The sequence below is a fragment of the Francisella adeliensis genome (assembly GCF_003290445.1).
GTDB lineage: Bacteria > Pseudomonadota > Gammaproteobacteria > Francisellales > Francisellaceae > Francisella > Francisella adeliensis.
In genome coordinates, this window is the sequence record NZ_CP021781.1 from 922,741 (window position 1) to 1,038,083 (window position 115,343).

Sequence of the window (115,343 nt, forward strand, 5' to 3'; positions counted from 1 at the left end):
TATTGGACCCATTAGAGTTGTATTTCATGGGGCTCAAATACCTGTTGAAATAAAAAGAACAATAGCTATACAAGCATTTGCGTTACCTATCTCGGGTATTGCTTTTATTATCGCAGCTATTATAGATACGAGTAATTATGTGGCATTTGCTTATATAGTGATTGCAGGTTGTGCTATTTATTCAGCTATATTTGGATTCTACGTATTAAGCAAAACATTGCCAAATACATTTTATATTAGTGAAATGCTGAGTATATTAAAATCTACAGGCATCACAGGTAACAAAAAAAATAGCCAAGCAGACCAAGCTTTTCAACGCTGGACAAATGGAGGAAGTGAGGGGCTAGCTATTGGTAAACAAGCTGTTGATGGTACAGTAGTTAAATTAGATGGTACAGAAGTACTTCTGTCTTCTTTTTTGTCAGATAAACCACTAGTACTAAATTTTGCATCATATAGTTGCCCACATTATAGAAAACGAATAGCTGAACTTCAAGAGTTAATGAAAAATTGGAAACCTTTGGGTGTTGAGTTTTTAACTATTTATACCGCTGAAGCACATGCTGAAAATGGCTGGAAACTTGTTGATCAATATATCAATGATTCAGAATATACTGCAGAAGTAGACTTTTGTTTTCCCTATGCAAAAAGTATAGAAGATCGTAAGAAAATGGCAGAATGGCTGATTAGTAAAAAGAATCTTGAAATGCCTGTTGTGTTAGATACTATTGATGATAACTTATTAAAAGCTTACAATTCGTGGCCAATTAGGCTGTATGTTATTAATGATGGGAAGATAGCTTTTTGCGGTGATCAAGGACCTTTTGGCTATAATCCTTCTAGCTTAAACCCGACATTAGAAAAATTAATGAAATAATATCTATTTTATCTAGATAATCTGTTTCAATTTAGCAAAATTATCAATATAAGCAAAGCTATCTAAAGATTTAATATCAACACCATTATGATAACCATAGCTAACCATTACAGACTTTACATTAGCATCTTTTGCACATAAAAAATCATTTTCTGAGTCGCCAATCATTAGACTTTCATCGGCTTTGGCATTTAGTTTTTCCATAGTAAAAAGTAAAGGTTCTGCATAGGGTTTATAGCTAGAAGTAGTATCTCCACCAACAATCAGCTCAAAGTAGTCAATTAAGTCTAAGTGAGTAAGAGATTGTATGGCATCTTCTTCATGCTTATTTGTCACAACTGCCATTTTGATGTTTTTTGATTTGAGATAATTTAGCGTATCAACTACGCTAGGATATATTTTGCTATTTGAACTATTTAGAGTTTTGTATGTTTGACTAACTATTTTTACGCCTTCATCAGCTATTGATTCGATATAGTCATTATCATCAAAGTCTAATGCTAAAACCTTTCTAACAGTAGTGGGATAGCCTTTGCCAATTATATTTACTAAAACCTCTTCAGATACTGGTGCAAGCCCAAAATGTTTACGCATAGTATTTGTAGCAACTGTTAAATCTCCAACAGTATTTACAAGTGTGCCATCTAAGTCAAAGAATATATTTTTTATCATGTTAAAATTTTATAATTATTTTCTGTGGTGATTATAGCTAATATATATAGGCTATGTAAGGGGAGAATATATTTAAAGATTTAGAAATTCATTTTTTATAAAATCACTTAGCATTCTAACTCTATACGGTTGATAGTTTCTAGATGGATAAACGAGGCTTATTCTGTTGTCAGGTTTATCTTTAGGATCAAACAGAACCTTATATTTTGGAAGTATTTGTACTATTCTTCCAGAAGCAAGATCATCTTTGATATCCCAATATGATTTCTCAGCAACTCCAAAGCCTTCAAGACACATTTTGCGTATTATGTAGCCATTATTTACAATATATGCAGCGTTGATGTTTAGTTCAATCTTATTTCTTTCATCATCAATCAAGTACCATTTTTTTATAGTAAACGAATTAATTTTTAAAGTTATAAACTGGCACTTTTTAATAGCATTGATGTCATTAATATTTGAGATATTATTTTTCTGTAAATACTCTGGACTTGCACAAAGTATTCTATAGTTATCTACTAGGTGTTTGGATATAAAGCTACTATCAGGAAGATTTCCAAATCGAATAGCTAAATCAAATGGAAACTGATTATAAGACACTACATCGTCTGTAAATAAAATATCATATTCAATATTAGGGTTTTCTTCTTTGAATCTTTTAAGAATAGGTAACACTAGCCGTTGCCCAAGATCAAAAGGAACAGTTATTTTAATGCTTCCTTCTGCGGATATTTTATCGTTTAAGATATTATCTTTTACAGCATTCAACTGCTCTAAAAGTTTTATAGACTCACTATATAAAGTTTCACCTGCTTTTGTGGGCTCAATCTTTCTCGTAGTTCTTATTAGGAGTTTGGTTTGATAGTACTCTTCTAGAGCATTAATTTTATTGCTTATGCTAGCAGGAGATAGATAAAACTCTCTTCCAGCTGCTGAAAGGCTACCTTGATTAACCACAGCAATAAAAAGTTTTAGTTCATCGAGCATTTTCATCTTTTAGTTTTTGTAAAAGGTGTATTAGGTATTTGATATATTATCATTAATAAAATTAAAAGTATAATAGCAGTTAAACAATGAAAGTTTAAGTTTATAAGGAAAAAACTATGAAAAACATTCTTATTATAAATACTCATAAGACCTATCAACATACTGCCGGGGATTTGACAAAAACATTAATCAAAAATGCTCAGAATAAGCTTCTAGAAAAAAATTATAGTGTACTAACTACTCATGTGGAGCAAGGTTATGAGATTCAAGAAGAAGTAGAGAAGCATTTATGGGCGGATATCATTATTTTACAAATTCCTGTTCATTGGATGGGAGTATCATGGATTTTTAAGAAATATATAGATGAAATTTTCACAGCGGGAATTCAAGGAGTGTTTTCAGATGGTGATGGTAGAACTCGTAGTGATATAAAAAAGCAGTATGGAACGGGAGGGAAACTTACAAATAAAAAATACATGCTGTCATTAACATATAATGCGCCCTTTGAGGCATTTTGTAACAAAGATCAATATTTATTAGAAGGTAAAACACCAGATGATATGTTTTTGCCGATGCATTTAAATTTTAGATTCTTAGGGATGCAAAAAATACCAACTTTTGTGATGTATGATGTGGTTAAAAACCCTAAATTAGAAGATGACTTTATCAAATTTGATGAGCATATTCAGAAATACTTTTAATTTTAAGGAAGGTTTAATATGAAAAAAGGAATTTTACCATTAATGCTAGGTAGTCTTACTATAGGTATGACAGAATTTGTGATGATGGGTGTTTTGCCTCAAGTAGCTAGTTACTTTAATATCAGTATTCCTCAAGCGGGTCACTTGATAAGTATATATGCAATCGGTGTAATAGCAGGAGCACCACTATTGATATTTTTCTCATCAAAATATAGCCCTAAAACTTTGCTAATAGCTATAAGTATAATGCTAGCATTGTTTAATAGCTTGTCGATATTTGCCACTAATTATGAGTTTTTGATGCTTACAAGATTTTTATCTGGTTTACCGCACGGAGCATTTTTTGGTGTGGGATCAATTGTTGCAATGAGAATTGCCGACCCAGGTAAAGAGTCTCAAGCTATAGCATTAATGTTTGCAGGGCTAACGATTGCTAACTTAATAGGTGTTCCAGTAGCTACCTCTATAGCATATATAGTAGGGTGGCAAGTAGCGTTTGTAATGGTCGGTTTAGCAGGGCTTTTGACTGTAATTACGGTATTGATGTTTATCCCGCATTTAGATTCTCAAGAAGAGAGTAAAGCTGATGATACTCAAAGTAGCATGGCAGTATTAATGAGAGCAGATAGTTTTTTAGCTTTAGGTGTTGTATCGTTAGGTTTTGCAGGATTGTTTGCATGGTATAGCTATGTGGCACCATTAATGACTAATGTTACACATCTTTCTGAGGGTAGCGTTCCGTATATATTATTCTTAGCAGGTTTAGGTATGTTTTTTGGTAACTTATATGGTGGTAAATTAACTGATAAAATAGGCTCTACAAATGCAACTTTAGTTACTTTATTCGGCTTAATAGTAGCTTTAATACTTATGTATCTATTTGCTCAATATAAAATATTATCAATAGTTTTAAGTTTTAGTATCGGCTTCTTCGCATTTGCTTTAGTACCAGCAGTTCAAACTTTACTTATCAATGTATTTAAAGGAGCTGAAATGCTTGGGTCTATCCTTAGTATTGCAGGGTTTAATATTGCCAACGCAATAGGTGCTTATGTTGGAGGTTTACCGATAGAACATGGATTCTCATATTCAAGTAGTGTGGTAGCGGGAATGTTTGTATCTGTATTAGGAATGGTATTATTACTGATGTTGAAGTATAAAGTTTTCTCGCATAGAAAGGCTATTTTAGAAGCTTGATTTTAACGCAATCATCTCATCTATTTGACTAATTTTAATTTTTAAAGGTCTGCCAAAAAAGATTATATCTAAGATGATTAGCTTATTATGTTATGATTGATATACTAATTATAGTCCTATAACAAATTAAAAATCAAATGGTAAATATACATATAAGTACACCATTAATAGAGTCACTTCCTTTTAGTAAAAAAATACAAGCTAATGTCTGGCTTAAATTAGAAGCACTACAACCTTGTGGTTCATTTAAAGCTAGGGGAATCGGCTATGCATGTCAAAAATATGTGGCAAATGGAGCTGTAGCATTAGTTTCATCTTCAGGAGGGAATGCAGGTCTAGCTGTTGCTTACTCTGGTCGCCAATTAAACATACCTGTTACTGTGGTTGTTCCAAAGACAACTAAGAAGCAAGCTATTGATTTGATAAAAGCTGAAGGGGCGAATGTTGTTGTAACTGGAGCTGATTGGTCTGAAGCACATGCATATGCGATAGAAATATCTAAAGATGAGGTAAAATACATTCATCCATTTGATGACCCTTATATATGGGAAGGACACGCTTCTATTGTTGATGAGATATTTTCTAATAATTTTAGGCCAGATGCAATAGTACTGTCAGTAGGTGGTGGAGGGCTTCTTTGTGGAGTAGTAGAAGGACTTAAGAGAAATAGTGAAAATATTCCTATATTAGCTGTTGAAACTAGAGGCGCTGACTCATATTCTCGTGCTTGCTTAGCAAAAAAACATATTGAACTTGATAGTGTTTCTAGTATTGCAACATCACTTGGTGCAAAAAGGGTAGCTAAACGAGCTTTTCAGTTAGCAAGTGAATATGATATTGTGAATCATACAGTTTCTGATGCAGAAGCTGTAGATGGATGTTACCATCTTCTTAAGGAACATCGTATTTTGGTTGAGCCTGCTTGTGGAGCGAGTTTAGCTGCTCTCGATAGTGCTAGTGAGTTCTTGAAGGATAAACATAATGTTGTTGTAATTGTCTGCGGAGGTGTTGGAGTAACTATTGATTTGTTAGAAGAGTGGAGTAAATCAAAATAATAAATTATAATCAGGTTATTCTTATTTATGTTTAACATCTCATTTGTTTGAATAAAGCAATCATCTCATCTACCTGACTAATTTTAATTTCTAAGGCTGAGGTTGGAAAAGCAGAAGAGCGATTACCTCGTAAGATTTTTTCAGAAGCTGAGCAGTGAATATTTGCTACTTTAGTAGTATCTAAAATCTCTTTTACATTTCTTGAATTGATCCCACCACCAGGCATTATTTGGATTTGATTACCAAATTCTTTTTGTAAAGATTTTATAGTTTCTAAACCTTTAACTACATTTGTAGCTCCACCAGATGTAAGGATTCTATCAAAGCCTAATCCGATAATCTCTTGAGTTGCTTGATTCATACCATCAGCTAGATCAATTGCACGATGAAAAGTTAGTTCTTTACCTGCTTGTTTTGTGAGCTCTATAAATGGTTTTAGAAACTCTCTATCTATTTGATTATCTTTAGTTAAAGCACCAATGACAATACCATCTACACCAAGCTCTAGCATCAGTTTACAGTCAGCAAGCATAATCTTTTGGTCTGTTTTGTCATAGTAAAAGTCACCAGCACGATGGCGAATCATAGCCTGTAGAGAACCTGTGAAATTTTCTTTTGCAAAAGTCACTAAGCTAGGCGAGGGCGTAAGTCCTTCAACTCCAAGAGCTGAGCATAGTTCAAGCCTATCAGCATTAGCTTTTTGAGCGTTTAGGATTGATTGGTAGTTATCTATACAGATTTCTAAGGTTATCATTTGTTGAAAGTAAGTAAAGTATCATGATATATATTATATTTGTTTAGGTGTTATACTTAAATATCTAAAATATAAAAGTTCATCAATGATTATGAAATTGGTAACAAAAAGAACAATCCTTGAAATCTTAGACTCAAAAGATGCTCAATTAATGTTGGATTATTATGTTGAAAATGAAGAACATTTAGAATCGTGGGAACCAATAAGAGAAGATAGCTTTTTTACATTACAAAATTTTTCTAAAATGTTGGATCAAAATCAGCAAGATTTTAAAACTGGTTCGGCTTTGAGGTTTACTATTTTTGATGAAAATAGGAATTTTGTTATAGGTGTTTGTAATTTTACAAATATTGTATATGGGCCATTTCAAGCTTGTAATCTTGGATATTCTATAGCAGAAAAGTACCAAGGTGTGGGACTTATGAAAGAAGCTTTAGAAGCAGCTATTGATTATGTATTTAATGAATTAAATTTACATAGAATTATGGCAAACTATTTGCCATCAAATAGTCGTAGTGAGAAATTATTAGCAAAACTTGGGTTTGAAAAAGAAGGTCTTGCCAAGTCATATCTTAAAATAGCTGGTAGATGGAAAGATCATATTCTTACATCAAAGATAAATCCTAAACATAATGATTATCAATAATTAAAATTACAAAATATAGGAAGAACTTATGAGCAAATTATTTATAGTTTATTTAGGCGGTAGTGCACCAAAAGCAAATATTGAGTTACACGATATACAGTTTGTGGTTGGAGATACCATTGAAGCTACTTATGAGCAACTTAGACAAAACTGGTTTGGTACTGTCAAAGGCTTACATCTTGATAGCTATAAAGCTCTAAAAGGTGCTGATGGATATAAGATATCGCTAGAAGATAAACCTCAAGATTTTGATAAAAAATTATATTTTGTAAATCTTGGTGGCTATGATGAGTCTAAGCTTAATGAACTACACGAGTTTGCATTATTTGTAGCTAGTGATAAAAATGAAGCTAAAGAGAAGGCAAAAAATAGTTTGCTAACAAAATCTATACATCAGCATAAAGATAACCTTATGGAAGTTGATGATTGTTTAGAATTAAGTTTGTTAGATGGTAAGTATATTCATTTACATCCAAGTGATGAAAAATACGACTTAAAGCCTGATTGGTTTGGGTATAGGGTTATTGGGTAATTATGAATAATTTTATTAGTCAGGTAGTAAACGGCAAAATAAATACTCTTAAATCTTCATATAAAGAAAATAAGTCTATTAATCATCAGGGTGTAAAAGGAAATGTTAATGAAATATTACTCAGGGAGCTCATACAAAGTGTAATTCCTAATAAGTATAGTTTTACTAGAGGAGTTATACATGATAGTAAAGGATTTCAATCAAATGAGACAGATATTATAATATATGATAGTGAAATCTTGCCAACAATTTTATTTGGAAGCGAACTAGGATTTGTCCCAGCAGAGTCAGTTAAATATAATATTGAAGTCAAAAGCACTTTAAATAAGACAGAACTTAAAAGTACAAAAAATAAATTTGATAACATTTTAAAATGTGAAGGATATGATGGTATTAATACTTTGGTTGCATTTGCAAGTGATTTAAAAGCTAAGAGTGAGATTGAGAGATATTATGAAATTGATAAAGACAATTTTATGAAATCTCCATTAATCAATATTCTAATGGTGCTTGATAAAGGTTATTATTTTTTTGATTCAAAAAAAATGTATTTAAAGGATGTCTTAGATAAAAATACATTTCTAAAAGATTCAACAGCTAAAGAGCAGCAAATATTTCATATTGATGGTAATCCTATTAAAGTAGATCCTGGCGGGATATTACAAACAGAAGGAGATTTAATTCTTGGTCAACTTAACTATGATGATATATATTTTTATATTAATAGGTGGTATGGTTTAAGTGTCGAGTCACATTCTTATACTAATGAATGCTTTTTAGGATTTTTATCAGCTATTTCAAATACTCTTTCTGGTGAAAAGTTTGGTAAATATTTGTTAAATGATATTGATGTAGAGCCCAAAATATACTCTGAATGTGTAATTGATATGTGGGGAAATATTAGTTATAACGATGTGGATTTTAGTGGATACAGCAATTCTAAACTAAAGGAATCAACATACTCTGTTGTATTAAATAATAAAAAGATGGGAAATAAAATAGAAATATTTCCTAAGAATAGTGATTCTTAGGTTACCAACTCAGCCTGCTTCTTAACAGGCTCATCCATATTATCAGTCCAAACCCAATAGTAAACAGGCTCACTACCTTTAAAACTAGCTACGAAGTAGTCATCATTATTATCGATAGCGTGAATAGTTAGCTCATCTAAGTAACCAGTTTTTAGATGGCGTAAATCTTTAGCAGCTTCAAGTACAGCTTCTTTTACAGACATTCCCATTTTCATATATAAAACCACAGAGCGAGCGGTACCACAGCGAATAGCCATCTCACCAGTATGAGTACAAGCACAGGCACCATAACGAGAGTCTGCATACGAGCCAGCTCCGATTATAGGGCTATCTCCAAGCCTACCAGGATATCGCCAACCCCAGCCAGAAGTGCTAGTAGCTGATGATATTGTATCATGAGTATCTTTTGAAAGATAAACTGTAGTGTCAAATATCTTCTCAGGGTCTACAGCAAATTTACTTAATTCAATAAGTGGGATATTTGGAAAATCTTTTTCTTGTTCTAAAGTTAGATGTTTATCTAAATGGTCTTGCCAAACTTTTTTTATTTCAGGTAGAAGATTATCAATTTTAGTAGCTTTTATTTCATCTGCAAATCTATCAGCTCCATCACCAACTAGTATCTCGTGGTGTAATTTTTGCATAACCTCGTAAGCCACTTCAACAGCATTTGCATAGCCTTTTAATGCTCCAATCGAGCCTGTGCGTAAATCATTGCCATCCATTACAGAAGCATCGAGTGTTACATTACCTAAAATATCAGGCCAAGAGCCTCTACCAACAGTTTTGATAGTTGTATCATTTTCTACAAGTTTGATTCCCTCTATAATAGCTCTTAAACTATTCTCTTTATTTTTAAGTCGTTTAAAAGCTTCTGGTACGCCACCACGACCTTCATCATTTGCTATTAGTATCATTTTTAGACCTTTAATTTTGTAAGTTTTTTTAACATAGGTGTCAATGCAAGTAATATAACAGCCATAATTATTGCTGCAATAAAAAGTTTGAAATATCCATTAGCAAAACTACTTGCAGGAGTATCTTTTGTAGCAGCAATCTTTGAGCTAATTACTCCACCAAAAAAGCCTGCATAAGCACTGATTGTCCACCATACACCCATCATTGTGGATTTTAGATGATTCGGTGCTAGGCGAGTGACAAGGGCTAGCCCTACAGGAGATATACAAAGCTCACCAAATACTAACATCAGATAACATAGTAAAACCCAAATTACATTAGCTTTGCCTGTACTTGCAGCGATTGAGCCAGCTATGCTTAAAAATAAGAAACATAAAGCAAGAAATACCAAGCTAAATACAAATTTTAACTCATCAGATGGTTCTTTATTAGAATTGCTTAGCTTTTGCCATAGGATTCCAAAAAATGGAGTAATAATAACTAATAAAGTTAATTGACTTGCCATAACCGTAGTAACAGGCATATTGAAACTAAAAATATTAAGCTCAATATTATGCTTGATAAATAAAGGTATACTAATAGAAGTTTGATTACTTAATGACCAATAGAAAAGCATAAATATTGATAGTATTAGAAGAATTGCAATATTAGTCTTTTGAGCTTTCTCAAGAGATTTCCATAGAGACATTAAGTATAGAAGTAACACAATTCCTGATAATGAAATAATTATCATTGATTCAGTAGGGTGGGCTATAAGATAAGCAAAAATACATGCTGAAAACATTACAAATAAGATTATAGCTTGCCAAACATTTAACCCTAAGAACAGTTTTCTTTGCATAATTTCATGCTTTGGTTCATCACAGCTTTTAGGGAAATTATTTTTACCAAGCTCAAAACATATCAGACCTAATGCCATACCAAAAGCTGCTAAACTAAAACCATAATGCCAGCCGATTTTCTCTCCAACAAATCCAACTATAAATGTTGCTAATACCGAACCAAAATTTATACCTGTATAAAAGTATGCAAAGCCACTATTTCTTAGAGCTTCTCTATCATCATAAAGCCTACCAACCATTGTAGATACATTAGACTTAAAAAATCCTGTACCAGCAGATATACAGCCAAGCCCTAAAAACAGAGCCACATTACTAGTACCTGATAGTGCCATTATTATATGGCCAGTCATAATAGAAACACCGCCTATAAGCACACAACGACGATAGCCAATAACTCTATCTGCTAATATTCCACCTACTGCAGTAGTAATATATAGGTAAGTTACATAGCTACCAAAGACTAAAGCAGCATTAGCATCAGTAAAACCAAGGCGTTCTGTCATGTAAAGTATTAAGATAGCTGATAGACCATAGAAACTAAAGCGTTCCCACATTTCAGTAAAGAATAAAAACTTGAGACCTTTAGGGTGTTTGAGATGTTCCATGAGTTATTAGAAAATAAATACTAGTAATTTGATTCTAGCTAAGCCTTGCGAGATAGTCATTATTATTTTTTATATACTTTTTAATAATTATTGTTTTTCATGATATTTTTATTGATAAGCGATAATTTTATGTATAATATTAGTGTGGATTTAACAACAAAAGGAAGTTTTATGAAAAAAATTAAATCAATGAGTAAAAAATATAGAGTAATATTTCAGCTAATGCTTGTTTTGGTAATAGTAGTTACACCTATATTTTGGCTAACTGTTGACACAAAAATAGATATTTTTAGTTCTATTGGTATGAGTAGTATCTATAGCCCCTACATTAACTCTCCTATGCTAATGTCAACGAGAATCTTTGCTATAATTGTTAGTCTAATTCCAATTTCAATAGTTTCCTATGCCTTAATAGCTTTAATCAGGTTATTTAAATTTTATGAGCAGGGTAATATATTCTCAGTAGAAACAGTTAATCAATATAAGAAACTAGGCAAAGCATTAATTTTTTGGTTCTTTGGAATAATGATTTATGATGCTTTAATATCTCTAGTTTTGACTATGAATAATCCTGTTGGTCATAGAGTTATTTCAATTACTATAGGAGGTATAGACATTTTAGCAATTATTGCAGGATCTGTAGTACTAATTATTTCTTCTGTTATGCAACAAGCTCAAGAGATTGCTGATGAAAACAGTTTAACCATATAAAGGAGAAGAGAATAAATGTCTATTATCATTAATCTAAGCGTTATTTTAGCGGATAAAAATATAAAATCTAAAGATCTTGCAAAAGCAATTGGAATTACAGAACAAAATTTATCTATTTTAAAAAACAATAAAGCCAAAGCTATTCGATTTTCTACATTAGAGGCAATTTGTAAAGAGCTAGATTGTCAGCCAGGAGATATTATAAAATTTAAAAAATAGTATTACTAACTGAAATTACTAAATTTTTTTATTAAATATCCTTATTATCCATTAATTTTTCTAGTCCAACATAAGCTACATTAAATATCACAGGACCAAGGAATATTCCTATAAAGCCAAATGCTTGTAGTCCACCTAATATACCAAGCAAAGAAGCAGCAAAGCTTAGAGTGACACCTTTATTAATAATCTTAGGTTGCATAATATTATCTGTAAACATATTCAAACCAAACCCAATCACCAGTACGATTATAGCTTTAGTAGAGCCTAATAATACAAAAATACCGAAAGCAAGAGCTATATAAACTATTGAAACCATAAAAGGTATCATTGAAGCTAATGCACAAATAAAAGCAAATAGTACAGGACTTGGTAAGCCAATAGTTATAAATGTTGTTCCCATAATAATACCAACTAAAACAGCAGTTGATATAATAGCGATACTCACCCTTCTAGTAGTATTAATTGCTGCCTCAATAAAGTTATCACGATCATTAAAGTCTTTAAGAACTACTTTTTTGAAAAACTGTTCAACAGTAGTACCACTCACTAAAAATTGGTACATCACTAAAAGTGTAATAAGGAAATTTGTTATAAAGCTTAATGAAGTAAACCCAACATACTTCAGTGCTGGTAGAACTTGATCAATATTTTTTAGTATTTTTTCTTGGTCTTTTTGAATAATAGCAATAAAGTCATTTAATTTTTGGTCTAATTGATCTCCAATGTATGGAATTTTTATTAAATAATCTCCTAGCTGTTTTGATGACTCACTTAGAGATTGAATATTTTGAACATAAAGAATTATTTCATGGATAGCATAAGAAACAATTATAAGTAAAGGTATAAATACCCCTAATAAAATTACTAAAGCTAGAAAAAAACTACTCCTATGCTTACCAATGTGTACTTCTAATTTTTTTTGAACTGGTGCTAATATGATAGCTAGTAAGCTAGCAAATAATATCGCGTAAATAAAAGGGTAGAGAACCCAGACTATTAGAGCTCCAAGTAGGCAGACTATTACAAGTTTTTTGATATTTGAGTAAGACATTTTTTGAGTTTATAACTAAAGTTATTTTAGTATTAGAATAACAGGATAATAGGCTTTATAAAACTATATCAATAAAATCAGCTATTATTTGTTAATTTTGGTTTGAAGAAACAAGAGTTTGCAAGTCTATTTTTTTACTATCATTTGAAACTTTATAAGTCTTAGATATTCTAATAGTTAGAATAATTTATATATTATCTATGTTTTTTTCTAAAAGATTTTATTTGATCTTTATTCATGCTATCAAGCATTTTTTTTCTTTCATTTTTGTTCATGTTTTTATATTCATTAAGCGTTGTCTTAAAGTTATTAGGTGTTTGAACTCGTTTATCATTATGTTGATAATTATTATTAGGTTTACTAATACCAATAGAACCCATGGCTAATACTAAACTTATAATTGTTATTATTTTTTTCATAGAATATCTCCTGTTTAATATTTATCAAATACCCAATAGGTACAATTAGATTATATACATATTGATAGACAAACAGCAATCTGATGTGGAAATAAAATAGTTGAAAATGATACTGATATATTAGAATAATGTTTGATTTGAAGAATTGATAGGAGATATTTGTATAGAATTATTTTTTGTTTTTAACAACTTCAACAGGACCATGATCATCGCAGTGGTCTCCATGAGGGTGATGTAGTCTGCCATCAACAATGTAGTCTACATGATCACCATGAGGTACCGCTTCATGACCACAGTCAGGACTATGTTTATGATCACAACATTCATCTTCTACTGGCTTACAGTCAGCAGGATTCTTTTCTGATACTTCTAGTGTATGCTCATCGTAATGACCTTCATGCTCATGATGAAGGTGACCATCATGTACAAAGTCGTAATGATCGCCATGTTTGATTTTTGTATGTCCACATCCATCTTCATGTTTATGGTCGTGATTTTCATGTTGCTTACATTTACTCATAACGTTTTCCTTTTTTTGTTTATGGTTCATCAAAATCTATATTCCTAGTTTAACATAAAGTAGCTAGCATTTAGAACCCATGCAAAGCTAACCCATAAAATATATGGGACCATCAAGTATGAAGCTACTTTAGAAACATTTGCGAAAAGTCTAATATTCCATAAGAAGTTAAAAACAAATTGAGTTTTATAAACTATAAATATTTTTTTTACTAGCTTGCCTTCTAGACATATTAACCAACTAGCAATTGCAATCATAATATATAAAATAGTCCAAATTGGTGCAAATATATAGTTGGGAGGAGAAAATGAAGGGTGGTTTATAGTACTATACCAGCCTTGTATCTGTGCAGAGGCAGCACTTGCAACTAAAAACCCAAGCCCTAAAACTATAATAATAAATAAAACTAAGTATCCCTAGTCCTTGGCTTTTATATTTTTCATTAAAATTCCTTATAGTTTATTAAAAATTAATTAGCAATATTCTAGCTTATTGCTATAGTAGATATATATGATTTTGACGATAGAAGTATTACTATTACTAATATTTAATTTAGGAGATTTAAAATGCTGAAAACTAAGAGCCTAACACCTCACCAACATGGGATTATTATAAACAAAGATACAGAACAACCATTTACAGGTAGATATAACGATCTTGATCAGAAGGGAATATATATCTGTAGAAACTGTGCAACGCCTCTTTTTAAAGCAGATAGTAAGTTTATTTCCACATGTGGTTGGCCAAGCTATGATTTACATATAGAAGATAATGTCAAGACACTTCCTGATGCAGATGGACGTAGAACTGAAATCTTATGTAACTGTTGTGGAGGACATCTTGGACATATTTTTCATGGTGAAGGTTATACAAAGTTAAGTACGCGATACTGTGTAAACTCTGCTTCTGTTGACTTTATACCTTTTGAGAGCTTTGGAGCTACTGAAGAGGTTATAGTTGCAGCTGGCTGTTTTTGGGGAGTGGAGCATTATTTGAAAAAGTTAGATGGGGTACTACTTGCTGAATCAGGTTATTGTGGTGGCGATGAACCAAACCCAAACTATAAAAAAGTTTGTAGTGGGGCAACAGATTACCTTGAGGTTGTAAGAATTATCTTTGATAAAGATAAACTAACATTAGAAGAGCTTTTAAAGTATTTCTTTGAAATTCATGATTTTGAACAGACAAATGGTCAGGGTCCCGATATTGGTCAGCAATACAAATCAGCAATTTTTTGTTATACAGATAATCAAAAAAAGATTGCTGAAGAGCTCAAAAGTATTCTTGTAGAAAAAGGTTATAAAGTTGCTACTGAGGTTAGAAGCATGAAGCCATATTATGTTGCTGAGGATTATCATTTAGATTATTACATGAGAAATGGTTCTATTCCATATTGTCATAAACACCAAAAAATATTTTAGTCTTTAAGTTTATCTTTTATTGTTATAAAAATTAATAAAGAGACGATCAAGAAGAAGAGCTGTTGTATAGGAATTTCTACCATTAAATGATTGATACTAAAAAAACCTACAATTGTAGTTGCTACGCCAGCAACCAAGAATTTTATTAGTCTCATGATAGCATTTCCTGCAGCAAAACCTTCTTTTAGCAAGTCTATAGCTCTGGCAGTGATTATTATATTAACAAGAGCAAAACATGCAGTAGCTAATGTATTTATGATTACAAAAACATAGATATTATCTATCAAATAAGAGCATAGGGTGTTTAATAAAACTAAACTTATTGCTATTGTATAGCCATAATATATAACTTGGCTTTGATTAGCATTGTTAACTTTATTTTTGATAAATAAGCTTGAAAATACAATTCCAAAAATATTTAAAGCAAATAATAGACAGAATTGAAAATAGCCTAAATCCAAGTAACCTAGCATTATATTTGAAGAAGCTCCAATAAAGCTAAATAATGCTCCAAAACATAGTCCTCCACTTATGGTAGCTAATATATAAGGAGTATTCATTAAGTGTTTTATATATACAAAAAAGCTAATAAGAAGACTTTTTGATCTCTTATGTGTTTTATGTGTTTCAGGCATTAATAGTGTAATAATAAGTAAGACTATTCCATAGAATGTTAAAAAATGAAAAATGTTTTGCCATTCACCTGTAGTGTAGATGATGACACTACCAATTATCGGGGCAATAATAGGAGCTATCATAAAGACCATTACCATTGTAGCCATCATTTTTATTAGCTTTTGCCCTCGATAACAATCTTTAAGTATAGCCATAGCAGCTACAGCAGCGGGGGAGTCTCCTAGTCCTTGTAAAAACCTCATAAAGGTAAGTGTTTCAAAATTATAGCTATATGTGCATAGAATTGTACTAATTGTATAAATTGACATGCCAATAGTTAAGATTTTTTTTCTACCAAACTTATCAGATAAAGCACCCCAAATTAGCATACCTAAACTAAAGCCAAAAAGGTATGTTGAAACAGTCATCGCTATTTGATTTTGATTGACATGAAAATAATTACTTAAATTACTAAAAGCAGGTATGTATGCATCAATAGCAAATGGTGGAAGTGCTACGAAAAGAACAACATAAAATATTAAGTATTTACTACCTTTTCTTATTTGCATTAGAGGCCTTAAACATATTGAAATTAACAAATGATATTGTAGCAAAAAATATTGTATAAAATGACTTGTTTAGAGGAAAATAGCAAGGTGGAGGTGTTTTAATGTTAATAAATTGTTTAATCAAGCAACATCAATATATGTTTAGCATTTCTAACGCCAAGTTTTGCTGCTCTTTCATAATATTTAATAGCTATTTTTTTGTCAAAAGGTACGCCGTTTTTTTCCTCATTATAATACAGTGATGCTAATCTATAATTTGCTGGACCATAATTTGCATTTGCCGACTTCTTGAAAAAATCAAGAGCCTTGTTATAGTCACCCTCGTTATAATAATATTCACCTGCAAAATACATTGCATAAGGATCATCAGATCGTGCAATCTGCTCTAATTTATAAAGTTTTTTATAATCACCTTTCTGAGCAAAAACTTGTAATCTCTGCATTTGCTCTTCATGAGTTAGCTGGATTTTATCCGATTCTTTTATTTCTTCAGTTTTTTTATTCTGAACTATCCGATCATTTTTTTTCTTCTCTAATTCTTTAATAACTTCACTTTCTATAAGTTTTGGTAATAAAGAGGATGTTTTAGCTTGGTTTTCAAAAGCTGTGTGTAATAGATTTTTTGTAAATATATCATCTTCATTGAAATAATAGTAAGCTAGACCTTCAAATTTATTAGTGCTTATATTTTCACCAAAGTCTACAAATAATGAAGATCTATTTTCTTTAAGCTTACTGATTTTTAAAAAATCAGCGACATAGTTAGTATATCTGTTGTTAGTGTTATTTAAAAAATCATTATTAATTTTAATGTCTGCTATATTTTGATAAAAGTCTTGTAGGCTTTGTTTGTCTGATTTAAATAAATTTATGTAAACAAAACCATCAAGGTTAGAGATTTCTCTTTTAGGAATGCTTAAACCTTTTTCTATTTTGTGTTCTATTTCTTTTTGTCTTTCAACTTGTCTTATTATTTTGGCTTTTTCTTCATGGACTTGCTCAACTTGAATTTTTTCTTGTTCAGCTCTTTCTTCTGCACGTTCTTTATCTAGAAGTTTGTTTACTTTAACTATTTCAGCTTTTGCTTTTTTAGCTGTTTTAGGGTTGGAGCTATATAGTAAGGTTTGCCATAACATCAAAGCTCTATAGTTATCACCTTCATCAGTAAAGTTTTGAGCTTGTTTCATTAACGCTGGTTCGTATCCTTCAGCAGCAGCAGATAAAAGATATTTATTTTTATCATCATTATTTTTAATGTCTTTGATCTTATTATTAGTAATAGCTTCGTATATGTTATAAAGAAGTTTAGGATTAGTAGAAGCTAATAATCTGCTATTAGACTCGAGCATGTTAAAAATTTTAACAATGGCTGGAGAGTAACCTAGATCGTAAGATTTTTTGTAGTATGAAATAGCTTTTATGTCATCTCTATTTACACCTTGTCCTGCTTGGTAAAGTGTAGCTATTTGATAGTAAGCTCTAGGGTCTTCATCATTTGCTGATTTTTTATAATATTTGAAAGCGTGATCATAGTCTTTGTTGGTACCATAACCATATTGTAAAGCATATCCAAGGTAATAATAATCTGTTGCAGTAGCTGTCCCATTTTCATCTACTTCTTTTAGTATTTTAAAAGCTTTGTTATAACTGCTGGTATCTTTGTTTTGAATGCTTGCAATAGCGTTTGAATAATTTTCTAAAAAAACTTGATGCTGATAACTAAAGTAACTATTTACTCCAAGAGCACCACAAACTACTATCGCACTACCAGCACAAATTTTTATGACATTTTTTCGCGTTAGAGTTATCGGGCCTAGCTTTTTTGGAGGCTTAGGTAGGTTTTCTAAGTCAGACATCAGCTATACATTTTATAAAATACTGATTTTATTATATATTAGCTTTAAAGTACATTTAAGCATTATCGATATTTTTTACTGAAATATCTTCATTTATAAATGCTAATTTCTCTTTCTCGATAGTTTTAGGGTCTTCAAGTGATACTTTTCCAAACTGTCCGGCTCTAAAATCATGAACAATATTTTGACAAGCATGCACTACTTTATGTTTGGTTTTCATACCAGCAATATCTTTGACTATCTCTTGAGGAAGCTGATTAGTAACTTTAGAGTCATCAAGTCCGTATCTTTTTATAAATGAACTACGTTGTTTATTTATAAGTAAAAAATCAATCAAATATTCAGCTGTACCTTCGTAATCCATCGCAGTATCACGTATAGATCCTATACAGGCTATTCTAAATCCACTTGCTTCACTTTTAGGGCTTGGAAACATTATTCCAGGCGTATCATATATTGTAAAACCTTTTTCAATATCTATGCGTTGTTGAAGCTTTGTTACAGCAGGCTCATTGCCAGTTTTTGCCACTTTGCGTCCAGCAAGTTTATTTATCATTGTAGATTTTCCGACATTAGGTAAGCCAAATATAATCGCACGAATAGGTTTTAAAACAGTACCTCTATGTGGGAGTTTCTTTTTAGCAAGAGCAATGATTTTTTTAGTAAGAGTTTTATCTCGAAGTGTATCTACTGCAATAGCACTACCCTTAAAATGCTCGAGCCATTGCTTTGTGGTGTTAGGATCAGCAAGGTCCGCTTTTGAGAGTATTTTAATTATTGGCTTATCACCAACTATTGCCTCTAATACATGGTTACTACTTGAGTCAGGTATTCGAGAATCAACAATTTCAATAGCAATATCTATAGATGGCATTTTTTTACGAAATTCTTTCGTAGCTTTGTGCATATGCCCAGGAAACCAATGTAGCATGGTAGATAAAAAACTTAAATTTAGTTATTATGAGATAAGATTTTACCTATGAAGTATTTTTTATGCAAAGTTATATTCTAAAAGGTGCAAAAATATATTGCCAAGATGATTTTCAATATGAAGATATTGTTGTTGAAAACAACATAATAAAAGAGATTGATGTAGACATTGATACTGCCAAATATAATCTTCCCGTTATAAATTTGGATAGTGATGATTTCGTAATACCTGGGTTTATAGATATACATATACATGGTTCTCAAGGTGCTGATGTAATGGATGGTGATGTAGATGCTTTGGATGTGATTTCTAAGTCAATATATTCTCATGGTGTAACAAGCTATCTTGCTACTACGATGACAGCTACTAATGAAGCTATACTTAAATCTATGCAAGCAGTTGCCAAATATACAGCTATGCAACAAAGTGATAGAGCAAGGATAATAGGAATTCATTTAGAAGGACCATTTATTTCTCCTGGTAAAATAGGTGCTCAAAACCCAAACTACTTACAAGGTGCTGATGTTGAAAAGTTAACTAATTGGCATAATGAATCAAATAATCTGATTAAAAAAATAACTATAGCGCCGGAAATTGATAATGCTGATAAAGTTATAGCGTATTGTAATTCACAAAATATAATCAGCTCAATTGGTCATACCAGTTGCACGATGGCACAAGCCTTAAATGCTATAGAACAAGGCTGTAGTCATGCAACACACCTTTTTAACGCAATGACTCCTATTGAGCATCGTAACCCAGGTGCTGCTAATGCACTTTTAATGTCTAAAAAAGTATTGGCTGAGCTTATTGTTGATGGGATTCATTTGCATCCAGATATGGTTAAATTTACGCATGAGATAAAAGGTAGTGATAATATTGCTTTAGTCACAGATGCAATGTCGGCTCAAGGAGCAGGCGAGGGCATATTTGACCTAGGAGGTCAAAAGGTTATAGTAAAAAATGGTGAAGCTCGTTTAGAAAATGGAGTACTGGCAGGTAGTGTACTTACCATGAATAAAGCATTAGAAAATATAATGAAATTCTCAGATTGTAGTCTACATCAGGCAGTCAAAATGACTAGTACAAACCAGGCAAAATCATTAGGATTAAACAAAGGGCAGATCAAGCAGGGCTTTGATGCCGAATTTGTGGTTTTAGATAAAAATTATCAGATAAGGCAGGTAATAAGTTAGATGAAATTTTTAGTATTAGATACATCAACTAGCTATTGCTCAGTTGCGCTTAGTGTAGATGGTCAAGTTTACTCTGATACACGCTATATTCCACGCCAGCATAATAAATACTTATTACAGATGATAGAGGATTTATTTGCTAAAGCGGAGCTTGATAAAAAAGCGTTAGACTTTATAGCTTACGGTGTTGGCCCTGGTAGTTTTGTAGGTGTGCGATTAGCAGCATCTGTGGCACAAGCTTTTGCTGTCAGTTGTGATATTCCAATAGTTGGGTTTTCAAGTATGTTTGCAATCGCAAAAAGCAATCTTATAAATGCTGATAAAGTCGCGGTAGTCCTTGATGCAAAAATGGGTGATTTTTATCTAGGTTTATACGATAAGGCTAGTGATAGTATATTATCTGAAAATGTTTATAAACTTGAAGAGTGGACTTCTGAATTGTATCAAAGTTATTATTTGGTTGGAGATGCTATTTCACAAGTTGAACTAATCCCTGATTTGACAGATTTTAAACTTGATGTAATAAATATAATCAATTACGTAGAAACTTTATACAATACTCAAAAAACATCCGGAAAACTTACTCATGAGACTTATCCAGTATATTTGAGAGGGACTAGTCATTGGAAAAAGAAAGGTGTATAAAATTAAAATTTAATATGTGATTATGTTAAAATTTTAAAAGTTAATTTGATTAAGGGTATATAACATGGCTTCTTTAAATAAAAAAATTCAAAATGTAGCTCCTTCAGCGACAAATGCAATGGCAGCGTTAGCTAAACAGATAAAAGATGATGGTAATGATGTAGTATCATTAGCGGTTGGAGAACCTGGCTTTAGTACGCCAGATGTTGTAAAAGAGGCAGGTATAGAAGCTATAAATTCTAATATCACGAAGTATACAAATGTTGATGGTTTGAAAGAACTTAGAGAAGCTATAGTTACTCGCTATAAAAGAGAGTACGGAGTAAATTTTGCTGCAGACCAGGTCTGTGTAACGTCTGGTGCTAAGCATAGCTTACATAATATTTTCAATTGTATTCTTGAAGAGGGCGATGAAGCAATATTTTTTACACCATATTGGGTATCATATCCAGCAATGGTTTCTCTTACAGGTGCAAAACCAGTAGTTGTAGAAACTAAATTTGAAAATGGTTTTGAAATAGATATTGCTGATCTTGAAAAGCATATTACAAATAAAACAAAAGCTATAATTATAAATAACCCTAACAATCCAACAGGACTTATTTATTCAAAAAAATGTATAGAAGATTTAGCTAATCTATTAAGAAAGTATCCTAATATTTGGATAATAGGTGATGATATTTACGATCAATTATTTTTCGATCATAAAATTACATTGCTTACAGAAGTAGCTCCTGATTTAGCTGATAGGTATGTGGTTGCTAGCGGAGTTTCTAAGAATTTTGCTATGACAGGTTGGAGAGTTGGTTTTACTATTGCACCAAAGCTACTCAATAATGCTATGAAAAAATTTCAGTCGCAATCTGTTACCTGTGCTTGCTCTATTTCTCAGTATGCAGCTATAACTGCGATGAATATGCCTGCTCAAGATTTGCTTTATTTTGCAGAGTCTTATCAAGAAAAAGCAGAGTTTGTAACAAGTTGTTTAAGATCTATGCCTTATATTGATGTAAAAAGTGCTCATGGAACTTTTTATCTTTTTCCTGATTTAAGGAAATTAATTGAAAATACTGGTTTTGAAAGTGATACAGAGTTTTGTAGCGCCTTATTAAAAGAGGAGTTTGTAGCTATGATGCCAGGTGTCGCATTTGGCTCAAGTGGGTTTGCTAGGATTAGTTGTGCTAATGAAATGGTTGAACTTGAAAAAGCAATGGATAGATTAGCTAAATTCATCAATCGACACGCTAAGTAATTACTGTTACAATCTTTATTATTTTCTAATATTTTTTATTCTTACATGAAAAGATGTGGTTATATTTCAATTATTGGTCGACCTAATGTAGGTAAATCAACTCTCTTAAATAATATTTTAAAGTTTAAGGTGAGTATTACTTCTCGTAAACCTCAAACAACAAGACATCAGATAACAGGTGTTAAGACTTTAGGTGATACACAGTTTATTTATGTTGATACTCCAGGTATTCATACTAAAGAGCCAAAAGCTATCAATAAATTTATGAACAAAGCAGCAACTACGATGATTCGTGATGTTGATGTTATTTTATTTGTAGTTGAGATGGATAAGTGGACTGAGCTTGAAGATAATATTGTCAGTAAAATTAAAGACTCTAAAATCCCAATATTTTTGGTGGTAAATAAAGTTGATAAACAAAAGTCTATGCAGGCTTCTGTATTTATAAACTCTATCAAGGATAAAGTGAATTTCTATGATGTAATTTATGTATCAGCAAAGCAAGGTCATAATGTAAATGAGCTAGAATCGCGCATAGAAAAACTTCTACCTGAAAGTGAGTATTTCTTTTTTGAAGAGGACCAAGTTACAGATAGAAGTATGAAGTTTATGGTTGCTGAAATAATTCGTGAAAAAATCATGCGAACTATAGGTAGTGAAGTACCGTATCAAATAGCAGTTGAGATTGATAGTTATAAAGTTGATGAAGAGAAAAAAATAGTAGATATCTATGCAAGTATTTTAGTTGAGAGAGATAGCCAAAAAGGTATTGTTATCGGTGCAAAAGGGTCTAAACTTAAAAAAATAGGTATGGACTCACGAGTTGATATTGAAAGAATGCTAGAAATGAAAGTAAACCTGAAAACTTTTGTAAAAGTTAAAAGTGGTTGGTCTGATGATGATAGGGCGTTAAGATCTTTAGGTTATGATTTAATGTAAATTCTGATGAATACTATATACCTAAATACAAATCATAGTTATCGTAAGGTTGTCTATTTGCTCATGCTAGTTTTTACAGCATTTGTTCTGGGTGTATATTTCAGAGGAAATTATCCGATGCTAATATTAGGTAGTATATTAATCGGGTTATCTACATTTTTTGAAACTATAGGGTCAGCTAGTAAAAATATCACTGCAATTATCATAGATGATGAATATCCAAACACTATCAGTATATGTATTGATAATAAGCAAAGTGATTTTTGGGATATAAAAAGAAGTATCATCATAAATAATTGGATATATGTTTTTCTGCTACAACAAGGAAGCAATAAAAAAATTAAAACTTGGTTATATAAATCAAACTTTAAGAATACTGAAGAAATAAGACTTTTAGCTAGGAAAATTCACCTTAGTAAATTTATAGGCTGATGGCCAGATGTTTTTATAAGCCGTTATATATAGAAAGTTACTTATTTTTTAGTTCTAAAAATTCTATCCCATATAGGTAGAGTAACGCTATAGTTTTGTGTTGAATCTAGATGGTGCAAAGAGTGGTGTTTCTTAAAGTAAAAAAGTAGAGCACCTTTCCTAGATTTAATGTGATGAGTGCTATGATGAATGAAAAAATATAGAAAGGCACCTGTTAAAATACCACTATAAATTACAGATGAAATACCTAGCCCAAAGAACAAATATAGAGGTAGAAACATCATTATTGTATAAATGGGCAAAGACATATAGGTTGGAGTACCTATTAATTCAGTAGGTTTATTATGATGAGCATCATGGAGTTTTTTGAGAAAAGCAAAGCGATGAAATAGAAAGCGATGCACTATGTACTCAATGAAAGACCAAAGGATAACTCCAAATATGTAGAGTAAGGGAATTATAAATGTATTTATTGATATATACTTTATTCCTATAGCTATAAATAAAAGTATAAATAAAGGGTAAATATAAAAGTCACTCCAATACCCAGTTCGGGATATTCTTTCAAGTATCGTCATTTTTTATAGTTTAACTGTTATTTTTACTAATCAATTATCATAACATACGAGCTATATTGTTTGAACCATAGAGTGTTTTTATCATAAAATAAAAAAATCAAAGATTATAAGGTAACTTCTAATAATCACACTTATTTTGTATAATCTAAGAAGTAAATATTTTTGACTACTTTCTTCATGCTAAAAAACTTTAAATCTAATATATCAAAATATATTAATTCATCACAAATAATAGAAAATGAACTTCTCCGCTATGCATATTCTACAGATGCTAGTCCATACCGAATGGTACCAAAACTAGTTTTAATTGTACGCACGGATGAAGAGGTCAAACAACTATTAAAGCTTGCAAATTCAGAGCAAATCAAGCTTACATTTAGAACTGCTGGAACTAGCTTATCAGGACAGGCGGTGACAGATGAAGTACTTGTAATACTGGCGGCAGATAGTTGGCTTAATTATGAAGTAAGTACTGATGGTACACTTATAAAACTACAACCGAGTATAATCGGAGCTCAAGCTAATAAATATCTTAAAATACATAAAAAGAAAATAGGTCCAGATCCTGGATCAATTAATTCTGCTAAAATTGGTGGGATTATAGCTAATAACTCAAGTGGTATGTGTTGTGGTACAGCAAGAAACTCCTATGCAACAATTGATTCGTTAAAAGTTATTTTTGCAGATGGAGAGGTGTTAGACACTAAAGATGAAAATAGTGTAAAGAGCTTTCTAAATTCAAAAAATGATTTTATTACAGAGCTAGTAACTATTCGTAATACTATAAAACAAGATAAAGAACTTGAAGGTTTTATTCGGAAAAAATTTGCTATAAAAAATACAAGTGGTTATAGCTTAAATGCATTTTTAGATTTTGAAGATCCTATTAAAATAATTGAAAGACTTATAGTTGGTTCAGAAGGTACTTTAGGCTTTGTAAGTGAAGTTACTTTAAACACTGTTCCAGATTATGAAAGTAGAGCTTTAAATTTAATCTATGGAAAACTAGATGATCTCGTGGCACTTACGACTAAACTTGAGCAGTCAAATGTTTCATCTGTTGAGTTGTTAGATTATCAATCACTTAAATCTGTAGAAAGCCAAACTGATTTAAAATCATTTTTAATCCCATTAGTTGATCAAAATACTGCAGCTATAATGGTAGAATTAGCCGAGGAAAACCAACAAAAGCTTCAACAAAAATTAAAGACTGTAGAGAGTATTATAGATGGTGCAGAGATTACCCATCAAGTAGGTTTTAAAACTGATGAAGTACAAATGCAAACTCTTTGGAAAACTAGAAATGGTGTGCTACCAACTATTGCTGGAGCAAGACCTGATGGTACGACTGTTTTAATCGAAGATATTGCTGTAAATATTTTAGATTTACCAGCTTTGATAGTAGATCTAAAAAAGATGTTTGTGAAATATAGCTATAATAATGCTGCTATATTTGGGCATGTTTTAGCAGGTAATATTCATTTTGTACTTACTCCAAATTTCAACAATAAAGATGAGCTTATAAATTATGATAATTTCATGAAAGAGCTTACAGATGTTGTTGCTGGTAAATATAATGGTTCGCTTAAAGCAGAGCATGGTAGTGGAAGAAACATTTCACCATTTGCAATAGTAGAGTGGGGTGAGAAATGTTGGGATATAATGTGGCAGATTAAAAGTCTTTTTGATCCTAAGCATATTTTAAATCCTGATGTGAAAATCACCAAAGATAAAAATCTGCACACAAAAAATCTTAAAGAACTTAATAATGTAGATGAGCAAATTGATAAGTGTATGGAGTGTGGCTTTTGTGAACCCGTTTGCCCATCACGCAGTCTTAGTCTAACTCCAAGACAGAGAAATACTGTTGCTCGTAAGATAAATACTCTCAAGGGAGCAGAAAAAGAAAAATGGCAACAAGATTTTGAGTATTATGGTATAAAAACCTGTGCTACTACGAGTCTTTGTAAAACACGGTGCCCAGTAGATATTGATACTGGTAGTTTTATTTTGAGCCAAAAAGCAGAAGCAAATAAGTCTGTAAATCATGCTAAAGAAATTTCAGCAGCTAAACTTAAAGTTCAAATGGGTAATGTTGCTGCAAAAGTAGTTGGCAAAGAAAATCTGCAAAATATTACAAAAGCTGTACATAGTAAATTTAAGGCTATCCCTATTTACCTAGACACTATGCCAAAAGCTCAAAGTGATATTTTTGCAAATACTAATCCGTCTATTTCAAATAAATCAAAAGTTAAAAAAGCACTGCTTTTACCAGCTTGCCCAAATAGGATTTTCTCATCAGCTAATGATTCAATGAAATACCCAAGTCAGCTAATTCTTGAAAAGTTAGGCTATGATGTTGAGTATCCTACAGATGTAAATAGTAAATGTTGTGGTCAAATGTATAATTCAATGAGAAATGTTACTCAAGAGAAAGTGATTGAAAAGGATTTACAAGAAATTGACTATACTCAGTATGATGTGGCTGTTCTTGATAATAGCTCATGCTCAAATTTTGCTAAACATAATGGTGTGGAAATAGTCGATATAAATAGTTTGATTTTAGAAAACCTTGATACTTTAAACATTAGGCAAAAGTATAAAAGTATCGCTTTGCATATTGACTGTTCAACTAGGAAGCAAAATATCGATCAAAAATATATTGATGCTTTAAATAAGTGTGCAAATGAAGTTGTAACTCCTGAAATGATATATTGTTGTGGTTTTGCTGGTGATAAAGGCTTTAGTGTACCGGAGTTAAATGCTAGTAGTTTATCGGGATTGCAGTCTCAGATTAAAGACTGTGATATAGGAGTGAGTTTCAATAGGTCTTGCCAAATAGGTTTAAGCCATCATGGTAAGTTAAAATATGTTTCTTTTGTAGATTTATTATTAGATTGTGTTGAGGATTAGGAATTTATACCAATTATAGGTTGTACTAGATCTTATGAGTTCCATTACAAGCTTTAGACATATAAAATAAAGGTTTTATTTTAAATCTATCATAATAGTTTTTTTCTAAATATGCTTTATATTCTTCAACAACCTTCTTTGGAACAAGATGAATTGTAGAACCACCAAAACCACCGCCAGTCATTCTAGCACCATGAACACCATCAAAACTTTCAGATAACACAACTAAGTAGTCAAGCTCATTGCAACTGACTTTATAATCATCTTTTAATGAATAGTGAGACTGATACATTAGTTCACCAAGCTTTTTCCAGTTTTTGTCTTTCATAGCTTTTGCAGCATCTAAAACTCGTTGGTTTTCAGTATAGATATGCTTAGCTAAACTATAGTCATCTTTACTGAAGCTTTCTTTTGTTACTGTAAGGTTTTCAATATTTAACTCTCTAAGCGATTTGATGTTATTAAATCTAGCTATATTTTCACAAGTTTTACGGCGATCATTATAAGCTGATTCTGCTAAGTTGTGCTTTATATTTGTATCAACAATTAGTAATGTTAATTCTTCTAAATTAAGAGGAATATTCTTATGTTCGTATGTATTACAATCTATCATCGTAGTCATATCTTCTTTAGAAAGAATACAAGCCATTTGATCAAGTAAGCCACAATTTGTACCTATATAACGATGCTCTACCTGTTGAGCTGCTGTTGCAAGCTCTATATCTTTTAAACCTAAGTTTAATAAATTATTATAAGCAAAAGCTAGTGCAGTGGCTAATGAAGCTGATGAAGATAAACCAGCACCAAATGGTAAATCACTATAAATATAAATATCAACACCTTGAATTTTTTTACCGTAGTCTTTAGCTATGATATTAAAAACGCCTTTTATATAGTTGTCCCAAGAATTGATTATTTTTTCTTGGACCTCTTCCAAGATGAACGATTTTTTTTCATTAAGGTTTTTACTATATACACGGACTAAGTCATCATCTCTTTTTGCGATAGCTATATATGTACCCATATTTATTGCAAATGGCATTACAAAGCCACAATTATAATCTGTATGCTCACCTATAAGGTTTACTCTTCCCGGTGAATAGTAAATAGAAGGTTCTTTCTCATATAGCTCTCTAAAATCATTGTGAAGATTGTTGATTATGTTATTTGTAGTATTGTCCATGATTATAGCTCTCGTAAAACTTTTGCTGCCAATTCAGGTGTGATGTCGCGTTGAGATTCTGCAAGCATTTCAAATCCAACCATAAATTTTTTAACACTAGCAGAGCGAAGTAGAGGGGGATAGAAATGAGCATGAAGTTGCCAGTAATCACATTCTAGCGCATTGACAGAACCATGCCAACCCATTGAGTATGGGAATGAAGTGTTAAATAAAGAATCGTACTTAACAAGAATGGATTTTAATGCATTTGATAAACTCTGTTGTTGAACTTCATTTAAATGATTTAAGTGTGAGCAGTGAAACTTAGGCAATATTAATGTTTCATAAGGCCATGTTGCCCAAAAGGGTACTACAACTAGCCAATCATCATTTTGGTAAACAATTCGTTCATTTTCTTGCATTTCTCTTTGAGCGTAGTCAAGCAACATATTTGAGTTGTTTTTTTCAAAATATGCTTGCTGTGATGCTTTAATTTTTAAAGCCTCTGTGGGTAAAAAATCACAACCCCAAATTTGCCCATGTGGGTGAGGGTTTGAGCATCCCATAATAGCACCTTTATTTTCAAAAACTTGCACCCATTCATATGTTTTACTAAGTTTAGCAACTTCTTTGCCCCAAAGCTTTACAACTTTTGTAATGTCTTTCTCTTGCATCGAAGCCATTGTAAGATTGTGTTTCTCTGAAAAGCATAAAACTTTTGCAACACCATTTGCACCACTTACCTGGAAAAGGTCATCATTTATTTCTAAATTGGAATCAAGCTTTTCTTTTGATAGTGCTGAAAAGTCATTTTCAAAAATAAAAGTATCTTTGAAATCTGCATTTTTTTCACCATTAGCTCGCGTATTTGTCGGGCAAAGATAACAACTCTCATCATATTCCGGGCGAGTATCCTTTATTACATCTTCAGACTGGCCTTGCCATGGTCTATTTAAACGATGTGGTGATACTAAAATCCATTCATTTGTGAGGATGTTTTTACGGCGATGAGAAAGTTTGATGTTTTCTAATTTATGTGAAATATTCATGAGAGATAATAAAATCTGTTGTTTTATGATTTAAAGTTAGTATATCATGAGCTAGTATGTTTTTTAAATTACTAGTGTCGAGGAGTAATTATATATGAAGTCTGGGGAAATGAACTTTGTTGTTATTAGAGTGGCGTTAATAGCTGCTTTAGCCGGATTACTTTTTGGTATGGATATTGGTTATGTTAATGGGTCTTTGCACTTCATAGCTGAGACATTTAATCTTGATATATCTCAAAGAGGACATGTTTCAAGTGTTTTATTGATTGGAGCCGCAGCTGGAGCCTTATTCAGTGGATTTTTATCTAAAAAGTTTGGGCGCAGAAAAGTATTATTAATAGCAGCAGCAATATTCTCAGTTTTTACTATTGTTGGAATAATTTCACCAACTTATGAAATCTTTATTTTATCGAGATTTGTGTTAGGTATAGCCGTTGGTATTGCTTCGTTTATTGCTCCTTTATATTTGTCTGAGATAGCTCCTAAAAAATATAGAGGTGCTCTTATAGCTCTTTATCAGTTAATGGTTACTATAGGTTTATTTTTAGTCTTTTTAACTAATTCTGCTCTCGAGAGTACTGGTTCTTGGAGAATTATGCTAACAGTTTTAGCAGTGCCTTCAGTTGTTATGTTTTTCGGATGTCTAACTCTACCTAGAAGTCCAAGGTGGTTGGTTTTAGTAGGTGAAGATGAGGAGTCAAAAGTAGTATTAAAGAAAATAAGAACTACAGATGTTGAGGCTTTAAAAGAATTTGATGAAATTAAGCAAACTACACATAAGGGAGTGAGCCCTTTTGCAATGCTTAGAAAACCATTCTTTATAAAAGTTCTATTATTGGGTATGGCATTACAAGCTTTTCAACAGTTTACTGGTATGAATGCTTTTATGTATTATTCGACAGATATATTCAAAATGGCAGGGTTTACTAATCCAGCAACTTCTACTATTGTTATAGGTCTTTTAAACATGCTTACGACATTTATAGCAATTAAATATGTTGATAGGTTTGGTAGAAAACCTATCTTATATTTTGGACTGACATTGTTGATACTGTCATGTTTAGTCGTTGGAACTATTTTTAAAACTCACTTTGTATATGATCAAGCTATGGTCTTATCTCAAACATTGCAGTGGGTTTCTTTGATTTTTTGTTTACTGTTTATTTTTGGTTTTGCTATAGCTATGGGGCCTGTTATTTGGATTTTATGTTCTGAAATTCAGCCAATAGAGGGTAGAGATTTAGGTATTACAGCATCAACAATGAGTAATTGGATTTGTAATGCTATTATAGGTAATTTTGCTCTAACATGGTTAACCTTCTACCCTGGCAGTACTTTCTTTGGCTTTGCTATAACTTGTATAGTATGTATATTTTTTGTTAAGTTTTTCGTACCTGAAACAAAAGGCGTATCCCTTGAGGAGATAGAAAACAACCTTAGAAATGGGAAATCTTTAGCTAGAATTGGGCGTTAATAATTTAAACTATAAAAGTAAGGAAAAAAGAATGAGTGCTAAAAGTGAGTATAGAAGAATAGTCTTTTTAATAGCTATAATTGCAGCCTTAGGAGGATTACTCTTTGGTCTAGATCAAGGTTTTATTGCGAACGCGGGAACTACATTAGATCATGTATATGGGATGGTTCCAGGAAGCATTAGTGAAGGCAAATTTAATGCAATACTTGCTTATGGAGGTATATTCGGAACTATATGTAGTGGTTTTTTTACAAGGTTTGTGGGTCGTAAAAATACTTTAATTATCGCAGGATTCTCATTTTTATTAGGAGCTTTAATCTCTTCTGTTTTACCTCCATTAGGCATACTGACAGCTTGTAGATTTTTGTTGGGATTTGGTGTTGGTTTAGCATCTTTTGCGACACCTTTATATTTAGCAGAAACAGCCCCAACTGAAATAAGAGGGGCTATGTCATCATTATTCCAATTAATGATAACATTCGGTATCTTCCTTATATGTTTGGTTAATGTTGTAATCGTTGAGTTAGCAGGTCATACTGAAGTCTCTTTAGTTATGATGTTTTCAGTTATTACATTATTTGCCTTATTGATGACTATAGGCTGTTTCTTTTTACCGAAAAGTCCTAGATGGCTGATGATGAAAGGTGATGAAGAGCAGGCTAGAGAAGTTCTGGCAAGATTAAGAAATAGTGACGAGATAGAAGCAGAACTCAGTATTATTAGACATAAAAATAGTCAAAAAGGCGAGCCTATAAAAAATACTTTGAATAAACCGTATTTCTGGAAGATTCTTGTTGTTGGTATAATTATTCAAATGTTTCAACAGTTAGTTGGTATTAATGCAATGATTTATTATGCGCCAACTTTCTTACAAGGTGCTGGTTTAAACATTATATTAGCAGGCTTAGCTGTATTTTTTGTTAACTTTATATCTACTTTTCCAGCAATCAGATGGGTAGAGAAATGGGGAAGAAAAAAACTACTTACTGTTGGTGCTACGATAATGGCTAGTGCATTATTAGTTGTAGCTATATGTTTTTATGTAATTGATATCGCTGGGATACATTCTGAGATTCCAAAATATGTACTATTAATTTCATGCTTGGTTTATATATTTGGGTTTGCTTGTTCATGGGGGCCTGTTGCTTGGATTATATGTTCGGAAATTTTCCCGCAAAAAGTTCGTGAAATAGGTATGACTATTACAACAATAGTTAACTGGACATTTGTATGGATAGTAGTTGCATACTCTAATGTGATTATGGGGAGTGGTGTTTGGGGAAAACCTATGCTGTTTGTGAGTTATGCAATATTTTGTATAATTGCGATAGTATTTCTTAAACTATTTGTTCCTGAAACCAAAGGCGTAAGTCTAGAGAAAATAGAAGATAACCTTATTTCAGGTAGTAAACTTAAACATCTTGGTCAACACTAAACTTGTAAAATTCTCTTAAATAATGTATTCTTGGTCTCGTAATTTACAATAGTAACATTTCAAACTAAAGGAACAATAATTATGAAAGCTTCTGCTAGACATTTACTTGTACAATCTGAAAACGAGTGTAACGAGATCAAAAATAATATATCTGAAGGTAAAATAACTTTTGAAGAAGCTGCTAAAAAGCACTCTTTATGCCCATCAGGCGCTAGAGGCGGTGATCTAGGATCTTTTTCGCAAGGTCAAATGGTTCCTGAATTTGACAAAGTAGTGTTTAACGATGAACTACACAAAGTTCATGGTCCAGTACAAACTCAATTTGGTTATCATCTATTAGAAATTACATCTCGCGGATAATTTTAAATTTCTCAAAATTTTCAAATTATTTTAAAATACTTCAAATATAAATTTACGGACAAAAATGACTTCTGAAACTAAAAAAGATTTTAGCCAGCTTGGGCTAAGTCAAGATATTGTAGATACTGTAACTAAACTAGGATACGAAAATCCTACACCAATTCAACAGTATGCTATTCCATATATCTTATCGGGTAGAGATGTGCTTGGTCAAGCACAAACGGGTACAGGTAAAACTGCAGCATTTGCATTACCTCTAATTAATAACATGGATCTTGATTCTAGAAATAGAGATCCTCAGATTTTAGTATTAGCACCGACGCGTGAGTTGGCTATACAAGTAGCAGAGCAGTTTGATGCTTTTGCAAAAAATATTCCAGGTTTAAGTGTAACTTCTATCTATGGTGGCCAAGAATATGGTTCACAAATTAGAGCACTTAAAAATGGCGTAAATGTTGTCGTTGGTACAACTGGTCGTGTAATGGATCATATAAGAAAAGGTACTTTGCGTTTAGATAACCTTAAATGTTTGGTACTAGATGAAGCAGATGAAATGCTAAGAATGGGTTTCATTGATGATGTTCGCTATGTTCTTAGTCATGTAGCTGATGAATGCCAAAGATTACTTTTCTCAGCGACTATTCCAAATGATATCGCTGATATTATCAAAGAATATCTTAGAGATCCTTGTAAGATTCAAGTAAAAGCAAAAACAAAGACAGCAAATACTGTAACTCAAAAATTTATAGTAGTTAAAGGCTTTAGAAAAACTGATGCTTTAGATAGATTACTTGAGGTTGAAGATACAGATGGTGTTATTATTTTTGTTAAAACAAAAGCATCTACTATAGAAGTTGCTGATAGCCTAAAAGTTATGGGTTATAAAGTTGCTGCTATAAACGGTGATATGCAACAATCGCAAAGAGAATATATTATTGATCAGTTCAAAACTGGTAAATCAAATATTCTTGTAGCTACAGATGTAGTTGCGCGTGGAATTGATTTAGAAAGAATTAGTCATGTAGTAAACTACGATCTTCCTAATGATGCAGATACTTATGTGCATAGAATTGGCCGTACTGGTCGTGCTGGTCGTGAAGGTGTATCAATATCTTTAGTTCCACTAAAAGATATGAGATTCTTACGCATAGTTGAAAGATTTACTAGCTCAAAAATGCAAGAAGTATTTATGCCTTCAGCAAAAGATTTAGCTGAAAGTAGAATTGCTAGCTTTAAAACAAGAGTAGAATCTGCTTTAGAAAAAAATAAATCTTTAGATAAATATAAAGAAATCATTACAGCAATGCGTGATGAAATGGAACTTGACTCTGATGATTTATTAGCAGTGCTTACTTTGCTTGCTCAAGATAATAAATCATTCTTTCCTCGCGAAATACAAGCTCGTGAAGAAAAAGGTCGTAGTCGTGATAGAGATCGTGGTCGTAATGACAGAAATGATCGTGGTGGTAGGTTTGATCGTAACGATAGAGGCGGTCGCTTTGATAGAAATGACAGAGGTAATCGTTTTGATCGTAATGATCGCGGCGGTGAAAGAAGGTCTGCTCCTCGTAGAACTCCTGATATTGCTTTAACTACCTACAGACTTGATGTTGGTCGTGATAATGATGTTGCTCCTCGTAATATCGTAGGTGCTATTGCGAATGAGGGTGGTATTGATAGTAAGCATATCTGTAATATCTCTATACAAAATGATCATACTTATGTCGATCTACCAGCTAACTTAGAAGCTAAAACTGTTAGCCATCTTAAAAATGTTTGGGTGTCTGGTAAGAAACTAAACATGTCTGAAAAGTAATTTTCAAATTTAGTATCTTTGCCTTCTATCTTTAGATGGCAGAGATTATTTCTTTTATATTCTAATTTAATGATGAAAACTGTATAATGTATCGAACTAGCTATACATTTATATGATTTTTATGAGTAACTATATTTTTATAGTATCGGCGCCATCTGGGGCTGGAAAGAGTTCTCTCTTAAAAGCTTTTCTAAATACAGATATTGGTAAACAAAATTTTGCTGTTGCAACTTCACATACTACTCGTGATCCTAGGGTTGGAGAAGAGCATGGTAAAGAGTACTATTTCACGACAGTTAAAGTTTTTGAAGATCTACTTGGTGAGAATGGTTTTGTTGAATATGCAAAAGTTTTTAGAAACTATTATGGTACTTCAAAAGCAGAAGTAGATAGGCTCCTACAGTTAGGCAAAAATATAATCTTAGAAATTGATTGGCAAGGAGCTCAACAGACTAGAGCTATCTATAAAGATAAAGCTAAAAGTATATTTATACTGCCCCCTTCGTTAGATGAACTTAGAAGTAGACTGGAAAACCGTGATACTGATTCTATAGAAACTATCAATTATCGTATGAATCAAGCTAAAGATGAGATTTCTCATGCTGATGATTATGACTATAAATTAATTAATGATGATTTTGATAAAGCTGTTGAAGAGTTAACAGCATATTTTTCTACTGCAATAAAATCATGAAATACTTGGAAAATGCGAGCTATAAATAATGTTAAATGAAAACCTAATAAAAGAAAAAATTTCTCAAGCAAGGAAAGAACTACCTAATATACGTGTTAAAAAAGAAGAAAAGCAAGCATACATGGATGAGATAAAAGCATTGATTAAAGAAAAAAATGCGTGTTTAGTTGCTCATTATTATGTTGATGATGAAATCCAACAATTAGCAGAAGAAACAGGTGGTTTCATTGGTGATTCTCTTGCAATGGCAAAGTTTGGGTTAAATAGTCCTTGTGATACTTTAATAGTAGCAGGGGTAAGATTTATGGGCGAATCAGCTAAGATCTTAAGTCCTGAAAAAACTGTTTTGATGCCTACGCTATCTGCTGAATGTTCACTAGATTTAAGTTGTAATAATGATGAGTTTAAAAAATTCATTGATCAATATCCTGATAGAGAAGTTGTTGTCTACGTAAACACTTCTGCTGAGGTAAAGGCTCTTGCAGATTGGACAGTTACATCTTCAAATGCATTAGATATATGTTTAAGCCTACATAAACAAGGTAAAAAAATTATTTGGGGTCCAGATAAGTATCTTGGTGATTGGATTAAGAAACAAACAGGTGCAGATATGCTACTTTTTAATGGTAGTTGTATTGTCCATGAAGAGTTTAAAGCTCAGGCATTAGATGACCTTATGCTAGAGTACCCAGAGGCTGCTGTTTTAGTGCATCCTGAGTCACCGGCAGAAGTTATTAAAAGGGCAGATGCTGTAGGCTCAACATCTCAGCTTATTGAAGCAAGTCAGAAAATGCCAAATGATAAATTTATCGTAGCAACTGATATTGGTATTTTTTATAAAATGAAACAATTATCTCCTAGGAAAGAATTTATTCCAGCTGCAACTGCTGGGCGAGGAGCTACTTGTCAGTCATGTGCTAAATGTCCATGGATGAAATTAAACCAGCTTAAAAATTTACGCGAGAGCTTAATTAAGCAAGATAATCAAATATTTGTTTCAGAGGATATTCGACAAAAGGCGTTAATTCCTTTAAATAGGATGATAAACTTCTAATGTTAAATAAAAATCAAATTACAAATCTACCTAAAGCCTATATTTCAGAGCTTGTTGAGCTAGCAATCAAAGAAGATGTCTATGGTGATGAAAATGGTCAAGATATAACAGCTTTACTTGTTGATGATGTCGACACAACTGCATACTGCATAACTCGAGAAGATATGATTCTATGTGGTTGTGATTTTGCAAATGAAGTTATTGAGCAAATAGATAATAACCTCAAGATAAGTTGGCACTATAAAGATAGTGATGGCGTTAAAGCTAATCAAAAAATTTTTAGTTTAGAAGGTAATGCTAGATCTATACTTACTGCTGAGAGAATAATGCTTAATTTTATTCAAACTTTATCAGCTACAGCTACTACTACTAATAATTTAGTAAGCTTAATTGCTGACAGTAAGACAAAACTTCTTGATACGCGTAAAACTATACCTAGTTTTAGACTTGCTCAAAAATATGCTGTTAAATGCGGTGGTGGGTATAATCATCGTGTAGGTCTGTTTGATGCCTTTCTTATTAAAGAGAATCATATTCGTTCAGCTGGGAGTATATCTAAAGCTGTAGCAAGAGCTAATGAAATAGCAAAAGATAAAATGGTTGAAGTTGAGGTTACAAACCTTGATGAGTTAAATCAAGCTATTGAAGCTAAAGCAGATATTGTAATGTTAGATAATTTCTCGATACAAGATATTTTAGAAGCTGTAAAAATAGCTAAAGGTAAATTACTTTTAGAAGTTTCAGGAAATATTAATGAAAATACAATTATAGATGTTGCAAAAACAGGTGTTGATTTTGTATCTGTTGGAGCTATAACTAAAAGTGTTAAAGCTATAGATTTATCAATGCAGGTTGCGATATAAGTTTTATGGAAATAAAAGAACATCAAGTTGTAATAGCAGGTGGTGGGTTAGCTGGCGTTGTTAGTGCTATTGAGCTTGCTAAAAATAATTTTGATGTTGCTCTCATATCTGATGAAGATTATCAGCAATCTGCTAGTTATTATGCTCAAGGGGGTATTGCAGCACAAATAAATGTAAATGACACACCTGAGAATCATATAAATGATACTTTAGTTGCTAGTGCAAATATTGCTGATATTAGTAGTGTTGCTCATGTGGTAGAAAACTCTACAAATGCAATACACTGGCTAGAAGAAAACGGCGTAGTTTTTGATAAAGATGATACAGGTGAATATAGTTTACACTTGGAGGGTGGGCATTCATTACAGCGAATATTGCACATCAAAGATCATACTGGTAAAGCTATAATTGATAGTTTATATAAGACTCTTTATAAATATAAAAACATCAATATCTATGATAGTTGTAAAGTATTTAAACTAATAAAAGATAATCAAAATGATAGATGTGTAGGGTTATATACTTATAAAAGCGATCAAATAATAGCATTTAAAAGCAGTAATATAATACTTGCTACTGGTGGTGCAGCCGGTATATATAAGTACGCAACTAAAACAAATCCAAGTACTGGAACTGGTATGGTGATGGCATACAATATAGGTTGTGAACTAGAAAACCTTGAATTTATGCAATTTCATCCTACATGTTTTTTTGATAAGAATCATGAACCTTTGCTAATATCTGAAGCTGTTAGGGGTAGTGGGGCAATATTACAACGAGAGTGTGGTCTTGCGATAATGAGAGGAATTCATCCTCAAAAAGATTTAGCTCCTAGAGATATCGTTGCAAGGCAAATTTATGCAAATATGCAAAGAGGCCATGATGTCTTTTTAAATGCTACACATCTTAATGGTTCTCAATGGCAAGATAAGTTTCCATCTATTTATAAAAAGTTATTAGAAAATGGAATTGATCCAACGAATCAATCAATACCTATATCACCAGCTGCACACTATAGTTGTGGTGGGATTAAAGTAAATTTGAAGTCTCAAACTAAAGTAGAGGGGCTTTATGCTGTTGGTGAGGTTTCTTGTACAGGATTACATGGCTCAAATAGACTTGCGAGCAACTCTTTACTTGAATGCTTGGTTTATGGATTATCTGCAGCTAAAGATATTTGTGTTAAAAATCAGCAAAATATAAATTGTAATATAGAAGCTCTTAAAGCTTTTAAGAGTGATATTGATGTTAAAGAGTATACAGCTGTTATAAAACAGTTAATGTGGGATAATGTAGGTTTAGTTAGAAATGCTAATAAGCTTAAACAAGCTAAAGAAAAACTCCGTGAGATTTGTGCAACATTGCCACCAGAAATTGTTTCAGATAAATATGACCTAAATCTTGAAAAAGTGAAAAAACTTATTCTTTTGGCTGAGCTAACAATAGATAATGCAATACTAAGAAAGCAGAGTGTAGGCAGTCACTTTATTGAAAATAAATAATTAAAAACTAGTTAACTTGGGTTAGTATGAAAAAAATTACGATATTTACTATTTGTATTCTTAGCTTTTTTAAATGTTTTGCAGATGCAAAGGTTAAAGCATCAATCATTATAAAAAATGGTTTGATTCTGACTATGGATAAGGACTATAAAATCATAAATGATGGCGTTGTAGTTATTTCAGGTACTAAAATAGTAGCTGTTGGCAATAAAAATTTAATCAATAAATATAAAGCTGAACAAACTATAGATGCTCAGAATGGTATAGTTATGCCTGGAATGATCAATGCTCATACTCATGCTGGAATGTCTCTATTTAGAAGTGCAGGAGATGATGTCGCTGATAGATTAACAAAGTATTTATTTCCTTTGGAGGCAAAGCTAGTTACTCCAAAATTAGTATATGATGCAACTTTAAACTCTGCCATAGAAATGGTTAAAGGTGGGGTTACTACGATGGTTGATATGTATTATTTTGAAGATTATGCTGCTAAAGCCGTCAAAACTATAGGTATGCGTGGAGTAATGGGTGAGACTATTATGGGAAACCCTACACCAGACTCTAAAAAGCCTTATGGTGGCATAGAGTATGCAAATAAATTCTTAATACCAAAGTACAAAAATGATCATTTAATAACACCTGCTTATGCACCTCACGCACCTTATACAAATGATACTAAACACTTAAGAGAGGTTGAAAAGCTATCAAAACAGCAAGATGTTCCTATTACTATTCATCTATCAGAAACCAAAGCGGAGTTGGAAAAGTATAAAAAAGAATATAATAAAACTCCAGTTGAGTATTTAGAATCGATAGGCTTGCTGTCAAATAGGCTTATTGCGGCACACTGTATATTTGTTACAGACAAAGATATTCAGATAATGAAAGAAAATGGTGTGGGAGTGTCACATAACCCAATAGCTAATTCAAAATCAGCAAAAGGTATTGCTCCAGTATTAGAGATGGATAAAGAAAATATTAAGCTAGGACTAGGTACAGATGGACCTATGAGTAGTAACTCTTTGGATATTATTAATCAAATGAGTTATGTTACTACATTACAAAAACTAAAACATAGTGATAGAACAATAATGCCTGCAAAAGATGTAGTTGAAATGGCAACTATAGGAGGAGCTAAAGCTATTCATATGGACGATAAAGTGGGTTCTTTAGAAAAAGGTAAACTAGCTGATATTGCTATAATTGAAACAAAGTCGGCAAATATGAACCCTATATATGATCCATATTCTGTCTTAGTTTACTCAGCATACCCTTTGAATGTTGATACTGTTATTATTAATGGTAAGTTGATTGTGAAAAATAAGAAGTTACTTACATTTAGTGAATCTCAAAATCAAAAAACTGTAGAAAGTTATTCCAAAAAAGTCAAAAAAATATTAGATAAGTTGGATAATAAATAATAACGAAACTTTATAGTATTTTACATGTAATATTAGCCATAAAAGAAGCAAATACTGACACTGTAAATATTTTTTTGTAAAATTATCTTTTCAAGTATTTATTAGCTTTATTAAGAATACCATGCATCTCATCAACATAGTTTTTAGACATATCATTATTAGGAAGTTCATATTTATAAACACATAATACTTTTTTAGCTACTGTAGCTGTAAATTGATCTTTAGTATTTATTGTTTTACCAACTTTTTTTAAATCATTGTATAGAGCTTTAATAGCTAATTTTTGAGTAAGGATATTTGGGGAATTCGGTAGTAGATTGTATATTGCATAAAATACACAACCGCCAATAAGTAACCCAATACATATAGATATAGAGTTGATTATGTCAAAATTCATATGGTTATCTGGCTGTATTATAAAAATAATTCCAAGGCAGTATCCAAAACCATGCATTTGAAACTTAGTTATTGTTAAACATATAACCCCAATACTAAGGCTCAAACTAAATAATACTAAAAATAGTTCAACAAATCCAAGCACTTGAGGCATCAAGAATAGTTTTATGATTATAGCAATTGGAGCGCTTATGAAAACACCAACTAACACATTTCTAACTAATATCGTAGACTTAGGAATTCCTGCAAATAATTGAGATAGTACAAGCATTATAATTAATGCTACAAGTAACCCAGCATTACCTTTAGAAAGCATCCATAACAAAGTACATATTATGAAAATACTTATTGTACGAATCGTTGCTGTACATATAATCGCGGGATTATGATAGTTTTTTATTTTAGGTAAGCTTATACCTTTTAGATTCTTCTTATTAGCATCTAGATTTGTATACGCAATAAGGAATTTAATTAAAGCTAGATATATGTTTCTAATTATTATAGGTTGACTATAATCCTTTAAGCTTATCTTTAGATCTTTTATTTTATCTTTTATATTTGTACCTAAGGATATTGTTTTTAAGTGGCTATTTAAAAGATCAGAATAGTAAATAAAATGATCTTCACTAATATTTTTGTCTTTATATTTAGAGTAATCTTTAATAAGTTTAAGCATTGCTAGTGCACTGTTAGAAAATAAAATATAATGATTTTTATCATTTAGAGTTTCATAAATATTTGCGCTACTATCATTATGTAGGGCTACTGTAGTTTCGATAATCTCTTTAGTTGATGTATTTATACTGAATTCATCGGCTGTATGAATATTGGTTAAAGTATTTAAGTGCTTTATAGTTGCTAAAAATACTTGATTACTATGTTTTTTATAAATATTTTTGACTGATTGAGGCTTTATAAGAAAACTAATCAAACATGCTGTGATGCATCCTAAACCTATCTCTGTAACGCGTGCAGAGGCTATGTTAAAAACTCCTGTTGCTGTAATATTCTGATCACTGACTGAATAAAAAACAACTAAGATAGCTGTTATATTTCCTAAGGCTAGTCCATATATAAAGTTAGAATGGTTTATTCCTGTTAAAATGACTGAGCAAATGATCAAAAAAAACATTAGTGATAATATTGCTAAGAGTGGGTAGGGTATAAAATAAACTACAATTGCAGAGCCGATAATAGCACCTGTTAGAGTTGCAATAATAAGGCATAAAGCTTTTTCTATTACAAAACCAGCTTCAGGTCTTAGTTGGAGAAATACAGCTCCAATGACAGCCCACATTGGTTTATATAAGTCTAAGCAAACAGATATGTATAGTACAATGTTAACTGCTAAAAATATTCTAAAACACTGTAGAATGTTATTTTGGTTTTTATATATAAAATCTTTAAGCATTTATATGATCTTAACAGTTACATTCATACCAGAGACAAGAGTAGTATCATCAGGTATTTTTGTTAGTAGAATATCTACTGGTATACGCTTAGGTAGCCTAACCCAATCATATACCTCTTTAATTTCAGGTAAAAGCTGATTGTTAGTATTAGTATTTGTATCAGCAACTCCTCTGCCTATTCCTGCTACCTTACCATATAGTGGTTTTCTACCACTCATAAGTTCAAGTTTAGCTTTTAGGCCTACTTTTATATTTGATAGTTTTGTTTCTTCAAAATATCCAGTTATGTAAAATGAGTTTTCTTCAATAATTGATATAACAGGGATTGCTTGAGACACATAGCTACCAACTCTTAGATTTATATTATTTATAGTTCCTGAAACTGGCGCGTACACATTAGTTCTTTCATAGTTAGTTTTTGTAATAGCAAGGGTAGCTTGAGCTTCTTTAAATTCTGCAAATTTAATTCTTTCTTCTATTTTATGATTATTAAGCTCTTCTTTGCTTATGGCTTCTGTTTTTCCTAATAGTTTTCTTCTATCATACTGTTGTTTTGATAATTGCCATGAAGAGTATGCATGCTCAAGTTCTGCTTGTGATTTTAGTAATTGAGCTTTATATCTGACATCGTCTATTTTAAAAATCAAATCACCTTTCTTAACAACTTGATTGTCAACCACATCTACACTATTTACTAGTCCTGATACATCTGGAGCAATCATTATAATATTTGCACGAACTCTACCATCTCTAGTCCAAGGTGAGTACATATAGTAGTTCCAGATTGAATAAATGCAGGCTAGAAATAGAATAGAGATAATTAAACTCGTAATGATTTTCTTTCTTTCTAACATCTTAAAAAAAAGCTCCTAAACTAAAAACACATAGAGTCAAATAAAATGTAAAGAGAATCATATTTATCCAATAATTACTGAAAATAACATATTGATTAATAATTTGCGGTAATAAAAATTTTGTAATGACTGTTAAAAACAAAGACATAAGTATTGGTAGAACCAATGGTGATATTAAAAGTCCATTTATTACTATTACACTCATACTAATATGTGTTAAAATTTCCTACTGAATATAATGATACACTGTATCGTATGATGATACAATGATTATTTTTAAATTTTAATGTACAATTATTAATCAAAGCTAGCAGCAATCGTAACTTTTAAGGTCGAGATAAGTGAGTGAAGAAAAAAAAATACAAGTAATAAGTAGGGCTATAAAAATATTAGAATCAATCAGTAAAAATTCTACAGGAATGAGTCTAGGAGAGATTGCACAAAGTGTGAGTTTACCTAGGTCAACAGTACAAAGAATAGTAGCGGCTTTAGAATCTGAAGGATACACGCGAAGTGAAGGGGCTGGTAAAATTTTGTTAGGTACAAGACTATTTAACTTAGTATCATCTTCATATGCAGATATTGTTTCATTAACACAAAACTACTTAAGGAAATTAAGCGAATTTACTCAGGAAACTGTAATAATGACTCAGTCAAACAAACTGGATTTGATAGTTATCCATAGAGTTATTGCAAACAGGGAATTACAAGTTATTCCAAGCATAGGGACATTAAACCAACCAATCTATAACACTGCTACAGGCAGAGCATTATTATCCTTATATGATGATGACACTATTGAAGAGATTTTATCAAATTACCCTATGAAGGAAAATGTTATAAAAAAATTAAAAAATATCCGAACTAGTGATATTGAACTTGATGAAGGAATGACTTATGAAGGAATTGCTAGTGTTGCTATAGCTGTAAATTCTTTTTTAGGGAGTTTTGGTGTAGCGCTATTAGTTCCTCAACAGCGATTCAATGAAAATAAAAGCTTTTATATATCTCAAATGAAGAAAGCAAAAGAGAAAATATTGACTGAAATTGGTACTGAAAAGGTTGTGACAAAAAATATTAAAAATTAGGAGTTAAGGTATCATTCCTTTTATGATGAGATCTATTGTGCCAAAAAGCTATGCGTTCTTTTGCTTTTTTTGAAACCTCTTCGCCATCTAAAAAAGAATCTATTTCTTGATAAGTAACACCCATTTCATCTTCATCTGTTTGACCTTGCCATAAACCTGCAGAAGGAGCTTTGTTTAGTATGTTTTGAGGGATGTTTAAATATTTACCTAACTCAAAAACTTGTGATTTTTTTAGATTAACAAGGGGTAATATATCAGCAGCACCATCACCATGTTTTGTAAAATATCCCATATACCATTCACATGCATTGTCTGTACCTATAACCATACGATTATTTTGCTGAGCATAAGCATATAAATACATCATTCTAAGGCGAGCTTGAGCATTACCTTTTATCACATGCTGACGATTATTGTCAGAGTTTGTAAAGTTAGTCGTAGTTTCTATGAAGACATCATAGGCATCTTGAATAGGTACAACATGATAAGAAATATTAAGTTGATCTATTAGTTCTATAGCATCTTCCATATCTGTAGAACTATTATTTGACGATGGCATAATCAGTCCTGTAACAGGTAAGCCTGTCATAGTAGCTAACGAGCTAGCAACAGCAGAATCCACTCCGCCACTAATACCTATAACAAAACCATCAGCAGGGTAGTTTTTGCAAGACTCTTTTAAAAAAGTTACTAATTTTTGGGTATATTGATCATAATTTATTTGTTTAGATATTTTCATAAAGATTTATTACTCCATTATTTATCGAAAGCTGGATTACCTAAGTGCGGATCAGAATAATTATCTACATCATAGCCACTTCCTAAAGCTTGGTATAGGTTAACTATGCTCATTAAAGATTTTAGTTTTGCTTGATTTACTTGCATTTGTTGGTAAATCTGATTTAAGGTAACACCTGTATACTCTAATCCGCTAATCTCTCCAGACCTATGTTTTTTAGCAAATATTTGTCTTTGTATTACTGTGGAGTCTAATGAGTTTACTTGCTTTTTGTAATTTTTTTCATCAGCATCTCGAGCAGAAAGATTATCATCAACTTCTTGAAATGCCTGCTGAAGTGTATTTATATAATCATAATATGCTTGATAGAATTGTGCTTTAGCTTTATCACTATCAGCGAATATACTCATGTTAAATATTGGTACAGCAGCTACAGCTTCAGCAGCCCATGCCCATGCATTCATTGTGGCAAGCTCTCCTAATGCTAGTGTAGCATTACCAAAAGTACCAGTTAGATCAATACTTGGGAAGAACTGTGATCTAGCTAGACCAATATTTGCATTAGCGGTCATAAGTTTATATTCTGCTATAGCGACATCTGGACGATTTTCTAATACTTTAGATGGTAGATTTACTGGTACTTTTATATTAGAATTTATCTGATTCATGCTCCTAGCTGTTAGTATCTTGCCTGGATTTCTACCCATTAGAATTTTTAGTGTATTTTGGAAATGTATAATGTTGTTTTTAATCGTAGCTACTTTACCTTCTTGGCTTTCTAACTGCTGTTTGATAGCTTCCGTTAAAACTGGGGAGCTAGCACCTAGAGCCTCTTGTGCTTTGCTATAACGATACATTTTTTGTAGTTGAGCTACCATAATCTCTTGTAGTCTCAACTGTTCTTTAGAAGTAATAAATGAGAAATAAGCAGCACTAACCTGACTGATAATCGAAAGCCTAGTTGTGTTTTTTAAGTTTACTTGCATTTTTTTAGATAATCTAGAAATTTCGCCAAGCTTAAACTGTCTAGCAATGTTTATCGTATAACTTGGAATAATCCCAACTAGTCCGCCACCAGCTGTTTGAGAATTAGGTATACTTAAGCCAGGGATACTAGTACTAGAATTAATATCAAAAGCTTGAGCAACAAAACCACCGCCCCCAACACTTGCAGTAGGTAACCAACCATAGTTAGCTTTATTTATCTCTGCATTAGCTTGTAGTATATTACCAATAGAAACCTGTAGCTTATTATTATCTTTTAAAGCTGTTGTTATTAGTCTGTTTAGTACAGGATCATTAAACTGCCTCCACCATGCCATTTCTGGTAAATCCCAGTTTTTAGTTTGCTCAGTTGAGGTATTCTGACTATTCCATAACTTAGGAGTTTCAATTTTTGGTTTTTGATATTCAGGGTTAAAAAAACTACAACTTGATATTAGTAGAGTGGATGTAATAGCTGCAATTGCAAATATTTGTTTTTTCATTAATCTAACCACCAAAAGTATCTACTTGTACTGCAGCACTAGCACCAACACGAAGAGGGTATTTTTCACTATCTTTCAGAGTGATCTTTACAGGAAATCTTTGCGTAACTTTGACCCAGTTACCAGTAGCATTTTCTGGTGGCAGTAGTGAAAATACTGACCCTGTAGCATAGCTGATACTATTAACTACACCTTCATATTTATGATCATACATATCTAAAGATATTTTAACCTTTTGGCCTGGTTTAATTCTATCTATATCAGTCTCTTTAAAGTTTGCATTTATCCACCATTCTTTATTATTTACAAAGCCAAATAAAGATTGTCCTGGTGATACAAGCTGCCCTTTGTAGATTTTTAAGTTTGAAACATAACCATCAGTAGGTGCTGTAATAGTAGTATACCCTAGATTTAAGCTTGCATTACTATAGCTAACATTTGCAGCATCAAGACCAGCTTTTGCAACTTCTACCTGAATCATAGATTGCTTCAAATTTGATACTGCTTGATCATTTAGTTTCTCAGCTTGAATTCTTTGATTAAGATATTTTTGAGCATCTTGAAGTGATCCTGCATCCTCATGAAATAACTTAGTATATCTATTTGACATAGCTGCAGCTGTTTTAAGGCTTGCTTTAGCTTTACTAAGATCAGCTCTAGCACTTTTAACTTTTTCGTTTGAAATAGCAAGTTGAGCCTTAGCTTTTATTATATTTGTATTAGCTTCTGTAACATTTAATTGATAGTCAATGGGATCAATCTGAACTAGCTTGTCACCTTTGTGTACATATTGGTTATTTTTTACAAAAACCTCATCTATATACCCACCAACTTTTGCAGAAATATTTACAATATCAGCATCTACATATGCATTATCAGTAGATGGAAATATTTTACTGTATTTATAATAACCATATATACCTGCAGCAGTTAATGCAATGACTCCACACCCGATGAATATTTTTTTTGGCGAGAATTTAGAAGGTTTTTTTTCTTCTTTTACTTCTATTTCATCTACTGCTTGATCTTTTTTTTCTTCTGACATTTTATTTCCTATTATCAATATATATTAATGAGCCATTACAACAGGGGCATCTTTAGGGGGTTCTTTTAGTAAAAACGGAACTACTGCTAAACATAAGCTAAGTATTCCTATTATGTAAAATGAGTTTAAATAACTTAACAAGCTTGCTTGATGAGCAATTTGTTGTTTAGCAACAGCAATAGTCGTTATGTCAGGTACAGGAAGTATTTGCTTCCAGTTTTGAAAACTTTGATTATATGAAGATATATTGGATGATAAATCTTGATAATGTACTTGTTGATTTCTAGTGATTATAGTTGCTATAAATGCAGTACCTACAGAGCTACCAAAACTCCTGAAGAAATTAAAAGCTCCCGACATATCACCTAAGTCTTCATCTTTAAAGCCTACTACAATAGCTTGCATAATAGGTAAGAAAAACATTGTTATTCCAAGACCTTGAACAAGCATAGTCATTATGATAAAGTTTTCATCAATATTTGTAGAGAAAGAAGCTTGCATAAAGCAAGAAATTGAAAACATAATTATACCAAGGCTAACTGTCTTTCTAACACCAATTTTTGGTACTAGCAATCCCTGAGAAAGTCCTGCTCCTACTATAGCAGCTAAACCTCTAGGAGCTGTTATATATCCTGCTAAATCGACAGGGTAGCCATATATTTGTTGGAGCATAGTTGGAAAATAAGCAAGCGCTGCAGTAAAGAGTAATATAAATGTAAAACACAAAAAACAGCCGATGACATAATTAATGTTTTTAAATATACTAAGCTTAACTACAGAGATACCTAGTAAACCACGCCACATAAAAAAACCTAAAGAGATTATAGAGGTGGCAAGTATACAAATCATCGGGATAGAATTAAACCAGTCATTGGAATTTCCATTATCAAAAAATAACTCAAGACAGCCAACTCCGATTGCCATAAAAGCAAAACTTGTATAGTCAATTTTTATTTTTTTGACTTTATCGGACTCCATATATATGAAAATAACTACAAATGCAATCACACATAATGGAACATTTACATAAAAAATCCACTCCCAAGATAAATGCTCGCAAATGGCTCCACCAAGTACAGGGCCAAGTATAGGTCCCATGACAACTACTAATGTATAGATAATCATCATTTTATTAAATTCTTTACCTTTAAAGTTCTGAGCTATATATGTTTGGGCTGCTGATGGTAAAAATGCACCACCTATACCTTGAAAAGCTCTAAAAACGATCATTTCAGTGAGTGATGTTGAAAGCCCACACATTACTGATGAGACTCCAAAAAGCACAGCGGAAAATAAGGCTACTCTTTTAATGCCATACTTTTCTATAATTAAACCAGAAAGCAGTATAAATATTGCTGCCATAACGATGTACATAGTTGTCACATCTGCGATACTTTCGACATTAGCACCGATTGACCCCATAATTTGAGGTATTGCAACAGCTACAATCGTTAAGTCAACAATTTCAGCTAGTGCAAGCAAACTAATAGCTATAGCAATAATAGAGCGTTTTTGAGTCCAAAAATTTTGTTTAGCTGTTTTGACTTGCATAGTATTTGTATCTAATTTAAGAATTTAATATATAAAAAAACACTTAAGATAAATGGTATCTTTTATAAGGTTTATTTCGTGATGAAATTATTGCATAATTGTTGCTATGTATTATAGCATTATATGGACAATAAATAGTGAATACAGGTCAAAAAATTTCTACAGAAGATATTTTATCTATTGGTGAATGGGTAGATGGTCCATCTATTGTTGCAATAAAGGGCGGTAACACACCAGATAGTGAAAATAAAATCAGTAAAAATGAGTCTGATTGGTATATTCATTCTAGGGGTAAGATTTTTTGTATAGAATCAGGGCTTGTACATGTTACTACACCTAATGGCTCTTGGGTGTTACCCTCTAATAGAGCTGGTTGGATTCCTCCGAATACAAAGCATAAAATACGCATTAGCGGCTTAGTTAGTGGTTGGATGATATTTATTGCTCCTAGATTATGTGAAGATTTATCTAAAAGCTCTCATGTGATACCAATGAGCGAGGTTTTAAGAGCACTTGCTTTAAGAGCTACTCAGTGGGAAATTAAAGATAGGCTAACAGAAGAGCAAGAGCATATAGCAAACATTATTTGTAATGAAATTAGACAAGCTCCTGAAAATGTTTTGCATTTACCTATGCCAAAGACACCAAGAGTAATAAAAGTAGCTAGCTCTATTATAGATAACCCATCAGTATCTATAACATTAGAAGAATGGGCATCTAAAGCAGCAATGTCACCTAGGACATTAAGAAGGGTGTTTTTATCAGAAACTGGTTTAAGTTTTTCTCGATGGCGTCAACAAGCTCAGCTAGCAAGAGGTTTAGATATGCTAGCTCAAGATATATCTGTAACTGAGATATCTGATTCACTTGGATATGCATCACCTAGCAATTTTATAGCTATGTTTCGTCGTTCATTTGGGAAAACACCAAAGCAGTATTTTGCTAAAAAATAACTATTAATTTTATAACTAATACACCTGTTATAAGTATTCTTTTTTAAGAGATTGTAAGTCAATTTTACCAGTATTATTTTTTGGTAAAGTTTCAACAAAAATAATTGCTTTTGGAACTTTATAGCTTGCTAGTTTGTCTTTGCAGTGAGCTATAATTTCAGCCTCTGTTGTATGCATTCCTTTTTCTAAAGAAACAAAAGCAAGAGTTCTTTCTCCTGATGTTTTTGATTCAACACCAGTAACAGCTACTTCTTTTATACTACTTAATTTAAGTAGACAAATCTCAATTTCACGAGGGTATACATTAAATCCTGATACTATAATCATATTTTTAAGTCTGTCAGAAATGGTTAATCGACCTTTAGTATCTATATAGCCAATATCGCCACTTTTTAACCAGCCTTCATCATTGAAAAATAAAGCATTATTTTCATCATCATTCCAGAAACCTTGACATCTTTGAGGTCCTTTTAACCAAATTTCACCTTCTTTATAACATTCGGTTATTTCTTCTTGTGTATCTAAGTTTCTGATACTAAGCTCAGTTCCCGGAATAGGGTAGCCACATGTTCCAAAGTAGTCAGACTCAGATTCATTAAATTTATTCAATGCTATTGCAGGTGACATCTCAGTCATTCCATAACCTTCTTTAAGCTCAACCCCTGTTTTATCTAACCACTTTAAGTAAACTTTACGAGATATTGGCATTCCACCACTTAGTGAAAAGGTGTAGCGAGTTTTATTGATCTTATCAAAATCCTCATGTTCAAGCATTGCCATATATAGAGTATTTAGTCCATTAAAAATAGTGAACTCATTTTTAGACATAGTTTTGATTAGGTTTTTTATATCTCTAGCATTAGGGATTAAGATATTTTTTGCACCAGCAAAATAAAAACATAACAAGTTAGCGCTAAGTGAAAATATATGGTAGAGAGGTAGAGCAGTTACAATAACCTGACTTGATATTTTTAAGTCCCCTTGGATCCAAGCCCATACTTGTTTTATGTTTGATGCTAAGTTATCGTGAGTAAGAATAGCACCTTTAGGTTTACCAGTAGTACCACTTGAGTACTGTAAGCATAGTATATTTTGTTTTGTTATGTTGGGTCTTACATAAAGTTTTTTATCAGCTTTCAATGTTTTGCTAAATTGGACAAAAGTATTTTTATTGTATTTAGGCTTTGTTTTGATTATATGCTTCGATATAAAACCAATAATTTGCTTTTTAGGGAATGGGTAAAGATCGGCAATGTTTGTAACAATTACAGCTTCTAAAGAGGGGATGTTTATACGAGCTTTTTGAATATGGTGAGCAAACATATCCATAACAATGGCAGTTTTGACATTACAATTATTGAAAATTGACTCAAGTTCATCAGCAGTATAAAGAGGGTTTGTATTTACAAAAACAGCACCTATCTTAATGCAAGCAAAAAGACTTACAGTAAACTGTACACAGTTTGGTAGTACTATAGCGACTCTATCACCTTTTTTAATACCAAGATCATTTTGCAAGTAACTTGCTAGGTGTGTAGCTAGATTATCTATTTGAGTAAAAGTAAAATCAACTTCGTGACAGGAAACAGCTATATTAAAAGGATATCTAATAACAGTCTTTTCATATAAGTCTAATATTGTTTCGTTATTTTCTTCAATATCTTTTTGGGCTGTTGCTGGATAATTATTCAACCATGTTTCTTTTGAGAAATTACTCATCAGTATAATTTTTTATATATTACTTAATAAGTATTTTATCAAAAAAGAAGCTTTATAGCATATATTTAGATGTAAGATCGGTGTTAAAAAAAGATTACTCATCTTCTGTAAGTGTTTTTAATTTAGAAACATAAGCTTTATTAATGTATTTGTTTAGTGTGGGAGCTATGATTATCATAACTATACTAATAATTAATATAGATAAAGCAATATAGCCAAATACAGTTGTATAAGTTTCTAAACTTTGTTGTTTTGTAACTATATCGTTACTAGTAGGCAATGCGATGAATGAACCAATAAAAGACGCTATATATGATGCTATCATTGTTGATAAGAACCAAAATCCCATCACAAATCCAGATATGAAAGCGGGGCATAATTCTGCAACCATAGCTAAGCCTAGAGCTCCTATAAGAAGCTCAGCAAGTGATGAGCAGGCATAAGATATGAATAACCAGCCACCAGAAACAACAAAATCTGTAGCAAAGAATTTTGTGCAATATAATATTAAGTAAGATACAAACATTAAAATAGTACCAATACAGAATTTAGTAGCATGAGTTAAATGAGTTTTTTTATATGCAATAGCTAATATAGGTGACAGTATAAGAATCCAGAATGGATTTAAAAACTGGTATTGAGCTGCAGGAATATGCCATCCGAATATACTTAAAGAAACATTATGTTCAGCAAAGAAAGTTAATGTCGTTGGCATTTGAAAGTATAGTGAATAAAATATAATAGCCTCAATAACTAAAATAAGAGCAACAAGCATTCTATTTCTTTCAATTTTTTCTAATTTTAGAGCAATATATATGAAGTATATTGTCGCAATTGTGACTACTATAGCCGTTAGCTCAATACATAACTGAGTATTTGGTAATATATTTGCAATAATAAGAAACGAGGCAATAATTCCACATAAAGCATACACAGCGTAAGTCTTATTAATAGGATGTTTGCCAGCCTCGGTATCAAGGTCATCCATTTTATTATAAAATACTAAAAAACCTAAAAGACCCACACATAAGCCCACACCACATAAAATGAAAGCTTCAGTATATCCATAAGCTTCAGAAATTATTGGCGTCAATGCCATACAAATTAATCCGCCGATATTTATTGCCAAATAGTATAGAGTCATAGCACTATTTAAACGGCCATCACCTTTCTTAAACATTTTAGATATAAGCGAGGAGGGGTTTGCCTTAAAGATAGCATTACCAACAATTATTCCTGAAAAAATATAATAAATACTTTCTTTGTCCGCAAACATAAATCCAAGATAAGATGCACCGAGAATTACAGCGCCAATTATTATTGTGCGTTTTGCACCAAAAATTTTATCTCCTACAAGTCCGCCAACCCAGATAAAGCCAAATGTGAAAGCAAAAAAAGAACCCATGAGATATATAGTATCTTTTTCACTCATTCCAAGTTTTTTAGTAAAATACAAAGCAATAATTGCTTGAAACCCATAAAAACCAAATCTTTCCCAAAACTCTATACCCCAAACTATCCAAAATGGAGCAGATAAGGTTTTATAGTCTTTTTGCATAAGTCCTTCCTAGTTTATCAACTTCAGTTATATTAAATTAAGTGGACAATTAAACCATCTAAATTTAGGTATTACAAGGACTTGGCACAGGTTATTTTAAGAAATTAATGACTGATAGAATATTTATTGATGCTGTTTCAGCCTTAAGTATTCTTTTACCAAGGTTAATTGTTGAAAAATTCATTTTACTTTTGAATAAGCCCATTTCAGAATCACTAAAACCACCTTCAGGTCCTATAAAGATATTAATCTCTTTAGATACCTTAATTTGTTCTTCAAACTTTAAATCGTTTTTTGTGTATGGGCATAAAGTTATATTGAGTTGGTCTTGATTAATATTTATATTTTTAAGTTCTATAGGCTTATGTATTCTAGGTATAAAAACTCTTCTACATTGCTCGGAAGCCGAAACTGCTATTTTCTGCCAACGGTCAAGTTTTTTGTCGATATTTTTACGATCAAATTTCAAGTTTGTATAGTCAGTTATAATAGGGTGGATGTTATTGATACCTAATTCAGTAGCCTTTTGTATTACGAGCTCAAAATTTTCTAATTTAATTAATGATTGATAAAGATTAGTTGAATATGAGTTTTCATTTTCTATTATATTTTTAGATAAGATTTCTAGTTCTATAGATTTGTTATTAATCTCTATAATTGTAGAGGTATACTGAAAACTGTCTTTATTATTGAAAAGTTCAATAGTATCAGACTTTTTAAGTCGTAAAACATTTTTAAAATAATTGAAGTATTCACCAGTAATTGAAATAGTAGATATTTCATCATGAATATCTGTAAAAAATGCTCTGATAGTTCTCATATATGAATTATTTGCTAGAATATTACTCTTATTATAATTTCTTTTAATCATAAAGGTATATAAAAATGAATCATATAAATAAAAGTTTAATGACTAACCTGATTGCATTACTGATTACAGTATTAGGATTTTACTTTGCTGATCAACATATAAAAAATATTGGTTTTTATGCATTATCAGGTGCGTTAACTAACTGGTTAGCTATATATATGCTTTTTGAGAAAATACCTTTTTTATATGGTTCAGGAATTATCCCGAATAAATTTGAAAGCTTTAAGGTTGCTATAAAAAAAATGATTATGGATCAATTTTTTTCAGCAAAAAACTTGGATAGATATTTAAATGAAAATACAATCAAACAATATGCTGAAGATATAATTATCAGTAAAATTGATCATGATAAGATCTTCGATGGTTTTATAGAAATGCTAATGTCTAGCAAATATGGGTCCATGATAGATATGTTCCTTGGTGGTAGGGAAGGTTTAGAAGGGCTAAGAGAACCATTTAAAACTAAAATAAATAGTAAACTAGAACAAATTATCACCGATATTAATATAGATAGTTCAAAACTTTCTGAAAAAGCAGCTAACAAGATAGAGTCAGTAATAGATACCAGATTAGCAGAATTAACTCCTGATATGGTTAAAGATTTGGTTCAAAAAATTATCCGTGAACATTTGGGTTGGCTAGTTGTTTGGGGTGGGGTGTTTGGAGGAATTATAGGCTTGGTAGCAAGTTTTATTGGCTAGGTATTTTTATTTTAAAACTGTTGAATGAAGTATGAAATAGGTAGTTAAAATATGGATTAATGATTACGATAATTTGCTAGGATATATAGGTAAGTATATTTTTAGATTATGCTTATATTCAAAGATAAATGACTATACACCACGACATCTTTTACATATTATTAATAATATTAATGAAGTTACAAGTGGTTTAATCAGTGACTGATAATGAATATTTAGAAAAAATTATAAGAACCTATCAAGAGTTGGATCAACTAGTTCCAACTAGACCTCTTGCAATTTACAATTTAGATCAGAAAATAATCTTTAGTAGCATGTCTTATAAAACAGCTCGTGGAGGCTGTGCAATAGAGGGTAGCCATGGGTTACCAGATGATTCTGGCAAATATACACAACAACAGTCTAGAAACGAAGAAAAGATAGTTTTATCTAAACGCAAAGTTATTCAGTCTATAAACTTCAACTTTTATGATGGTAAAGTACAGCCATATACAACCACAAAATCTCCATTAATAAACAAAAATACTGATAATGTAGTGGGGATACATGTTGTTCTTCAAAAAATTATGTATACCAACATCAAGTTTAGCTTATTAAAAGCTCTAGAGATATACGATTTACCACTCAAAGATTATGATTTATCTAAATATAAATTGACTAAACGAGAGCGCCAAGTTGTTTTTCTTTTTCTTAATGGATTAACTAGTCAGGAAATAGCCAGTGTATTATCTAAGGCTGATGGGAAAGAGCTATCAAAAAGTGCAATTGATGCGGTATTTTCTAATCAGTTACGTGTCAAATTTGATGTTTATAGTAGAGAATCATTATATCAAGAGTTGATAAGGCTAGGGTTTTATCGCATGATTCCTAATGACTTAATGGTTAATATTAAACTGCAGATTAGTGATGTGGAAATATATTAATCATGTCAACTTACATATTAGGCATATTTATATTTTATTAGTTAGTAATTTTTTTAGTAAAAAATAGGCTACTAATAAAGCTAAAGCCAAGGATTACTACTAAAAGTAATAATCCAATATTGTAGTGATGCCAAGCATGCTGAACTACTGGTTGATCTAGCAAGTTATGCGATGTAATAACAGTATTACGAGGTAGTTTAAAGCTTGTGGTTCCTATTATCATTCCAATTATCGGTTGTAGTATTATTCCAGCGAATAAGTACGACACAGTTAAAACCATAGAGTTTGCTAAAGATCTTAAATGAGGTTTTTTAAATTCAACTTGGATTTCCTGGAATGCTAGCATTCCACCACCACAACCGATGCCAAATAAGATTTGACAAGTAAGATCTATTTGATAAGAATAGTTAGCAGGATAGCGTACATATAAAGTCACAATCATTACTAGTAATACCAGTAAACCAAACCAAAAAGCTATCAAACGATTACGCTGAAATTTAGCTGATAAAGTACCTGCTATAATGATAAAGTACCTGCTATAATACTTCCCAAAGCGACACCTAAAGGAATAGTCCCATTTAAAATAACTGCTTTTGTAGGAGACATATGAAATACCACCTCACGATATTTAACATTGAATAAGTCAACGTAAGTCAGTATTACCGAAAATATTCCACCAAAATATACGGTAGCTGCTAAAAATCTACTATTAGTTGTAATTTTTGTAACATTTTGAATAAATGATTCTTGCTCATGATTATTTACTATTTTAGCTTTACCCGGTAAAAATATAAAAACAAATAATGATGTCACAAGTAATAAAGCTCCGATTAAATTATATGTACTTTGGTAAGAGTATTTATTAATTAAACTACTACCAAAAATTGCAACTATACCAGCGGCAATATTACTAATGCTTTGGCTAAGTGAAGCAAACAATGCAAATTGTGTTTTAAATTCTTGTTCGACAATATATAAAACTCCAACAAATGTACAACCAAGCCCAAGGCCAATAATTATCCGAGCAATTATTAATAAACTGAACACATGCGTATTTGCAAATAAAAACACACCGAATGATGCTAAAATGGCTGAGAAACCTATTAATACTTTTGTTGATACTCTATTAATTAAGTATCCTGAGTATAGTTGCGATATGGCAAAAACTACAAAAAATATTCCTGATAGAATGGATAATTGAGTAGTACTTATATCATTAGCAAGTTGAACTGGTAATGCATATGCGCCGAAAAAAACTGAGCACAATATACTTATCGTAAATAAAAGTTCAGCCGAGCCCCAACGTAAATAGCTTAATAATTTCATATTTTCACCTTTTTTTTAAAATTTTACAAAAAAATATTTATTGAAACATTAATGCTTGAGTTCTATATAATAGACGGGGATCATTACCATAGCCGCCCATTGAACGATGATAGACTAAAGTATTATCCCAAATAAGTGTATCACCTGGTTCCCATTGATGGATATATCTATAACATTCTTGGTTGAATCTTTCCATTAGATACTCGCGAATTTCATTCCAAAGCAACTGAGGTATCCCATCTATTTTAATGATACTTATACTCCCTAAGTAAAGACTAGGCTCATTAGTAACTGGATGAATTTGTATACAATCATGTAAAACTTCTTTGAATTTGCGAGCTGCCTCTTTGTCAAAATCAGGTACTTTTTCTGCAACCATTAAGGATTGATGGTTTTTAAAAAATTCCAATAGCCATTCTGGCATGTCATCTAATATTCTTTGTGCATCTAAGAACCCTGTTTGACCTCCCTTTTTAGGAACTATATGCGCATGCAGCATATTCCAAATATAAATTTCTTTACCTGGTCTGAAGTCACCATCTTGGTGCCAATGTTCTGCAGCATCGTGACCTTCAATTAGTGTACCATCTTTACGTATGTTAGAGACTCTTACAACAGTTTCTAAACCTGTGACCTGATTATCAAATGCCAAACCTGCTGGTAGCTTAATAATATTACCTAATTTCTTTGTTATAGTATCAAGTTCTTCTGGTTGTAGTAGCTTTTGACTCTTGATACTAATGAGTCCATGCTTTGATACTGCTTTTTGAACTTTTGTTAGATCGTGCTGATCTAAGTTCTTTAAATCTATATCAGTAATTACGTAGCCCATTGTTGATTTTGTAATATTACTATCTAAATTTTTCATATTTCAATCCTCTTTTATTTTCTTTTTTAAGGTGGTTTAACTTACAAGTACTATTTTATGAAGATAACTAATATCTCACAACTGTGTTTTTACACAGGTTATAAGAGATATCGTTAACCAATAAAACCTTTATTGACATCAATCATATAAATCATCTTCTAATTAAAATTGTAAAAGCTTGAGAAGTATAAAATACTTTTGTTTTGAGAAGATTCATCTAGTTAAATATAGGCTCTGAAGTTAAGTAATTACATTAGATATAAATTAATTTCTATGCTTGGATGTAAGTATTCAAAATATTAGTTTTAAAACTAATAAATATGAAATGCATATTTTAGAAAACCGAGTGAGATTTATTTTTTTAAAAGAAATATCCAAGATATAATTCCTACTAAAGATTTATTAAATAGAGAAATTAATTCTAAGAGGTAGTGAGTAAAGCATATTTCTATGAGCGGGCGCCAAACTTATATATTAAAGGTGATTTTATTAATTAAAAGGTGTATAAAGTAGGCACCTTACTTCATTTTATTTCCCATTATATATGTATGAGCTACAGATCTATCATCTCCGATAATCTGAAATGAGAATAATAAATCCTCAATGCATTTACTTTTATCTGATCTGATAGCCAAATCATTTGTACTCTTAGAGTTTAATACAATAAAGTCCGCTTCTTTGCCTTTCTCAAAACTACCTACAAACTTATCAATTGACATTGCTCGTGCAGCACCTAGTGTTGCTAGATAGTAGTTCTCTAATGGATCCAGAGATTCTATTACGCTAGGATCATTTACGAAAGCTTTTCTTAACTGAGTTGCCTTATATGCTTCTCCCATCGTTTTTAACATTGATAATGATGTACCTGCTGCATAATCTGTACCCAATCCTACTGTAGCACTATATTTATTAGCTTTTTGTAGGTTAAATAACCCACTTCCTAAAAAAAAGTTTGATGTTGGTAAAAATGCACATGATGATTTTCGTTCAGTAATTAACTGTATCTCTTCATCACTAAGCCAGATACAGTGACCCATTATTGTTTTTTCTCTCATAAGCCCATAGTGATCATAAACCTCTGTATAACTATTTAATCCAGAAAATAGTTTTTCCACCATTGCACCAGATTCTTTATTTTCAGCTAAATGTACTTGTATATGCAAATCAGGATAATCATTAATTAATACTTGAGTTGCTTCCATCTCTGCAGGACTTAATAAATAAGCTGATCTTGGTGTAACTGCATAATTAAGTCGCCCTCTATTATTCCATTTGTCGATTAGGCTTTTATTAAAATCATACACTTCATGAGGTGGAAGACACGCATATTCAGGTGTGTTAACATCCATATAAGCACATCCAGCTATAATACGCATATTTCTTGAAAGAGCTGCCTCAAAAATAGCATCTGCTGAATTAGGTGAAATAGTTGCATATACCGCAGCACTTGTTGTACCGTGTTTGATTAGCTCATCTAAATATAAATTAGCTATCTTATCCGCATACTTACGATCTTCTAACTTCCTTTCGGTAGGAATAGTATACTTATTTAACCACTGAACTAATTGTTCGCCATAAGAGCCAACCATTTCCATCTGTGGGTAGTGTACATGACAATCTAATAATCCTGGAGTGATTAAATACCCACTATAATCTACAATTTTAGCATTAGGATATTGAATACTTAATTTTGAAAAATCTCCAACATTCTCTATTTTACCACCCTGAACATACAATATTCCATTTGGAAAATATTTGAATGAGTCAGATTTAAATCTTGGGTTATCCGTAAAATAAAATATTGCTGCTTTGTATCCTATGATTTTATTATTTTTCATAATTCTTCCTAGAAGGTTTTTAATATAAACACTATTTTATGAAGATAGTAGATAACCGACAACTGTGTTTTTGCACAGGTGGCCGCCACTTCTGTTTGGGGTGGGGTGTTTAGAGGAATTATAGGCTTAGTAGCAAGTTTTATTGTCTAGGTATTTTTTTGAGATTAAAAGGCTAAATTAAAACAGAGTTTTATATATTTTTTCTAAAATATTCTTATTATTGGTTACAAGGTATAGGCTATTTCCATTAGGAGTGTAGTTTGATAATTTTATATTCGATTGATCAATAATATTAGCAATTTTATTGGGCAACTTTGGTATTTTATTTAAATTATTACCAATAATAGCTGTTAAAGATAGATTTTTCTCAATACTAATTTCACAGTTATCTAGTAAATAGTTTAAATCATTTATTAGTTTTTTTTCTAGATGTTCAATATTTTGATTAATAGTAAAAGAAACTATTGTATCAGTGACATTAACTAAATTTATGTTTATATGATACTTTTCAAATATTGTATAAATATCAGGAGTTTTAGATAAATCTAAATTTTTTATAGTGATTAAAATTTGTTCTTTACGTTCTGTAATAGCTCTTATAATAGATTTTTTTTCTTTTTTGATATTACTAACCCAAGTTCCGCCTTTTTCAGGATAAAAAGTAGATCCTATAAACACTTCAATGTTTTTGCGTATAGCAGGTTGTAAAGTTGCAGGGTGTAGGACTTTTGCGCCAAAACTAGAAAGTTCACTTGCTTCAGCAAAATTTAGCTTTTTTATAACTTTTGATGTAGGTATTAATCTTGGATCAGCCTGATATACTCCAGCAACATCTGTCCAAATATATAAAAGTTTAGAGCCTATAGCTTCTGCTATAAGTGCTGCAGAATAGTCACTACCACCTCGACCAAGGGTTGTTGTTTCATTACTTTCATTTGAACCAATAAACCCACCTAAGATAATTATTTCATCTGACTCTAAGTAAAGGTCATTTTCTGCAGCTAAACGAATATTTTCTATTGATGGCTTTGCTTTTGTAAAATCACTATTTGTCTTTATGATTTTTCTAGCATCTACATATCTAGCAGGAATAGCATTTTTTCTTAAAATCTGAGTAAATAAATAAGCAGATATACGCTCACCAAAGGAGAGTATTTGATCTTTTATTTTTACTGAGGGGTTTATGTAAGTATTCTGACATATTAATTCTAATTCTTTGATGCTAGTTTTAAAATAAATAAAAGCTTCTTGATCAATATATTGAGCTATGGGACTAATAATCTCATGAATTTTTGCAATTATAGTTTCATAGTTTTTAAGGTTGCTAGTTGTAAGATCTTCTAATAAGTTTGTTACACCTGACTGAGCACTAACTACAACTATTTTTATATCAGAATGAGTATTAAGTATATGCATACATTTATTTATTGCACTTATATTTGCAACACTTGAGCCACCAAACTTTGCGACATTTTTTTGTTTTTTCATTTATTTTTTAAATCCGTATTCATGCTGTTAAAAGGTTGACATAGAATATATTATAAATGATAATAATTATCAATATTAATTATAGCGGTAAAACAAATGCAATCAAATATAGTGCTTAACTCAGAGAATATGCTTCATGATCAGACATGTTGGGAGTCTAATGCTAGAAGTTATCCAAGGAAAAATCCTTTAGTTATCAAAACAGCCAAAGATATTTACTTAACAGATGTAAATGGTAAAAAATATATAGACTGCTTAGCAGGGGCTGGCAGTATAGCTCTTGGCCATAATAATGATTTAATTATAGATGCTATAAGAGATAGTTTAGACAAAGGTTCTCCTTTACACACTTTGGATTTACTTACAGAAGAAAAGCATAAATTTATGCAAGATCTACTAGCAACTTTACCTGCTTCATATAAAGATAATGCAAAGATCCAATTTTGCGGTCCCAGTGGAGCTGATGCTGTTGAAGCTGCTATCAAGTTATGCAAAACAGCTACAACTAGAGAGACAATATTGGCTTTTAATGGTGCTTATCATGGCATGACGCAAGGCACCTTAGCTATGATGGGTAATTTAGGTCCAAAACAAGAGATCAATGGGTTATCACCATATATCCATTTTTTACCTTATCCATATGCATACCGTTGTCCTTTTGGCTTAAAAGGAGAGCAAAGTATAGATGTGAATATTGAGACAATTTCTAGGCTCTTGAAAGATCCTGAAAGCGGTATAAAAAAACCTGCTGCGATGATTCTTGAGCCTGTACAGGGAGAGGGAGGAGCTATACCTGCACCAGTTAAGTGGTTAAAAGCTATAAGAGCTCTGACTAAAGAGCTAGATATCCCTTTGATAGTTGATGAAGTTCAGTGTGGTATAGGTAGGACAGGTTATTTATATGCTTTTGAAAAAGCTGGTATTGAGCCTGATGTAATTGTGTTATCAAAAGCTTTAGGAGGTGGATTACCTATTTCGGTGATTGTCTATAAAAAAGCTTTAGATACGTGGAAGCCAGGGGCTCACTCAGGCACATTTAGAGGAAATGTGCTAGCTATGGCTGCTGGAAGTGTCGTACTTGAGAAGGTCAATCAGCCGGAATTTTTAGAAAATGTAAAAGAGGTTGGTAGTTATTTGCAAACTAAATTGCTTGATTTAAAAAATACATATAAAAGCGTAGGTGATGTGCGGGGCTCGGGTTTGATGATAGGAGTAGAGATAGTCGATGCAAGTGTTAGTCCTGACCTTATAGGTAGCTTCCCTACTGATGGTGATAAAGCTTTGAACATAAAGAAAACCTGTTTTAAAAAAGGATTAATCGTTGAGCTAGGAGGTCGATTTGGAGCTACAATTAGATTTTTGCCTCCTCTTACGATAAAAAAAGAAGAAATAGATGAAGTTGTGAAAATATTTGAACAAGCACTAGCGGAGAATTTATGAGTCTTAATTTAGATAAATACTTTCTAAATAGTTTAGAAAAAAGTATAGAAACATATACCGTAGATATGCATAAAGCACTAGATAATATCTCTAAGTTTCTTAGCTCAGGTAGGGTATATAGTGGTAAAACAGCAGCTCAATTAAAACAAGAAATTCAGAGTTTTCAAATAGGTGAAGAGCCTGAGAATATCGAAACTTTATTAGAAAATCAGTTTAAATCTGTATTAGAAAATTCTCTTAATATTAATTCTCCAAAATCTATGGCACATTTACACTGTCCTGTAATGCAGCCATCACTAATAGCTGAGTTGTTTATATCAGTATTAAATCAGTCTATGGATTCTTGGGATCAAAGCCCTATAGCTACTTATATTGAGCAAAGTACGACTAATTGGCTCAATTCTCTTATATATAAAAGTGAAGATATTGCTGATGGAGTCTTTACTAGTGGTGGCACACAATCAAATTTGATGGGGCTTCTTCTGGCAAGAGATAACTACTGTAACCATCAGCTTAATCATAATGTATCAAAGTCAGGGCTGCCTAAAGAAGCAAGTAAGTTTAGAGTATTATGTACAAAGAAAACGCATTTTTCAGTACATAAATCATTATCTCTTTTAGGGCTTGGTATGAACTGTATAGAAATTGTAAATACTAATGATAATTTACAACTAGATACAGATGATCTTTTAAGTAGGATACAAAACCTTATAGATAATAATCTAATTCCATTATGCGTTGTAACAACTGTTGGTGATACCGATTTTGGGTGTATTGATAATATAGCTCAAATAGCAAAAATTGCTCAAGCACATGATATATGGCTGCATGTGGATGCTGCAGTTGGAGGTGCTTTACTACTTTCAAATAACCATAAGCAACGTTTAAAAGGTATAGAATTTGCTGATTCTGTGGCTATAGATTTCCATAAACTTTTTTTTCAGCCGATTAGTTGTGGAGCTTTTCTTTGTAAAGATAAGTCATTATTTAGCCTTATTAATTATCATGCTGATTATCTTAATCCGGATCAAGATGGTTTTGATGCTTTAAATCTAGTTGATAAATCAATACAAACTACTAGGCGCTTTGATGCTTTAAAACTTTGTATGGCTCTAAAATGTTGTGGTACTAAAAACTTTGCTGAATGGATTGACCATATACTTGAGATAACCACAGAAACAATTAAGTTGATTGGCTCAGATAAATGTCTAGAATTAGCATTTCAAGAAAATCAACATCTTAATAATAGTCTCAATACTACTGTTTTTAGGTTTAACAATGGAAATACTTCTAGAGAAACTCTAAATATTATTAATAGCAAAATTCATAAATCTGTGTTTTTAAGTGGAGAATTTGCTATAGCTCAGACAAAGGTCAATAAAGAAACATTTTTAAAGATAACCTTTGTTAATCCTAGTATTACTTTAGATCTTGTTTCTGACTGTCTAGACAAAATAAAAGAACTAGGTCAATCTATTAAAAACCAGATCGAGGAGGGATGTAATGATTCAACATGCTTATGAAATTACTCTTAAGAACTTACTTAATTGTTATTATCGTGAAAGTGATACTTTTTCTTTAAAAAAAGTTGCCAATAAGGATTATTTATTACAGATAAATCTAACTAATAGTAATCAAAGTATCGAAGTGGAGGTTATAATCTCATCTATTTTAGGCTCGCCAGCTTGGAAACTTCCATGTTATTTGATTGATGAAAATCAAAGAGAACAACTTACTTCTTTAAGAGCTATATCAATGTTAATTGAAGAGCTATCAGTTTCAAAAAATCTCTCTAGTGGAGTTAATGAGATACTACAGCGAGTTATTAATTCAACTGATAATTTGGCTACTATATTAGCAGTTAGAAAAGATGGGGCGGAAGGTGCTTTTAGCTATAAGAGTTCATTTATAAAAAATGAACAAAACCTTTTGGTTGGGCATAGGCAGCAACCTGACCCTAAAAGTAGAGAAGGTTTTTCTAAGGATGAGTTTGTTAAGTATTCTCCAGAAACTAAAGGAAGAATGCAGCTTCATTTTATGTATGTGCATAAAACTATTATAGCAACTGAGAGCTTGTTAGAAAAATCTGTAGATGAACTATTTTTATCTTTTGTGAAAAATATTAGTTTACTAGGTAAGCCTAGTGAAGATTATGAGCTTTTTGTAGTTCATCCTTGGCAAGCTAATTTTTTAGATAAATTAAAAGAAATTAAAGAGTATAAGAATCAAAATAAAATCATTGATATAGGAGTTATTGGACCCTGGTTTTATCCAACTACTTCAGTTAGAACGGTATATTCACCAGAATTAAATATAATGCTTAAATTTTCCCTAAATGTAGCGATTACTAATTCTGTGCGAGTAAATTTGGCTAAAGAATGTAAAAGAAGTATCGCTGTTTATAATTTATATAAAGGTCAGTTAGGTACTGTTTTAAAAGAGAGATTTCCATATTTTAGTTTAATTGCTGATCCTGCATATACTGCTATAAAAGTAAACGATAAGATAATAGATTCAAGTATTTGTATTATTCGAGAGGCTAATTTTAATTCTGAAGAAGATATAGCTTGTATAGCAAGTTTAACTGAGCCAGACCCTTTTAGTGGTAAGACACGAATTAGTTCATTAGTTGAATATCTTAGCGAGCAAGGTAATCTTTCTTATGAGGCAGCGGCATATTACTGGTTTGAGACATATTTGAATATAGCTATAGCTCCAGTACTTTGGTTGTATTGTGAGTATGGCATAGCTCTTGAAGCACATCAGCAGAATTCATTAATTAAGCTACAAGATGGTTTGCCTATAGGAAGTTTTTATAGGGATAGCCAAGGTTATTATTATATTAAAAACCATATTAACCAAAAAATATTTGGAAATATTGAAGATCTTTGTGCTGGTACTGAAGAATTTGTCGATCATCATTTTAGTTACTATTTTTTAGTTAATCATCTGATTGCAGTAATTGAGGCTATTACCAATATTAATTATTTAGAAGAGCAAAAGTTTGTAGAAATATTTGTGAATTTTGTTGCTGAGTTTGCTACTAAAAACCAGGTTAATGATAGGTTCTGTAAAAAAATATTATCACAAGATCTACTTCCATTAAAAGCAAATTTACTTACGCGCTTACACGGACTAGATGAACTACAAGCACCACTTTCAAGTCAATCTGTTTATGTAAATATAAAAAACCCATTTAAGGAAAATCATGAAAATTTATGATGTGATAGGAATTGGTATAGGCCCTTTTAATTTGGGATTATCAGCATTATTAGAAGATAAGTCTATAGAAAGTATTTTCTTTGATAAAAAAGAAAGTTTTAGTTGGCATCCTGGCTTGATGATGAATTGGGCAACTTTACAAGTTCCATTTCTTGCTGATTTAGTAACTATGGTTGATCCTACAAGTAGATTTAGTTTTTTGAATTATTTAAAGGAAAAAGGTAGGCTTTATAAGTTCTATTTTAAAGAAAATTTCTTTATTCCAAGACAAGAGTATAATGATTATTGTGCATGGGTAGCTACTAATTGTAAATCTTGTAATTTTGATAGTGAAGTTATTAGTATTGAACATGAAAATTTACAAGAAAAAGAAGCTTGGGCAGTAACTATAAGAAAATCAAGTGGTGAAACTACAAAATTTTTAACTAAAAATCTTGTGCTAGGGTTAGGCACTAAACCTTATTTACCAGCATTTATTTCGCAAAGTAATAGTAATCATAAAAAGGTACATCATAGTGGAGAATATCTTAATGTAAAAGTTCAAGCTTTAGATGATGATCATATTACAATTATTGGATCAGGCCAAAGTGCAGGAGAAATTTTTCTAGATTTAATGAAATCAAAAAATAGCTCGACAAAGATTAGTTGGGTTACACGCAGTAAAGGTTTTTTCCCAATGGAATATTCTAAACTAGGTTTAGAGCATTTTTCTCCAGAATATATTGATTATTTTTATAACCTTTCTAGTACTAAAAAATCAGAATTAGTTGCTGAGCAAGATTTGTTGTATAAAGGTATTAGTGCTGAAACAATCTCAGATATTTATGATGTGCTTTACGAGCAAAACTTAAGCAACTGTAACAACGTTGAGCTGATATCTAATAGCAGGTTAAATGGTATTGGTAATAATAGTGGAAAACTGGATTGTTATTTTTATCATAATCATCAAGAAAGCGATTTCCTAATTCAAACTGACAGAGTTATTGCAGCTACTGGCTATAAATCTGATATTAATTCACCACTTAGAAAACTAGAAAAATTCATTACTAAAGATAGTCAGGGTAATTTCAATATAAGTCGAGATTATCAAATAGTAATGAAAAATACTGAGCTAAATATATTCGTTCAGAATGCTGAAATGCTCAGCCATGGTGTTGGGACACCAGATCTTGGTTTGGGAGCATACAGAAGTGCCACTATAGCGAATGAACTACTTCAAGAGAAAATATATCACTTACCAAGGAAAAATGTTTTTTCAGATTTTGGTGTGCCAACTAAATATTTAACAACAATTGACTATAGAGATTGCGTAAATGCTTAAAGAGAGGAGATAAATAATGAAAAATGATAAATATAATTACTATAAGGTTGCTAGTACGAAACTTTTAGAAAAAGTTATCTCTGAGTTCTGCTATGAAGAAATTTTTGTGCCTATACAAAATGATAGTGATGAGGAAACATATACATTAAAGGTTGATTCATCCTTGTGTTATAAGTTTAAAGCTACAAAAAGAATTTATGGTAATCTAGTTGTCCATAGAAACTCTGTTGTAAGGTATCAGCAAGGTGTACAAAGTATAGCAGATGATGCTATAAAGCTTATTATAGATACTTGGCCGATAACTAATATAGATTCTGTAACTATGGCGCATTTGATCAAGGAGTTAAATAATACTTTATATGCAGATACTGAGATTCTTAAGAAAGGGTCTATTTCTGCTAATAATATTTATAAATTACCATATGCTCAAGTAGAGGGTAATATGACGGGTCATCCATGGTTTGTTATAAATAAAGGTAGGATTGGTTTTAATGCAAGTGATCATAGTAGTTACGCTCCTGAAATGCAGAATATTATAAATCTTAAATGGCTAGCAATAAGTAATCAGCTTATAGATTTTGCTTGTATCTCAGATTTAGATTACACACAGCTTCTTAATACAGAAATAGAGCCAGATCTTTTGAGTAAATTTAATAAAACTATTCAAGCTAGCAATAAAAATCCAGATGAATTCTTCATTTTACCTGTACACCCTTGGCAGTGGGAAAATGTTATTGAACAACAATTCACCTCATATCTTTCCAACAAAGATATTATATTTTTAGGTGCTTCGGATGATCAGCATCTTGCGATGCAGTCTATAAGGACTCTTTCAAATATATCTCACCCTGAAAAACATAGTATTAAACTTCCCCTTAATATTTTAAATACTGCGGTTTATAGAGGGTTACCAAAAGATCAAACAATAAATGCTCCTATATTAACTGAATGGGTTAAAAAAATAGCCAATGAAGATACTTTTTTAAGTAAATGTAATTTTATATTATTAGGTGAACTAGCAAGTGCCTACTGTAAGCATCCTTATTATTCAGAAATAGAAAATACCCCTTATTATTTTACCGAGCAGCTTGGGGCTATATGGCGTGAGAGTATACATACACGACTTAAAAAAGGAGAAAGAGCTATAACTATGGCAGCTCTAACATATGTTGATAGTAATGGACAAAGTATTATTGGTGAGATGATAAGTGAGTCAGGTCTTAGTATAGATACTTGGCTGGAGATGTTTTTTGAAAATACTATTCCAGCGTTACTGCATTTCTTATATAAGTATGGCATGGTGTTTTCTCCACATGGAGAGAATAGTATTTTGATTATTAAAGATAATATGCCTGTTGGTTTAGCTATGAAAGATTTTGTTGATGACATAAATATTTGCCAAGACCCTGTTAAAGAGCTAGCTACTTTACCAGATGAAGTCAAAAAAGCTATCCCACGCGTTGATGATGATTATTTACTTCAATTTATTCAAACAGGTCTTTTCGTTGTACATTATAGATATATCTCATCAATATTAGCAGAGAAATTTCTTTACCCAGAAGCTCACTTTTATGAAAAACTACACAAGTGTATAAAGCATTACCAATTACATAATCCTGAATTAAATTCTCGGTTTGACAGATTTGATTTATATAAAGAAAGCTTTAGTAAATTATGTCTTAATAGGTTGAGAATATTTGAAGTAGGTTATAGTGATTATTCTGCTAGACCTAAAGTTATATCTACAGGTAGATTGGATAATCCTCTTTTTAAAGGCAAGTATTTTGATACCTCTAAAGCTTCGAGCTTTAATCATAAAAGAGTTTCTTTTAGACCCTTTAATTTTAATAGTGATTTGGATGCTGTGCATAAGTGGATGAATAAACCACATGTTGCTAAGTTCTGGAATTTAGACAAATCTAGAGAGAGTTTAAAGAAACATTTTTGTGATATTTTATCTAAACCTAATCAAGATATATTCATTCTAGCCGTGGATGGTAAAGAAATAGCATATGCTGAAATTTATAAAGCAGAAAAAGATAGAATTGCCGCTTATTGCACTATTGAAGAAAATGATTATGGCTGGCATCTTTTAATAGGTCCTGAAGAGTCTATAGGCAAAGGCTATTCAAAATTATTTGTAGAAGCACTTAGTAAATATTGCTTTTCTAAATTAGATGCTAATAGAGTCCTTTTTGAACCAGATATTAGAGTTACGCCTTTTGAGAGGATTGCTCCAAGAATTGGTTATATAAATCAAGGTGAAATAGTTTTACCTGAGAAAAAAGCATATTTATTTACTTGTTCTAAGGAGGCTTTTAGTACAATGGAGGCAAAAGGGGAGTTGTATGATTGATTGTAATATAATTGAGTGGCCCATTGTTAAAATGCATTTTGGTAGTCACTCAAGCTATGAAGATGTTATGGCTTGGCTAAAGCAGTGTGACAAGATTCTTGAAAAGAAGCAAAAATTTATTATTATTAGTACATTTGATGATAATTATCAATTTGGACATGAAGCTAGGATACAGCAGGCAAAATGGTTTAAATCAGTAAAACCTGAGCTAAAAAAATGGTGCCTAAGTATGCTTAGAGTAACTCAAGATCCTATTATTATAAAAAAAATTAGTGCACCAGCTATGGACAAAGGTATGCCTTTTAAATGTATTGCTGTTGATAATATAAACCTGGCTTGGGAAAAAGCTAGTCAAATATTACTTAAAAGAGAGTTTGTGGCATGAAAAGGCAAGGTTTAAACTTAGTTATACTATATTTGGCACAAGCAATTCCTTTGTATTTTTGTACTTTTGGACTGCCTACAATCTTGAGAGCTGAAGGAGTTGCTTTAGAAAAAATAGGCCTTATGAGTTTTCTTTTATTACCTTGGGCTATTAAGTTTTTATGGGCTCCATATGTAGATAGAAATTATTTTTCATCCATAGGTAAAAGAAAGAGTTGGTTTTTATGCTTACAGTTTTTGACAATTATATTGTTCTTTGTGTTTTCTACTTATAGTCCAAAACAATATTCTGATTATATATTTATTTTAGCATTTTTTTTGTCAGCTATTGCTGCAACCCAGGACATAGCTATAGATGGGTTTTCTATTGAGCAAATTAAAGAATCAAATTTTCAGTGGTGTAATTTCGCTAGAATCATTGGAACTACACTTGGTAGCATGCTAGGTGGGGCTGCCCTGATAGCATTATATAAAATTATAGGGTGGTATCAAATCACTTTAACTCTCATGGGGGTAAGCTTTTTTATTGCTATTTATATGCTGTTTATCAAAGAAAAATCAAATGATAAGCAGTCTTATCAAGAGAGACCTTCACTTAAGTCTTTTTTCCGACGGAGAGAAACAATACTGTTACTATTGATTTGCTTAAGCTATAGGGCTTGTGAAGGTTTAGTAATGGGCATGCAGTCTGCTTTCTTAGTGGATTCGCACATTTCTCTCACGACTATTGGAGTAGTAATGGGTGTAGGCAGTGCTATTATTGGGATTTTTGGAGCCGCGATTATTAGCTACATGTTTAATTTTTTTAAGGAAATAGCTCTATTATCACTTTTAGCTACAATACGTGCATTTTGTTACTTTTCTCTTGGCTTTATAGCATTTTATGGTATTAGTGACCCTATAGTTATATTTGGTGTAGTCTTATTAAATATGGCTTCACGTTTGATGGAAATGGTGATTCTATATACTATATTCATGAAGTTTAGTTCTAAATCACAAGCAGGTACTGATTTTACAGTTTTAATTTGTGCCGAATTATTAATATACATACTAGGCATGTCTGTAAGTGGCTTTTTAGCAGCAAATATAGGGTATGCAGCTTTGTTTATATTGGGAGGGACTCTTTCTATTCCTGGCTTTTTAGCAGCGTATTATTTCTTGAGAGTTTTGAACAAGCAAACTTCATATAGAGCCAAATCTAATCAGTAAAAAATTCACTTGATAGTGAAAAATAACTGTTATAAATAAAAGACTTAATGAGTTAATCCATGGAAATAGTCAAAGACTAGTTCAAGAAGAATTAGTTTGATTAGTTTGTTTGGAGTAGGATATTCGGAGGTATTATAGGCTTGGCTGTAGGTTTTATTTGCTAGGAATTTTTACTTTTAAGCCTTCAAGTGGCCCTGTTGTAGTGAACTTTTTAGCTATATCTTTTTGAGTTTTAAGATTTTTAATAAGCCAAGGTTTTAACTCTTTAAATATATGAAGCAACGCCTTATTAGTTAGCTTAGCATAAATATCAGCATCAACGTTATTGCCTTCTAAAGGCTGTTGGTATTTTATTGTTTTAATTACTGTTTTTCCTGTTTTTTCATTTTTAAGATAGAAAGATATATAGAAATAGAACATTTTGTTATCTAAATCTATAATTGGTCCATATGGAGTAGTACCTGAAAGAGTAAAGTTTTGGCGAATATTTATATCCTGAAATGCTAAGCCACTAACAATATTATGATCTAAAAGATATTCAAAAGTTGCTACTGTAAGCATTTTTGATACAGGAATAGCCCAAACACTATCTTTAAAATCATTAATACGATTATTTTTAACATAAAACATTTGGGTAGCCTTTGAAGCTTGAGTTTGAATATTATATACAAGCAAAGTAGTATCTATAACTGCATTTTGAGTATCTGGAATCTTCGCTTTTTCTATTTTTTTACTACTATATATTATATATTCTTTTTCACCGGGAACCTTAATAGGGTTTCCAACAAGTGAGAAAGCAAATACTTGTATTGGTAAAATTATAGTTAGTATTATTAAGATCTTTTTTTTCATAATCATTTCCTCTTAGTGCTCTACGCCTCTTACAACGATTGATGGATCATACTGAAGCATTCTAATTACATCATTTAATCTTGTAATAGTTTCTTGGCTTTCTGTCATAGTTTCATTAAAGTTTAAAAGAGTTTTATTGAAATATATGGAAGAATTACTCAAGTTATAAAGTAAGATATTTACACTATCAGTAAACTCGTTGAATTGTTGAAGGTTTCCTGGGGACATCATCTTGTTGAATTTTGCAGATATTTCTTCAAGTGAAGAGGCAATACCTCCAACTTTTTTAAGAATGCTATCAAATTGAGATGGTTTAGACTGTATTATAGGTATTTCTTTAGCCTTTTTATCTATAAGATCTAAATTAACATCTTTTTTACTAATGCGTAATGAAAGTTCAACCATAGACTGTCCAGTAATCCCTATAGTCTTTAATGTTGCAACAGTTTGTTTGTAAATAGGTATTTGATCGTTTACCTCCATAAAAACACTAACAAGCTTTGGATTTTTTTTGTTGATAGCAATTTTGGAAACCTTACCAATATTAAAGCCTTTATAGGATACATCTGAACCAACATTTAGCCCAGAAATACTATTAAAATTAGTTACATAGGTCGAAGTTTCTTGGTTTCTAAAGCCACCAGATAAAAAGAAGGCTATAAATATCATCACAAAGAGCATGAAGATCACAAATAGTCCTGCCACTAGATTCTTGATATTGTTTTCATTCATTTACTTAATCTCCTCACTTTTAGATTCTCCATGTGAACTAAAGAACTTTTTGATACTATCAAATTGCGTCTGTTTTGAAACAAATTCTACCGAGTCATGTATCATAATTTTTTTTTCATCCATATATATAATATCATCAACTATATTCCAAATTGTACTTAAGTCATGTGTAATCATTACAACAGACATCCCTAGTTCTTCTTTTAAATACTTAATAAGCTCATCCATTGCTCGAGCAGAGTAGGGATCAAGACCAGCATTAGGTTCATCTAAAAAAACAACCTTAGGGTCAAGCACAATTGTTCTAGCTAAGGCTACTCTTTTTAACATACCTCCACTTATTTCAGATGGGTATTTGTCGAAAGCATCTTCATGTAAGCCCACCATTTTGAGTTTGATAATGGCTATATCTGTCAAAATATCTTCAGGTAGCTTTGTATGTTGCTTTAATGGAAATATTACGTTTTGCAAATTTGTAAGTGAAGAGAAAAGGGCGCAGTGTTGAAACATCATACTCATATTTGTTGAGATTTTTTTGCGTTTAATAGGGTTTGATACAAGTTTAGATATTTCTTGCCCTTGTAAGTATATCTTTCCTGAATGAATCGGTTGTAACATAAGTATTTCACGCATCAAAGTGGTTTTACCACAGCCACTGGCCCCTATTATGCAACTTATTTTTTCAGGAGGGATGTCAAGGTTTAAATCCTTATGAATCCATTCTTTGCCAAATTTAGTGCTTAGGTCACGAACTTCAATTAAATTTTCAGCCATATTTATCTCCTAAGCAACGCCATTTAAGCCAACAGCAAAAATAGCATCAACAACGATTATTAAAAATATTGAATAAACGACACTTTCTGTAGTCGCTTTACCAACACTTTGCGAGTCTCTTTTTACAGATATACCTTTAAGACATCCCATTCCAGCAATTACTAAAGCAAAGAATGGAGTTTTTAATATACCAATATAAAAATGACTAACATTTACATGACTAAATAGTCTCTCAATAAATTGTAACGGTGTGATTCCAGCAACTGCATAAGTAATAATTAACCCACCAATAACATTTGCGATCATTGCTACAGTAGCTAAAATTGGAAGGCTTATCATTAGAGCGGTAATCCTTGGAAGGATAAGTCTTTGTATAGGATCTTCACCAATAGTTTGAAGGGCATCAATTTCTTCATTAACCTTCATAATACCTATTTCTGAGGTAAAGGCTGATCCGCTTCTACCAGCTATAATAATTGCTGTAAATAGAGGAGCAAATTCTCTAAAAGATGATATTCCTAGCATATCAACAACAAATATTTGTGTCCCATATTGCATCATCATGTTTAGTGGAAGGTAAGTTAGAACTAACCCAATAATTAACGATAGTAATATAACAATTCCTAAAGCTTTAATTGTAGAGTCATATGTAATACTTAATACTATTGAGAAAAAAGATTTATATGGTCTTATTAAGAAATTTATATAACCTAGTATAATAGCACCTAAAAATGCTATGGCAGATCTAACCTCACCAAACATGTCGTTTGTATTTTTACCTAAAACATAAATACTGTTAAACATTGTATTAGGTTTTTTTTGAAACTCTTCGTCTACCTTAGTAGGGTAGTTGATACCTGTTAATTCTATAAGTTTAAAATTTTTATCAGAGCAGCTTAAAAGTTGATCTTGACTTAAATTAAAGAATCTTAGGTATTTAATGATTATATAGGATCCTGCAGTATCGAGCTCTTTAACATCTCCGATATCAATAGATGATATATTTAACGATGGTGATGATAACTTTTTATCAAGGATTTTAGTGTTAATATTCTTGAGAGTAAGTGACCCCTCAAAATATAGAGTATTATCCGATATTTTTATATTCATTTGAAAGCTTGTTACAAAGTTATCTTCCTTACTAATCATATTACTAGAAAAATACTACAATACCAAGCTGTCTAATAATATTTTTAACATTGCAGTAATTTATCATACTGATCAAGTTTATTATACTTAATGACAGATTTCAGTCTTGTTTGATATTCTCCTTCATTAAGTTCAGAATATTCATCAAGAGTATTTAAAAGATCATCAATAGATAGCTGTTTCTGGTTAACTTTATCACGAGCAATTCGAAATGCTTCAAATTTTGAACCAGTATTTAATCTATGGTAATACCCTAAAATACTATCATCTGCAGATTTAAACACCTCTAAATATACATCTGCACGATTAGCTTTAACACCACATCCTTTTTTAAAGCAATGAAGTCCAAAATAGTTATTATAATCTCTAGCAAATCTAGATGTACCCCAACCACTTTCTAAAATAGCTTGAGCAAGAAGAAAGCTAGTTGGTGTCGTACCTAACTTTATATCTAAATATTGTAACTGCTTAGAAATAGAGTTAGATCGACTGATTTTATAGTAGTCAATATATAAGTCTAGCTTTTGTTGTTGATTCTCATTTAAGGTTTTATTTTTTTTATATGAAAGCGTTAATTTATTTACTTGTTTTTTTTCACCACATATTTCATTATTTGCAATTCTTATCGCATCAAGCATATATGTTATGAAAGCTTCTTTTTTTTCATTCACATTTTTGAAACCATTAAAATCTGGCTTTGTTTCATTATAGCTTGCTTTAGTAGCTAAATGATATTTGTCATTAACATTAATATTAGGCTCAGTAGATAAGATAAATGCACTTATCAAGATTATTATAAAGTACATGTATTTAGCTTTCATCAAACTCATCAAATTCTTCATATTCAAAATCCATATCATCTTCTTCTTGAATGCAATCAGCTAGTTTGACACTTAACTCATACATATCATCAGGTAAGTCACTTTTAAAACTCACTTCTTCACCAGTTTTAGGATGTATAAAAGCTAGACTATATGCATGTAGAGCTTGTCTTGGAAACTGTTCAATACCTAACTCATCTAATTTAGCTGATGGCTTGTTGTATGTTTGATCACCAATAAGAGGGTGCTTGATATGCTTCATATGTACACGAATTTGGTGAGTTCTTCCTGTTTCAAGCTGACATTCTATAAGAGTAAAGCCATCATAAATCTCATAAGGAGTATAGTTTGTAATAGCTTCTTTGCCTTTATAGTTAACAGCCATTTTTATGCGATTATTAGGATCACGGCCTATAGGCTCATCAACGGTACCATCTTCATAGATTTCACCATCGACAATAGCTATATATTTACGCGATACTTTCCTTTCAGAAAGTTGATTTACTAAGCTATGGTATGCAAGGCTCGTCTTAGCAGCTACCATAAGCCCTGTAGTATCTTTATCTAATCTGTGAACGATACCTGCTCTAGGTAGGTTCTTTTGAGTATCATACATGCCAAGAAGTGCATTTGAGATAGTTCCAGTCATATTCCCTGCACCAGGGTGGACAACCATGCCTGCAGGTTTATCTATCACGATAATGTCATCATCTTCGAAAACAATATCTAATTTGATATCTTCAGCTATCCATTCATTTGTTGGTAAAATTTCAATATTTACATCAATTTCTTCATCACCTAAAACTGTATATTTGGTTTTGCTAGTAGATCCGTTTACTTTAATTGATCCATCTTTTATCCATTTTTGAATTTGAGAGCGAGAAAATTCGTCAAAAAGCTCATTTATAGCAACATCTAACCTTTTACCTGCATGCTCAGGAGTTAGAAGAATACTTTGCTGAAACTCATTTGATAGTGTATTATTATTTGCCATATTTAGTAGGTAATCTACGCGATAATTTTTTCTAATATAGATTATATAAAAAAAATCAGAGGATAGTTAATTAAATGACTAGATTTTTATCATTAATAGCAGTTGTATCGCTTGTTTTGGTGCTAGTTGGCTGCGGACCTAAAAAAGATAGTGAGTTACCACAAGTCTATACAGGTTATACAGCTGATTTCATTTATGCAAAAGCGCATCAACAAATGCAAAACCATGAATACTTCGATGCTATTCGTTCTTATAAGTCTTTAGCGGCACAATACCCTTTTACACCATTAGCAGAAAAGGGTATGGTTGATTTAGTATATGTTTATTATATGGATGATGAAACTCCTATGGGGTTAGCGTTAGCTCAACAGTTTATTAAGATGTATCCATATAGTAAGTATAAAGGTTATATTTACTATATGATTGGAGTAATTGGATTTGAAGATGGTAGAGGACTGCTGCAAACATATGTTCCTTATGATATGACTCATCATGATCCAACAGGATACTCTGATGCATATGTAAACTTTGAAAGAGCAATTGCTTTAGATCCTAAAGGTTCATTTGTTCCAGATGCTAAGCGAAGAATGGTTTTCATAAATAATACAATTGCAAAACATTATTATGAGGTAGCGTATTTTTATTTTAAGAGAGGAGCATTTAATGCTGCTATAGATAGAGCTGCTCAAGTTGTTCAAGACTACCCACAGAGTGAGTCTACTCAAGATGCTTTAGTTTTAAAAATTAGAGCGTATAAAGAATTAGGTATAAATGGTCCTGCAGAAGCAAATATTAAAGTACTTAAGAAAAACTTCCCTAATAACAAATATCTTAGAACAATGAGAGCAGATGGTACTGTTCCTAGTATGTTTGAAAGATTGTTTGGTTGGTTATAGTTACAAACCTTGTAACTATCAAATTAAATTTATGTATCTTATACAATCACTCTTTAAAAATTTCATATAAAAGTCTATAGTATACAAATGATAATAGTTTTATAAATAAAACAATGAAAAAAGTACTAATCCCAGCCTTGCTAGTTAGTTTACTTACTAGTAGTTCAGCTTTTGCAATGGCTAATAGTAATGTAGCAGGTCCATCAATAGAGGGCTATAAGACTAAACTTATGAATACAGATCAAGAACTGATAAAAATGATTGCTCAGCGAAAAGGTATTCGTAAAAAAATGTTAAAGTTTGAGAAAAAAAACAATTTACCTACATATGATCCATTTGAAGATAAGTCGTTTGAGAAAACAAGACTTGCTTTTGCTGTTCAGTATGATGTATCTCCAGCTTTAGTAAATGAAATTTTTAATACTCTAAACACGACAGATTTACAAACAGCAGAACAAAGTTTTTAAAAAAATAGACAAGGATTACTAATGAACAGTATTTATGATTTTAAACTCACAACTAATGATGGTAAAGAGTTTAACTTACCTAAAAATAAAGTCCTTTTAATCGTGAATGTAGCAAGTAAATGTGGCTTTACTAAACAATATAGAGGCTTACAACATCTTCACGAAATTTATCCTGATTTAGAAATAGTTGCATTTCCGTGCAATTCTTTTGGTGGACAAGAGCCAGCAGTAGATGGAGAGATAAAGAATTTCTGTGAAACAGAGTTTGGAATTACATTCCCTATAATGAAAAAAACTAAAGTTAATGGTAAAGATGCTGAGCCATTATTTGATTACTTAAAAGAGCATGCAAAAGGCATACTTGGCACAGAAAGAATCAAATGGAACTTTACAAAGTTTCTTGTTTGTAAAGATGGTAAGACAGTTCAAAGATATGCTCCTAAAACTATACCGGAAGAACTTATACCTGATATAGACAATTTCTTAAAAGATTAGTTGATATCTACAAGACTTTAAAAGATACTCATCTGCACAGGTATTACTATACAGGTATTGCGAGTTCTATTTTAAACTACTTAGTTAGAATAATTTTTTCAACTCTTCTAGGGTTGCTGGTTTACTGAAGTAGTATCCTTGGTATTTGTCACACTCTATTGAATTTAAATATTCAAACTGATAAAGCTCTTCAACACCCTCAGCAACACAGTTCATGTTTAAAGACTTTGCTAAAGTAATCATAGATTTGATTATAGTTTTATTTGAAGAGTCTTCGATTTTATCAACAAAAGTTTTATCAATTTTTAGGTAACTAATTGGTAACTTAGCTAAGTAGTTAAGAGAAGAGTAGCCAGTACCAAAATCATCTAGAGAAAAACATACTCCTAACTCATGTAGTTTGGCCATATTTTTAAGAGCTTGTTCAATATTATTCATAAGATGAGTTTCTGTTATTTCAAAAACTAAGCTGCTAGTATCAATTTTATATTTATTTAAAATATTACTAGTTGTAGATATGATGTTTTTGTCAGCTAATTGTATTCCAGAGAAGTTGATCGAAAGGGTGATAGTTTTTTGAATTTTTTCAGGTAAAGTAAGGAAGTCTTGTATCGACTTTTCTAAAACCCAATTACCTATATCAACTATTCTTCTAGTTTTTTCTGCAATAGGGATAAATTCATCTGGTCGAGGATCGTTTAGTTCAGGACAATCCCAACGAATGAGAGCTTCTAAACCTATTATTTTCTGATCTTGATTGTATTGTGGTTGATAGACTAGTTTAAAGTTATTTTCACTAACAGATTTTCTAAGAGCATACTCAATATTATTTTGACGTTGCATTTTTTTATCAAGATCATCTTGGAAAAACACAAAATTATTTTTACCTTTTTCTTTTGCTCGATACATTGCAGTATCAGCATACTGAAGTAGATTATCAATAGTGTTAGCGGTATCAGGGTAGATTGATATACCTAAACTAAATGATTGATATATTTCATGATTTTTTATTCGAAAAGGATTATTAACTAGTTCAATACAACGATTAGCTGTTTGTCTTACTTCTTCAATAGAGTTAGCTTGTGATATAGCGATTGCAAATTCATCTCCACCGATTCTACCTATCATATCTTCTTCACGGAGAATCCTCTTTAGCCTAAACACAACTTTTTCAAGTAAAATGTCGCCAAATGCATGACCAAAAGTATCATTAACTTGTTTAAACCCATCTAGATCTAAAAAGAATAAAGCTAAAGGTGTTTTATATCTTTTTGCGCGCGAGATTAACCCTTGAAGTTGGGATAAGAAATATTCGCGGTTAGAAACTCCTGTAATAGAATCAAATTTAGCCATTCTATCTAGTTTTATTTCAGCTTGTTTAATAGGAGTTATATCTATACATATACCTGTTAAACGATTGGGATGATACTCATTACCAGCATAGAACTCTCCAATTATACGAGTATACTGTATATCGTTGGTATCAGTATTTATCCGGCATTCTATAGAGAAAGGTTTTTTGGTTGCAATGGAGTTATCTAAAGCAGAATTGAACATTTGTCTATCATCAAAAGCAATACAATCTATAAATGAATCATAATTTTTTTTGAAGTCTTTTTTAGATATAGGCATTAAACTAAACATGCCATCATTCCATTCTAGTTTGTCACTATCACAAAACCAATTCCATATACCAATTCCAGCATTCTTAGCAGCTAATTGTAAGAGATCTTGGTTATCACGTATCATTTGCTCAGATTTGCGTAATTCAGTAATTTCGATAAAATTTAAAATACAGCCTTGTAAATTTTTCTGTATATCTAAATAAGGTGTGACTCTAAGAAGATAGACTCTACCATCATTAGTAAATATCTCTTTTAGAGGTGTATTTTTTTTAAGAACAGATGTTTTTATGAAATTTTTATATTTAGATAAGTCTAAATTTCCCTCTAAAGAGAAGAATGATTTAGTAATACTAGAAGAGTTTAATTTAAACAACTTTTTTGCTTTTGATGAGAATCTTTTTATAGCAAAATCTTTATCTAAGAAAATTACAGTATCATCAGATGAATCAAGAAGCTGTCTAATATCACTGTTTATTTCAGTTAGTTTTTTAATTTGAATCTCATTATCTTCATTTAACGAAACTAGTTTTTGGTTCGTATGCTCAAGTTCAACTTTAGATTCTTCAACTTTTTCAAATAAACTTTCTCTTTCGGTAACATCACGAGAGATACCGAGTATAAAAGGAGTATTGTATTTACCATAGAAACGAATTTTAGTAGTATTGAAAGTCACTTTTTTGCCGTTTGGCATTCTAACAGTTTCAATAACTTTGGATATACCATTATCAAAAGCACTTTTATCATTTGCTAAAAATAATTTTGCTTCCTTTTTATTATACTTCTCAACTGTTGTTGAACCTATCACACTATCTCGAACATCTTTAGGATAGAGATTAAGAAATGCTGTGTTAGCTTGGATTATTTTATAATCTTTATCCTTAATAAAAATTTTATCTTCACTAGCATTTAGAGTAAGCTCTGCAAAGTTTTTAGCTTCTTGTAAGTTTGATTCTAGCTCTTTAGAATTAGAGATGTCTATATTAGTACCTATAATTCTATAATTTTGACCATTTTCTTTTAAAGCAACACCTCGACAAAGAATCCATATGATTGAATTATTTTTGTGACGAAAACGCAGCTCTACCGAAAAAGATTGTTGCTTTTCATCTGCTAAATAACTATCAATTTCTTGCTTAAATTTAGTGAAATCTTCGTCAAAAGAAAGTTTTTCCCAAGTACTTAAGTGGTTGAGTAAATCATCGTCATCATAACCTAGTAGTGTCTTAAAACTTGAAGATATATAGATATTATCTGTTTTAAGATGCCAATCCCACCAACCATCAGAAACTGAGTTTAAAACTGTATTATAAAGTTGCTCATTTTTCTCATATAGTTTTTTATCTTGATTGAAGTTAGCTTGATTTTGGCGTAAGCTTTTAAGTTCGGATATATCTCGCCAGCTAGATACGCTACTAATGATTTTACCGTCAGCACCCTTTATAGAGTTTACTTTTAGGATTACGGGAAAAGCTATACCTTTAATTGTCTTAAGGTTTAGCTCAAGATTTTCAACAAAACCTGTTTTTTGGAAATGTCTAAAAGCTTCTTTAACCTCATCTAAACTTGTATAATGATAAAGTTCAAATATTGATTTACCTATAATTTCATCATTACTTTTATAACCTAATGTTTCTAATAATGTATTGTTGCACTGCTGTATAATGGCTGTTTCCGGATCGACAGATGCATGCATATCTGGTGAATTATGATATAAAAGTGATACTTTTTTCTCAGATTCTAGAAGCTGTGCTGAGCGCAGTGTTATCTCGCATTCTAATTCTTCTTGGTTTTTGGAAAGAATTTTCTCAGCCTTTCTAATTTTTGTCATATCTAGAATATTACATATAATAGATTGCTTATTATTACTTTCTATATATGGTATAAGAGATATAGACACTGGTATAGTACTACCATCTTTTGCTAAAATATTAATTTCAGCATTGCGAGACATATCTATAGCTTTAGGATTTTTAAGATAATTGTTTTGAAGATTTTTATGGTTTAAACGAATATTTTTTTCTATTAAAACCTCTATTTTTTGATTTAAAAGTTCATTTTTATCATAACCAATTAAGTTGGCAAGAAAATTATTATAGAAAGAAATTCTTCCTTTTGCATTTACGATAATCACTCCTACAATAAGAGATTCAATTGCATTATAAAAGCGAGAATTTAGTCTTTTATAGGCGGTGATATTTGTTATTGTTAAAACAGCACCTTCTATTTTTCCATCTTTATTTTTATACTGAAATATTCTTAGGATATACCAGTTATTATACTTATCCTCAGCTTCAATACTTATTTCTTTTCCATTCTTTATAGTATGTTTAAGCATTTCTATGAGATTATTAATTTTCAAACTATGGCTAAAATCACTTATATTTCTACCAATATCATGATCAAAAATATTTATAATTTGGTTAATTGCAGATGTAATAAGACGGATATTTAAGTCACAATCAATGATTAAAGTTCCAATCTGAGATGTTTTGAGTATATTATCAATATCTGTTTTAGCACGATTTAGTTCTATAATCTTTTCTTGATATTCAGCATTTACGGTATAAAGCTCTTCATTTACTGAGTGTAGTTCTTCATTTGTCGATTGTAATTCTTCGTTAGTGTATCGTAACTCTTTATCATTATCACTGAAAGATGTTTTTAAGTTGTTAGTATCTCTTTTGTCTAACAATGCTGTATTTTCGTCTATTTTTACTGATGATAGGTTATGCGTATTCTCTGGTAAAGGATCGCTGAGTTCGGAATCAAAATCTAGCTCTTTTTCTTTATTTTGATCAGAATCAAAGTCTATCTTACTATAAATTTTCCATTTATTATCAAAAGCTTTGATTTGTTGATTCTTCGTCATTGATTCACTAGAGCCTAAAAATAAGAAACCATTAACATTAGTCGCAAATATTATTTTTTGAACAATATTTGCTTGCATTAATGGTTTGATGTAAATTAAGAAGTTCCGACAGGTGACAAGATCCATTTGATTGAATGGAATATCGGAAATTAAGTTATGCTGAGCAAAGATAATATTAACACGTAATTTTTGAATTACTTTATAGTTATTTTTAGAGAAATTTTTGAAGTATTTGTTTATTAAATATGAATTTAAATTCTTAAGGCTTTTAGATTCATAGATTCCATTACTAGCAGTAGTAATAGATGATTTATTAACATCTGTTGCAAATATCTTTATCGGGATATTTAATTTATGCTGCTCAAAGTATTCTAAAAATAAAATAGCTATAGAATATGCTTCTTCACCTGTTGAGCAAGCTGAGACCCAAACTCTTATACTTGAGTTATCTTTAATATGTTTAGTGACTATTTTTGGGATTATTTTTGTTCTTATAGTTTCGAAAGCTTCTGCATCGCGCATAAATTCAGTTACGCCTATTAGCAAATCTTTCTCAAGTAACGCAAGTTCCTGAGGGTCTTTTTTTAAAATACCTATGTACTCATCTACCTTCAATACTTTAAGAAATTGCATTCTACGAGTAATTCTACGATTAATCGTAGAACTCTTGTAATTCCTATAATTGTTTTTTGATATGGGATATAAAAGATTATAAATTTCTCGATAGTATTCAGTCATAGCTTGATCATCAAAACTATCAAGCAAAGCGGTATCTTGCCCTAGAGTATAGTTTATAATAGCATTAGCTAGTTTTGGAATCTCTAAAATATAGTTTACTTTTTTTGTATTTATAGCATTAATAGGCATACTATCAAATTCAGCTTCTTCTGGAGACTGAACGAAAACACGCCCGTTATTTTTAGCTACTTCAAGGATACCTTTTGACCCATCACTACCAGTGCCAGATAAAATTATAGCTATAAAATTATAGTTTTTTTGGTTTGCAAGGCTTGTAAGAAACAGATCTATAGGCATCTTTAAATGATTATTATCACTCGGAGTGACAACTAGAGTTTCATCTTTAATAGTAGTTTCAAAGCTTGGCTGATTAAGATAAATTGTATTAGGTCTAATTTGAGTGTTGTGAGTTAACTTTATTATATCCATATCAGTATGGTTAATTAAAAGCTCACTCATTAAACTTTTAAAATCTGGAGAAAGGTGTTGTAAAACTACATATGAATTATTGGTGTTAGAAGGAATATTATCAAAAAAACTCTTTATAGCATTTAGCCCATCAGCAGAAGCACCGATTGCTACAATATAATCTAAGTTATTTTGTTTTTTAATACTATTCATAATTAGTCTCAGATATTTTTTTTGCGATACTTATTGTTTTTACAATCTCATTAATAGGTAATGGCTTGTTAAAATAATACCCTTGAAATAAATTACATCCAATCTTTTTTAAGTATTCAAACTGCTCAAGCGTTTCTACTCCTTCTGCTATACACACTTTATTTAAGTTTTGAGAGAGTTGGACAATTGATTTTACAATGGCTTTATTTTTAGTGACATCTAACTTTTGCACAAAACTTTTATCTATCTTAAGATAGTTGATAGGTAAATTAGCAAGGTAAGTAAGAGAAGAGTAGCCTGTACCAAAATCATCTAGAGCAAAGTTTGTTCCAGTTTTATTAATTTCATTAAGAATTGCTCTTGCTCTATATATATCTTCAAGAAGATGAGTTTCTGTAATTTCTAGATTCACGAGTTTATTATTAATATTGTTTTGCTTAAATAAATCAAGAATATCTTTTGTGAACTTCTCTTTAAAAAGTTGTACGCTAGAAATATTTACTGATAGTTTAAAATCGATCTTTGAATTTATTGATTTTTCGATGTGTTTTATATCTTTTATAACTTGCTGAAGCACCCACCAGCCTATACTGACAATTTTATGTGATTTCTCAGCAATAGGTATAAACTCATCTGGAGTGACAGCTCCTAGTAACTCAGAATCCCATCGTAATAATGCCTCAACCCCATAAAAACTAGCATTACTGTCATACTGTGGCTGATAAACTACAGTGAACTCCTCTTTTTCAAGAGCCAGTTTTAATGCATTTTCTATTTCTCCAGAACGCAGTCGCTTAATGCTGTGTTCAGGGCGGTAGAACGAGTATGTGTTTTTCCCTTTTTCTTTTGAGTTATACATGGCAGTATCGGCAAATTTTAGAAGCTCATTAGCATCTAGAGATGATTGGGGGAATGTTGATATTCCTATACTAATTGATTGAGCAATTATTTCATTATTGATACTATATGGTTCAATCACAGTTTTTATACATTTATCAGCTAATTGTGCAATTTCATTTTCGTGGTGACAGTCTGTAATAATTGCCGCAAACTCATCTCCACCAACTCGTGCTAAAATAGCTTTGTCATTAAGAATCTTAGATATTTTATTAGATACCTCTACTAATAATTTGTCTCCAACAATATGCCCATAAATATCATTTATTTGCTTAAAATTATCCAAATCTATAAAGAGTATCGCTAAAAAGCTTGAGTTGTCACTAGCTAGTTTAAGAGCTATATCTAATTCTGTAATAAAACGAGTTCGATTTGAGACGCCTGTTAGAGTATCTTTATATGCAATTTCTTTTAATTGATTTTCAGCTTCTTTTTGAGCAGTTATATCGAAAGACATTCCCGCAATTGAATCAGATAACCCATCTTTAGACTCATCATACTGGCCTATACCATGTATATATGCTAATTCACCATTTTGTTTTATTACTCTATAAACTACATTAAAAGGTATTTTTTTTTCTATAGTATCTTTAACTGCTTTATGTACCTTTTCTTGATCATCTTTAACCATTCTAGTTACAACATAATTATAAGTAGGAATAAATGCTTTTTTATCCAAACCAAAAAGATCAAACATTCCATCATTCCAATGTACACAATTATCGGCAAGATACCATACCCAAATTCCAATTCGAGCATGTTTTGTTGCAACATCAATTAATGTCTCATTTTCTTTAATAATGTGTTTTGAAATCTCTAAATCATTGACGTCTATAATATTTATTGAAAGACTAGTAATTTGTTTATCATCATTTATGTATGGTCTGATTTTTACTTGATAATAGCGTAAATCTTTTGCAAAGACTATCTTTTCGAAGATCTTCCCTTTTTTTAAAGTGCTTTTAAAAATAGTTTTAATATTTGAAATATTTAAGAAATCGATGTATTCAAAAATAGATTTTGTAATATCTAAATGCATGTTTAATGTCTGCTCAGCTTTTTTACTATATTGTGTGATTTCATAATTAGTATCAACAAAAATAAGATTACTCTCAGAAGCATTTAAAAGATTATTTATATTTGTGTTTTTAGCTTTTAGCTTATCTATAAGTATTTTTTGGTCTGTTATGTCTTTTGCTATACACAATAAAAGGGCGCCATTAATTCGATCATTAAATTTTATTTTTAGAATTTCAAAAACTACATTCTTATTATCATGACTAACAGTAAAAGTTTCTTGAAATATCCCGTTTGCAAAAGCTTTTGAGTCACTATATTTAGATAACGATTTATTATAAGTATCTTCAGAAATAAATTTACTAAAAGATTTATTTTTCTTATGAAATATTTCAAAAGATTTATTTGATTTTATAATATTACCTTTTGAATCTTTTACATATATTAAGTCAGGTGTATTATCTAGAATTAGACCTAAGAGGTCATTTGTGTTTTGAAGATTTAACTCAGAGTTTTTAAGTTGTGTTAGATTATTATGAGCACCAAGCATCCTAATAGCTTTCCCATATTCATCACGAATAGCTACACCTCGACATCGAACCCATATTGTAGAACCATTTTTATGCATATATCTTACAACCTGATCGTACGGATGGTTAGGATTTTTAAGATGTTTTTCAAAATTTGATACAGCAGTTTCTAGATCTTCAGGGAAGATAATATCTTGCCACTCACTAACTAAATGTTTTTTATTCTTAGGATCGTAACCAAGAAGTTTCCAAAATTGAGAATCGATCCATTCATTTTCAGGGTTCTCAAGATCCCAGTACCACAATCCATCTAAGCTACTAATTCGAAAGAACTCAAAGATTTGAGAGTCTTTTTTAATTAATTCTTCTAGCTCTTTTTTGAGGTAATGAGTCACTATCATTTACATTTATTGAATATATTATATTTTAATTATATTGAAAACTCTAACCTTACACAATGAATCATTAGTTCTAAAAGAAAATTATTGGGTAGTTTTTAGATCAAAACAAGGTTAACTAAAATAGATATGATAAAATCATAGTAATTAAAAACTAATCAGTCTAAAACTTGATGAGTAGATTTGTTCAAAATATAATGTATATTGCTATTTTTTTACTAATATTTGGTGGAAGTGTTTTTTATTTTACTCATAGTAGTACATATAATGTAAAAGGTGTGTATCTACCAAAATATAGTGTAACACCTCCCGCAACTAGTCCTAATGAAGTTAGGGTATATAATTTACATTATAAAAGTGAAAGTGATGATTCTATCGGAACAATAAGAACATCTATTCATGTAGAAAGTAAAAAAGAATTTAATAAGTTGTGTGAAGCAAATATAGCCAAGGCTGTAGATATTGCTGCTAAAAATGGAGTTCATGAAGTAAAGTTTGTATGTATATACCCAGAAGGTGAGCTTAACCAACTAAGCAGTGTTTCGTTGTTAGCATATGCTTTTAGAGATTAGAACATATGAAAAAACTTAAACAAAATTTGTTATATATTTCTATTTTAGCTGTAATATTTATTGTATGTTTTTGGATTTTTATGCCAGAACTAGATAAAGATCCAAAGGGTGTTTTTCTACCAAATATAGGTTATACAGAATCGACACCTATACCAAATAATGCCGTTAAAAATGAAAAACTAAAAGCTACAGATAATATAAGTGATAATATTGGTAAAATAGTAGTCATAGTACACCAAACAACAACTAGTGCTTCACAGCAACAGTTATGTTTAAATAACCTAGAAAAAGCTGTTTCATTAGCTAGTGAAAAAGGTGTTGCTGAAATTAGATACACATGCTCAGATATTGATGATAAGAGTAATGTTAGATTAATAGCTTATGCTTTTAGAGGTAATAAATAAATGAAAAAACTAAATGTAATCTTTGCAGGCACCCCTGATATATCTGCACAAGTATTAAAAGATTTATACACAAGTGAGCATAATATTCAAGCAGTACTTACTCAACCAGATAGAGCAAAAGGGCGTGGAAAAAAGGTTCAGTACTCTCCAGTAAAGGAGATAGCTTTAGAAAATGATACTTTAGTACTACAACCACAATCTTTTAAAAAAGAGCCTGAAAGCTTAGAAGTTTTAAAGGAATTAAAGCCTGATGTTATTGTTGTTATTGCTTATGGAATAATTGTACCTCAAGAATTCTTAGATATACCAAAATATGGTTGTTTGAATATACATGTGTCACTACTACCAAAATGGCGTGGTGCAGCACCAATCCAACGAGCTATAGAGGCTGGCGATACTACTACTGGTATTACAATAATACAGATGGATAAAGGCTTAGATACAGGTGATATACTAAATACGTTTGAAGTAGATATTAGCTCTTGTGATACCTCTGAAATGCTTCATGATAAGTTTGCTAAGCTTGCAATAAGCCCCTTACTAGAAACTTTACAAAACATTGACTCAATTGAAGCTAAACCTCAAAAAGGTATACCAAGTTATGCTCATAAGATAACGAAAGAAGAAGGCTTAATTGATTTTGAAAAATCTGCTTGGCAAATTAGTTGTCATATAAGAGCTTTTACACCATGGCCATCAGCATTCTTTAAGCTAGATAACGATACTATAAAAGTAGGGCAATTTGAGATACTTGAAAGTGTAAATAATCAAGCTGGTGAAGTCGTAAATATCACAAAAGAAGGGTTTGATATTGCTACAGAAGATAATGCAGTTCGCTTTAAGCAATTACAATTTCCAAATAAGAAAATGCTCAATATAGCAGATATTCTAAACGGTAATGATTTAAGCAAGTACATAGGATATAAAATAGGATAGATATGAAAGTTGGTTTTATTGTTGATGATTTAAATACATTTAATATCACAAAAGATAGTACGTACATGATGATGTGTGCAGCAGAGGATAAAGGCTGGGAAATCTATGTTTTTTATTTAAATGAGCTATGTATCTTAAATGGCGACCCTAAGGGCAACCCATTTAATATAAGAATCAAAAAAGATAAAACCCCTTGGTATGATGTAACTGCTAGTAAGAACAATATCTCATTAACAAGTTTAGATTGTATCTTTATGCGTAAAGACCCACCATTTGATATGGAATATGTATATGTGACTTATATGTTGGATTTAGCAAAAAAAGCAGGTGTACTGGTAGTAAATAATCCTCAGGCTCTTAGAGATTTTAATGAAAAGGTTGCTATATCATACTATCCAAAACATGCTCCAAACACACTTATTACGCGTAGCTATGCTGAAATCAATAAGTTTTATGCTAAATATAAAGATATTATTGTAAAGCCACTTGATGGCATGGGTGGTAGCTCCATTTTTAGAATAAAAGATGGTGATAAAAATAAAGCCGTAATTCTAGAGACTCTTACAAAACATCAAACTAGCTATATAATGGTACAAGACTATCAAGAGGCTATATCTCAAGGAGATAAGAGGGTTCTTATAGTAAATGGTGAGCCTATAAAGCATGTGGTTGCACGTATTCCAAGTGATAGTGATAATCGTGGTAATTTAGCTGCAGGAGCTACTTCAGAAGTGCGAGCTATTACAGATGCAGAATACAAGATGGCAAAAAAAATAGCTAAAAAACTAAAAAAACAGGGTGTAATGCTAGCAGGTATTGATGTAATTGGCGATAAGCTAACTGAGATAAACATCACAAGTCCAACTTGTATGCGTGAGATATATAAAGCTACAAAAATCAATATTGCAAGTTTGCTAATGCAAGCGGCTGAAGAAAAAATACAAAAAATGAAACAGGAGCAGTTAGATGTCGACTAACACTAATTCAGAAAAACTATTTATAAATGCAAAACAATATACTCCAGGCGGTGTGAACTCGCCAGTTAGAGCATTTAAAAGTGTAGGGCAAGATTTCCCAAGATTTATTAAATCAGCAAAAGGTGCATATCTTTATGATGTTGATTGGAATAAATATATCGACTATATAGGTTCATGGGGGCCAATGATACTTGGTCATGGTGATGAAGATGTGGTAGATGCTATTAAAAATCAACTTGATGAAGGCTTAAGCTACGGTGCACCATGTACATTAGAGATTGATTTAGCTAAGAAAATTACTGAGCTTATGCCAAATATTGAGCAAGTAAGATTTGTAAACTCAGGTACAGAAGCAACAATGAGTGCTATCCGTGTAGCCAGAGCATTTACCAAAAGAAATAAAATTATTAAGTTTGAAGGGTGCTACCATGGTCATGCAGATGAATTTTTAGTTGCAGCTGGGTCTGGAGCATTGACTTTAGGTCAGCCTAACTCGCCAGGTGTTCCTGCTGATGTAGTTAAAGATACACTTATTGCAAATTTTAATGATATAGAATCTATTGAGAAATTATTTGCAGAATATGGTGATGATATTGCTTGTATCATTATTGAGCCAATAGCTGGAAATATGAATTTTATTCAACCTAAAGAAGGCTACTTAGAGCAATTACGAGAAATTTGTGATAAATACAAAAGCTTACTAGTTTTTGATGAGGTTATGACTGGTTTTAGAGTTGCATTAGGTGGTGCTCAGGATGTTTATAATGTTAAACCTGATATGACTACTTTGGGTAAAGTGATTGGTGGTGGTATGCCAGTAGGAGCATTCGGCGGTCGTAAAGAGATAATGCAAATGGTTGCTCCAGCTGGTCCTGTATATCAAGCAGGAACTCTATCTGGAAATCCTATTGCGATGGTGTCAGGACTAAAAACTTTGAAAAAAATCTCACAATTTGGCTTTTATAATGAACTTTCAAACAAAGCTAAAAAGTTAGTAGATGGTTTAAATGAAGCTGCAGAATCTACAGATTTTGCTTTCCATGCTAAAAGTTTAGGAGGAATGTTTGGTTTATACTTCTGTAAAGCTAGCGTAGCTGTAGATACTTTTGTAGATTTACAAAAAACTGATTTGAAATTATTTAATAAATTCTTTAGTTATATGCTAGAAAATGGTGTTTATTTAGCACCATCGGCTTATGAAGCTGGTTTTATATCTATCGCTCACAGTGATGAAGATATTAATAAAACTATAGAGCTTGCTAAAGATTTTTTTAAAGATAATAAATAAAAAAAACTAAGAAATACATTATGAATAAAACACTAAAAGATATTTTGATAATCATAGGAGTTATGATTGTCGCCTTCTGTATGTATGGAGTGCCAAGTTTCTACTCACCAGATGAAACTAGATACTCTGAAGTAGCAAGAGAGATGATTGTAAATCATAATTTTATTGTACCTCATATAAATGGTGTTATATTTTTCCATAAACCACCTATAATTTATTGGTTAACTTGTGCTTTTATGAGTGTCTTTGGTGAAAACACTTGGGGAGCTAGGTTAGTAAATCCTGTACTCTTAACTATATGTTTAGTTTTTGCCTATTATGTAATTAGTAAAATTTTAAAATCAAGGGCTCTTGGTTTATATTCAATAGCTGTAGCATCTTCAAGTGTAATGTTACTTTTTATTGGTAGATACTTAAATATGGATTTAGCTATAGCAGTGTTTTTGAATATGACTATTTTAAGCTACTGGATGAGTTTGAAATATGATGATAATTACCTTAAAAGTACATTTTGGTTATTGTTGGCTTTTATATTTTCAGGGTTAGCTGTAATGACAAAGGGGCTTATCGGTATAGTTTTTCCTATGGCTATTGTCGGGTTATATAGTTTATTAATGGGTCAGTATAAAAGATTATTTGATATTAGATTATACATAGGCTTAATAATTGTAGCTGTAATATCTTTACCATGGATTTATGCTGTAGAAGAATATCACCCACATTTTGCATACTATTATATTGTCGTTCAGCAGATATTAAGATTTTCAGTTGATGAACAAAATAGAGATGTAGCAAAATATATATACCTTTTTGCTGCAGTTGCTGCTATTTTTCCATGGACATTTTTCTTACCACAAGTTTTTAAAAACTTTTTTTCAAAAGAAGCATTTAAAGATAGAAAAAACAATCAAGATAAATGGTTTTTATTTGTTTGGTTTATTTTTATATTTATTTTCTTTGGGTTATCTAAATCTTTTTTATTTGGATATTTAGCACCAATGATACTTCCTTTAGCTATTTTAATTGCATTTGAATTAGAAAAGCTTTCAGTTAAGCAGACTTTCTCTAAATGGGATAAAGCATCATTTATATTACCAATTTTTATATTTAGTTTGTTACCTATAGTTACAATAGTTGTGTTATGCATTCCTACTTTTTGGAGTAATATTTTTAAATTTATAATATATCTAGTTCCTGTTGCTTTAGTATCTATAGTTATAGTTTATAAATCAATATATGCCCTAAAAGCTCAGAATATTAAGCAGCTAGTTGGCTGTTTTTGTGTAATGTTATTTGTAATAGCAAATTTTGGTTATGCTTCTGGTGAATATTTTGATTTTAAAGATACAAAGCCAATTATAAGTGATATATCTAAAATAAGAGTTAAGTACCCAAGTCTTAAGCTCTACACAAGTGACAGATTCTATCAGGTAGCTTTTTATACTAAAGAAATTCCGACGATGATAAACGATGAGGGGGAGCTTGATGATGTTAAGAATTTCAAAAATTCTGAAGCGAATGAGTATCTTACAAATTATCCGAAATTTATTAAACAATGGAATAGAGCAACAAAACTTGAATTACTAGTAGTTATAAACAAACCTGATTTTGATAGTCCTAAATCTTTAAAAGATTATAAGCACGATATAGATAAAGATAAGTTCTATATTATAGATTCTACGAAATATGCTTCATTAGTTGCTAATAAAAATATCAAAGTGTAAATATATTACTAAGAGCTGCTTTTATATTTATATCAAGATGGGTCCTAGTATAATTTGTTTGATCTATCGATGTAGCACCGTATATACATACATAATTTTTAATATTATTTATATGATCGTTATCATACGGATTTATTGCAGCAATATTTATTGTTTTAGCAGAGTTGATAGCTGTTAAGTCGCTATAAGTTTGATTAAACTCATGTAGGTTAGCAGAAACTAAAATTACTAAATCACTTGAGCTTAAAAGAGTAGAAGTAGCTGCAGAGATATTCTTATCATTAGAGCTGATAATTTGTTTAGCTACATCTACATCAAGATTCTTAGCTTCAATAAGATTTTTTAAGTGAAGATGAAAATCTCCAAGCCTATCTCTATCAGTATCAAGAATTGTAATTCTTTGATTATTAGCTAAAGTAAATGGAACTAAACTATTATTTTTGATAATAGTAGTACTTTGCTTTGCTATATTAAAAGCTGTATCTTGATGTTTTTGTGAGCTAACTATGTTGTTTGCAATTTCTAACTGCTCATCGAGAGTATTCGCATAAAGTGGACTTTGATTTAGTTTATGTAGTTTTTTATATGTGATAACTTTATCATAAGCAGCATTTACAACCTTAGCAAAATCTTTATTTTCAAGGTATTCTTTTTCAAGAGCGTCAAATAGTTTTTCAAGCTTGTAAACATCATCTTCACACCAAACTCTCACAGGCATAAGTACAACATCTACGCCAGCATATATAGCCATTTTAGTAGCCTCTATCTCACCAAAATGAGTAGAAATGGCTTTCATATCCATAGCATCAGATACAACTAACCCTTTAAAACCCATAGATTCTTTTAAAAGTTTTGTAATGATTTTATAAGAAAGAGTTGCAGGTATATATAGCTGTTGGTTTGTCGCTATTGATGTGTGTTCAGTACTATCTAATTTAGGCATGCTTATATGAGCGGTCATTACCATATCGTATTCGCTAGCTAGCTTGCGAAATGGTTGTAACTCGACTTGCTCTAGATCTTCGATACTTTTGTCTAAAACTACAGCACTATGGTGACTATCTAAAGCTGTATCACCATGACCTGGGAAATGCTTTACACATGAGATAACACCAGCATCTGCTAATCCTTTTAAAGACTCTCTGGCATATTCTGTTACAACACTTGCGTTATCTGAATATGATCTTACGCCAATAATAGGATTATCTTTATTTGAGTTCACATCTATAACAGGGGCAAAATTTGTATTGATACCTAAGCTATATAGTTCATCACCTATTAGCTTTGACATTGTATAAGCATTATTAGGATAATCTGTCGCAGCTATAGCCATATTACCACAACCGCTAGTGCCTTGCTTTAGTCTATGCACACGACCACCTTCTTGATCGGTACCAAAAAATAGTGGAGTAGCTATATTATCTTGCAAATCTCTGAGTAAAGATATTGTTTGCAAATTATTCTCAATATTTTCTTTGAAGAGAATAAAGCCACCAAAATTATAGTTCTTATAAAGCTTGCAGACTTTTTCATCTGCTTGTGTGAAAGGGATGTTTTGACCATCAGAGTTTTTACCCCAGTAGCGAAAATCCATCATAAAAAGTTGGCCAAGCTTCTCTTTAGCTGTCATTACATTCCCCAACCATGACCAACTATCATTTTTTGACCTGTTAAAGCATTAGTTTTAAAACCTGCTAAGAATATAGCTACGTCTGCAATATCTTGAACAGATGTAAATTCACCATCTACAGTACCACCAAGCATTACATTTTTGATAACTTCCTCTTCGGAGATATCTAACTCTTTTGCTTGCTCTGGAATTTGTTTTTCAACAAGAGGAGTCATCACAAATCCAGGTCCAATTAGGTTTGAAGAGATATTATGCTCAGCACCTTCTTTTGCTAATGCTTTTACAAAACCAACTTGTGCATGCTTAGCTGCTACATAAGCAGACTTATTCTTAGAGGCTAGTACAGAATGCACAGATCCCACAACTATAATTCTACCTCCAGTTTTTAGTCTAATCATATGCTTCATAGCAGCTTGAGTAACTATTAGAGTACCTGTCATGTGAATATCAAAAAGCTTCTTCCATGCACTCACACCAAAATCTACGATAGGCGAGATTATTTGAATACCTGCATTATTGATAACAGTATCTATACGACCAAAGATATCTACTACTTTATCTATAGCAGTATTTACTTGATCTTCACTCGTTACATCCATCTCTACTGCAAGAGTTTTGGTTTTGAATTTATCAGATAGTTCAGTTGCTACAGTTTGTGATTTTTGTAAATCTAAATCAGCGATCACCACTTTTGCACCTTGTTTTGCAAATTCTACTGCCATACCAAGTCCAAGACCAGAAGCTGCACCTGTAATTATTACTACTTTATTTTTTACTGACATAAAATTACCAACATTAATATTTAAATATAATAAAAATTATATAATAAATATGATAGTAAGCGATATGATTTTAGAATTATTTTTTGAAAATAAAGATATCTTTATTTTAGATAGTCGTAGACAATCTCACCAAATCCTAAAGTTACATCTGCAATAAAATGAGAGCCTTTTAAGATTTCTTTAACTGGTAAGTGATGAAGAGCGGCCTGAACATGATTAAATACTTGTAAATCAGCTGGGGCTGTCCATGCACCTTTTATAGTTACATCTTTTGCATGATATTTTACAAGCTGGCATATGCTTACATCTTTCCCATTTACATGAGGGATAGTTTTAAGTAAAAAATTTGGTGTTTCTTCTAGTGATTTTTTAACTACAGCTTTATCTACTTCTTGATATTTATACCCCATTGTACCAAAAGCAACATCAATATTGCCATATCTAATAGTACCTAATAGCGTATCTTCATCAACTACAAGAGTAGGGTGAGCATATTTTTTAGGGAAACCCCAAATTTCTCGACCAGCAGCTATAGATGGAAGATTATCCAACAACATTATATGTGAATATAAGCCTTTTTTACCATCAAGCTCAACTTCTATAAGTTGACCAGCCTCATTGAAACTTCCAAAACCATTAGAGTCATGCATTTTCATAAATTCAAACTTTACAAGACCAGTGGGTTTAAGAGGTTCTGGAACAAACTTTTTCAAAATATCAATATCCGCTAGATAATCAATTATAAAATATTCTCTATTTGTGAACTTATAGTCAATTCTATTAGCTGTTGGAGATACTAATGGCATTGAAAAAACATTCTTTTTTACATCTTCTATTTTCATATTAAAATCCTATGTTTTAGTTCAATAATTTAATTATATCTAAACCTTTGAGATAAAACATACCTAAGAATGATTATTTTTTCTTTGAAAGTATTCTTTATCTGCAATATAAATTGTTTTAGTTGCTTTAGCGTACACATTACCACTCAAATCTTCATACTGAACAGGAAGAGTAACGACGCACTTATTTTTCAATTCAATCTTATTTTTGATGGTTTCAATTTGTTCTTTAGTAAGCTCAAATCTAGCATAGACATCATTAAAAACTGGCTTTAAATAATCTATAGTTGCTGCTAAATCCCAAACCACATATTTGTCCCCAAGTATACTCATCAGTTGTAACGGGTATACAGGATCTAAAGATGAATATATAGCACCTCCAAAGCCTGACTTATGATAGTTCATTGTATTTTCTGTAAGGTTGAACTTAAGGTGCACTTCTAACAGGTCATCTGAGACAAAAAGAATTTCTCCTCCTGTAGCGATAAAAGCAGGGATATTGTTAAATGTTTTAACAAGCATCTTAGAGTCTTCACTAAAGTTCCTATTTGTCTCAAAAATTGGTTTCATATTTCTGTTTATCTTTGGTTTATGAAATCTATAGCTTTATTTAAAGCTACTTCGGCATTTTTTAGGGGAGAAAGTCCAATACTGCCAATAAATCCGTGAAACATTTCATCATCATAATGGGTTTCAACAGTTACACCTTCTGATCTAAGTTTATTTTCATAGGCATAAATTCCATCAATTAATATATCATGAGTAGCTGCGATTAGAAGAGTATCAGGCTGTTTTGTATCTTTATAAAACAAAGGTGATATTTGAGGGTTTTTAAAAAACTCTCTGTCACCTTTTGCTTGAGGTACATATGCGTTAATAAACTTTTTGCTCCATTTCATATTTAAATGATATTTATAGGCATCGTATTTTTTATGAGATTTATAGCTGGTATATTTGTCAGTAGCAGGGTAGACTAAAATCTGAGCTTTAGGCATTGTTTGTTGCCTTTCGTGGCAAACTATTGTAGCTAGATTACCACCAGCACTGTCACCCATAATAAAGATCTCTTTATGGTCCACGTCAAAGTTTTTTGCATTGGCATATAACCAATCATAACCCTTTAAAGAGTCTTCTACTGCAGCAGGGAACGGCGCTTCAGGAGCAAGTCTATACTCTAATGAAAATACATCAAGATTACTATTATCACAAAGATAACGACAAACATTATCATAAGTGTCTACAGAACTTACACACCAGCCACCACCATGAATAAAAAATATAGCTTTATTAGAAGATTTAGATGTAGGTTTATAATGTCTAATAAAAACATCTTTATCTAAAGCTACATCTTTAGTAGTAACATCACTTTTAGGTATATTTTGTATTTGCTCCATTGTTATCTTTTCAAAGATTTCTCTTTGCTGTGGGAATGGGAGGTTTTTTATTTGCCTAATTTCAGGTGTATCTAATATCGCCTCTAAACTTGGATGATATGTCATTAAGTTATTCCTCTTATATCTTATGAACTCTTATAATATCTACTTTTTGTTTCTGTAACTGTGATGATAAGTCAATAGTTGCTCTATCTAACTCATCTATAGTACTGTCTTTAGATAGTTTTAACACTGATGGTTTGCGAGAATGTCCTACTAAAGCTTTTAGGCTCAACTCACCTCTTAAATCATCTATTTTATTTAAAACGTGTAATGCGACATCTTGCTTTTTACCGAACCCAAAACCTACATCAAAGTATATATTTTCTTGCTTAACACCATTTGATACAAGTATTTGCTTCTTTGACTCTATGAACTTATTAATCTCTTTGAGAGCATTTTCACTTTCTAAGTATTTACTTCTTTCATCAATGCCTAGATTATGAGTAATCACATATTTTTTATTGTATTTAGCAATCAACTGGGCTTTTTTCTCAATATTATTACCCTCAACATCATTTATCATCCAAACAATATCGTGATATTTTTCTAAAACCTTTACCATTACTTCATACTTTCTCGTATCAATACTGATTAATGGGCGATACTTAAGGTTTGCTGATTGTGATTTAAAATATTTAAGAAAATTATCAAGCTTTTGAAATTCTTCATCTACAGATATAGCACAAGCGTTTGGTTTTGTAGATTCTGCACCAATATCAATAATCTCAGCACCAGATTCAATTAAATTCTCAAGGTTTGTTTTTCTTTGGTTATCATCAAAATGTCCATCTGAAAAAGATTGCTCAGATATATTAACTATTCCCATACGCATTGTGTCTGAAAGAGTCTGATTAAGTTTATCTATTGGTCCTAGCTCTTTGAGTCTGATTTGGGGGTTAAACTCAGCATACTTTGGGTGTTGCCAACTTCTATCTAAGTCTAATAGTGGGGCTAATGCAAAATTTCTATTGATTAGTTCTTTATGTGGAATTGATAAATTATCATTTTCAAACATCAAGTCATCAGCAGCTAATATATCTAAATCTATAATTCTAGGAGACCATGTAGGGGAGCTTAAGTTTCTACCAATGCTTTGTTCAATCTCTTTTAAGGTTACAAGTAGCTGCTCTGGCTTTAATGAGGTTTTAATTTTTATAGCTGTATTTAAAAACTTTATATTCCACTCTTTAGGAGAATCCTTTTTCAACAAAGCATCACTGCTATATAAAGCAGCCTTTTTTATAATTCTAATATCTTTATGAGTATCTATAAGAGTTACTGCTGAGTGAATATTCTCAAGAGTAAATCCTATATTTGTACCTATACCGATTATATAATTCATACTATCCTTTTATTATAAAGCTTGCTGTTTCTATATGAGACATAGGAGGGCGTTTTATAAGTTTAAGATATCTTACGCAAACACCATATTTCTCAGTTATAAAGTTATGTATTTGTTTTGCTAAATATTCAATAAGATTGCAACTAATATCATCACAAAAATTTTGAATTTCATTGCGTAAAGTATAATAACAAATAGTTTGCGTTAAGTCATCTGTATCACTAGCACAGAAGTCTTTTGAGAATAGTAGTTCAAGGTCTAGGTATATAAGTTGCTTAATATTACGCTCTTCATCTGAGCAACCAAGATTAACATAAATTTGTAAGTTTTCTAAGAGTAAAGATTGTTGCATTATTCTGATTAGGAGTTGTATTTACTATAGGTATAAATATATCATATCTATTTATTTATAAAGTACTTATTTAAATGTCTCAGCTTCAAAAGTTCTTAAGAAAAATAGAGTCTCACAATAATAAATATGTATACTTTGAAAATACTAAGTTTACCTATAATGAAATTATTGATAAAAGTTATGCTTTAGCTAGAGTTATCGAACAGCATAATCGAAAAAAGATATTTTTTAATTTAAAGAATTCTCCTTTATCAATTTGTTTATATTTAGCTAGTTTGATAGCAGATGTAGATTTTTCAATACCAATTAATCCTCGCTTAGTTGATAGTGAGCTAGTTAGTATACTTGAACCAGACTCTATATTTTTTACTTTTCAAAAGTCAGTTTTTTTAGATGATTTCGCTAATAAAAATAATATAAAGATAATTGAGATATTTGATGAAGTAGGTTTTTTAAAGGCATTAAAAAAACCACAAGATTTTAGAATTTATAATAAATGTCAAATTGCTCATGTCAGTTCAGGAACTACAGGTTTTTATCAAAAGCATTATCATTCTATTGATCAAATTATTAATTATGCTACGACACAAACATACAGATTAGGTTTAATGAAAGAAGATCATTTGTTGATTGCTTTATCAGTAAATCATGCATATGCATTTTCGTATCAGTTACTACCTGCACTTGAGCTTGGTTTAAATATAACTTTCGTAAAAGAATTTACTCCTGAGGGTGTATTAAAAATAATTAATAACTCTAAAATATCAGCTTTAGCACTATTACCAAGTATGTATTATCTTTTAGAGCTTGATAAGATCAACATAAATAGTCTTAGATATGTAAGTGTAGCAGGCGATATGATCTCAGAAGATTTGCAAGAAAGAATTTCTAATAAACTACAACTTCCTTTATTAACAGGTATAGGTATGACAGAAGTTTTTGGCTATGGTCAGAATACGGTTTTGGAGGGGGTTAATGTTATCGAAGTATTTCCAGATACTAATATAAAAATTGAAAAATTCGATGGAGTTGACTACGGTAAGATCTTCATAAAAAATGAAATGCTACCTTTAGGTTCTTGCCAAGGTTGGTTTGAAACTGGAGATGTTGGTAGTTTTAATGAAAAAGCATATAAACTAAAGTTTTATGGAAGGTATAAAGATATTATCATCAAAGGAGGCTCTAATATTGCCCCTAAAGAAATCGAGAATATTATTCTGAAAATAGATGGTATAAATGATTGTGTAGTTGTTGGAAAAACAGATAAAATATGGGGAGAGGTGCTTTGTGGTTTCTTAGTTACTGATAAAATAGAATCTACACTAGATTTTATCAATGATCATTTAGTAAATTACTTAGCAAAATACAAAAAAATTGACCATATAGTTAAAGTAGATAAGATTCCTTTAACACCGACAGGAAAAATCAATAGAAAACACCTAAAAGAAATCGCAAATGAACTTTAGTAACGACTATGCTATATTTGAAAATAAAATAACTGAGCAAGATAAATATTTTTTTTATGATCCTGTTGAGGAGATTATTGCTAAAGATAAAGCTTCTTTAGGTAGTGCATTTAAGGAGCTCACACGACTGCAACAAAAAGGCTTATATTTGGTTGGGTATGTTAGCTATGAAGCTAGTTATTATTTAACACCATACTTGGCTCACTTGAGATCTGATAATTCTCAAAAGCTATTACACTTTATTGCTTATAAAAATTATTCTACTAGAATTCCTAGCGACCTATTGAGTAAGGATGATGAAGGAGTCATAGATCTTTTATATGATCATTTAAGCTTAAATGATTATGATAAACAATTTTCAGAAGTCTATTCTGCTTTAACTAAAGGAGATAGCTATCAAATAAATCTAACTAAAAGAGTGTCTGGTCAAACAGATTCAAAAGGGTTGGGGATTTATAATACTCTAAAAAAATATCAGCAAGTAAAATACGCATCATACTTACAGTTTAAAGATGATGAAATAATATCTTTATCACCTGAACTTTTCTTTGAAAAAACTCAATCTAAGCTAACAGTAAAACCAATGAAAGGTACCGCTCAAATTATTGAAGATGATAATGATGGTTTGATTCATAATAAACTGAAAAATTGTACTAAAAATAAAGCTGAAAACTTAATTATTGTAGATCTATTAAGAAATGATCTATCAACTATAGCAAAGAATCATCTTGTAAAAGTTGATAAAATTTTTGAGATTGAGAAGTATAAAACACTATATCAGATGGTTTCGCAAATTTCTGCTGAAGTCACCAAAGAAATCTCAATTAAGAAGATATTTGAGAATTTATTCCCATGCGGTTCTATTACAGGAGCCCCAAAGAAGAGAACTATGGAGTATATCAAAAATATAGAGAGTGGTGATCGAGGTATATATACTGGAGCGATTGGGTATATAATGCCCAATAACGATATAACTTTTAGTGTAGCAATAAGAACGATTAAAAAAAATGGTAGGAAGATTAAGTTTGGAGTCGGAGGAGGTATTACAGTTTCTTCTGAAATTAGTGATGAATGGCAAGAAATGAATACTAAAATGTCATTTATTAAAGAAATCTATAAACCTAAGTTTTCAATTATAGAAAGTATATATTTTTCTAATAAATTTAAAGATTTGGATCTACATCTTGAGCGTTTAAAATTAACAGCGCAAAAACTTTTCTTTGAGGTAAATATTGCAAAATTAAAACAGTCCATTATCTCTTATACAAAGGAGTTGGATAGTAATAAACAATACAAGATTCGCTTAGAGTATTTATATGATAAAAAAATTCTTATTACAGATAGTCAGATAGATAACACAAATAAAAAATTAGTTAAGCTTATTGTATGTCCTGAAAAAGTTGACTCTAATAATTTTATGTTTAGATATAAAACTACACATAGTTCTACAAGAGGTTTTTATACTGATATGCATAACAAATACATTGGTAAAGAAGATAATAAGGAACTAGTTTTCGTAAACGAACAAAATAATATAACTGAAACTAGATTTCACAACATACTTGTTAAAAAAGACAATAAAATCTATACGCCAAGATTAGAGGATGGAGTATTAGATGGTATAGCTAGAAAGAAATTACTAAACGACAATAAAATAAGTCAGAAAAATATTTCTCTAAAAGATTTAGAAAATGCTGATGAAATATATTTAGTTAATAGTGTTAGAGGCATAATTGAAGCCAGGTTGGAGCAATAAAACATGATTTTATACCTTGATCATTACGATTCTTTCGCAAATACAATTTATAGCTATATATCATTATTAGGTTATGAGGTTGTTCTACATAAAACAGATAATATTCCTGCTAATTTAAGCCAATTTACTCATATTATTATCGGCCCAGGGCCAGGCCATCCCAATGAAATCAAGCATCTCTATAAAACTATTGAGTATTGTGAGCTTAATAATAAACCTCTTTTAGGTATATGTTTAGGTCATCAGCTAATAGCTCAGTACTTTGGTTCAGGGGTCATAAAAGCTAAAAATATATTTCATGGTAAAAGCTCCAAGGTAACACGGTCACTCGACACAATTTTACTAAATAATCACCCACAGGAATTTGATGTTATTAGATATCATTCTTTAATTATAGATAGTATTAAAAAACCACTCAAAATATCTGCTATTACAAAAGCTAATGAGATAATGGCTTTTGAACATTCTAGTGAAAATATCTTCGGGCTGCAATACCACCCTGAAGCATACCTGAGTGAGTATGGCTTTGAAACATTAAATAATTTTCTAAAAATATAAATCAAACTTTTTGTGGTTTTATATAAAAGCTCAAACCATTAGCAATTATAAGTAATATGAAAAACAAACTATAGGCTAGTTTATAGCTTACAAACTCACTGATCCCATGACTTATTAAGGTATTTTGTAAGTATGCAACTGTAGGGTTAATGATACTATTTAAGATATATTCAACTAAAAAAAGGATTGATAAGATGCTAACCAAGTATGTCTGATTTCTTTTATTAGCAGTATCAAAAGCGATACCAGTAAACCCAAAACCAAACCCAAAACAAAACGATGCAAACATTAATAAGTATATGTTGGTAATATCAGTATAAAACAAAATAAATACAGATACAGTTGCTAAAGTAGTAAATATAGCAATATGGATTCTTCTAAGAAATTGAGCTGCAATAATAAATCCAACAACTATAGATGCAATACCAGATGCGATAGAGGCAATACTATTTCCAATTAAGCCAGCTTGTTCAATACTGTTTACTTTTGTGTGGGAGAGGATAGTATTTCCCCAATAGCCAATAGTATTAAAAAAAACACATGTAAAGAAGCTTGTGTAAATTATTGTGATAACTATCTGTTTATCTTTAAAGACATTTTTCACCCCTACAAAATAATCACCAAATGAGCAGATATTTCCAGTTTTTGGAATACTACCATTCATATAACGACTAAAAGCATACAGGCATAAAATCAAAGCTAGTATCAGCGCTAGAATAAGAACAATATTGCTATATTTATAACTACCTATAGCTAGATTAAGAGGTGCCCCAGATACTGAAACTGCTAAAGATCCAAAAAAGTATATAAATCCAGTAGCTATAGCAAATAAGCGTTTACTTAAGATTATACTTGTAAGCCTATAAGCACTCATCATTGCAAATGCAGCACCGACTCCAATAATAAATCTTGATAGCAATAGCATCTGAGAATTTATAGGATATGCAAACATTATTGTGCCAAGTAAAACTATAATCATTGCAAATAGAAGAGGGTAGTCTATACCATATCTATCAACGAGCATTCCTACAGGTATTTTCATCATCAACATTGCTAAACTATACATTGATATCGCCCATGCAATATCAAGGCTTGTAAAATTAAACTCTGACTCTAGTGGGATAGAAAAAGCCGATAATGAAGTACTTAGCATACGAGTATACATATAAAATAATACCGCACTAATCCATATAAAGATCAAAAACTTAGACTGTTTCATTTAGCAGAAAGTTTACAAAAAAGATGGCTAGAGTATACCAATCAAACAGTTAAATATAAACATTGCTTATCATATTGTATTTCTTTAATATGTCAGTTAAATAAACATGCATGTTTATAGTGTAAATATTCTAATATAGGTAGTATCTAATATGAAGGAAGAGCAAATATTTAATCAGTTATTTTTCCAATGTTTTAACACATTTATATCAACAGCTGTAATTGCAATAATAGCTATAGGATGTCATTCATTTTTTAAAAGAAAAATTACTAGTCAAAAACAGCTTAATAAAATTAAATCTCGGGTGATTTATATAGCAACAATTATCACTATTTTAGTAATTGTAAGAATTTGGATAGAAGGCTTCTATCATTTATTTACAATGCTTAGTTTAGTAGCAGCTGGTTTGGTTATAGTCAATAAAGAAAATGTTATGAATTTTAGTGGTTGGATTATTATCAACTGGAGAAGCTTATTTTCTGAGGGTGATTCAATACAGGTTCAATCATATATAGGTAAAGTTGTCGGTATTAGATTACTGTATTTTACAATCAATGAGACTTATTATTTAGGTGATAAAAAAACAACTGGAAAAATAATTAAAATTCCAAATTCTTTAATTATTACAGCACCAGTAACAACCTTCCCAAATGATGATGCTATATTGCTACATAAAGTTTCTTTTACTACTAATGTAGATACTGCTCTAGATATCTCTAAAAAAGTAAAACAGTATATCTCTAATAAAATCAAAGAAAAATATGGGATTAGTGACAGTTTTAAAGAAAGTAAAGTTTTTAGTAAAGCTAAGTTAGCAAAAATAAGTGTCCATAGCTTAGAACCTAAAATAGATCTTATTCCTATAGTTGAAAATGATAGCATTATCACCGTTAAGGTACATTTTTACTGTTTAGCTGAAGATAGTAAATCATTAGAGTTAGAGTTTATAAGTTACTATCTAGAGACTAGATCTAAGATTTAGTTAGATTCAGAGTGATAATTAGTCAGAAAAACTATAGCTAAAATGCTGACTAGTGTAAAAATACAACATAATAAAATAACTATTTTAACTGATAGTGAAATAATTAGACCTCCAACAAGACAAATTATTGCACTACCTAACATTGCAAAAGACATCCTAAACCCAAGAACCTCACCTTGCTGATCAGGTCGTGCCTCATCTGAGAGCATTACCATCATTAAATTATTTACTGCTCCATAAGCTAAACCTAATATAACAAACTGTAGGTATACTAAGGTAATATAGTCAGTTATAAGGAGAAAATAACCTATTATCATTATAACTAAAATACAAAGGATAGAGACATTTTTAGAATATCTTTTATTCAAAAAACTTGGTAGATAAAGTGCACCTATACATAGACTAATACTATAGATTGCTGTCATATAAGCTATATAGATGCTAGACATTTTCCAGCTTGAAGCTAATATTATTGGGAAAAATTCATAATATGTCATAATTGATAATGATAAAAAACTACTGCTCACAAGTATCCATTTAACTGATGTATTTTTTATAATATTTGATAGATTTTTAAAAATATTTATTTGTTCATAAAAATTTATTTGAATCTTTTCTTTATCTAAATTATTATGATTTTCATATAATAATTTACTTACCATAACTACTAAAACAAAGGAACCTATGCTTGTAAACAAGAAAGGTGTTGCATAGTTAAACCATGACACTATGCTAGAATTGCAAAGTATTGCTCCTATAATTGGACCAATAACATAAGCCATTGATATCACAGCAGAAAGCTTTCCAAGATCTTTTTGTTTATCTTTAGTTATATCAATTATAAAAGCTTGAGCAACAGCAAAATTAGCTTCTAAAACACCTGTGATGAATCTGCTTATAACCAGATAGTATATATTCCCACTATATATCGCAAGAGCAGATAAAATATAACCAAATCCGGCACAAAATAGAGTGTATAGTAAGATTTTTTTGCGCCCAAAGATATCAGAGAAGCGACCTATAATAGGAGCACCTAAAAACTGCCCTAAGGGATAGGCTGCCAAAGTTATTCCTAAAGCTAGATTAAGGGCTATATTGCTATCAATTGATGCTGAAAATAAATCACCATGATTAATAAACATCGGAGCGAATATAGTATATGGCATTGCAGTACCCATAACACTAAAAAATATAATAAATAATAGTGTAGGGATTTGATATTTATTATTCATAAAGAGATTCTTAAATAATTAAAAGGGTACAGGGTACTTTCTTCTAACAATCTCAATATCTTTAAGTACTTCTTCTGAAAGTTCAAGATTCACAGCATCAATATTTGATTTTAATTGCTCAAGATTGGTAGCACCAATTATTGTAGAACTCATATAATCTCTACGAATAGTAAAAGCTAATGCCATTTGACAAACATCTAAACCATGCTTATTTGCAACTCTCATATATTCAGCCACAGCTTTATCAACAGTAGGGCTTGTACGAGTCATAAAACGATCTTCTTGGCCATTAAGAACCTCTTTTGAAAGTCTAGTGCCATCTGGTCTATTACCTCCTAAGTATTTACCACTTAAAACACCCATATTAAGTGGAGACCAAGCAAGGTAAGATAAGTTTTCTAGCGAGCATGTTTCCATAACATCTGTTTCATCTCTTCTGCGTAAAAGACTATACTCATGTTGAATACTTTGAATTTTTGGTAAATTATGCTTTTCAGCAAGAGAGATAAATTTATTAATCCCCCAAGTAGTATCATTAGATAAGCCAATATTTTTAATCTTACCTTCTTTTACAAGATCATTACAAGTTTGCAAAATCTCTAAAATATTAGCCTCGATTTGCTCTTTATTTTTAGAACTATCAGGAATAAAGTCCCAAACACCTGCAAAGTGATAGTTTGGTCTATTTGCAGCCCAATGAAATTGATATAAATCAATATAATCTGTTTGTAAGCGTTTAAGACTATTATCTACAGCTGTTATTATATTTTGTTTGTTTATAACAGGATTTTCTTCTCCTCTAGCCCATGGGATAGGTGAGAATTTAGTCGCTAGAATTACATTATCTCGTTTATTAGATATTTTAAACCAGTTTCCAATGATCTCTTCTGTTTTACCATAAGTTTTAGGGCAAGGCGGTACAGCATACATCTCGGCTGTATCCCAGAAATTTACACCTTGTGAAAGCGCGTAATCCATCTGTTCAAAACCTTCTGCTTGAGTATTTTGTTTTCCCCAAGTCATAGTGCCAAGACAAATTCTACTAACATCTATATCTGTATTTCCAAGCTTTAAATATTTCATTTTAAATTTAAAAAGTTATTTTATATAAACAGGATTATATCAGAGAGAAGTGAGGAAGAAATAAAATATTTAAGATAATAGCTAATTGTCTTGAGATTTGATATTTAGATAAGAAACATCAATACTTTGTCCTGTTTCAAACCTTTTATGACCTTTTTTTATTAATGCGATAAAGTTTTTCATATTATCTTTATTTATTTCAGATTTCATTGCAGAAATACCTTCATCTACAGAATTCCATTCAATAATATCTGTCCATAAACTTAGATCCTCAGAGTCTTGAGTTAAAGTTCTTCCAAGAAAGCCAGGATATTTCTTTAAATCACTTGTAAATTTTTGTGAAGCATCAGAAACCTGCTGAGCTGTAACTCCTTCATTTGTATGAAATTCTATTATTTCAAGTGCAGGAATAGTCCTATGAGAAAATCCTAATGAAACATAAAATATACCAAGTGTCACAATAAAGAGCAGTGCTAATTTAGTGAAAAGATTTACTATTTTCATTATAGGCCAAATATTGCAACAATATTAATATTATATATATTAACTTAAAAAATATAACATACAAGTTATTTGTATTATTAATTTTATATGTGGGTCTGAATGTAAGCCTTTACCATTCCAAAATATTCATGGATGATTCTTTGTGTTGTGTAAATATTATAAGAACTCGGTAAAACTCTTAACTCCGGAGAAGGTATTGAGGAAGCTAAAGCGATAGTATTTATATTGTTTTTTTCAAAATAGATTTTAGACCTTTGCAAGTGTAACCCATCAGTAATCAAACATAACGACCTAGAGTTGTTAGCAACTATATGCTTGATAAACATAGCATTTTCAGCCGTATCTTTCGAGTTGTTTTCTAAAATCAGGTCGTTTTTGTTTACACCTAATCTCTTAAAATCTTTTGCATAAATCTGAGCCTCTGATTTATTGCTTGATGAAGTATAGCCACCGCTAATAATTATTTTTTGAGGATAATTATCATATACTTCAGCTGCTTTTAATATCCTATCATAAGCATTTAAACTGGGCTCTTTATTATTTGTTCCAGCACCTAAAACAATAATAGCAGAGGTATTTTTACAAACCTCTATCTTTGTAGAATAATTATTGTTCGAGATAATTATCTTACCTAAAGCACCAGATCCAACAAGATAGTAAACTAAGGTAACTATTACGATAAATAGCTTAAGCTTACTTTTACAGCTAAAACATATTATTAGCAATAAAATGAAAAAGATGGATGCTATATCAAGTAGACTACTCATTTAGTTTAATCTCTAAGAATCATTATTGAATGTGATTTGAGCATTGGAATTTCTCCAATTTTAGCTTGCGTTATAGTTTCTTCCCCAGCTTTCTCATGATTTGCAACTATATGCCATATATCATTATCATTTGTTGGTAACTGAGCATTTATATCATAATTATCTATTGCTGTAGCATTATAGACTATAACAATATCTTTCCAACTATCACCATTTGCATAATCTTTAAAATGAGCAATTATCACACCAGAATTATAATCATTATAAGCTGGAGAGATTGTTAAATGATTTTTGATCATCTCAGGAGAGCTCATTCGTAAAGCAGGGTGATTTCTTCTAATAGTTATAAGACCTTTTATAAAATCAAAAAACACTTTATTATGTAACTTATCTGACCAGTGGTAAGCATTTATATCATCACCACTTTTATAGCTATTATGATCACCATGTTTTGTACGTAGAAATTCAGCACCTCCATGTATAAATGGAATGCCTTGAGCAGTTAAAACAATACTCATAGCCAAAGCATTTTGACGAACAATGTGATTATCAAATATATTCTCTGGTAAGTTTTTTCGATAATCACCTGTTTTTAAGCTATGATTTTGACTTTTTTCAATTTGATCCCAAAGAGTATAGTTATCATGAGCATCAACATAGTTTACTGATTCATTTGCGTTAGCGGTTAGTGTGTGAACTGAGCCATATAAACCTTCAACAACTTTACCCATTAATTCACTATTATGAGTTGAACCATTAATAAACCCATTTCCTGGAGCATTATTTCCTCTTACAGCATCACGAAAGGTGTCATTAAATATAGCGAAATCATTATTCCGTTGAGTTCCTTTATAAGTACAGTTCATTAATGGCGAATCAGCAGCTTTCCATGGTTCACCATAAATTAGAGCACTAGGGTTTATTTTTTTAGTCTTTTCAACAATATTTTTGATGGTATCTAAATCTATTAACTCCATCAAATCAAATCTAAGACCATCAATTTTGTAATTTTTTACCCAATGCAATACTGAATCTTGGATAAATTTACTTACCATAGGGCGCTCAGATGCCACTTCATTTCCACATCCAGAACCATTAGTAAATCGACCGCATTGGTCAGTTCTAAAATAATATTTAGGAACTATTTTATCCAAGTTTGTCGTATCTGTCATATGGTTATAAACCATATCCATTACTACACCGATGTTTTTGTTATGAAACTCTTGAACCATTGTTCTGACTCCCAGTATTCTTTGAGATGGGTCAAAAGGATTTATAGAGTAACTTCCATCTGGAGCGTTATAGTTTTCAGGATCATACCCCCAGTTACGATTATTTTTTTTGTGAAGTTTAGTTTCATCAACAGATGAAAAATCAAAAATTGGCAATAAGTGAATATGAGTAATACCTAGTTCAACTATACTATCTATACCTGTTGAAACGCTTTGACCTTGTTCTATATACTTAGTATTTCCTTGAACAGCACCTAAGAATTTACCCTTATATAGTTTTTCTACTCCACTATCATCACTTATTGTGAAATCACGAATATGTGCTTCGTAAATAATAGCATCTTGAGGATTTGATATTTCTGTGAAATTCTGATTATCCCAGTCAGTAGGTTTAAGTTCTAAATTATCAATATCTAAAATAAAACCTTTTTGACCATTAATTGATAAACCATACGCGTAAGGATCTCTAGCATAAGTGGTTTTAGTATATTTATCACCGTTTGCATCTAGCTCATCAAAATATAGTTTAAAAAGATAATATTTATTGTCACATTGCTCGCGAGTAAGATTTATAAAGAAAGTACCATAATTTTCTTCATTTTTAAGCTGATATATATGATTAAAATCAATACTATTATTGGGATTATCTTCATCAAATAAAAGTAGATCTACCTTTATCGCAGTAGGTGCCCAAAGACGAATAGATACATTTTCATCATTAAACACCACACCCATATCATTATTTGGATAATAAAATTTATCTAAATAGTTACCCATAACTACTTTAGTAGGTAAAAAAGTATTATTAGCTCTAATCTCGATAAGATCTGAACCTTTGATATCTGGAGGAAGATTAGTAAATATTAATTGCTTTGTATTTTGTTTAGCTACTATACAAACATCTTTAATATTCTTTGAGTTTATCCATAATTCAAATATAGTACCAACTCGTACTTTTTCAGATAAATATGCTGCTATTTTATTAGGTTCATCCATTACTGCATAAGTAATTGTTGGATTTAATCTATTAATTGCCTCTCTTAAAGATGTATAAATATTCTCATCTCCATGAATAATATAATAATTATCTGCTTTTGAAGATATATCAAAAGCTATAGTTTGCTCACTCCAATCATCTTGCCAGTGATCTGCCCATCTTTTTTTACGAGCAATTACATTTGCTTTATTAGTAGCATTATAAACACCAAAATCGTTAGAATAAGATAACTCAACGGGTTTAGCTTTTTTTCCTTCATTGTATGTCCATAAATCCCAACAGAAATTATCACCTTTATATTGTCTGTCTTTTTTTATAAAATGAACTAAAGAACCTTTTCTTTTTTCATTATTAACAATAAAATCTCTTGTTGCTTTAATGTTTATATTATTTTTACTTATACAAGATATTTCAACTTTAGTTATATCAACTTTAGGACTTATAGTAAGCTTGTTATCTACGAGTTTGATACCATCAGGTTTAGGAGAAATTTGCCAATCAACATCTACAATTTCTTGAATTCCACTCACACTTTCTTTAATAGCAATTATTTCTAAAGGGTAGCCTTTACTAATAGTGTTCTCAGAAGCTTTAATTTGCATTTCTTTTTTATGTGAAACCCATTTAAATGATAAAGGAGCAAAAGGTTTTTCACAGCCTGAAACTCTAAATTCATCACCATGTAAATCTATCAGAGTAAATGAGAAATCATTAGTTTCTTTAAGGTTTTTAACATTATAAGTTGTAGCTGTAAGCCAAAGACTACCATCTGTGGTATCTGCAACCCAGCTAAGCTCAAATTCTTTAGATTTATACCAGTCATTAAAATCACCTACAACAAAGCCATTTATAAATCCTGTAGCTTGTATGCGAAATTGAACGGTATTAGTTTCATAATCCAAATGTATTTGATATTTAAAATGAGAGATAGAGGGGTTACCATCTTTATCAATTAACCAAATTTTTTTATTCTTAGAATCCATATATAGGTCTCAATTTAAGTAGAACTAGGTTGCTTAAAGTTAGCTAAACTATGCTGAATACTTTAATACTATAGCTGCCATTGGAGGTATTTTCACAGATAAACTCTGCTCAAATCCATGGGAATGTGATTGCTCTGTAAAGAGTTTACTATCAATCAACTGCCCAGACCCACCAAAAGTTGAGCAATCAGTATTAAAAATCTCTTCATAAGATCCAGCTTTTGGCACACCAATCCTATAATCATAATAGACAACAGGAGTAAAGTTATAAATACATATAATAAAACTACCATCTTTTGCATAACGAATAAAAGAGAGAATGCTTTGGTCTGAATTATCGGCATCAATCCATTGAAAACCATCATGACTAAAATCTTGTTCCCATAATGCAGGCTCAGATTTATAGAAATTATTAAGTTCTTTAAAAAAAGTTAAGCTATCATTGTGAGCATGATATTCATGGATTACATTCCATTGAAGTTCTTCATACTCTCTCCATTCAACAAATTGAGCAAACTCACTACCCATAAAAAGTAGTTTTTTACCAGGATGGCCTATCATGTAAGCCATATAAAGCCTTAATCCTGAGTACTTATTCCACAAATCTCCCCACATTTTGTTAACGAGAGATTTTTTTCCATGTACAACTTCATCATGAGATATTGGAAGTATAAATTTCTCAGAATAATGATAAGCCATTGAAAAGTTAAGCAAATGATGATGATGCTTACGGTTGATAGGATCTTCTTCGACAAATCGTAAGGTATCATTCATCCAGCCCATATTCCACTTAAATGTAAAGCCTAAACCACCATGCTCAACATCTGTAGTTATATTTGGCCAAGCTGATGATTCTTCTGCGATTGTCATCACACCATGGCAATTATGCTTAATTGTAGAGTTTAACTCTTTTAAAAATGCAATACCTTCTAAGTTCTCATTACCACCATGTATATTTGGCTGCCACTCATCAGGCTCTCTATCATAATTAAGATAAAGAATATTTGATACCGCATCAACACGAATACCATCAATGTGAAATTCATTTATCCAATATAAAGCATTAGATATTAAGAACGATTTCACTTCATTACGACCTAGATCAAAGTTATTTGTTCCCCAACCTTTATTTGTAGCCTTATTAAAATCTTGGTACTCGTAGCATGGACTACCATCAAAGTTTATTAATCCATGAGAATCTTTACAGAAATGCCCTGGAACCCAGTCTAAAATTACACCTATATTTTCAGCATGAAGTTTATCTATTAATTTTTTCAGACCAACTAAATCACCATGGCGTGAGTTTACAGAATAAAAGCCAGTAGGTTGGTAACCCCAAGAAGCATCAAGAGGGTGTTCGTGAAGAGGCATTAATTCAATATGAGTATAATTCATATATCTAATATACTCAGGTAAAATCTCACTCAACTCCTCATAACTCAAAAAATTACCGTTTTCAGTTTTCCAGGAAGCAAGATGCAATTCATAGATATTTATAGCACTATCAAACGGATTAAAGTTTTGACGTTGTTCAAGCCACTTTTTATCGGACCATTTATATTCTTTTTCTGAAGTAATTATTGAGGCTGTATTTGGGCGAAACTCTGAAAATACTGCAAAAGGGTCACTTTTATAAACTTGATGACCATTGCTTGCTACCACAAACTTATATTTTTGCTGTTCTTGAACATCAGTAATAAATACGCTCCACAATCCTCCAGTACTTATTCGAGACATGAAGTTTTCATCACGTTGCTGCCAATCACTAAAATCACCAATTACACATATACTTTCAGCATTTGGAGCCCAGGTAGTAAATCTGACTCCATCACTGCCATTTTCATGGCTTAAGTGAGCTCCCATAAATTTATAGGCTTGTGTATGTTTTCCAGAATGAAAGTAATATTTGTCATCATCATTAATATTAAAAGATTTAAAAAGCATAAATTTATAAAAAATAATAAAATAGTAATCATACATTTTATACTAAGTAACTTTATAGCACTAGAGTATGTTTATTTTTTTATAATAACTCTAAAAATTATAAAAAATTAATGCTAACATTGATAATACTGATTTCTAGTTGATTGAAATCTAATTCTGTTAATTAAAAAACATGAGAAAACAATGGGTATAAAAACTTATAAAACAACACCTATAGAAAATCAAAAACCTGGCACTTCAGGACTTAGAAATAAAGTTACTGCATTTAAGCAAGAAAATTACCTTGAAAATTTCGTTCAATCTATATTTAACTCACTAGAAAACATAGAAGGTCAAACTTTAGTAGTAGGAGGTGACGGTAGATATTACAATGATATTGCTATCATTAAAATTTTGAAGATGGCTGCAGCAAATGGTTTTGGTAAAGTGATAGTTGGTAAAAGAGGTATTCTTTCAACTCCTGCTGCTAGTTGTATTATTAGAAAATATAAAGCTTTCGGTGGAATCATATTATCAGCAAGCCATAATCCTGGTGGGCCTGATGGGGATTTTGGAATCAAATATAACACATCTAACGGTGGACCAGCCCCAGAAAAAATCACTGAAAAAATATATGATAATACAACAAAAATACAGCAATATTTGATGGCTGATACAGATGGAAAACCTGTGTGTATAAATAAAATCGGCTGTTATAAGATAGAAAATACAGAGATTCAAATAATAGACTCTGTAGCTGACTATACAGAGCTAATGAAAAAAATATTTAATTTTGATGCCATCAAAGAAATTATTAAAGATGGCTATGCTATTCGTATAGATACAATGTGTGCTGTAGCTGGACCTTATGCTAGGCATATTTTTGAAGATGTATTAGGTGCTCCAGATGGAAGTGTAGTAAATGCTGATCCTCTTCCAGATTTTGGAGGTATGCATCCTGACCCTAATCCTGTTAATGCTAATGATCTTATTACGTATATGCGTAGTGGGGATTATGATTTTGGAGCAGCTTCAGATGGAGATGCTGATAGAAATATGATTGTAGGAAAATCCATTGATGTAGCACCATCAGATAGCCTAGCGATTATGACAGCAAATGCAGCGTTATTACCAAGTTATAAGAATGGTATAAAAGGCGTTGCTAGGTCTATGCCAACATCTACAGCAGTAGATAAAGTTGCTATATGTATGGGTATAGAATGTTTTGAAACTCCAACAGGCTGGAAATTTTTTGGTAACTTATTAGATGCAGGGAAAATAAATATTTGCGGTGAAGAAAGTTATGGAACAGGTTCTGATCACATTCGTGAAAAAGACGGCTTATGGGCTATTCTGTATTGGTTGAACCTGGTTGCAATTACTGGTAAAAGTGTAGATGAATTAGTAGAAAGCCATTGGCAAAAATATGGCCGTAATTTTTATTCGCGCCATGATTATGAAGCTATTGATAGCAACATAGCAAATCAAATAATGGCTGATTTAAGAACTAAAGTTTTAAATCTATCTACTGTTAAATATGGTAATAAAACAGTTTCATATGCAGATGACTTTAGCTATACAGATCCAATTGACGATTCTGTTGCAGATAAGCAAGGTATTCGTATTATATTTACAGATGGTTCTAGAATTGTGTTTAGACTATCAGGTACTGGAACGCAAGGTGCTACTCTAAGAATTTACTTTGAAAAATATGAACCAAGTGCCGATAAATTCAATGATGATGTACAAGATACACTTAGTGATCTTATTGATATAGCTGAGCAAATCACAAAAGTTAAAGAATTAACAAAAATG

101 protein-coding genes (2 of these 101 only partly in view) are annotated in these 115,343 nt (G+C 31.3%); 50 read left to right on the forward strand and 51 right to left on the reverse strand.

Translation table 11 applies throughout. The features are described from left to right. A protein-coding gene (locus tag CDH04_RS04520) for a deiodinase-like protein (RefSeq protein WP_112869891.1) crosses the window boundary here: on the forward strand, positions 1 to 877 show its 3' portion. Its footprint begins 167 nt before the window's first position; the window shows 877 of its 1,044 coding nt (coding positions 168-1,044); its start codon lies beyond the left edge, outside the window; the stop codon is at positions 875 to 877. 12 nt (positions 878 to 889) lie between these two features. Here the strand turns inward: CDH04_RS04520 and CDH04_RS04525 are convergent, their stop codons facing one another. Together CDH04_RS04525 and CDH04_RS04530 are read right to left on the reverse strand one after the other, a co-directional pair. Further along, positions 890 to 1,549, reverse strand: a complete 660-nt coding sequence (locus tag CDH04_RS04525) for an HAD-IA family hydrolase (RefSeq protein WP_112869892.1) — start codon at positions 1,547 to 1,549, stop codon at positions 890 to 892. 72 nt (positions 1,550 to 1,621) lie between these two features. Beyond that, a complete protein-coding gene (locus CDH04_RS04530; protein WP_112869893.1) occupies positions 1,622 to 2,542 on the reverse strand; it encodes a LysR family transcriptional regulator in 921 nt (306 codons plus the stop codon). Positions 2,543 to 2,652: 110 nt separating this feature from the next. On the opposite strand from CDH04_RS04530, the gene CDH04_RS04535 reads away from it, so the two are divergent. The 3 genes from CDH04_RS04535 to CDH04_RS04545 all read left to right on the forward strand — a co-directional run bounded on the left by CDH04_RS04535 (position 2,653) and on the right by CDH04_RS04545 (position 5,489). Beyond that, positions 2,653 to 3,237, forward strand: a complete 585-nt coding sequence (locus tag CDH04_RS04535; RefSeq protein WP_112869894.1) for an NAD(P)H-dependent oxidoreductase — start codon at positions 2,653 to 2,655, stop codon at positions 3,235 to 3,237. Positions 3,238 to 3,255: 18 nt separating this feature from the next. After that, a complete protein-coding gene (locus CDH04_RS04540) occupies positions 3,256 to 4,434 on the forward strand; it encodes an MFS transporter (protein ID WP_112869895.1) in 1,179 nt (392 codons plus the stop codon). A 137-nt stretch (positions 4,435 to 4,571) separates the two neighbouring features. After that, positions 4,572 to 5,489, forward strand: coding sequence for a pyridoxal-phosphate dependent enzyme (locus CDH04_RS04545; RefSeq protein ID WP_112869896.1), 918 nt, complete (start codon positions 4,572 to 4,574; stop codon positions 5,487 to 5,489). A gap of 31 nt (positions 5,490 to 5,520) precedes the next feature. On the opposite strand, the gene CDH04_RS04550 is transcribed toward CDH04_RS04545, so the two are convergent. After that, positions 5,521 to 6,243: a copper homeostasis protein CutC gene (locus CDH04_RS04550; protein ID WP_112869897.1), complete on the reverse strand. Its 723-nt coding sequence runs from the start codon at positions 6,241 to 6,243 to the stop codon at positions 5,521 to 5,523. Positions 6,244 to 6,295: 52 nt separating this feature from the next. On the opposite strand from CDH04_RS04550, the gene rimJ reads away from it, so the two are divergent. Genes rimJ through CDH04_RS04565 form a run of 3 tightly spaced genes read left to right on the forward strand, consistent with a single transcriptional unit; the run spans position 6,296 to position 8,452 of the window. Next, positions 6,296 to 6,889 (forward strand): ribosomal protein S5-alanine N-acetyltransferase, encoded by a 594-nt coding sequence (rimJ, locus tag CDH04_RS04555; protein ID WP_265575284.1) that lies wholly within the window; start codon positions 6,296 to 6,298, stop codon positions 6,887 to 6,889. Between the two features lie 28 nt (positions 6,890 to 6,917). Then, positions 6,918 to 7,421: a DUF1543 domain-containing protein gene (locus CDH04_RS04560; RefSeq protein ID WP_112869899.1), complete on the forward strand. Its 504-nt coding sequence runs from the start codon at positions 6,918 to 6,920 to the stop codon at positions 7,419 to 7,421. Positions 7,422 to 7,423: 2 nt separating this feature from the next. Continuing rightward, positions 7,424 to 8,452 carry a DUF6602 domain-containing protein gene (locus CDH04_RS04565; protein WP_112869900.1) on the forward strand — a complete coding sequence of 343 codons (1,029 nt, stop codon included), beginning with the start codon at positions 7,424 to 7,426 and terminating at the stop codon, positions 8,450 to 8,452. Here CDH04_RS04565 and CDH04_RS04570 read toward each other — a convergent pair. Next, a complete protein-coding gene (locus CDH04_RS04570; protein WP_112869901.1) occupies positions 8,449 to 9,369 on the reverse strand; it encodes a glycosylasparaginase in 921 nt (306 codons plus the stop codon). The two genes, CDH04_RS04565 and CDH04_RS04570, sit on opposite strands and share 4 nt — an antisense overlap. Before the next feature lie 2 nt (positions 9,370 to 9,371). After that, a complete protein-coding gene (locus CDH04_RS04575) occupies positions 9,372 to 10,817 on the reverse strand; it encodes a peptide MFS transporter (protein ID WP_112869902.1) in 1,446 nt (481 codons plus the stop codon). A 171-nt stretch (positions 10,818 to 10,988) separates the two neighbouring features. Between CDH04_RS04575 and CDH04_RS04580 the strand changes: the two genes are divergently transcribed. Together CDH04_RS04580 and CDH04_RS04585 are read left to right on the forward strand one after the other, a co-directional pair. Then, positions 10,989 to 11,528 carry a DUF2975 domain-containing protein gene (locus tag CDH04_RS04580; RefSeq protein WP_162699198.1) on the forward strand — a complete coding sequence of 180 codons (540 nt, stop codon included), beginning with the start codon at positions 10,989 to 10,991 and terminating at the stop codon, positions 11,526 to 11,528. 15 nt (positions 11,529 to 11,543) lie between these two features. Beyond that, complete coding sequence (locus CDH04_RS04585; protein WP_112869904.1) at positions 11,544 to 11,747, forward strand: helix-turn-helix domain-containing protein; 204 nt, start codon at positions 11,544 to 11,546, stop codon at positions 11,745 to 11,747. Between the two features lie 31 nt (positions 11,748 to 11,778). On the opposite strand, the gene CDH04_RS04590 is transcribed toward CDH04_RS04585, so the two are convergent. From CDH04_RS04590 to CDH04_RS04605, 4 genes are all read right to left on the reverse strand, one after another. Beyond that, positions 11,779 to 12,801, reverse strand: coding sequence for an AI-2E family transporter (locus CDH04_RS04590; protein ID WP_112869905.1), 1,023 nt, complete (start codon positions 12,799 to 12,801; stop codon positions 11,779 to 11,781). A 194-nt stretch (positions 12,802 to 12,995) separates the two neighbouring features. Further along, positions 12,996 to 13,220 carry a hypothetical protein gene (locus CDH04_RS04595; RefSeq protein ID WP_112869906.1) on the reverse strand — a complete coding sequence of 75 codons (225 nt, stop codon included), beginning with the start codon at positions 13,218 to 13,220 and terminating at the stop codon, positions 12,996 to 12,998. A gap of 169 nt (positions 13,221 to 13,389) precedes the next feature. After that, complete coding sequence (locus CDH04_RS04600) at positions 13,390 to 13,740, reverse strand: hypothetical protein (protein WP_112870898.1); 351 nt, start codon at positions 13,738 to 13,740, stop codon at positions 13,390 to 13,392. Positions 13,741 to 13,784: 44 nt separating this feature from the next. Continuing rightward, on the reverse strand, positions 13,785 to 14,138 hold the full coding sequence (locus tag CDH04_RS04605; protein WP_112869907.1) for a TspO/MBR family protein: 354 nt from the start codon (positions 14,136 to 14,138) through the stop codon (positions 13,785 to 13,787). Between the two features lie 168 nt (positions 14,139 to 14,306). Here CDH04_RS04605 and CDH04_RS04610 point away from each other — a divergent pair, with 168 nt between their 5' ends. Next, positions 14,307 to 15,161, forward strand: coding sequence for a bifunctional methionine sulfoxide reductase B/A protein (locus CDH04_RS04610; protein ID WP_112869908.1), 855 nt, complete (start codon positions 14,307 to 14,309; stop codon positions 15,159 to 15,161). On the opposite strand, the gene CDH04_RS04615 is transcribed toward CDH04_RS04610, so the two are convergent. The 3 genes from CDH04_RS04615 to ylqF all read right to left on the reverse strand — a co-directional run bounded on the left by CDH04_RS04615 (position 15,158) and on the right by ylqF (position 19,132). Beyond that, positions 15,158 to 16,345 carry a multidrug effflux MFS transporter gene (locus CDH04_RS04615; RefSeq protein ID WP_112869909.1) on the reverse strand — a complete coding sequence of 396 codons (1,188 nt, stop codon included), beginning with the start codon at positions 16,343 to 16,345 and terminating at the stop codon, positions 15,158 to 15,160. The genes CDH04_RS04610 and CDH04_RS04615 overlap by 4 nt on opposite strands. Positions 16,346 to 16,461: 116 nt before the next feature. Further along, positions 16,462 to 18,201 (reverse strand): tetratricopeptide repeat protein, encoded by a 1,740-nt coding sequence (locus CDH04_RS04620; RefSeq protein WP_112869910.1) that lies wholly within the window; start codon positions 18,199 to 18,201, stop codon positions 16,462 to 16,464. A 55-nt stretch (positions 18,202 to 18,256) separates the two neighbouring features. After that, positions 18,257 to 19,132, reverse strand: a complete 876-nt coding sequence (gene ylqF, locus CDH04_RS04625; protein WP_112869911.1) for a ribosome biogenesis GTPase YlqF — start codon at positions 19,130 to 19,132, stop codon at positions 18,257 to 18,259. Positions 19,133 to 19,194: 62 nt separating this feature from the next. On the opposite strand from ylqF, the gene nagA reads away from it, so the two are divergent. From nagA to CDH04_RS04650, 5 genes are all read left to right on the forward strand, one after another. After that, a complete protein-coding gene (gene nagA / locus CDH04_RS04630; RefSeq protein ID WP_112869912.1) occupies positions 19,195 to 20,328 on the forward strand; it encodes an N-acetylglucosamine-6-phosphate deacetylase in 1,134 nt (377 codons plus the stop codon). Then, a complete protein-coding gene (gene tsaB, locus CDH04_RS04635; RefSeq protein ID WP_112869913.1) occupies positions 20,329 to 20,973 on the forward strand; it encodes a tRNA (adenosine(37)-N6)-threonylcarbamoyltransferase complex dimerization subunit type 1 TsaB in 645 nt (214 codons plus the stop codon). 64 nt (positions 20,974 to 21,037) lie between these two features. Then, the gene (locus CDH04_RS04640; protein ID WP_112869914.1) at positions 21,038 to 22,225 is read left to right on the forward strand and encodes a pyridoxal phosphate-dependent aminotransferase; all 1,188 of its coding nucleotides are present in this window, start codon (positions 21,038 to 21,040) and stop codon (positions 22,223 to 22,225) included. Positions 22,226 to 22,270: 45 nt separating this feature from the next. Beyond that, a complete protein-coding gene (gene era, locus CDH04_RS04645; RefSeq protein ID WP_112869915.1) occupies positions 22,271 to 23,164 on the forward strand; it encodes a GTPase Era in 894 nt (297 codons plus the stop codon). A 6-nt stretch (positions 23,165 to 23,170) separates the two neighbouring features. Then, on the forward strand, positions 23,171 to 23,596 hold the full coding sequence (locus CDH04_RS04650; RefSeq protein ID WP_234393413.1) for a hypothetical protein: 426 nt from the start codon (positions 23,171 to 23,173) through the stop codon (positions 23,594 to 23,596). Positions 23,597 to 23,637: 41 nt separating this feature from the next. Here the strand turns inward: CDH04_RS04650 and CDH04_RS10125 are convergent, their stop codons facing one another. Then, complete coding sequence (locus tag CDH04_RS10125) at positions 23,638 to 24,174, reverse strand: sterol desaturase family protein (RefSeq protein WP_112869917.1); 537 nt, start codon at positions 24,172 to 24,174, stop codon at positions 23,638 to 23,640. 162 nt (positions 24,175 to 24,336) lie between these two features. Here CDH04_RS10125 and CDH04_RS04660 point away from each other — a divergent pair, with 162 nt between their 5' ends. Next, complete coding sequence (locus CDH04_RS04660) at positions 24,337 to 27,087, forward strand: FAD-binding and (Fe-S)-binding domain-containing protein (RefSeq protein ID WP_234393414.1); 2,751 nt, start codon at positions 24,337 to 24,339, stop codon at positions 27,085 to 27,087. 25 nt (positions 27,088 to 27,112) lie between these two features. Here the strand turns inward: CDH04_RS04660 and CDH04_RS04665 are convergent, their stop codons facing one another. Together CDH04_RS04665 and CDH04_RS04670 are read right to left on the reverse strand one after the other, a co-directional pair. Then, on the reverse strand, positions 27,113 to 28,270 hold the full coding sequence (locus tag CDH04_RS04665) for a galactokinase (protein ID WP_234393415.1): 1,158 nt from the start codon (positions 28,268 to 28,270) through the stop codon (positions 27,113 to 27,115). Positions 28,271 to 28,272: 2 nt separating this feature from the next. Continuing rightward, positions 28,273 to 29,298, reverse strand: a complete 1,026-nt coding sequence (locus CDH04_RS04670) for a UDP-glucose--hexose-1-phosphate uridylyltransferase (RefSeq protein ID WP_112869920.1) — start codon at positions 29,296 to 29,298, stop codon at positions 28,273 to 28,275. Positions 29,299 to 29,392: 94 nt separating this feature from the next. On the opposite strand from CDH04_RS04670, the gene CDH04_RS04675 reads away from it, so the two are divergent. The 9 genes from CDH04_RS04675 (at position 29,393) to CDH04_RS04715 (ending at position 39,917) form a co-directional block, all read left to right on the forward strand. Then, positions 29,393 to 30,772: a sugar porter family MFS transporter gene (locus tag CDH04_RS04675; protein ID WP_112869921.1), complete on the forward strand. Its 1,380-nt coding sequence runs from the start codon at positions 29,393 to 29,395 to the stop codon at positions 30,770 to 30,772. A gap of 31 nt (positions 30,773 to 30,803) precedes the next feature. Further along, positions 30,804 to 32,207, forward strand: coding sequence for a sugar porter family MFS transporter (locus CDH04_RS04680; protein WP_112869922.1), 1,404 nt, complete (start codon positions 30,804 to 30,806; stop codon positions 32,205 to 32,207). 81 nt (positions 32,208 to 32,288) lie between these two features. After that, entirely contained in the window at positions 32,289 to 32,567 is a 279-nt protein-coding gene (locus tag CDH04_RS04685) for a peptidylprolyl isomerase (protein WP_112869923.1), read from the forward strand. A gap of 64 nt (positions 32,568 to 32,631) precedes the next feature. Then, complete coding sequence (locus CDH04_RS04690; protein ID WP_112869924.1) at positions 32,632 to 34,383, forward strand: DEAD/DEAH box helicase; 1,752 nt, start codon at positions 32,632 to 32,634, stop codon at positions 34,381 to 34,383. Positions 34,384 to 34,504: 121 nt separating this feature from the next. Continuing rightward, positions 34,505 to 35,077 (forward strand): guanylate kinase, encoded by a 573-nt coding sequence (gene gmk / locus CDH04_RS04695; protein ID WP_112870899.1) that lies wholly within the window; start codon positions 34,505 to 34,507, stop codon positions 35,075 to 35,077. Between the two features lie 28 nt (positions 35,078 to 35,105). Next, complete coding sequence (gene nadA, locus CDH04_RS04700; protein WP_112869925.1) at positions 35,106 to 36,131, forward strand: quinolinate synthase NadA; 1,026 nt, start codon at positions 35,106 to 35,108, stop codon at positions 36,129 to 36,131. Then, entirely contained in the window at positions 36,131 to 36,994 is an 864-nt protein-coding gene (gene nadC / locus CDH04_RS04705) for a carboxylating nicotinate-nucleotide diphosphorylase (RefSeq protein WP_112869926.1), read from the forward strand. Before nadA ends, nadC begins: the two co-directional genes overlap by 1 nt. Positions 36,995 to 36,999: 5 nt before the next feature. Then, positions 37,000 to 38,496, forward strand: a complete 1,497-nt coding sequence (gene nadB / locus CDH04_RS04710; protein WP_112869927.1) for an L-aspartate oxidase — start codon at positions 37,000 to 37,002, stop codon at positions 38,494 to 38,496. 26 nt (positions 38,497 to 38,522) lie between these two features. Continuing rightward, positions 38,523 to 39,917 (forward strand): amidohydrolase, encoded by a 1,395-nt coding sequence (locus tag CDH04_RS04715; protein WP_112869928.1) that lies wholly within the window; start codon positions 38,523 to 38,525, stop codon positions 39,915 to 39,917. A gap of 82 nt (positions 39,918 to 39,999) precedes the next feature. On the opposite strand, the gene CDH04_RS04720 is transcribed toward CDH04_RS04715, so the two are convergent. Further along, on the reverse strand, positions 40,000 to 41,724 hold the full coding sequence (locus CDH04_RS04720; RefSeq protein WP_112869929.1) for an FUSC family protein: 1,725 nt from the start codon (positions 41,722 to 41,724) through the stop codon (positions 40,000 to 40,002). Continuing rightward, a complete protein-coding gene (locus tag CDH04_RS04725; RefSeq protein ID WP_112869930.1) occupies positions 41,725 to 42,579 on the reverse strand; it encodes an efflux RND transporter periplasmic adaptor subunit in 855 nt (284 codons plus the stop codon). Positions 42,580 to 42,920: 341 nt separating this feature from the next. On the opposite strand from CDH04_RS04725, the gene CDH04_RS04730 reads away from it, so the two are divergent. Next, positions 42,921 to 43,667 (forward strand): IclR family transcriptional regulator, encoded by a 747-nt coding sequence (locus CDH04_RS04730; protein WP_112869931.1) that lies wholly within the window; start codon positions 42,921 to 42,923, stop codon positions 43,665 to 43,667. Here the strand turns inward: CDH04_RS04730 and nadE are convergent. The 4 genes from nadE to CDH04_RS04750 are packed head-to-tail and all read right to left on the reverse strand — an operon-like array spanning position 43,657 to position 48,489. After that, positions 43,657 to 44,406: an NAD(+) synthase gene (gene nadE / locus CDH04_RS04735; RefSeq protein WP_112869932.1), complete on the reverse strand. Its 750-nt coding sequence runs from the start codon at positions 44,404 to 44,406 to the stop codon at positions 43,657 to 43,659. The two genes, CDH04_RS04730 and nadE, sit on opposite strands and share 11 nt — an antisense overlap. 17 nt (positions 44,407 to 44,423) lie before the next feature. Further along, positions 44,424 to 45,893 carry an efflux transporter outer membrane subunit gene (locus tag CDH04_RS04740; protein ID WP_112869933.1) on the reverse strand — a complete coding sequence of 490 codons (1,470 nt, stop codon included), beginning with the start codon at positions 45,891 to 45,893 and terminating at the stop codon, positions 44,424 to 44,426. A 4-nt stretch (positions 45,894 to 45,897) separates the two neighbouring features. Beyond that, a complete protein-coding gene (locus CDH04_RS04745) occupies positions 45,898 to 46,938 on the reverse strand; it encodes an HlyD family secretion protein (protein ID WP_112869934.1) in 1,041 nt (346 codons plus the stop codon). A 24-nt stretch (positions 46,939 to 46,962) separates the two neighbouring features. Next, positions 46,963 to 48,489, reverse strand: a complete 1,527-nt coding sequence (locus tag CDH04_RS04750; RefSeq protein WP_112869935.1) for an MDR family MFS transporter — start codon at positions 48,487 to 48,489, stop codon at positions 46,963 to 46,965. Between the two features lie 137 nt (positions 48,490 to 48,626). Between CDH04_RS04750 and CDH04_RS04755 the strand changes: the two genes are divergently transcribed. Then, on the forward strand, positions 48,627 to 49,442 hold the full coding sequence (locus CDH04_RS04755; protein WP_409254756.1) for an AraC family transcriptional regulator: 816 nt from the start codon (positions 48,627 to 48,629) through the stop codon (positions 49,440 to 49,442). A 27-nt stretch (positions 49,443 to 49,469) separates the two neighbouring features. On the opposite strand, the gene CDH04_RS04760 is transcribed toward CDH04_RS04755, so the two are convergent. From CDH04_RS04760 to CDH04_RS04770, 3 genes are all read right to left on the reverse strand, one after another. Next, positions 49,470 to 51,161: a long-chain-fatty-acid--CoA ligase gene (locus CDH04_RS04760; protein WP_112869937.1), complete on the reverse strand. Its 1,692-nt coding sequence runs from the start codon at positions 51,159 to 51,161 to the stop codon at positions 49,470 to 49,472. 94 nt (positions 51,162 to 51,255) lie between these two features. Further along, positions 51,256 to 52,719: an oligopeptide:H+ symporter gene (locus tag CDH04_RS04765; protein WP_112869938.1), complete on the reverse strand. Its 1,464-nt coding sequence runs from the start codon at positions 52,717 to 52,719 to the stop codon at positions 51,256 to 51,258. A gap of 91 nt (positions 52,720 to 52,810) precedes the next feature. Continuing rightward, positions 52,811 to 53,539, reverse strand: coding sequence for a 16S rRNA (uracil(1498)-N(3))-methyltransferase (locus CDH04_RS04770; RefSeq protein WP_112869939.1), 729 nt, complete (start codon positions 53,537 to 53,539; stop codon positions 52,811 to 52,813). Between the two features lie 65 nt (positions 53,540 to 53,604). Here CDH04_RS04770 and CDH04_RS04775 point away from each other — a divergent pair, with 65 nt between their 5' ends. Then, a complete protein-coding gene (locus tag CDH04_RS04775; protein WP_112869940.1) occupies positions 53,605 to 54,291 on the forward strand; it encodes a DUF445 family protein in 687 nt (228 codons plus the stop codon). Positions 54,292 to 54,488: 197 nt separating this feature from the next. After that, complete coding sequence (locus tag CDH04_RS04780; RefSeq protein WP_112869941.1) at positions 54,489 to 55,214, forward strand: helix-turn-helix transcriptional regulator; 726 nt, start codon at positions 54,489 to 54,491, stop codon at positions 55,212 to 55,214. Positions 55,215 to 55,251: 37 nt separating this feature from the next. On the opposite strand, the gene CDH04_RS04785 is transcribed toward CDH04_RS04780, so the two are convergent. The 5 genes from CDH04_RS04785 to CDH04_RS04805 all read right to left on the reverse strand — a co-directional run bounded on the left by CDH04_RS04785 (position 55,252) and on the right by CDH04_RS04805 (position 60,734). Next, positions 55,252 to 55,650, reverse strand: coding sequence for a hypothetical protein (locus tag CDH04_RS04785; RefSeq protein WP_200170458.1), 399 nt, complete (start codon positions 55,648 to 55,650; stop codon positions 55,252 to 55,254). 80 nt (positions 55,651 to 55,730) lie between these two features. Continuing rightward, positions 55,731 to 56,540, reverse strand: a complete 810-nt coding sequence (locus CDH04_RS04790) for an MFS transporter (protein ID WP_112869943.1) — start codon at positions 56,538 to 56,540, stop codon at positions 55,731 to 55,733. Positions 56,541 to 56,577: 37 nt separating this feature from the next. Then, positions 56,578 to 57,408, reverse strand: coding sequence for a TauD/TfdA dioxygenase family protein (locus CDH04_RS04795; RefSeq protein WP_112869944.1), 831 nt, complete (start codon positions 57,406 to 57,408; stop codon positions 56,578 to 56,580). A 518-nt stretch (positions 57,409 to 57,926) separates the two neighbouring features. Continuing rightward, positions 57,927 to 59,246: a guanine deaminase gene (gene guaD / locus CDH04_RS04800; RefSeq protein WP_112869945.1), complete on the reverse strand. Its 1,320-nt coding sequence runs from the start codon at positions 59,244 to 59,246 to the stop codon at positions 57,927 to 57,929. Positions 59,247 to 59,423: 177 nt separating this feature from the next. Continuing rightward, positions 59,424 to 60,734, reverse strand: coding sequence for an aspartate kinase (locus CDH04_RS04805; RefSeq protein WP_112869946.1), 1,311 nt, complete (start codon positions 60,732 to 60,734; stop codon positions 59,424 to 59,426). Positions 60,735 to 60,830: 96 nt separating this feature from the next. Here CDH04_RS04805 and CDH04_RS04810 point away from each other — a divergent pair, with 96 nt between their 5' ends. The 7 genes from CDH04_RS04810 to CDH04_RS04840 are packed head-to-tail and all read left to right on the forward strand — an operon-like array spanning position 60,831 to position 70,666. Continuing rightward, the gene (locus CDH04_RS04810) at positions 60,831 to 62,174 is read left to right on the forward strand and encodes a diaminobutyrate--2-oxoglutarate transaminase (protein WP_112869947.1); all 1,344 of its coding nucleotides are present in this window, start codon (positions 60,831 to 60,833) and stop codon (positions 62,172 to 62,174) included. Then, on the forward strand, positions 62,171 to 63,697 hold the full coding sequence (locus tag CDH04_RS04815) for a pyridoxal phosphate-dependent decarboxylase family protein (protein ID WP_112869948.1): 1,527 nt from the start codon (positions 62,171 to 62,173) through the stop codon (positions 63,695 to 63,697). The genes CDH04_RS04810 and CDH04_RS04815 overlap by 4 nt, the downstream gene beginning before the upstream one ends. Further along, positions 63,678 to 65,396 carry an IucA/IucC family protein gene (locus CDH04_RS04820; protein WP_112869949.1) on the forward strand — a complete coding sequence of 573 codons (1,719 nt, stop codon included), beginning with the start codon at positions 63,678 to 63,680 and terminating at the stop codon, positions 65,394 to 65,396. Before CDH04_RS04815 ends, CDH04_RS04820 begins: the two co-directional genes overlap by 20 nt. Continuing rightward, the gene (locus CDH04_RS04825) at positions 65,383 to 66,717 is read left to right on the forward strand and encodes a lysine N(6)-hydroxylase/L-ornithine N(5)-oxygenase family protein (RefSeq protein ID WP_112869950.1); all 1,335 of its coding nucleotides are present in this window, start codon (positions 65,383 to 65,385) and stop codon (positions 66,715 to 66,717) included. Before CDH04_RS04820 ends, CDH04_RS04825 begins: the two co-directional genes overlap by 14 nt. A 16-nt stretch (positions 66,718 to 66,733) precedes the next feature. Beyond that, complete coding sequence (locus CDH04_RS04830) at positions 66,734 to 69,073, forward strand: GNAT family N-acetyltransferase (protein WP_112869951.1); 2,340 nt, start codon at positions 66,734 to 66,736, stop codon at positions 69,071 to 69,073. Next, entirely contained in the window at positions 69,066 to 69,458 is a 393-nt protein-coding gene (locus CDH04_RS04835) for a hypothetical protein (RefSeq protein ID WP_112869952.1), read from the forward strand. Before CDH04_RS04830 ends, CDH04_RS04835 begins: the two co-directional genes overlap by 8 nt. Then, the gene (locus CDH04_RS04840) at positions 69,455 to 70,666 is read left to right on the forward strand and encodes an MFS transporter (RefSeq protein WP_112869953.1); all 1,212 of its coding nucleotides are present in this window, start codon (positions 69,455 to 69,457) and stop codon (positions 70,664 to 70,666) included. Before CDH04_RS04835 ends, CDH04_RS04840 begins: the two co-directional genes overlap by 4 nt. 153 nt (positions 70,667 to 70,819) lie before the next feature. Here the strand turns inward: CDH04_RS04840 and CDH04_RS04845 are convergent, their stop codons facing one another. The 6 genes from CDH04_RS04845 to rluD form a co-directional block, all read right to left on the reverse strand. Then, a complete protein-coding gene (locus tag CDH04_RS04845) occupies positions 70,820 to 71,518 on the reverse strand; it encodes a hypothetical protein (protein WP_112869954.1) in 699 nt (232 codons plus the stop codon). Between the two features lie 12 nt (positions 71,519 to 71,530). Next, on the reverse strand, positions 71,531 to 72,250 hold the full coding sequence (locus tag CDH04_RS04850; RefSeq protein WP_112869955.1) for an MlaD family protein: 720 nt from the start codon (positions 72,248 to 72,250) through the stop codon (positions 71,531 to 71,533). Next, positions 72,251 to 73,024 carry an ABC transporter ATP-binding protein gene (locus tag CDH04_RS04855; RefSeq protein ID WP_112869956.1) on the reverse strand — a complete coding sequence of 258 codons (774 nt, stop codon included), beginning with the start codon at positions 73,022 to 73,024 and terminating at the stop codon, positions 72,251 to 72,253. 9 nt (positions 73,025 to 73,033) lie between these two features. Continuing rightward, positions 73,034 to 74,134, reverse strand: a complete 1,101-nt coding sequence (locus CDH04_RS04860; protein WP_112870900.1) for an MlaE family ABC transporter permease — start codon at positions 74,132 to 74,134, stop codon at positions 73,034 to 73,036. A gap of 83 nt (positions 74,135 to 74,217) precedes the next feature. Continuing rightward, positions 74,218 to 75,015, reverse strand: a complete 798-nt coding sequence (locus CDH04_RS04865; RefSeq protein WP_112869957.1) for a glucosaminidase domain-containing protein — start codon at positions 75,013 to 75,015, stop codon at positions 74,218 to 74,220. Beyond that, complete coding sequence (gene rluD, locus CDH04_RS04870; protein WP_112869958.1) at positions 74,984 to 75,988, reverse strand: 23S rRNA pseudouridine(1911/1915/1917) synthase RluD; 1,005 nt, start codon at positions 75,986 to 75,988, stop codon at positions 74,984 to 74,986. Before rluD ends, CDH04_RS04865 begins: the two co-directional genes overlap by 32 nt. A gap of 74 nt (positions 75,989 to 76,062) precedes the next feature. Between rluD and CDH04_RS04875 the strand changes: the two genes are divergently transcribed. The 3 genes from CDH04_RS04875 (at position 76,063) to CDH04_RS04885 (ending at position 77,846) form a co-directional block, all read left to right on the forward strand. Next, a complete protein-coding gene (locus tag CDH04_RS04875) occupies positions 76,063 to 76,884 on the forward strand; it encodes an outer membrane protein assembly factor BamD (RefSeq protein WP_112869959.1) in 822 nt (273 codons plus the stop codon). A 113-nt stretch (positions 76,885 to 76,997) separates the two neighbouring features. Next, positions 76,998 to 77,351: a chorismate mutase gene (locus CDH04_RS04880; RefSeq protein ID WP_112869960.1), complete on the forward strand. Its 354-nt coding sequence runs from the start codon at positions 76,998 to 77,000 to the stop codon at positions 77,349 to 77,351. Positions 77,352 to 77,372: 21 nt separating this feature from the next. Next, the gene (locus CDH04_RS04885; protein WP_112869961.1) at positions 77,373 to 77,846 is read left to right on the forward strand and encodes a glutathione peroxidase; all 474 of its coding nucleotides are present in this window, start codon (positions 77,373 to 77,375) and stop codon (positions 77,844 to 77,846) included. A gap of 84 nt (positions 77,847 to 77,930) precedes the next feature. Here the strand turns inward: CDH04_RS04885 and CDH04_RS04890 are convergent, their stop codons facing one another. Both CDH04_RS04890 and CDH04_RS04895 read right to left on the reverse strand, forming a co-directional pair. Then, on the reverse strand, positions 77,931 to 83,699 hold the full coding sequence (locus CDH04_RS04890) for an EAL domain-containing protein (RefSeq protein ID WP_112869962.1): 5,769 nt from the start codon (positions 83,697 to 83,699) through the stop codon (positions 77,931 to 77,933). After that, positions 83,692 to 86,544 carry a sensor domain-containing protein gene (locus CDH04_RS04895; protein WP_112869963.1) on the reverse strand — a complete coding sequence of 951 codons (2,853 nt, stop codon included), beginning with the start codon at positions 86,542 to 86,544 and terminating at the stop codon, positions 83,692 to 83,694. The genes CDH04_RS04890 and CDH04_RS04895 overlap by 8 nt, the downstream gene beginning before the upstream one ends. 170 nt (positions 86,545 to 86,714) lie before the next feature. On the opposite strand from CDH04_RS04895, the gene fvfA (CDH04_RS04900) reads away from it, so the two are divergent. From fvfA (CDH04_RS04900) to CDH04_RS04925, 6 genes are read left to right on the forward strand one after another with little or no spacing between them, the layout of a single operon-like run. Then, entirely contained in the window at positions 86,715 to 87,113 is a 399-nt protein-coding gene (fvfA, locus tag CDH04_RS04900; RefSeq protein WP_112869964.1) for a Francisella virulence factor A, read from the forward strand. Positions 87,114 to 87,118: 5 nt separating this feature from the next. Then, the gene (gene fvfA, locus CDH04_RS04905) at positions 87,119 to 87,517 is read left to right on the forward strand and encodes a Francisella virulence factor A (protein WP_112869965.1); all 399 of its coding nucleotides are present in this window, start codon (positions 87,119 to 87,121) and stop codon (positions 87,515 to 87,517) included. Further along, positions 87,518 to 88,453, forward strand: coding sequence for a methionyl-tRNA formyltransferase (gene fmt / locus CDH04_RS04910; RefSeq protein ID WP_112869966.1), 936 nt, complete (start codon positions 87,518 to 87,520; stop codon positions 88,451 to 88,453). A gap of 2 nt (positions 88,454 to 88,455) precedes the next feature. After that, a complete protein-coding gene (gene gshB / locus CDH04_RS04915) occupies positions 88,456 to 89,430 on the forward strand; it encodes a glutathione synthase (protein ID WP_112869967.1) in 975 nt (324 codons plus the stop codon). Next, positions 89,420 to 90,718, forward strand: coding sequence for a glutamate-1-semialdehyde 2,1-aminomutase (gene hemL, locus CDH04_RS04920; RefSeq protein WP_112869968.1), 1,299 nt, complete (start codon positions 89,420 to 89,422; stop codon positions 90,716 to 90,718). The genes gshB and hemL overlap by 11 nt, the downstream gene beginning before the upstream one ends. A 20-nt stretch (positions 90,719 to 90,738) precedes the next feature. Further along, a complete protein-coding gene (locus tag CDH04_RS04925) occupies positions 90,739 to 92,442 on the forward strand; it encodes an ArnT family glycosyltransferase (RefSeq protein ID WP_112869969.1) in 1,704 nt (567 codons plus the stop codon). On the opposite strand, the gene CDH04_RS04930 is transcribed toward CDH04_RS04925, so the two are convergent. The 7 genes from CDH04_RS04930 to CDH04_RS04960 all read right to left on the reverse strand — a co-directional run bounded on the left by CDH04_RS04930 (position 92,432) and on the right by CDH04_RS04960 (position 98,826). Beyond that, positions 92,432 to 94,072 carry a glycoside hydrolase family 3 N-terminal domain-containing protein gene (locus tag CDH04_RS04930; protein ID WP_112869970.1) on the reverse strand — a complete coding sequence of 547 codons (1,641 nt, stop codon included), beginning with the start codon at positions 94,070 to 94,072 and terminating at the stop codon, positions 92,432 to 92,434. The two genes, CDH04_RS04925 and CDH04_RS04930, sit on opposite strands and share 11 nt — an antisense overlap. Further along, positions 94,072 to 94,854 (reverse strand): 3-hydroxybutyrate dehydrogenase, encoded by a 783-nt coding sequence (locus CDH04_RS04935; RefSeq protein WP_112869971.1) that lies wholly within the window; start codon positions 94,852 to 94,854, stop codon positions 94,072 to 94,074. Before CDH04_RS04935 ends, CDH04_RS04930 begins: the two co-directional genes overlap by 1 nt. 101 nt (positions 94,855 to 94,955) lie before the next feature. Beyond that, positions 94,956 to 95,696, reverse strand: coding sequence for an acetoacetate decarboxylase (locus tag CDH04_RS04940; RefSeq protein WP_112869972.1), 741 nt, complete (start codon positions 95,694 to 95,696; stop codon positions 94,956 to 94,958). A gap of 63 nt (positions 95,697 to 95,759) precedes the next feature. After that, the gene (locus tag CDH04_RS04945) at positions 95,760 to 96,266 is read right to left on the reverse strand and encodes a PaaI family thioesterase (RefSeq protein ID WP_112869973.1); all 507 of its coding nucleotides are present in this window, start codon (positions 96,264 to 96,266) and stop codon (positions 95,760 to 95,762) included. Positions 96,267 to 96,274: 8 nt separating this feature from the next. After that, positions 96,275 to 97,195, reverse strand: a complete 921-nt coding sequence (gene bioJ, locus CDH04_RS04950; protein ID WP_112869974.1) for an alpha/beta hydrolase — start codon at positions 97,193 to 97,195, stop codon at positions 96,275 to 96,277. 13 nt (positions 97,196 to 97,208) lie between these two features. Then, positions 97,209 to 98,474, reverse strand: coding sequence for a dihydropteroate synthase (folP, locus tag CDH04_RS04955; protein WP_112869975.1), 1,266 nt, complete (start codon positions 98,472 to 98,474; stop codon positions 97,209 to 97,211). Between the two features lies 1 nt (position 98,475). Further along, complete coding sequence (locus tag CDH04_RS04960) at positions 98,476 to 98,826, reverse strand: dihydroneopterin aldolase (protein WP_112869976.1); 351 nt, start codon at positions 98,824 to 98,826, stop codon at positions 98,476 to 98,478. A gap of 74 nt (positions 98,827 to 98,900) precedes the next feature. Between CDH04_RS04960 and CDH04_RS04965 the strand changes: the two genes are divergently transcribed. Genes CDH04_RS04965 through CDH04_RS04975 form a run of 3 tightly spaced genes read left to right on the forward strand, consistent with a single transcriptional unit; the run spans position 98,901 to position 102,606 of the window. Then, complete coding sequence (locus tag CDH04_RS04965) at positions 98,901 to 100,292, forward strand: class I adenylate-forming enzyme family protein (RefSeq protein WP_112869977.1); 1,392 nt, start codon at positions 98,901 to 98,903, stop codon at positions 100,290 to 100,292. Next, on the forward strand, positions 100,282 to 102,048 hold the full coding sequence (gene pabB, locus CDH04_RS04970) for an aminodeoxychorismate synthase component I (RefSeq protein ID WP_112869978.1): 1,767 nt from the start codon (positions 100,282 to 100,284) through the stop codon (positions 102,046 to 102,048). Before CDH04_RS04965 ends, pabB begins: the two co-directional genes overlap by 11 nt. A 3-nt stretch (positions 102,049 to 102,051) precedes the next feature. Beyond that, on the forward strand, positions 102,052 to 102,606 hold the full coding sequence (locus CDH04_RS04975) for an anthranilate synthase component II (RefSeq protein WP_112869979.1): 555 nt from the start codon (positions 102,052 to 102,054) through the stop codon (positions 102,604 to 102,606). Position 102,607: 1 nt separating this feature from the next. Here the strand turns inward: CDH04_RS04975 and CDH04_RS04980 are convergent, their stop codons facing one another. Beyond that, a complete protein-coding gene (locus CDH04_RS04980; RefSeq protein ID WP_112869980.1) occupies positions 102,608 to 103,825 on the reverse strand; it encodes an MFS transporter in 1,218 nt (405 codons plus the stop codon). A gap of 151 nt (positions 103,826 to 103,976) precedes the next feature. On the opposite strand from CDH04_RS04980, the gene CDH04_RS04985 reads away from it, so the two are divergent. Then, positions 103,977 to 104,807 (forward strand): mechanosensitive ion channel domain-containing protein, encoded by an 831-nt coding sequence (locus CDH04_RS04985; protein ID WP_112869981.1) that lies wholly within the window; start codon positions 103,977 to 103,979, stop codon positions 104,805 to 104,807. Here the strand turns inward: CDH04_RS04985 and CDH04_RS04990 are convergent. From CDH04_RS04990 to glgB, 6 genes are all read right to left on the reverse strand, one after another. Continuing rightward, a complete protein-coding gene (locus CDH04_RS04990; protein ID WP_112869982.1) occupies positions 104,804 to 106,039 on the reverse strand; it encodes an MFS transporter in 1,236 nt (411 codons plus the stop codon). The two genes, CDH04_RS04985 and CDH04_RS04990, sit on opposite strands and share 4 nt — an antisense overlap. A gap of 18 nt (positions 106,040 to 106,057) precedes the next feature. Continuing rightward, positions 106,058 to 107,122, reverse strand: a complete 1,065-nt coding sequence (locus CDH04_RS04995) for an aldo/keto reductase (protein ID WP_112869983.1) — start codon at positions 107,120 to 107,122, stop codon at positions 106,058 to 106,060. Positions 107,123 to 107,203: 81 nt separating this feature from the next. Then, complete coding sequence (locus tag CDH04_RS05000) at positions 107,204 to 107,626, reverse strand: hypothetical protein (protein ID WP_112869984.1); 423 nt, start codon at positions 107,624 to 107,626, stop codon at positions 107,204 to 107,206. An 83-nt stretch (positions 107,627 to 107,709) separates the two neighbouring features. After that, the gene (locus CDH04_RS05005; RefSeq protein ID WP_112869985.1) at positions 107,710 to 108,393 is read right to left on the reverse strand and encodes a YdcF family protein; all 684 of its coding nucleotides are present in this window, start codon (positions 108,391 to 108,393) and stop codon (positions 107,710 to 107,712) included. 5 nt (positions 108,394 to 108,398) lie between these two features. Next, positions 108,399 to 111,605, reverse strand: coding sequence for a type I pullulanase (gene pulA, locus CDH04_RS05010; protein ID WP_112869986.1), 3,207 nt, complete (start codon positions 111,603 to 111,605; stop codon positions 108,399 to 108,401). 48 nt (positions 111,606 to 111,653) lie between these two features. Continuing rightward, complete coding sequence (glgB, locus tag CDH04_RS05015; RefSeq protein ID WP_112870901.1) at positions 111,654 to 113,549, reverse strand: 1,4-alpha-glucan branching protein GlgB; 1,896 nt, start codon at positions 113,547 to 113,549, stop codon at positions 111,654 to 111,656. Positions 113,550 to 113,732: 183 nt separating this feature from the next. Here glgB and CDH04_RS05020 point away from each other — a divergent pair, with 183 nt between their 5' ends. Further along, positions 113,733 to 115,343 carry the 5' portion of an alpha-D-glucose phosphate-specific phosphoglucomutase gene (locus CDH04_RS05020; protein WP_112869987.1) on the forward strand. Its footprint extends 24 nt past the window's final position, so 1,611 of the gene's 1,635 nt are visible here — the first part of the coding sequence; the start codon lies at positions 113,733 to 113,735; its stop codon lies off the right edge, out of view.

Excerpts from the sequence above, each read along its gene's own strand:
- CDH04_RS04940 (WP_112869972.1), bottom strand. The coding sequence starts at position 95,696 with ATGAAAATAGAAGATGTAAAAAAGAATGTTTTTTCAATGCCATTAGTA.
- guaD (WP_112869945.1), bottom strand. The coding sequence starts at position 59,246 with ATGAAAAATAATAAAATCATAGGATACAAAGCAGCAATATTTTATTTT.
- CDH04_RS04720 (WP_112869929.1), bottom strand. The coding sequence starts at position 41,724 with ATGCTTAAAGATTTTATATATAAAAACCAAAATAACATTCTACAGTGT.
- CDH04_RS04775 (WP_112869940.1), top strand. The coding sequence starts at position 53,605 with ATGAATCATATAAATAAAAGTTTAATGACTAACCTGATTGCATTACTG.
- CDH04_RS04945 (WP_112869973.1), bottom strand. The coding sequence starts at position 96,266 with ATGAAACCAATTTTTGAGACAAATAGGAACTTTAGTGAAGACTCTAAG.
- pabB (WP_112869978.1), top strand. The coding sequence starts at position 100,282 with ATGAACTTTAGTAACGACTATGCTATATTTGAAAATAAAATAACTGAG.
- nadB (WP_112869927.1), top strand. The coding sequence starts at position 37,000 with ATGGAAATAAAAGAACATCAAGTTGTAATAGCAGGTGGTGGGTTAGCT.
- CDH04_RS04880 (WP_112869960.1), top strand. The coding sequence starts at position 76,998 with ATGAAAAAAGTACTAATCCCAGCCTTGCTAGTTAGTTTACTTACTAGT.
- nadE (WP_112869932.1), bottom strand. The coding sequence starts at position 44,406 with ATGAAAATATCTAAACAAATAAATTATGATCAATATACCCAAAAATTA.
- CDH04_RS04805 (WP_112869946.1), bottom strand. The coding sequence starts at position 60,734 with ATGAAAAAACAAAAAAATGTCGCAAAGTTTGGTGGCTCAAGTGTTGCA.
- CDH04_RS04750 (WP_112869935.1), bottom strand. The coding sequence starts at position 48,489 with ATGCAAGTCAAAACAGCTAAACAAAATTTTTGGACTCAAAAACGCTCT.
- gmk (WP_112870899.1), top strand. The coding sequence starts at position 34,505 with ATGAGTAACTATATTTTTATAGTATCGGCGCCATCTGGGGCTGGAAAG.
- CDH04_RS04725 (WP_112869930.1), bottom strand. The coding sequence starts at position 42,579 with ATGTTAGAAAGAAAGAAAATCATTACGAGTTTAATTATCTCTATTCTA.
- gshB (WP_112869967.1), top strand. The coding sequence starts at position 88,456 with ATGAAAGTTGGTTTTATTGTTGATGATTTAAATACATTTAATATCACA.
- CDH04_RS04965 (WP_112869977.1), top strand. The coding sequence starts at position 98,901 with ATGTCTCAGCTTCAAAAGTTCTTAAGAAAAATAGAGTCTCACAATAAT.
- nagA (WP_112869912.1), top strand. The coding sequence starts at position 19,195 with ATGCAAAGTTATATTCTAAAAGGTGCAAAAATATATTGCCAAGATGAT.
- CDH04_RS04530 (WP_112869893.1), bottom strand. The coding sequence starts at position 2,542 with ATGAAAATGCTCGATGAACTAAAACTTTTTATTGCTGTGGTTAATCAA.
- CDH04_RS04845 (WP_112869954.1), bottom strand. The coding sequence starts at position 71,518 with ATGAAAAAAAAGATCTTAATAATACTAACTATAATTTTACCAATACAA.
- CDH04_RS04840 (WP_112869953.1), top strand. The coding sequence starts at position 69,455 with ATGAAAAGGCAAGGTTTAAACTTAGTTATACTATATTTGGCACAAGCA.
- CDH04_RS04740 (WP_112869933.1), bottom strand. The coding sequence starts at position 45,893 with ATGAAAAAACAAATATTTGCAATTGCAGCTATTACATCCACTCTACTA.
- CDH04_RS04745 (WP_112869934.1), bottom strand. The coding sequence starts at position 46,938 with ATGTCAGAAGAAAAAAAAGATCAAGCAGTAGATGAAATAGAAGTAAAA.
- CDH04_RS04600 (WP_112870898.1), bottom strand. The coding sequence starts at position 13,740 with ATGAGTAAATGTAAGCAACATGAAAATCACGACCATAAACATGAAGAT.
- CDH04_RS10125 (WP_112869917.1), bottom strand. The coding sequence starts at position 24,174 with ATGACGATACTTGAAAGAATATCCCGAACTGGGTATTGGAGTGACTTT.
- CDH04_RS04890 (WP_112869962.1), bottom strand. The coding sequence starts at position 83,699 with ATGAATAGTATTAAAAAACAAAATAACTTAGATTATATTGTAGCAATC.
- CDH04_RS04715 (WP_112869928.1), top strand. The coding sequence starts at position 38,523 with ATGAAAAAAATTACGATATTTACTATTTGTATTCTTAGCTTTTTTAAA.
- CDH04_RS04865 (WP_112869957.1), bottom strand. The coding sequence starts at position 75,015 with ATGAAGAATTTGATGAGTTTGATGAAAGCTAAATACATGTACTTTATA.
- CDH04_RS04790 (WP_112869943.1), bottom strand. The coding sequence starts at position 56,540 with ATGAAATTATTAAGCTATTTACGTTGGGGCTCGGCTGAACTTTTATTT.
- CDH04_RS04935 (WP_112869971.1), bottom strand. The coding sequence starts at position 94,854 with ATGTCAGTAAAAAATAAAGTAGTAATAATTACAGGTGCAGCTTCTGGT.
- CDH04_RS04595 (WP_112869906.1), bottom strand. The coding sequence starts at position 13,220 with ATGAAAAAAATAATAACAATTATAAGTTTAGTATTAGCCATGGGTTCT.
- CDH04_RS04580 (WP_162699198.1), top strand. The coding sequence starts at position 10,989 with ATGAAAAAAATTAAATCAATGAGTAAAAAATATAGAGTAATATTTCAG.
- CDH04_RS04835 (WP_112869952.1), top strand. The coding sequence starts at position 69,066 with ATGATTGATTGTAATATAATTGAGTGGCCCATTGTTAAAATGCATTTT.
- folP (WP_112869975.1), bottom strand. The coding sequence starts at position 98,474 with ATGAATTATATAATCGGTATAGGTACAAATATAGGATTTACTCTTGAG.
- CDH04_RS04650 (WP_234393413.1), top strand. The coding sequence starts at position 23,171 with ATGAATACTATATACCTAAATACAAATCATAGTTATCGTAAGGTTGTC.
- CDH04_RS04925 (WP_112869969.1), top strand. The coding sequence starts at position 90,739 with ATGAATAAAACACTAAAAGATATTTTGATAATCATAGGAGTTATGATT.
- CDH04_RS04810 (WP_112869947.1), top strand. The coding sequence starts at position 60,831 with ATGCAATCAAATATAGTGCTTAACTCAGAGAATATGCTTCATGATCAG.
- CDH04_RS04525 (WP_112869892.1), bottom strand. The coding sequence starts at position 1,549 with ATGATAAAAAATATATTCTTTGACTTAGATGGCACACTTGTAAATACT.
- CDH04_RS04590 (WP_112869905.1), bottom strand. The coding sequence starts at position 12,801 with ATGTCTTACTCAAATATCAAAAAACTTGTAATAGTCTGCCTACTTGGA.
- CDH04_RS05005 (WP_112869985.1), bottom strand. The coding sequence starts at position 108,393 with ATGAGTAGTCTACTTGATATAGCATCCATCTTTTTCATTTTATTGCTA.
- CDH04_RS04560 (WP_112869899.1), top strand. The coding sequence starts at position 6,918 with ATGAGCAAATTATTTATAGTTTATTTAGGCGGTAGTGCACCAAAAGCA.
- fvfA (WP_112869965.1), top strand. The coding sequence starts at position 87,119 with ATGAAAAAACTTAAACAAAATTTGTTATATATTTCTATTTTAGCTGTA.
- CDH04_RS04820 (WP_112869949.1), top strand. The coding sequence starts at position 63,678 with ATGATTCAACATGCTTATGAAATTACTCTTAAGAACTTACTTAATTGT.
- CDH04_RS04545 (WP_112869896.1), top strand. The coding sequence starts at position 4,572 with ATGGTAAATATACATATAAGTACACCATTAATAGAGTCACTTCCTTTT.
- CDH04_RS04875 (WP_112869959.1), top strand. The coding sequence starts at position 76,063 with ATGACTAGATTTTTATCATTAATAGCAGTTGTATCGCTTGTTTTGGTG.
- CDH04_RS04665 (WP_234393415.1), bottom strand. The coding sequence starts at position 28,270 with ATGGACAATACTACAAATAACATAATCAACAATCTTCACAATGATTTT.
- CDH04_RS04570 (WP_112869901.1), bottom strand. The coding sequence starts at position 9,369 with ATGATACTAATAGCAAATGATGAAGGTCGTGGTGGCGTACCAGAAGCT.
- CDH04_RS04765 (WP_112869938.1), bottom strand. The coding sequence starts at position 52,719 with ATGCAAAAAGACTATAAAACCTTATCTGCTCCATTTTGGATAGTTTGG.
- CDH04_RS04770 (WP_112869939.1), bottom strand. The coding sequence starts at position 53,539 with ATGAGAACTATCAGAGCATTTTTTACAGATATTCATGATGAAATATCT.
- CDH04_RS04685 (WP_112869923.1), top strand. The coding sequence starts at position 32,289 with ATGAAAGCTTCTGCTAGACATTTACTTGTACAATCTGAAAACGAGTGT.
- CDH04_RS04565 (WP_112869900.1), top strand. The coding sequence starts at position 7,424 with ATGAATAATTTTATTAGTCAGGTAGTAAACGGCAAAATAAATACTCTT.
- CDH04_RS04815 (WP_112869948.1), top strand. The coding sequence starts at position 62,171 with ATGAGTCTTAATTTAGATAAATACTTTCTAAATAGTTTAGAAAAAAGT.
- CDH04_RS04575 (WP_112869902.1), bottom strand. The coding sequence starts at position 10,817 with ATGGAACATCTCAAACACCCTAAAGGTCTCAAGTTTTTATTCTTTACT.
- fvfA (WP_112869964.1), top strand. The coding sequence starts at position 86,715 with ATGAGTAGATTTGTTCAAAATATAATGTATATTGCTATTTTTTTACTA.
- CDH04_RS04540 (WP_112869895.1), top strand. The coding sequence starts at position 3,256 with ATGAAAAAAGGAATTTTACCATTAATGCTAGGTAGTCTTACTATAGGT.
- CDH04_RS04610 (WP_112869908.1), top strand. The coding sequence starts at position 14,307 with ATGCTGAAAACTAAGAGCCTAACACCTCACCAACATGGGATTATTATA.
- nadC (WP_112869926.1), top strand. The coding sequence starts at position 36,131 with ATGTTAAATAAAAATCAAATTACAAATCTACCTAAAGCCTATATTTCA.
- CDH04_RS05000 (WP_112869984.1), bottom strand. The coding sequence starts at position 107,626 with ATGAAAATAGTAAATCTTTTCACTAAATTAGCACTGCTCTTTATTGTG.
- CDH04_RS04995 (WP_112869983.1), bottom strand. The coding sequence starts at position 107,122 with ATGAAATATTTAAAGCTTGGAAATACAGATATAGATGTTAGTAGAATT.
- CDH04_RS04830 (WP_112869951.1), top strand. The coding sequence starts at position 66,734 with ATGAAAAATGATAAATATAATTACTATAAGGTTGCTAGTACGAAACTT.
- bioJ (WP_112869974.1), bottom strand. The coding sequence starts at position 97,195 with ATGACATATCATCCAAGTTTAGAGGCGATATTAGATACACCTGAAATT.
- CDH04_RS04550 (WP_112869897.1), bottom strand. The coding sequence starts at position 6,243 with ATGATAACCTTAGAAATCTGTATAGATAACTACCAATCAATCCTAAAC.
- pulA (WP_112869986.1), bottom strand. The coding sequence starts at position 111,605 with ATGGATTCTAAGAATAAAAAAATTTGGTTAATTGATAAAGATGGTAAC.
- tsaB (WP_112869913.1), top strand. The coding sequence starts at position 20,329 with ATGAAATTTTTAGTATTAGATACATCAACTAGCTATTGCTCAGTTGCG.
- ylqF (WP_112869911.1), bottom strand. The coding sequence starts at position 19,132 with ATGCTACATTGGTTTCCTGGGCATATGCACAAAGCTACGAAAGAATTT.
- CDH04_RS04620 (WP_112869910.1), bottom strand. The coding sequence starts at position 18,201 with ATGTCTGACTTAGAAAACCTACCTAAGCCTCCAAAAAAGCTAGGCCCG.
- CDH04_RS04670 (WP_112869920.1), bottom strand. The coding sequence starts at position 29,298 with ATGAATATTTCACATAAATTAGAAAACATCAAACTTTCTCATCGCCGT.
- CDH04_RS04975 (WP_112869979.1), top strand. The coding sequence starts at position 102,052 with ATGATTTTATACCTTGATCATTACGATTCTTTCGCAAATACAATTTAT.
- CDH04_RS04930 (WP_112869970.1), bottom strand. The coding sequence starts at position 94,072 with ATGACAGCTAAAGAGAAGCTTGGCCAACTTTTTATGATGGATTTTCGC.
- CDH04_RS04895 (WP_112869963.1), bottom strand. The coding sequence starts at position 86,544 with ATGATAGTGACTCATTACCTCAAAAAAGAGCTAGAAGAATTAATTAAA.
- fmt (WP_112869966.1), top strand. The coding sequence starts at position 87,518 with ATGAAAAAACTAAATGTAATCTTTGCAGGCACCCCTGATATATCTGCA.
- CDH04_RS04825 (WP_112869950.1), top strand. The coding sequence starts at position 65,383 with ATGAAAATTTATGATGTGATAGGAATTGGTATAGGCCCTTTTAATTTG.
- CDH04_RS04980 (WP_112869980.1), bottom strand. The coding sequence starts at position 103,825 with ATGAAACAGTCTAAGTTTTTGATCTTTATATGGATTAGTGCGGTATTA.
- CDH04_RS04885 (WP_112869961.1), top strand. The coding sequence starts at position 77,373 with ATGAACAGTATTTATGATTTTAAACTCACAACTAATGATGGTAAAGAG.
- CDH04_RS04585 (WP_112869904.1), top strand. The coding sequence starts at position 11,544 with ATGTCTATTATCATTAATCTAAGCGTTATTTTAGCGGATAAAAATATA.
- CDH04_RS04675 (WP_112869921.1), top strand. The coding sequence starts at position 29,393 with ATGAAGTCTGGGGAAATGAACTTTGTTGTTATTAGAGTGGCGTTAATA.
- CDH04_RS04535 (WP_112869894.1), top strand. The coding sequence starts at position 2,653 with ATGAAAAACATTCTTATTATAAATACTCATAAGACCTATCAACATACT.
- CDH04_RS04990 (WP_112869982.1), bottom strand. The coding sequence starts at position 106,039 with ATGAATAATAAATATCAAATCCCTACACTATTATTTATTATATTTTTT.
- CDH04_RS04640 (WP_112869914.1), top strand. The coding sequence starts at position 21,038 with ATGGCTTCTTTAAATAAAAAAATTCAAAATGTAGCTCCTTCAGCGACA.
- glgB (WP_112870901.1), bottom strand. The coding sequence starts at position 113,549 with ATGCTTTTTAAATCTTTTAATATTAATGATGATGACAAATATTACTTT.
- nadA (WP_112869925.1), top strand. The coding sequence starts at position 35,106 with ATGTTAAATGAAAACCTAATAAAAGAAAAAATTTCTCAAGCAAGGAAA.
- CDH04_RS04680 (WP_112869922.1), top strand. The coding sequence starts at position 30,804 with ATGAGTGCTAAAAGTGAGTATAGAAGAATAGTCTTTTTAATAGCTATA.
- CDH04_RS04850 (WP_112869955.1), bottom strand. The coding sequence starts at position 72,250 with ATGAATGAAAACAATATCAAGAATCTAGTGGCAGGACTATTTGTGATC.
- CDH04_RS04860 (WP_112870900.1), bottom strand. The coding sequence starts at position 74,134 with ATGAATATAAAAATATCGGATAATACTCTATATTTTGAGGGGTCACTT.
- hemL (WP_112869968.1), top strand. The coding sequence starts at position 89,420 with ATGTCGACTAACACTAATTCAGAAAAACTATTTATAAATGCAAAACAA.
- CDH04_RS04960 (WP_112869976.1), bottom strand. The coding sequence starts at position 98,826 with ATGCAACAATCTTTACTCTTAGAAAACTTACAAATTTATGTTAATCTT.
- CDH04_RS04985 (WP_112869981.1), top strand. The coding sequence starts at position 103,977 with ATGAAGGAAGAGCAAATATTTAATCAGTTATTTTTCCAATGTTTTAAC.
- CDH04_RS04855 (WP_112869956.1), bottom strand. The coding sequence starts at position 73,024 with ATGGCTGAAAATTTAATTGAAGTTCGTGACCTAAGCACTAAATTTGGC.
- CDH04_RS04795 (WP_112869944.1), bottom strand. The coding sequence starts at position 57,408 with ATGAAAAATTTAGATAGTAATATTACAAAATCAACAATGGGCTACGTA.
- CDH04_RS04760 (WP_112869937.1), bottom strand. The coding sequence starts at position 51,161 with ATGAGTAATTTCTCAAAAGAAACATGGTTGAATAATTATCCAGCAACA.
- CDH04_RS04615 (WP_112869909.1), bottom strand. The coding sequence starts at position 16,345 with ATGCAAATAAGAAAAGGTAGTAAATACTTAATATTTTATGTTGTTCTT.
- CDH04_RS04690 (WP_112869924.1), top strand. The coding sequence starts at position 32,632 with ATGACTTCTGAAACTAAAAAAGATTTTAGCCAGCTTGGGCTAAGTCAA.
- rluD (WP_112869958.1), bottom strand. The coding sequence starts at position 75,988 with ATGGCAAATAATAATACACTATCAAATGAGTTTCAGCAAAGTATTCTT.
- era (WP_112869915.1), top strand. The coding sequence starts at position 22,271 with ATGAAAAGATGTGGTTATATTTCAATTATTGGTCGACCTAATGTAGGT.